This is a genomic window from Erythrobacter sp., from assembly GCF_024305245.1.
Classification (GTDB): Bacteria; Pseudomonadota; Alphaproteobacteria; order Sphingomonadales; family Sphingomonadaceae; genus Erythrobacter.
Genome location: NZ_JAMWYX010000009.1, coordinates 56,685 through 152,140 on the forward strand (window position 1 = coordinate 56,685; position 95,456 = coordinate 152,140).

87 protein-coding genes and 2 tRNA genes (1 of these 89 only partly in view) are annotated in these 95,456 nt (G+C 61.8%); 36 read left to right on the forward strand and 53 right to left on the reverse strand.

What is annotated here, in order from left to right:
- From Q0L48_RS12635 to Q0L48_RS12650, 4 genes are all read right to left on the reverse strand, one after another.
- Positions 1 to 7, reverse strand: a tRNA-Lys gene (locus tag Q0L48_RS12635) (it extends 69 nt beyond the left edge of the window).
- A gap of 32 nt (positions 8 to 39) precedes the next feature.
- Complete coding sequence (folK, locus tag Q0L48_RS12640) at positions 40 to 540, reverse strand: 2-amino-4-hydroxy-6-hydroxymethyldihydropteridine diphosphokinase (protein WP_296721501.1); 501 nt, start codon at positions 538 to 540, stop codon at positions 40 to 42.
- Positions 541 to 552: 12 nt separating this feature from the next.
- The gene (gene aguB, locus Q0L48_RS12645) at positions 553 to 1,431 is read right to left on the reverse strand and encodes an N-carbamoylputrescine amidase (protein WP_296721503.1); all 879 of its coding nucleotides are present in this window, start codon (positions 1,429 to 1,431) and stop codon (positions 553 to 555) included.
- 18 nt (positions 1,432 to 1,449) lie between these two features.
- Positions 1,450 to 2,310 carry a methyltransferase gene (locus tag Q0L48_RS12650; protein ID WP_296721506.1) on the reverse strand — a complete coding sequence of 287 codons (861 nt, stop codon included), beginning with the start codon at positions 2,308 to 2,310 and terminating at the stop codon, positions 1,450 to 1,452.
- 96 nt (positions 2,311 to 2,406) lie between these two features.
- Here Q0L48_RS12650 and msrA point away from each other — a divergent pair, with 96 nt between their 5' ends.
- Positions 2,407 to 2,958 (forward strand): peptide-methionine (S)-S-oxide reductase MsrA, encoded by a 552-nt coding sequence (msrA, locus tag Q0L48_RS12655; RefSeq protein ID WP_296721508.1) that lies wholly within the window; start codon positions 2,407 to 2,409, stop codon positions 2,956 to 2,958.
- 114 nt (positions 2,959 to 3,072) lie between these two features.
- Here msrA and Q0L48_RS12660 read toward each other — a convergent pair whose 3' ends face one another.
- Positions 3,073 to 4,323, reverse strand: coding sequence for an RsmB/NOP family class I SAM-dependent RNA methyltransferase (locus Q0L48_RS12660; RefSeq protein ID WP_296721509.1), 1,251 nt, complete (start codon positions 4,321 to 4,323; stop codon positions 3,073 to 3,075).
- Positions 4,324 to 4,352: 29 nt separating this feature from the next.
- Between Q0L48_RS12660 and Q0L48_RS16690 the strand changes: the two genes are divergently transcribed.
- A complete protein-coding gene (locus Q0L48_RS16690) occupies positions 4,353 to 4,616 on the forward strand; it encodes a DUF1674 domain-containing protein (protein WP_367274042.1) in 264 nt (87 codons plus the stop codon).
- A gap of 206 nt (positions 4,617 to 4,822) precedes the next feature.
- Here Q0L48_RS16690 and Q0L48_RS12670 read toward each other — a convergent pair whose 3' ends face one another.
- From Q0L48_RS12670 to Q0L48_RS12685, 4 genes are all read right to left on the reverse strand, one after another.
- Entirely contained in the window at positions 4,823 to 6,238 is a 1,416-nt protein-coding gene (locus Q0L48_RS12670; protein ID WP_296721511.1) for a cytochrome P450, read from the reverse strand.
- Positions 6,239 to 6,304: 66 nt separating this feature from the next.
- Positions 6,305 to 7,339: a ferrochelatase gene (gene hemH, locus Q0L48_RS12675; RefSeq protein ID WP_296721513.1), complete on the reverse strand. Its 1,035-nt coding sequence runs from the start codon at positions 7,337 to 7,339 to the stop codon at positions 6,305 to 6,307.
- Between the two features lie 79 nt (positions 7,340 to 7,418).
- On the reverse strand, positions 7,419 to 9,692 hold the full coding sequence (locus Q0L48_RS12680) for a molybdopterin cofactor-binding domain-containing protein (protein WP_296721515.1): 2,274 nt from the start codon (positions 9,690 to 9,692) through the stop codon (positions 7,419 to 7,421).
- A gap of 3 nt (positions 9,693 to 9,695) precedes the next feature.
- On the reverse strand, positions 9,696 to 10,715 hold the full coding sequence (locus tag Q0L48_RS12685; RefSeq protein WP_296721517.1) for an Mrp/NBP35 family ATP-binding protein: 1,020 nt from the start codon (positions 10,713 to 10,715) through the stop codon (positions 9,696 to 9,698).
- Between the two features lie 132 nt (positions 10,716 to 10,847).
- Here Q0L48_RS12685 and hflK point away from each other — a divergent pair, with 132 nt between their 5' ends.
- The 3 genes from hflK to Q0L48_RS12700 all read left to right on the forward strand — a co-directional run bounded on the left by hflK (position 10,848) and on the right by Q0L48_RS12700 (position 14,534).
- Complete coding sequence (gene hflK, locus Q0L48_RS12690) at positions 10,848 to 11,963, forward strand: protease modulator HflK (RefSeq protein WP_296721519.1); 1,116 nt, start codon at positions 10,848 to 10,850, stop codon at positions 11,961 to 11,963.
- Positions 11,964 to 11,967: 4 nt separating this feature from the next.
- The gene (gene hflC, locus Q0L48_RS12695) at positions 11,968 to 12,813 is read left to right on the forward strand and encodes a protease modulator HflC (RefSeq protein WP_296721521.1); all 846 of its coding nucleotides are present in this window, start codon (positions 11,968 to 11,970) and stop codon (positions 12,811 to 12,813) included.
- 191 nt (positions 12,814 to 13,004) lie between these two features.
- Positions 13,005 to 14,534 (forward strand): Do family serine endopeptidase, encoded by a 1,530-nt coding sequence (locus tag Q0L48_RS12700; protein ID WP_296721523.1) that lies wholly within the window; start codon positions 13,005 to 13,007, stop codon positions 14,532 to 14,534.
- A gap of 72 nt (positions 14,535 to 14,606) precedes the next feature.
- Here the strand turns inward: Q0L48_RS12700 and Q0L48_RS12705 are convergent, their stop codons facing one another.
- The 4 genes from Q0L48_RS12705 to Q0L48_RS12720 form a co-directional block, all read right to left on the reverse strand.
- Positions 14,607 to 16,796 carry a transglycosylase domain-containing protein gene (locus Q0L48_RS12705; RefSeq protein ID WP_296721524.1) on the reverse strand — a complete coding sequence of 730 codons (2,190 nt, stop codon included), beginning with the start codon at positions 16,794 to 16,796 and terminating at the stop codon, positions 14,607 to 14,609.
- A 121-nt stretch (positions 16,797 to 16,917) separates the two neighbouring features.
- Complete coding sequence (gene msrB, locus Q0L48_RS12710; RefSeq protein WP_296721526.1) at positions 16,918 to 17,328, reverse strand: peptide-methionine (R)-S-oxide reductase MsrB; 411 nt, start codon at positions 17,326 to 17,328, stop codon at positions 16,918 to 16,920.
- A 65-nt stretch (positions 17,329 to 17,393) separates the two neighbouring features.
- Complete coding sequence (locus Q0L48_RS12715) at positions 17,394 to 18,062, reverse strand: glutathione S-transferase family protein (RefSeq protein WP_296721527.1); 669 nt, start codon at positions 18,060 to 18,062, stop codon at positions 17,394 to 17,396.
- A 76-nt stretch (positions 18,063 to 18,138) separates the two neighbouring features.
- Positions 18,139 to 18,513 (reverse strand): hypothetical protein, encoded by a 375-nt coding sequence (locus tag Q0L48_RS12720; RefSeq protein ID WP_296721528.1) that lies wholly within the window; start codon positions 18,511 to 18,513, stop codon positions 18,139 to 18,141.
- Positions 18,514 to 18,624: 111 nt separating this feature from the next.
- On the opposite strand from Q0L48_RS12720, the gene Q0L48_RS12725 reads away from it, so the two are divergent.
- The gene (locus Q0L48_RS12725) at positions 18,625 to 19,017 is read left to right on the forward strand and encodes a VOC family protein (protein WP_296721530.1); all 393 of its coding nucleotides are present in this window, start codon (positions 18,625 to 18,627) and stop codon (positions 19,015 to 19,017) included.
- 3 nt (positions 19,018 to 19,020) lie between these two features.
- Here Q0L48_RS12725 and metW read toward each other — a convergent pair whose 3' ends face one another.
- Together metW and Q0L48_RS12735 are read right to left on the reverse strand one after the other, a co-directional pair.
- A complete protein-coding gene (gene metW / locus Q0L48_RS12730; protein ID WP_296721531.1) occupies positions 19,021 to 19,608 on the reverse strand; it encodes a methionine biosynthesis protein MetW in 588 nt (195 codons plus the stop codon).
- Positions 19,605 to 20,702 carry a homoserine O-acetyltransferase gene (locus Q0L48_RS12735; protein ID WP_296721533.1) on the reverse strand — a complete coding sequence of 366 codons (1,098 nt, stop codon included), beginning with the start codon at positions 20,700 to 20,702 and terminating at the stop codon, positions 19,605 to 19,607. Before Q0L48_RS12735 ends, metW begins: the two co-directional genes overlap by 4 nt.
- Before the next feature lie 130 nt (positions 20,703 to 20,832).
- Here Q0L48_RS12735 and Q0L48_RS12740 point away from each other — a divergent pair, with 130 nt between their 5' ends.
- A complete protein-coding gene (locus Q0L48_RS12740) occupies positions 20,833 to 21,948 on the forward strand; it encodes a histidinol-phosphate transaminase (protein ID WP_296721534.1) in 1,116 nt (371 codons plus the stop codon).
- Positions 21,945 to 22,847 (forward strand): prephenate/arogenate dehydrogenase family protein, encoded by a 903-nt coding sequence (locus Q0L48_RS12745; protein WP_296721536.1) that lies wholly within the window; start codon positions 21,945 to 21,947, stop codon positions 22,845 to 22,847. Before Q0L48_RS12740 ends, Q0L48_RS12745 begins: the two co-directional genes overlap by 4 nt.
- A gap of 237 nt (positions 22,848 to 23,084) precedes the next feature.
- Here Q0L48_RS12745 and Q0L48_RS12750 read toward each other — a convergent pair whose 3' ends face one another.
- Positions 23,085 to 23,270 (reverse strand): hypothetical protein, encoded by a 186-nt coding sequence (locus tag Q0L48_RS12750; RefSeq protein ID WP_296721537.1) that lies wholly within the window; start codon positions 23,268 to 23,270, stop codon positions 23,085 to 23,087.
- Between the two features lie 25 nt (positions 23,271 to 23,295).
- On the opposite strand from Q0L48_RS12750, the gene Q0L48_RS12755 reads away from it, so the two are divergent.
- From Q0L48_RS12755 to Q0L48_RS12765, 3 genes are all read left to right on the forward strand, one after another.
- A complete protein-coding gene (locus Q0L48_RS12755) occupies positions 23,296 to 23,946 on the forward strand; it encodes a protocatechuate 3,4-dioxygenase (RefSeq protein ID WP_296721538.1) in 651 nt (216 codons plus the stop codon).
- A 185-nt stretch (positions 23,947 to 24,131) separates the two neighbouring features.
- Positions 24,132 to 24,551: a DUF1330 domain-containing protein gene (locus tag Q0L48_RS12760; RefSeq protein ID WP_296721540.1), complete on the forward strand. Its 420-nt coding sequence runs from the start codon at positions 24,132 to 24,134 to the stop codon at positions 24,549 to 24,551.
- A gap of 136 nt (positions 24,552 to 24,687) precedes the next feature.
- Positions 24,688 to 25,425: a hypothetical protein gene (locus Q0L48_RS12765; protein ID WP_296721542.1), complete on the forward strand. Its 738-nt coding sequence runs from the start codon at positions 24,688 to 24,690 to the stop codon at positions 25,423 to 25,425.
- Positions 25,426 to 25,576: 151 nt separating this feature from the next.
- Here Q0L48_RS12765 and Q0L48_RS12770 read toward each other — a convergent pair whose 3' ends face one another.
- Genes Q0L48_RS12770 through ftsE form a run of 4 tightly spaced genes read right to left on the reverse strand, consistent with a single transcriptional unit; the run spans position 25,577 to position 28,549 of the window.
- Positions 25,577 to 26,317: a lysophospholipid acyltransferase family protein gene (locus Q0L48_RS12770; protein WP_367274043.1), complete on the reverse strand. Its 741-nt coding sequence runs from the start codon at positions 26,315 to 26,317 to the stop codon at positions 25,577 to 25,579.
- On the reverse strand, positions 26,314 to 26,847 hold the full coding sequence (locus Q0L48_RS12775; protein ID WP_296721544.1) for a YdcF family protein: 534 nt from the start codon (positions 26,845 to 26,847) through the stop codon (positions 26,314 to 26,316). The genes Q0L48_RS12770 and Q0L48_RS12775 overlap by 4 nt, the downstream gene beginning before the upstream one ends.
- 8 nt (positions 26,848 to 26,855) lie before the next feature.
- Entirely contained in the window at positions 26,856 to 27,803 is a 948-nt protein-coding gene (locus Q0L48_RS12780; RefSeq protein ID WP_296721548.1) for an FtsX-like permease family protein, read from the reverse strand.
- Positions 27,800 to 28,549: a cell division ATP-binding protein FtsE gene (gene ftsE, locus Q0L48_RS12785; protein WP_296721549.1), complete on the reverse strand. Its 750-nt coding sequence runs from the start codon at positions 28,547 to 28,549 to the stop codon at positions 27,800 to 27,802. Before ftsE ends, Q0L48_RS12780 begins: the two co-directional genes overlap by 4 nt.
- Before the next feature lie 153 nt (positions 28,550 to 28,702).
- Between ftsE and Q0L48_RS12790 the strand changes: the two genes are divergently transcribed.
- Entirely contained in the window at positions 28,703 to 29,659 is a 957-nt protein-coding gene (locus Q0L48_RS12790; protein WP_296721550.1) for a zinc-ribbon domain-containing protein, read from the forward strand.
- 131 nt (positions 29,660 to 29,790) lie between these two features.
- Positions 29,791 to 29,877: transfer RNA gene (locus Q0L48_RS12795), tRNA-Leu, on the forward strand.
- A gap of 192 nt (positions 29,878 to 30,069) precedes the next feature.
- Here the strand turns inward: Q0L48_RS12795 and Q0L48_RS12800 are convergent.
- The 9 genes from Q0L48_RS12800 to Q0L48_RS12840 all read right to left on the reverse strand — a co-directional run bounded on the left by Q0L48_RS12800 (position 30,070) and on the right by Q0L48_RS12840 (position 39,574).
- Positions 30,070 to 31,704: a recombinase family protein gene (locus tag Q0L48_RS12800; protein WP_296721551.1), complete on the reverse strand. Its 1,635-nt coding sequence runs from the start codon at positions 31,702 to 31,704 to the stop codon at positions 30,070 to 30,072.
- Positions 31,701 to 32,114 carry a DUF2924 domain-containing protein gene (locus Q0L48_RS12805; protein ID WP_296721552.1) on the reverse strand — a complete coding sequence of 138 codons (414 nt, stop codon included), beginning with the start codon at positions 32,112 to 32,114 and terminating at the stop codon, positions 31,701 to 31,703. Before Q0L48_RS12805 ends, Q0L48_RS12800 begins: the two co-directional genes overlap by 4 nt.
- Before the next feature lie 17 nt (positions 32,115 to 32,131).
- Positions 32,132 to 32,608 carry a DUF3489 domain-containing protein gene (locus tag Q0L48_RS12810; protein WP_296721554.1) on the reverse strand — a complete coding sequence of 159 codons (477 nt, stop codon included), beginning with the start codon at positions 32,606 to 32,608 and terminating at the stop codon, positions 32,132 to 32,134.
- 430 nt (positions 32,609 to 33,038) lie between these two features.
- Complete coding sequence (locus tag Q0L48_RS12815) at positions 33,039 to 34,193, reverse strand: hypothetical protein (protein WP_296721556.1); 1,155 nt, start codon at positions 34,191 to 34,193, stop codon at positions 33,039 to 33,041.
- Positions 34,144 to 35,442 (reverse strand): hypothetical protein, encoded by a 1,299-nt coding sequence (locus Q0L48_RS12820; RefSeq protein WP_296721558.1) that lies wholly within the window; start codon positions 35,440 to 35,442, stop codon positions 34,144 to 34,146. The genes Q0L48_RS12815 and Q0L48_RS12820 overlap by 50 nt, the downstream gene beginning before the upstream one ends.
- Before the next feature lie 480 nt (positions 35,443 to 35,922).
- Positions 35,923 to 36,975: a DUF3732 domain-containing protein gene (locus Q0L48_RS12825; RefSeq protein WP_296721560.1), complete on the reverse strand. Its 1,053-nt coding sequence runs from the start codon at positions 36,973 to 36,975 to the stop codon at positions 35,923 to 35,925.
- Positions 36,976 to 37,149: 174 nt separating this feature from the next.
- Complete coding sequence (locus Q0L48_RS12830; RefSeq protein ID WP_296721562.1) at positions 37,150 to 37,896, reverse strand: hypothetical protein; 747 nt, start codon at positions 37,894 to 37,896, stop codon at positions 37,150 to 37,152.
- Positions 37,896 to 38,408 carry a three component ABC system middle component gene (locus Q0L48_RS12835; RefSeq protein ID WP_296721563.1) on the reverse strand — a complete coding sequence of 171 codons (513 nt, stop codon included), beginning with the start codon at positions 38,406 to 38,408 and terminating at the stop codon, positions 37,896 to 37,898. Before Q0L48_RS12835 ends, Q0L48_RS12830 begins: the two co-directional genes overlap by 1 nt.
- Positions 38,405 to 39,574, reverse strand: a complete 1,170-nt coding sequence (locus Q0L48_RS12840) for an ABC-three component system protein (RefSeq protein WP_296721564.1) — start codon at positions 39,572 to 39,574, stop codon at positions 38,405 to 38,407. Before Q0L48_RS12840 ends, Q0L48_RS12835 begins: the two co-directional genes overlap by 4 nt.
- A 57-nt stretch (positions 39,575 to 39,631) precedes the next feature.
- Here Q0L48_RS12840 and Q0L48_RS12845 point away from each other — a divergent pair, with 57 nt between their 5' ends.
- The gene (locus Q0L48_RS12845) at positions 39,632 to 39,811 is read left to right on the forward strand and encodes an ImmA/IrrE family metallo-endopeptidase (protein WP_296721566.1); all 180 of its coding nucleotides are present in this window, start codon (positions 39,632 to 39,634) and stop codon (positions 39,809 to 39,811) included.
- A 229-nt stretch (positions 39,812 to 40,040) separates the two neighbouring features.
- Here Q0L48_RS12845 and Q0L48_RS12850 read toward each other — a convergent pair whose 3' ends face one another.
- Positions 40,041 to 40,361: a hypothetical protein gene (locus Q0L48_RS12850; protein WP_296721567.1), complete on the reverse strand. Its 321-nt coding sequence runs from the start codon at positions 40,359 to 40,361 to the stop codon at positions 40,041 to 40,043.
- Positions 40,362 to 41,408: 1,047 nt separating this feature from the next.
- Positions 41,409 to 43,073: an FAD-dependent monooxygenase gene (locus tag Q0L48_RS12855; RefSeq protein WP_296721569.1), complete on the reverse strand. Its 1,665-nt coding sequence runs from the start codon at positions 43,071 to 43,073 to the stop codon at positions 41,409 to 41,411.
- 105 nt (positions 43,074 to 43,178) lie between these two features.
- Between Q0L48_RS12855 and Q0L48_RS12860 the strand changes: the two genes are divergently transcribed.
- The gene (locus Q0L48_RS12860) at positions 43,179 to 43,784 is read left to right on the forward strand and encodes a TetR/AcrR family transcriptional regulator (protein WP_296721571.1); all 606 of its coding nucleotides are present in this window, start codon (positions 43,179 to 43,181) and stop codon (positions 43,782 to 43,784) included.
- An 895-nt stretch (positions 43,785 to 44,679) separates the two neighbouring features.
- Here Q0L48_RS12860 and Q0L48_RS12865 read toward each other — a convergent pair.
- The 7 genes from Q0L48_RS12865 to Q0L48_RS12895 form a co-directional block, all read right to left on the reverse strand.
- Positions 44,680 to 45,675, reverse strand: coding sequence for an aldo/keto reductase (locus Q0L48_RS12865; RefSeq protein ID WP_296721574.1), 996 nt, complete (start codon positions 45,673 to 45,675; stop codon positions 44,680 to 44,682).
- 531 nt (positions 45,676 to 46,206) lie between these two features.
- Complete coding sequence (locus tag Q0L48_RS12870) at positions 46,207 to 46,797, reverse strand: SUMF1/EgtB/PvdO family nonheme iron enzyme (RefSeq protein ID WP_296721576.1); 591 nt, start codon at positions 46,795 to 46,797, stop codon at positions 46,207 to 46,209.
- Between the two features lie 130 nt (positions 46,798 to 46,927).
- Positions 46,928 to 47,962 carry a sugar kinase gene (locus Q0L48_RS12875; protein WP_296721579.1) on the reverse strand — a complete coding sequence of 345 codons (1,035 nt, stop codon included), beginning with the start codon at positions 47,960 to 47,962 and terminating at the stop codon, positions 46,928 to 46,930.
- 9 nt (positions 47,963 to 47,971) lie between these two features.
- Positions 47,972 to 48,742: a 2-dehydro-3-deoxy-D-gluconate 5-dehydrogenase KduD gene (gene kduD, locus Q0L48_RS12880; RefSeq protein ID WP_296721581.1), complete on the reverse strand. Its 771-nt coding sequence runs from the start codon at positions 48,740 to 48,742 to the stop codon at positions 47,972 to 47,974.
- A gap of 79 nt (positions 48,743 to 48,821) precedes the next feature.
- Positions 48,822 to 50,297, reverse strand: coding sequence for a sialate O-acetylesterase (locus Q0L48_RS12885; protein WP_296721583.1), 1,476 nt, complete (start codon positions 50,295 to 50,297; stop codon positions 48,822 to 48,824).
- A gap of 46 nt (positions 50,298 to 50,343) precedes the next feature.
- On the reverse strand, positions 50,344 to 53,640 hold the full coding sequence (locus Q0L48_RS12890) for a glycosyl hydrolase (RefSeq protein WP_296721585.1): 3,297 nt from the start codon (positions 53,638 to 53,640) through the stop codon (positions 50,344 to 50,346).
- A gap of 7 nt (positions 53,641 to 53,647) precedes the next feature.
- The gene (locus tag Q0L48_RS12895; protein WP_296721587.1) at positions 53,648 to 54,877 is read right to left on the reverse strand and encodes a glycoside hydrolase family 88 protein; all 1,230 of its coding nucleotides are present in this window, start codon (positions 54,875 to 54,877) and stop codon (positions 53,648 to 53,650) included.
- 231 nt (positions 54,878 to 55,108) lie between these two features.
- Here Q0L48_RS12895 and Q0L48_RS12900 point away from each other — a divergent pair, with 231 nt between their 5' ends.
- The 4 genes from Q0L48_RS12900 (at position 55,109) to Q0L48_RS12915 (ending at position 60,620) form a co-directional block, all read left to right on the forward strand.
- Entirely contained in the window at positions 55,109 to 56,455 is a 1,347-nt protein-coding gene (locus tag Q0L48_RS12900; RefSeq protein WP_296721589.1) for an MFS transporter, read from the forward strand.
- A 75-nt stretch (positions 56,456 to 56,530) separates the two neighbouring features.
- On the forward strand, positions 56,531 to 58,177 hold the full coding sequence (locus tag Q0L48_RS12905) for a hypothetical protein (RefSeq protein ID WP_296721591.1): 1,647 nt from the start codon (positions 56,531 to 56,533) through the stop codon (positions 58,175 to 58,177).
- Positions 58,174 to 59,124, forward strand: a complete 951-nt coding sequence (locus Q0L48_RS12910) for a DUF4861 family protein (protein ID WP_296721593.1) — start codon at positions 58,174 to 58,176, stop codon at positions 59,122 to 59,124. Before Q0L48_RS12905 ends, Q0L48_RS12910 begins: the two co-directional genes overlap by 4 nt.
- A complete protein-coding gene (locus Q0L48_RS12915) occupies positions 59,124 to 60,620 on the forward strand; it encodes a sulfatase-like hydrolase/transferase (protein WP_296721595.1) in 1,497 nt (498 codons plus the stop codon). The genes Q0L48_RS12910 and Q0L48_RS12915 overlap by 1 nt, the downstream gene beginning before the upstream one ends.
- A 27-nt stretch (positions 60,621 to 60,647) precedes the next feature.
- Here the strand turns inward: Q0L48_RS12915 and kduI are convergent, their stop codons facing one another.
- On the reverse strand, positions 60,648 to 61,484 hold the full coding sequence (gene kduI / locus Q0L48_RS12920; protein ID WP_296721597.1) for a 5-dehydro-4-deoxy-D-glucuronate isomerase: 837 nt from the start codon (positions 61,482 to 61,484) through the stop codon (positions 60,648 to 60,650).
- 105 nt (positions 61,485 to 61,589) lie between these two features.
- Here kduI and Q0L48_RS12925 point away from each other — a divergent pair, with 105 nt between their 5' ends.
- The gene (locus tag Q0L48_RS12925) at positions 61,590 to 61,904 is read left to right on the forward strand and encodes an L-rhamnose mutarotase (RefSeq protein WP_296721599.1); all 315 of its coding nucleotides are present in this window, start codon (positions 61,590 to 61,592) and stop codon (positions 61,902 to 61,904) included.
- A 14-nt stretch (positions 61,905 to 61,918) separates the two neighbouring features.
- Here the strand turns inward: Q0L48_RS12925 and Q0L48_RS12930 are convergent, their stop codons facing one another.
- The 4 genes from Q0L48_RS12930 to Q0L48_RS12945 form a co-directional block, all read right to left on the reverse strand.
- On the reverse strand, positions 61,919 to 63,289 hold the full coding sequence (locus Q0L48_RS12930) for a BNR repeat-containing protein (RefSeq protein WP_296721601.1): 1,371 nt from the start codon (positions 63,287 to 63,289) through the stop codon (positions 61,919 to 61,921).
- A gap of 76 nt (positions 63,290 to 63,365) precedes the next feature.
- Positions 63,366 to 66,725 (reverse strand): TonB-dependent receptor, encoded by a 3,360-nt coding sequence (locus Q0L48_RS12935; RefSeq protein WP_296721603.1) that lies wholly within the window; start codon positions 66,723 to 66,725, stop codon positions 63,366 to 63,368.
- Between the two features lie 225 nt (positions 66,726 to 66,950).
- Positions 66,951 to 68,243: a TIM barrel protein gene (locus Q0L48_RS12940; RefSeq protein WP_296721605.1), complete on the reverse strand. Its 1,293-nt coding sequence runs from the start codon at positions 68,241 to 68,243 to the stop codon at positions 66,951 to 66,953.
- 20 nt (positions 68,244 to 68,263) lie between these two features.
- Positions 68,264 to 70,375: a bifunctional rhamnulose-1-phosphate aldolase/short-chain dehydrogenase gene (locus Q0L48_RS12945; protein WP_296721607.1), complete on the reverse strand. Its 2,112-nt coding sequence runs from the start codon at positions 70,373 to 70,375 to the stop codon at positions 68,264 to 68,266.
- A gap of 96 nt (positions 70,376 to 70,471) precedes the next feature.
- Here Q0L48_RS12945 and Q0L48_RS12950 point away from each other — a divergent pair, with 96 nt between their 5' ends.
- Positions 70,472 to 71,872, forward strand: coding sequence for a carbohydrate kinase (locus tag Q0L48_RS12950; protein WP_296721609.1), 1,401 nt, complete (start codon positions 70,472 to 70,474; stop codon positions 71,870 to 71,872).
- Complete coding sequence (gene lldD, locus Q0L48_RS12955) at positions 71,869 to 73,014, forward strand: FMN-dependent L-lactate dehydrogenase LldD (protein ID WP_296721611.1); 1,146 nt, start codon at positions 71,869 to 71,871, stop codon at positions 73,012 to 73,014. Before Q0L48_RS12950 ends, lldD begins: the two co-directional genes overlap by 4 nt.
- A gap of 4 nt (positions 73,015 to 73,018) precedes the next feature.
- Here the strand turns inward: lldD and Q0L48_RS12960 are convergent, their stop codons facing one another.
- The 3 genes from Q0L48_RS12960 to Q0L48_RS12970 all read right to left on the reverse strand — a co-directional run bounded on the left by Q0L48_RS12960 (position 73,019) and on the right by Q0L48_RS12970 (position 74,940).
- Positions 73,019 to 73,816, reverse strand: coding sequence for a DeoR/GlpR family DNA-binding transcription regulator (locus Q0L48_RS12960; protein WP_296721613.1), 798 nt, complete (start codon positions 73,814 to 73,816; stop codon positions 73,019 to 73,021).
- A 264-nt stretch (positions 73,817 to 74,080) separates the two neighbouring features.
- Entirely contained in the window at positions 74,081 to 74,398 is a 318-nt protein-coding gene (locus tag Q0L48_RS12965) for a hypothetical protein (protein WP_296721615.1), read from the reverse strand.
- A gap of 296 nt (positions 74,399 to 74,694) precedes the next feature.
- Positions 74,695 to 74,940 (reverse strand): helix-turn-helix transcriptional regulator, encoded by a 246-nt coding sequence (locus Q0L48_RS12970; protein WP_296721617.1) that lies wholly within the window; start codon positions 74,938 to 74,940, stop codon positions 74,695 to 74,697.
- A 73-nt stretch (positions 74,941 to 75,013) separates the two neighbouring features.
- Between Q0L48_RS12970 and Q0L48_RS12975 the strand changes: the two genes are divergently transcribed.
- The 3 genes from Q0L48_RS12975 (at position 75,014) to Q0L48_RS12985 (ending at position 78,254) form a co-directional block, all read left to right on the forward strand.
- On the forward strand, positions 75,014 to 76,201 hold the full coding sequence (locus Q0L48_RS12975) for a hypothetical protein (protein WP_296721619.1): 1,188 nt from the start codon (positions 75,014 to 75,016) through the stop codon (positions 76,199 to 76,201).
- Entirely contained in the window at positions 76,198 to 76,905 is a 708-nt protein-coding gene (locus tag Q0L48_RS12980) for a hypothetical protein (protein ID WP_296721620.1), read from the forward strand. Before Q0L48_RS12975 ends, Q0L48_RS12980 begins: the two co-directional genes overlap by 4 nt.
- A 224-nt stretch (positions 76,906 to 77,129) precedes the next feature.
- Positions 77,130 to 78,254 (forward strand): ParB N-terminal domain-containing protein, encoded by a 1,125-nt coding sequence (locus tag Q0L48_RS12985; protein WP_296721622.1) that lies wholly within the window; start codon positions 77,130 to 77,132, stop codon positions 78,252 to 78,254.
- Here the strand turns inward: Q0L48_RS12985 and Q0L48_RS12990 are convergent.
- Positions 78,227 to 79,279 carry a S8 family serine peptidase gene (locus Q0L48_RS12990; protein ID WP_296721623.1) on the reverse strand — a complete coding sequence of 351 codons (1,053 nt, stop codon included), beginning with the start codon at positions 79,277 to 79,279 and terminating at the stop codon, positions 78,227 to 78,229. The genes Q0L48_RS12985 and Q0L48_RS12990 overlap by 28 nt on opposite strands.
- Before the next feature lie 84 nt (positions 79,280 to 79,363).
- On the opposite strand from Q0L48_RS12990, the gene Q0L48_RS12995 reads away from it, so the two are divergent.
- Positions 79,364 to 79,852, forward strand: a complete 489-nt coding sequence (locus Q0L48_RS12995) for an RNA polymerase sigma factor (RefSeq protein ID WP_296721655.1) — start codon at positions 79,364 to 79,366, stop codon at positions 79,850 to 79,852.
- Positions 79,849 to 80,562, forward strand: coding sequence for a hypothetical protein (locus Q0L48_RS13000; RefSeq protein WP_296721625.1), 714 nt, complete (start codon positions 79,849 to 79,851; stop codon positions 80,560 to 80,562). Before Q0L48_RS12995 ends, Q0L48_RS13000 begins: the two co-directional genes overlap by 4 nt.
- A 74-nt stretch (positions 80,563 to 80,636) precedes the next feature.
- Here the strand turns inward: Q0L48_RS13000 and Q0L48_RS13005 are convergent, their stop codons facing one another.
- A complete protein-coding gene (locus Q0L48_RS13005) occupies positions 80,637 to 80,981 on the reverse strand; it encodes a hypothetical protein (protein ID WP_296721627.1) in 345 nt (114 codons plus the stop codon).
- A gap of 272 nt (positions 80,982 to 81,253) precedes the next feature.
- On the opposite strand from Q0L48_RS13005, the gene Q0L48_RS13010 reads away from it, so the two are divergent.
- On the forward strand, positions 81,254 to 82,138 hold the full coding sequence (locus tag Q0L48_RS13010) for a hypothetical protein (RefSeq protein ID WP_296721628.1): 885 nt from the start codon (positions 81,254 to 81,256) through the stop codon (positions 82,136 to 82,138).
- A 152-nt stretch (positions 82,139 to 82,290) separates the two neighbouring features.
- Here Q0L48_RS13010 and Q0L48_RS13015 read toward each other — a convergent pair whose 3' ends face one another.
- From Q0L48_RS13015 to Q0L48_RS13025, 3 genes are all read right to left on the reverse strand, one after another.
- Positions 82,291 to 82,644, reverse strand: coding sequence for a helix-turn-helix domain-containing protein (locus Q0L48_RS13015; RefSeq protein ID WP_296721629.1), 354 nt, complete (start codon positions 82,642 to 82,644; stop codon positions 82,291 to 82,293).
- 172 nt (positions 82,645 to 82,816) lie between these two features.
- On the reverse strand, positions 82,817 to 83,608 hold the full coding sequence (locus tag Q0L48_RS13020; protein WP_296721631.1) for an anti-sigma factor: 792 nt from the start codon (positions 83,606 to 83,608) through the stop codon (positions 82,817 to 82,819).
- On the reverse strand, positions 83,601 to 84,158 hold the full coding sequence (locus Q0L48_RS13025; RefSeq protein ID WP_296721633.1) for a sigma-70 family RNA polymerase sigma factor: 558 nt from the start codon (positions 84,156 to 84,158) through the stop codon (positions 83,601 to 83,603). Before Q0L48_RS13025 ends, Q0L48_RS13020 begins: the two co-directional genes overlap by 8 nt.
- 215 nt (positions 84,159 to 84,373) lie before the next feature.
- Here Q0L48_RS13025 and Q0L48_RS13030 point away from each other — a divergent pair, with 215 nt between their 5' ends.
- The 6 genes from Q0L48_RS13030 to Q0L48_RS13055 all read left to right on the forward strand — a co-directional run bounded on the left by Q0L48_RS13030 (position 84,374) and on the right by Q0L48_RS13055 (position 91,847).
- On the forward strand, positions 84,374 to 85,000 hold the full coding sequence (locus Q0L48_RS13030) for a DUF4331 family protein (protein WP_296721635.1): 627 nt from the start codon (positions 84,374 to 84,376) through the stop codon (positions 84,998 to 85,000).
- A 95-nt stretch (positions 85,001 to 85,095) separates the two neighbouring features.
- Positions 85,096 to 85,713: a DUF4331 family protein gene (locus Q0L48_RS13035; protein WP_296721637.1), complete on the forward strand. Its 618-nt coding sequence runs from the start codon at positions 85,096 to 85,098 to the stop codon at positions 85,711 to 85,713.
- 93 nt (positions 85,714 to 85,806) lie between these two features.
- Positions 85,807 to 87,138 (forward strand): tetratricopeptide repeat protein, encoded by a 1,332-nt coding sequence (locus Q0L48_RS13040; protein ID WP_296721639.1) that lies wholly within the window; start codon positions 85,807 to 85,809, stop codon positions 87,136 to 87,138.
- Complete coding sequence (locus tag Q0L48_RS13045) at positions 87,120 to 88,379, forward strand: HupE/UreJ family protein (protein WP_296721641.1); 1,260 nt, start codon at positions 87,120 to 87,122, stop codon at positions 88,377 to 88,379. The genes Q0L48_RS13040 and Q0L48_RS13045 overlap by 19 nt, the downstream gene beginning before the upstream one ends.
- Before the next feature lie 30 nt (positions 88,380 to 88,409).
- Positions 88,410 to 90,482: a TonB-dependent receptor gene (locus Q0L48_RS13050; RefSeq protein ID WP_296721643.1), complete on the forward strand. Its 2,073-nt coding sequence runs from the start codon at positions 88,410 to 88,412 to the stop codon at positions 90,480 to 90,482.
- 555 nt (positions 90,483 to 91,037) lie between these two features.
- Complete coding sequence (locus Q0L48_RS13055) at positions 91,038 to 91,847, forward strand: outer membrane beta-barrel protein (protein WP_296721644.1); 810 nt, start codon at positions 91,038 to 91,040, stop codon at positions 91,845 to 91,847.
- Positions 91,848 to 92,074: 227 nt separating this feature from the next.
- On the opposite strand, the gene Q0L48_RS13060 is transcribed toward Q0L48_RS13055, so the two are convergent.
- Positions 92,075 to 92,971 carry a LysR family transcriptional regulator gene (locus Q0L48_RS13060; protein ID WP_296721646.1) on the reverse strand — a complete coding sequence of 299 codons (897 nt, stop codon included), beginning with the start codon at positions 92,969 to 92,971 and terminating at the stop codon, positions 92,075 to 92,077.
- Positions 92,972 to 93,020: 49 nt separating this feature from the next.
- On the opposite strand from Q0L48_RS13060, the gene Q0L48_RS13065 reads away from it, so the two are divergent.
- A complete protein-coding gene (locus Q0L48_RS13065; RefSeq protein ID WP_296721647.1) occupies positions 93,021 to 94,013 on the forward strand; it encodes an aldo/keto reductase in 993 nt (330 codons plus the stop codon).
- Positions 94,014 to 94,345: 332 nt separating this feature from the next.
- The gene (locus Q0L48_RS13070) at positions 94,346 to 94,732 is read left to right on the forward strand and encodes a hypothetical protein (RefSeq protein ID WP_296720654.1); all 387 of its coding nucleotides are present in this window, start codon (positions 94,346 to 94,348) and stop codon (positions 94,730 to 94,732) included.
- A 104-nt stretch (positions 94,733 to 94,836) separates the two neighbouring features.
- On the opposite strand, the gene Q0L48_RS13075 is transcribed toward Q0L48_RS13070, so the two are convergent.
- The coding region (locus Q0L48_RS13075; RefSeq protein ID WP_296721649.1) for a hypothetical protein at positions 94,837 to 95,456 on the reverse strand (620 nt) is incomplete at its 5' end.

The window sequence follows — 95,456 nt, forward strand, 5'->3', positions numbered from 1 at the left end:
CGGGCCCACATGCTCCGGCTTCGGCGCCGGGAGCGGGGCTCACCTAGGCAGGGGGCGCGGGCGGGTCAAGCGGGCATGGAGTTGCGACAGGCTCAATCCGCTCACCGGATCGCGCCAGCGCGGGGCGATCGCCGCCGCCGGGCCGAGCACAAAGGTGCGATTGCGGAACGCCGGGTGCGGGATGGCGAGGCCCGCCGATGCCCCTCCCGATCGCCAGAGCCCGCCGCTCCACAGCACGATATCGCAATCGAGCACGCGGTCGCCCCAGCGCTGTCCGGGCCGCCGCCCGAAGGCGCGCTCGGTGCGTTTGCACGCGGCCAGCAAGGCGGACGGCGCAAGGTCGCTTTCCAGCACCAGCGCAGCGTTGGCAAACTGCCGCCGGGCCGCGCCCATGGCTGCGCTGGCGATCACCGGCGAGCGGGACAGGACCGTGCCGAAAACGGCGAACTCCTCCATCGCGGCGCGCACAACTTGCGGCGGCGGGCCATAGAGGCCGTGCCGCCGGTTGCTGCCCAGCGCGATCAGGTAAAGGCTGCTCAAGCGGGTGCCGATCTAGATATCTTCGGCGATCCGGCCATAAAGCTGCGGGCGGCGGTCGCGGAAGAAGCCCATGCCCGCCCGATGCATCGCCGCACGTGCCAGATCGAGCCGGGCGATCAGCACGCCGCTTTCCGCCGCGCCATATTCGGCGAGGTAATCGCCCCACTCGTCGGTGATGAAGGAATGGCCGTAGAAACTTTGCGCGCGCTCTGCCGGGCCTTCCGGGCCGATGCGATTGCTGGCGACCACCGGCATGCAGTTCGACACCGCATGGCCGATCATCGCGCGTCGCCACATCCGGCTGGTATCGAGCGCCGCGTCATACGGCTCGGACCCGATCGCGGTAGGATACAGCAGCAGTTCCGCGCCCAGCAGCGCCATCACCCGGGCGGCTTCGGGATACCATTGGTCCCAGCACACGCCGACGCCGACCTTGACCAGCGCGCCATCCTCGCCCGGCACATCCCACACCTTGAAGCCATCATTGCCCGGGCGGAAATAGTATTTTTCCTCGTACCCCGGCCCATCGGGAATGTGGCTTTTGCGGTAGGTGCCCATCAGCGCGCCATCGGGGCCGATCATCGCGAGGGTGTTGTAATAGTGATGCCCGTCCCGCTCGAAAAAGCTGGTGGGGATCGTCACCTTCAGCCGCGCGGCGAGTTCCTGCATCGCGATCACGCTGGGATGGTCGGCGCAAGGACGGGCCAGCGCGAACAGCGCCTCGTCCTCGTCACGGCAGAAATATTCGCCCGAAAACAGCTCGGGCGGCAGGATCAGCTGCGCACCCTTGGCGGCGGCTTCTTCCACCAGCACGCTGACAGCGGCGATGTTGGTGGCCTCATCCGCAGAGGCCAAGGCAAGCTGAAGGGCGGCGACAGTGATAGCGGTCATGCCGCCTCCCTTAGCGGGTTATTGTGCCTTCTTGAACAGAAGAGTCATCCGGTCGCTTTCGCCCTTGCCCTTCAGGTCTTCACGCTTGGTCGCCAGCGAAGGCGGCATTTCCCACACGCCTTGCGCGTGATCGGCAGTATCGTTGGGATTGGCGTTGATATCGCTGCGTTCGACCAGTTCGAAGCCCTGCAGGCGCATGAAATCGATCATGTCGGCTTCGCGCAGGTATCCCTTCGAACCATTGGCATAGGACCACGCCGCATCGGCCTTCGCACGGTGCTGGACGATGCCGATCATGCCGTCATCCTTGAGCAGTTCGCGCATCGCCCGGATCTCGGTGTCGGCGGTGCCCGAACGGGTCGGGCTGTGCAGCGCACGGATCACCAGGATACGGTCGAAGGTGCCCTTCTGGTCATCTGGGATGGCATCGAGCGTCATGCCGGAAAACTTTTCCGCGGGCAGACCGGTGTAACCGGCAACTTCGGCGCCGAAGCCTGCCGCCATGTCGCGCACGCGCTGCTGGCGCGCCGGATCGGAGGTGGCGGTGAGCGGGTTGGTGTAAAGGCCGACAAGCTGCCCCTCGCCGCCGAGATAATGACCCAGCAGGCGCGAATACCAGCCGCCGCCGGGCGAATATTCGCCGACCTTCATGTCCGGCGCGACGCGGAAGAAGGCGAGCGTTTCTTCCGGATTGCGGAACTGGTCGCGCGTGGCATCTTCGGCGCGGGTCGGGTGATTGATTGCGCCCGACAATGCCTCGGCGTGGGTCTTGAGGAAGGAGTCCGCGGTATCGGTCTTCATGCCGTGATGATCGGCGAGAACGGGCGCGGCGATGGCAAGGCCGCTCGCGGTGGCGAGGGCAAGGATCAGCTTCTTCATGGGTATTCTCCCTTGGGAAATGCAGTTGAACCGGAACACACAAGTGGCATTTCCGATCCGCCGTCCTATCTCTGGCAGAAATAAGCGGAGATTTCGATGAGCAATTTGGAAACGGTGATTGTCGCAGGCGGGTGCTTCTGGTGCACCGAAGCGGTGTTCCGCGATGTGGTTGGCGTGAGCCAGGTCGAGAGCGGGTATATCGGCGGAACCAAGCCCGATCCGACCTACAAGGAAGTGTGCACCGGCACCACCGGCCATGCCGAAGCGATCCGGGTGACGTACGATCCCGACACGATCAGTCTGGGCCAGATGTATGACGTGTTCCTCGGCACGCATGATCCGACGCAGTTGAACCGGCAGGGCGGCGATGTCGGCACGCAATATCGTTCAGCGATCTTCCCGCTGTCCGCCGAACAGGGCGAGGAAGCCAAGGCTGCGATCGGGCGCTGGAATGCCGAGAACGGCAAGATGGCGGTGACCACTATCGAAGGTCTCGACGGCGGCGCGCAGGTAATGGAGTGGTATCCGGCCGAGGGCTATCATCAGGAATACTGGGACGGCGAAGGCCAGCGCAACCCCTATTGCCTCGCGGTGATCCCGCCCAAGCTGATGAAATTGCGCAAGAGCTTTCAGAAATATGTGAAGTAGCAAACACATCTCATCATCGTCGCCCCGTGCTTGACACGGGGCTTGGCTTTTCTTGAGCAGGAGTTGGATAAAGAAGCCAAGCCCCGGATCAAGTCCGGGGCGACGGATTGGGTGTTACTTCACCCACCGCCCTGCAAAAAACCCGTCCAGCCCGCCTTGATCGGGCAGCATTCCCGGGTGAGTGCGCAGCCAGCCCTCAGGTGTGGGTGCGAGACCGGCAGGGAGCTCATCCGCCGTGATCGGCGCAGGACTTAGACCGCAATTGGCGTCGATCCACGCCGCCTGTTGCTCACCTTCCTCGGCCTCCAGCGAGCACACCGCATAGACCATCACCCCGCCGGGGTTGAGCCATTCCGCCGCCTTGGCCGCCAGTGCGCGCTGCAGTTCCACCAGTTCGGGGATCTGCCGCGCGCCGATACGGTGCAGCACGTCGGGGTGACGGCGGCAGGTGCCGGTCGCGGTGCAGGGCGCGTCGATCAGGATGGCATCGAAGCGGTGCTTCGGCTCCCACGTCAAAGCGTCCGCGCGCACTGGCGAGGCTTTCAGTCCGGTGCGCTTCAGGTTGTCCTTGAGCAGATCAAGCCGCCGCTTGCTCATGTCGAGCGCGGTGACATTCCACCCGGCTGCTGCCAGTTGCATCGTCTTGCCGCCGGGTGCGGCGCACAGGTCGAGCGCGTGCTTGCCCTCCCCCGCACCCAGCAGCCGCGCCGGGATCGACGCGGCGAGATCCTGCACCCACCAATCACCCGCCTTGAAATCGGCGAGGCTCTCCACCGCAGCACCGCGCGGCAGGCGGATATGGCCGGGGGCAAGGCTGATGCCGCCCATCTGGACGGCCCGGGTTTCGGTTTCGCCTGTGTCTTTCAATGCCAGATCGAGTTCGGGCGGGAAGGCAAGTCCGGGGGCGATCGCGGCGGCGCGGTCTTCGCCCCAACGAGCGCGGGCGGCCTCGGGCAAGGTCGGCGCTTCGGGCAGCACGCTTCGGCCCGGCTTTACCAGCGCCGAAAACACGCCATGCGCCAACCTTCGCGGTCCGCCTGTCAGCAGTGGCAATCCGGTCGCGATCACGGCATGCGGCGGCGTGTCGAGCCGCAGCGCCTGCGTCAGCATGATCCGCAGCACCATCCGCGCCTTGGCGTCATCGGGCAGGTTCTGCTTGGTCGCGCTGTCGATCAGGGCGTCGAGATCGGTCATCCAGCGCAAGGTCTCGCCCGCAATCGCCTTGGCGAGCGCGCGGTCGGGCGCGGTGCGGATGTCGCCCAGCGCGCCGCCTTCAGCCTGTTCGAGCGTCCCTCCCCGGCGCAATACGGCATCGAGCAGACGAAGCGCGGCGCGGCGCACGGGTAATCCGGGGGTAGCTGGCATGGGCGGCCCTTAAAGCATCGCGCGGAAAAGTGGGAACCGGTTTTTCGCTTCCCGGCGATGCGGCCACAAAAGCGCGCCGAACCTTTATTGAAACCAAGCGCCTGCATGCGCATTTGCTTCACATGACCAAACAGAAATCCGAAGCCGCCAAAGCGTTCAGGAAGCCTGCGCATTGGACCAATGATCCGGTGCCCGCGCCCAAACAGACCGATCCGCTTAAAGACGAGCCGCGCGAGCTTTCCCCGACCCGTTACGGCGACTGGGAAAAAAACGGCATCGCCTGGGATTTTTGAAGGTTTTTTGTTTTCGCCCTCAGGCGCCGGGCGCGGCCCGTCCGGGCCGCTTGGCTTCCGCGCCATAAGGCGCGGCGCGCGGTCGCGCTTGCGACGCCTGCGGCGTCGGCCCCGGACAAGCACGCGGCGCAGAATGATCGAGCGGGTATAGATCCCGCCTAGACCCCTTTTAGACCCCGGCTCGCCAATTTTTCACATGAAACATTTTACAGAGGCACGAAACGCACCTTCAGCCCATCCTTGGGTTGCGGAATAGGCCAGTCCTGCCAATCGGGCTTGTACCCGGGCGCGGCTTCGATCCGGTAGCGTTGCAGCAACTCCGCCAGCAGCACCTTCACCTGCATATAGGCAAAATGCAGGCCGAGGCACATATGCGCCCCGCCGCCGAACGGCACCCAGGCATATTTGTGCCGCGCCTTCACCTGATCGGGCGTGAAGCGCAGCGGATCGAAGGTGAAGGGATTGTCCCAATATTCCTCCGAATGGTGGGTCCAGTAGATGTTGATCCCCACCATCGTGCCCGCCGGAATGCGGTATCCGCCATATTCGAATTCGCGCAGCGCGCGGCGCGGCATCGAGGGAACCGGCGGGATCATCCGCAGCGATTCCTTGAACGCCATTTCGGTGAGGTCGAGCTTGGCAAGATCGTCGTAATCGAGCGGGCGCGGCTCGCCCGCACCGTCCGGCCCGCCGGTGACCGCGAAAATCTCGTCGCGCAGCTTCTCCTGCCACTGGGGGTTCACAGCGAGATAATAGATCAGCGATGTGGCCGACGACGTGATCGTGTCATGCGCGGCCATCATCAGGAAGTTCATGTGATCGACCACTTCGTCGACCGGCAGCAGCGATCCATCCTCGCGGGTAGCGGTGGCGAACTGGCTGAACATGTCCTGCCCGCCGCCTTCCGCACGCCGGCGCAGCGTTTCCTTGGTGAAGTAGTCGACCAGAAACGCCCGGCCATCGACGCCCTTCTTCATCTTGGTAAAGGGCAGCGGCTTGCGCACCGGCGCGACCGAGGCCTGCACCATATCGACGAAAGCCGCGTTGATCTTGTCCGCTTCCGGCCCCCACGGCAGGCCGATGAAACTGTCGGCGGCGAGATCGAGGGTGAGCTTCTTGATCGCGGGATAGAATTCCATCGGCCCCGCCCAGCCTGCCACTTCGCGGGCGATCCCGCGATTGAGCGCGCCTGAATAGTGCCGCATCGGTTCGGGCTTGAAGGCGATCGACAGCGCGCGGCGATCAATCCTGTGATGGTCGAAATCCATCAGCATCAACCCGCGCGGGAACAGCTGGTCGAGGATCGGGCCCCAGCCTTGCTCCGACGAGAAGATCTTGTCCTTGTTGAACAACAGCAGCTCGTTGGCTTCCGCGCCGATCAGCGCGACCTGCCAGCCGCCAAAGGCGCGGTTCTTGTAGACCTTGCCATGGGCGGCGATCATCCGCTCGGCAAAGGCGTGCGGATCGGCCAGCATGGTGAAGGTATTGCCCACCAGCGGCCAGCCCGCATCGCCCGGAATATGCGCGAGATCGGCCTCGCCCATGCGCTGCTCGCTCCAGTGGCGGGGCGCTTCCGCCACGGCGGCATCACGGGAAGGCGGGGCTTCGGCAAGGGTGGCCATGATGGTCTCGGCGCTCCGTATCAGGTTCGGATTAGCAACTGACCTTGGTGTAAATAACTCGCGCGGTTAAATCCAGCCCGAAAGCTCGCGCCGCAGCATCGCTTCGACCATGGCAAGGCCGCTGCCGGAAGTGTTGAGGCAATCGAGCACGGCGTATTCCTCGCCGCCTGCCTCGATAAATTCGTCGCGGCCCTCCAGCGCCAGTTCCTCCAGCGTCTCGACGCAATCGGCGGCAAAGCCGGGCGCGGCGACGACCAGACGCTTGGTGCCCTTCTGCCCTTCCTCGATCAGAGTCGTGTCGGTCGACGGTTCCAGCCAGCGCGCCGGGCCGAAGCGCGACTGGAATGTCGTTTCGAACCGGACACCCGCGAATTCCGGCCGCTCGGCCAGTTGCTCGCGCAGCAGCCGCGAAGTCTTGGAGCAGTGGCAGTAATAGGGATCGCCCTTTTCGAGCGTGCGCAGCGGCATCCCGTGGAAGCTCAGCAGCATCACTTCGGGTCGGAAGGCGAGGCCTTGCACCTGTCGGCTCAGATCATCAGCAAGCGCGCCAAGATAATTGGGATCATCATGATAGGGCGGCACGAACCGCATCGCCGGCTGCCAGCGCATATCGCCCAGCACGCGCGCGACCTCGTCGAACACGGTCGCGGTGGTGGCGGCACAATATTGCGGATACATCGGCGCAATCAGGATGCGGTCGCAGCCCTTGGCCATCAGTTCGCCAATCCGCTGCTCGATCGAAGGATTGCCGTAACGCATCGCGTAATCGACCACGACCTTGTCGCCGAACCGGCCCACCATCGCTTCGGCCTGCCCTGCGGTGATGTCCGCCAGCGGCGATCCACGGTCGGTCCAGATCTTGGCATAGGCCCTGGCGCTCTTCTGAGGGCGGGTGTTGAGAATGATCCCGCGCAGGATCGGCTGCCACGCGATCGGCGGGATCTCGATCACGCGCCGGTCGGACAGGAACTGCTTGAGATAACGCCGCACCGAATCCGGGTCCGGCCCGTCGGGCGTACCCAGATTGACCAGCAATACGCCGATCAAGCCGCTCGAAACAGGGGGATGGTCGCCCGGAAGGCGCTGGGTCTGCCAGGTCATAGCCGTCCCAACGTCTCGCAGGGGTTTCGTTTCCGGGCACAAGCGGCGGCCCGGACAAGGTGTTGCAATTTTGTCCGGGTCATATGCCGTCCGAAAGTAGGGGCAATCGTCTCAGCCGCAAGCCTGTAGCCGAAAACAGCGCGTTGGCAATCGCCGGCGGGGCGACCACCGCGCCAAGCTCGCCCGGATCGGCCGGCGGGGCTTCGCTCGCGATGAATTCGATGCGCATTGCCGGGCAATCGGCCAGCACCGGCAGGCCCATAAGATCATAGTCGATGGTTTCAGGCATCCCGCTGCGCAGCTTGAACGGATTGCCCAGCGCGATGCCCATGCCGAACACCAGCCCGCCTTCGATCTGCTGGCGGGCGATGTCGTGATTGACGATCCGCCCGATGTCGACGGCTGCGGCCAGCTGGATGACGCGCACCCCGCCCTCGCCCTGACGCGCGGTGGCGACGCAGGCGATGCGCGCCGCTTCCGGCCCGTCGCCGATGCGTGCGCAGGCGAGGCCTTGGCCGCTCTGGTCGGCGCCGCCGTCCCATCCGGCCAGCTGCGCTGCGCGTTGCAGGCACGCCGCCAGCCGCACATCACTGCCGAGCATCGCCATCCGGAATGACAGGGGCTCGCGCCCGTATTTGGCCGCGATCTCATCGATGAAACTTTCGATGGCGAAGGTCGTCGGCCCGTGAGAATTGCCGCGCACCCGGCCGACCGGCAGGCCGATTTCCACCGGCACATGCTCGACCACCACACCGGGCAGATCATACGGCGGTACCGCGCCTTCGCAGGCCAGCGGGTCGGGCTCGCCGCTGGTTTCGCGGATCGCCGCCATGCTGGTGAGATTGCCGAACAGACGCTTGCCGAATTCGCGCGCGGCGGGCGGAGTGGCGATGCGGACGCGCAAGGCATCGATGGCCCCCTCGTCAGCCTCGGACAGCTGCGCGCCCAACAGCAGCCATGCGGGTGGACGCGGGCGGCTGCGGATCATCTCGTCCCGGCGCGGCCATGTCAGCTGCACCGGACGGCCGAGGGCGCGGGCGATCAGCGCGATTTCGATTGCGTGGTCGTGCTCCAGCCGCGCGTCGAAACTGCCGCCAGCGGGCATCGGATAAAGCGCCACGTTCTCGGTCGCGATACCGATCGCGCGGGCAGCGGCGATGCGCGCCTGTTCGGGCGCCTGGCTTGCCATCCACAGATCGAGCCGCCCATCGGCAAAGCGGGCTGCGGCGCAGGCCGTTTCGACCGGCGCTGCGTGATGCGGCTCGATCTCGTACCGGCGGCCCATGTCGACCCGCGTCATCGCGGCAGCGCCGAACCCGGTTTCGGCAATCGTGAACCCTTCCCCGCCGGTAAGCACCGTATCGAGCTTGGCAGCGATTTCATTGCTGCTGACCGGCGCGGCGACTGCGAATTTGGGCTTCATTGCGTCCAGCGCCGCATCGGCGCTCCACCATGTATCGGCGGCGACCGCCAGCCAGCGCTTGCTTTCGACGATCCCCGCCAGCCCGCGGATACCGGCGGCGGCATCGCGATCGAACCCGGCCAACTCGGAATCGTCGACCGGGCCGTGGCGGATCGAGGCGAACACCATGCCGGGCAGGCGCACGTCTCCGGCAAAGCGATAGGAACCATCAACCTTGGACGGCAGATCTAGCCGGGGATAGGCGGGGGCCTGATCGGAATCGGCAGGCAGCGGCGCTTCGCGCAAGGGTTCGGGGCGCAAGGGCGGCGGATCGGGCGGAGCGAACCCTGCGGCGCCTTCTGCCAACTCGCCGAAACTCGCGCGCTGGCTACCGTGAATAACGAAGCCGCCTTCGACCTCGCACTCCTCCCATGTCACACCCCAGCGCGATGCGGCCTCCTGCGCCAGCATCGCACGGGCAGCGGCGGCAGCTTCGCGGCAGGTTGTTTCATAGGCGGCGAGCGAGGTTCCTTCCGCGGTCGCGTTGAAACGCTGTGCGCCCGCGAACCGCGCCGCCATCAGCCCATCGGTGCGCGCCGAGAGACCGGCAGCGAGCGGATCCCACAGCGCGATCCATTTCTGCGCCAGCGGGACATTGCCATAGGCGCCCGAAACCGGCGCGGGCTCGACCGCGATCTGCCGCCAGTCGGCCCCCAGCTCATGCGCGACGATCTGCGGCAGCAGCGTGGTGATCCCCTGCCCCATTTCTAGCTGCGGGACAGCAACCGTTACCACGCCATCGGCGGCGATCTTGAGCCACGCGCCGAAAATATGTTCGCCGCGCGCCGCGACCAGCGGGGTGCGGTAGGCGCGCGGCATCAGCCACCACGCCACCAGCAGGCCTCCGCCTGCCGCCGCTCCGGCCAGCACGCCCCGCCGCGACACAGCCATCGATCAGACCGTCCCGGTTTCGAGCCAGCGTGCCAGCTTCTGCGCGATTGCCACGAACGGCGCGGCGGCATCGCCATCGCCGGCGGCGGGAGGCTCGCCCTTGTCGCCCGCGATCCGTGTTTCCAGCGTCAACGGCACCCGGCCGAGGAACGGGATTTCCAGCGCGGCGGCGAATTTTTCCACCCCGCCCGAACCGAAGGGGTCGCTGATATGGCCGCATTCGGGGCAGCAATAGCCCGCCATGTTCTCGACCAGCCCGATGATCGGCACCTCGCCCTGTTCGAACAATTGCCCGGCGCGCGCGGCATCGATCAGCGCGAGATCCTGCGGGGTCGAAACCAGTATCGCGCCATCGGGCTTGTGCGCGGACAGCATCGACAGCTGCACGTCGCCCGTTCCCGGCGGCAGGTCGACCAGCAGCAGATCGGTATCACCCCATTCGGCGTCGACCAGCTGGCTCAGCGCTTTGCCCGTCATCGGCCCGCGCCATGCCAGCGCCTTGCCCGGCGCAACGATGTGACCCATCGACAACACCTTGACCCCGTAGGGACTATCGATCGCCACCAGCTTGTCGCCTTCCGGCGTAGCGCCGGGCTTGATCCCCTCGGTCTTGAGCAGCTTGGGCTGCGAAGGGCCGTAGATGTCGCCATCGATCACGCCGACCTTGCGGCCCATCCGTGCGAGCGCGACTGCGAGATTGGTGGTGAGCGTCGACTTGCCGACCCCGCCCTTGCCCGATCCCACCGCAATCAGGCGGCGGCGGCGGCGCTCGCCGGTCAGCGCGACGCGCACTTCGTCCACCCCCGACAGCGGAGAAAGCGCGGCTGTGATGTCTGCCTCCAGCGCCGCGCGGTCGGTAGGGGACAGATCACCCGCCTCGGCCACGATCACCGCGCGCCCCGCGACCATCCGTGCCGACCGCACGCGATGATTGATTTCGGGCGTCAGGGCAGCGCGAATCAGCGCTTCTTCTGCCCCGATTTGACGGGGGGGCTGGCGGGTTGAATCCTGTGGCTTGCTCATTACGCCACGCCTCTACCATCAATTTCACGCAGCCAACCCCTGTTTTTCGCTGCAAGGCATACCTATAAGGGCATTATGCAAAGATTGGACGGTTGGAGAGAACGTCTTGGCGGGGCCGCTCGCGGCCTTGCCATGGCTGGCAACAAGAACCCCTGGGGCAATGCCGGCAAGGGTGATGAGCCCGGCGTGGATGGCCCGAGCGCGGATCGCGGTTCGGGCGGCGACGGGGGCGGCCCGCGCAACCCGTGGCTGCCGTCCGGCGGCGGCGAGCCCGGAAAGCGGCGTTCGGCCAGTATCGAGGATATCTTCAAGGGCCGCGGCCCCGAAGGCCCGCGCCGTTCCGGCGGCGGCGGCCCGGGCGGTCCGACCTTCCGTCTGCCCGAACGGCCCGGCGGCAAAAGCTGGGTTCCGGTGATCGTCGGCGGGGTCGCAGCGTTGTGGCTTGCCGTCAGCAGCGTGCACTTCATCCAGCCGGGCGAACAGGCGATCGTGACCTGGCTCGGCGGGAAGTATTCGACCACGCTCGATTCTGGCACCAACTGGACTGCGCCGTGGCCGATCCAGATGGTCGAGAAAGAGAACGTGACCCAGATCCGTTCGGAAGAAATTCCCGGCACTAACACCGAAAAGCTGATCCTGACCTCCGACCAGAACCTGGTCGATCTCAGCTACCTGATCCGCTGGAACATCTCCGATCTCGCGCTGTACAAGTACCAGCTCAACGATCCGCGCAACGCGCTGCTTGAAATCGGCGAAGCGGCGATGCGCGCCGCAGTGGCACGCAGGGGTCTGGATACGGTGCTGACCGGCGAAGGCCGCGCCGAGATCGAACAGGACGTGAACCAGCGCATGCAGGCGCGGCTCGATGCTTATCGTTCGGGCATCACCGTGCAAGGCATCGAGATCAACAAGGTCGATCCGCCGGGCCGCGTGGAAGAAGCGTTCAAGGACGTGTCCTCGGCCCAGCAGGATGCCGACGCCGCGATCAACCGCTCGCGTGCGGTGGCGCAGCAACAACTCGCCCGCGCGCAGGGTGATGCCAGCGAGTTCAACAATATCTACGAGGAATACCGCCTTGCGCCCGAGGTGACCCGTCGCCGGCTGTATTACGAGACCATGGAATCGGTGTTGTCCAAGACCGACAAGACGATCGTCGAATCCGGCAATGTAACACCCTATCTGCCGCTGCCCGAATTGCAGCGTCGCTCGCAAAGCGCGGCGCAGCCAGCGCGGCCGCAGGGAGAATAATGCGATGAACGCCCTCAAACAAAACTACAAGGCGGTGATCATCGCTGTCGCTGTGGTGATCGTGGCGCTGCTCGCCAGTGTGGTGATCGTGCCCGAAACCCATCAGGCGGTGGTTGTTCGTACCGGTCAGCCGGTGCGCATCTACAACATGTTCCGTCCGGAAGTGCCCTATGGCCAGACCGGCGCCGGAGTGCAGTTGCGCATTCCCTTCGTCGAACAGGTCCAGATGGTCGATCGCCGCGTGCTCGATCTCGATATGGAGCGCACGCAGGTGCTCTCCAACGATCAGCAGCGCCTGCAAGTGGATGCCTATGCGCGCTATCGCATCATCGATCCGGTCAAGCTGGTCGAACGCGCCGGCAACGAACGCGTGCTGGAAACACAGTTGCTGCCGATCCTCACCTCGGTGGTGCGGCAGGAACTGGGGCGGCGTCCGTTCGCCTCGCTGATCAGTGCCGAACGGGGCACGGCGATGGCCAACATCACCCGTACGCTTGACGAACAGGCGCGCAATTACGGCGCGCAGGTGCTGGACGTGCGGATCAAGGCGGCCGACTTGCCCGAAGGCCGCCCGCTCGACGCCGCCTTCACCCGGATGGAAACCGACCGTCAGGAAGAAGCTGCGACAATCCGTGCCGCGGGCAATCGCGATGCGCAGATCATTCTGGCCGAAGCCCAGGCCGACGCCGCGCGGATCTATGCCGATGCCTATAACAAGGACCCTGCCTTTTACGATTTCTACCGCGCCATGCAGAGCTATCGCCAGACCTTCCTGAGCGGTGAAGGCAGTTCGGCCATGGTCCTGTCGGACGACAGCGAATATTTCCGGCAGTTCCAGGGCCAGCGCTGAACGTCGTTGGACGGACTTCCTTTGACGTCCGGCGAATGGGGCGCCGCGTTCAATTGGTGTTCAGGGCCGGAACGCTTTTTCAGGCGCGCATCGGGCATGTTTGGCGGCACGCCCGCGTAGTCGCTGAGACAGAGTTTGGGGAACGCGGCGGGTCTTCCGCGCATTCCACACAAGATAAGGATCAAGAGGACGTGAACAAAGTGCGCTATGTATATGGACTCACGAGCGCGCTGCTGGTCGGCGGCGCTACGATCTCGCTGATCACCGGCACGCCGTTGGGCGCGCAGGTGGCACAGAACGATGATGCGGTGATGGACCGGGTGGTGCCGGTTGCCGGCGCGCCTGCCAGCTTCGCCGATCTCACCGCGCAGTTGCAACCGGCGGTGGTCAACATCTCCACCCGCCAGCGGATCGAAGTAAGCAACAACCCGTTTGCGGGCACGCCGTTTGCGGAACTGTTCAACCGCCGCGGCGGCAACCAGCCGCAGACGCGAGAGGCGCAGTCGCTGGGTTCGGGCTTCATCATTTCGGCCGACGGCTTCGTCGTCACCAACAACCACGTTGTTTCGCCGCCCAACACCAATGCGACGCTGGAAGAAATCACCGTCACCATGCCCGACGGGACGGAATACGAGGCGGAACTTGTCGGCTCCGACGCGGCGAGCGATCTTGCCGTGCTCAAGATCAATGCCAGCCGGACCTTCCCCTTCGTCACCTTCGGGGATTCCAGCGCGGCGCGCGTGGGCGAATGGGTGGTCGCAATCGGCAATCCCTTCGGCCTCGGCGGCACGGTAACCAGCGGGATCATTTCGGCGGTCTATCGCAACACCGGGCAGGGCGGCGCCTATGACCGCTACATCCAGACCGATGCCAGCATCAACCGCGGCAATTCGGGCGGCCCGCTGTTCGACATGCGCGGCAATGTGATCGGCATCAACAACGCGATCTTCTCGCCTTCGGGCGGCAGCGTCGGCATCGGCTTTGCCATCCCTGCGGAAATCGCTGCGCCGATCGTGGAGCAACTGAAAGCCGGTCAGGAGATCGAGCGCGGTTATCTCGGCGTGGGCCTTGCCCCGATCAACGAGGATTTCGCCGCATCGCTGGGCCTCGAAAAGCGCCAGGGCGAGTTCGTGCAGACGGTGCAGGACGACAGTCCGGCCGCACGCGCCGGGCTGCGTCCGGGCGACATCATCACCAAGGTCAACGGCAAGGACGTAAGCGCCGATCAGACCGTGTCGTTCCTCGTCGCCAATCTCGAACCGGGCGCGCAGGTACCGGTCGAATTGCAGCGTGATGGGAAAAAGCTGGCGCTCAACGTCACGCTCGGCAAGCGCCCGACCGAAGCTGAATTGCAGCAGCAGGCCCAGACCTTCGATCCCGATGCCGAAGAGCCGATGGAACCCGGCACTTCAGACGGTACGATCGAGGAAAAGCTCGGCCTGCAGGTGCTCGGCATGACGCCGCAGATCGCCCGCTCGCTCGGGGTTCCGGTGGACACCAGCGGTGTGGTGATCGGCGCGGTCGATCCCAATTCGGACGCAGCGCGCAAGGGCCTGCGCCGCGGCGACATCATCCTTTCGGCCAATTATCAAGCCATCGCGTCGGTCGAGGATCTGCTGGCGCAGGTCAACGCCGCCACCGCCGAAAACCGCGAGGCCATGCTGCTGCGCATCCAGCGCCGCAACCAGCCCCCGGCGTTCATCCCGGTACGCCTGCGCTGATCGCAAGCCTCAGGGCACACAAAAAGGGCGCCGGGAGCAGATCCCGGCGCCCTTTTTCGTGCGGTCCGATCTTTAATTGTCGGGCGGGATTGCGCCGCCGGTGGCTTCCTCAAGGAAATCCTGGCTTGCTGCGGGCGGCCCTTCCTGCGGGCGTGCACGTGGGCGCTCGCGCTCCCGATCACGTTCACGGTCCCGATCCCGGTCAAGAGGCCGCTCCCCTTCAATGCCGAACGGGCTGGGCGTCGGCTCGCGGCGGCCAGGTTCGATCAGGTTACCCTGCTCGTCGATGTAGTAATAATCATCCGGCTCGCCGAACATCGCCTCCTCGTCCGGCTCCAGCTGCCATTCGGGCAGTTCGACGGTGGTTTCGAATTCCTCGATCGCCCGGTCCTTGACCGCATAGCGCATATAGGCCGCAAACGCCTGCGCCGGGGCGCGTCCTCCTTGCAGACCAGAGACAGCCTTGGCATCGTCGCGGCCCATCCAGACCCCGGTCGTGATGCCGCTGGAAAAGCCGACGAACCAGCCATCCTTGTTCGATGACGTGGTGCCGGTCTTGCCCGCCACCGGTCGCCCGATCTGCGCTGCACGGCCAGTGCCGGTCTGCACCGCAGCCTGCAACAGATCGGTCATCCCTGCCGCCACATAATCGGGCACCAGCGTCCGTTCCTGCGCGCGTTCATGCTGGTAGAGCAGTTCCCCGTCGGCGGTTGTCACCTTGGCGATTCCGTAGGGCTCCACCCCCACCCCCTTCGCCGATACCACGGCGAAGGCGCGGGTCATTTCGATCAGGCGCACTTCCGACGATCCCAGCACCATCGACGGGAAGGTCGAAACCTCCGACGTGATGCCGAACCGCCGCGCCATCGAGGCGACCGTGCCGAACCCGACCTCGTTGCCGAGCTGCGCTGCGACCGTGTTGATCGAAAAGGCGAATGCGGTGCGCAGGTCGGTCTCGCCGATATTGCGACCGCTGGAATTGCGCGGGCTCCAGCCGTCGATCGTCACCGGCGTATCGACCACCATATCCTCGGGCGTGTAGCCCGCTTCCAGTGCGGCGAGATAGACGAACAGCTTCCACGACGACCCCGGCTGGCGCATCGCGGCGGTGGCGCGGTTGAAATTGGTGGCGACGTAATCCGTCCCGCCCACCAGCGCGAGGATCGCGCCGTCCCGGTCAAGGCTCACCAGCGCGCCCTGCGCTCCGCCCGGCGTATTCGCCTCGATCGCGGTGGTGGCCGCGCGCTGCATTCCGATGTCGAGGGTGGTCCACACCTCGATCGGTTCGAAGGTTTCGGGCAGGATGATGTCGAGTTGCGGCAGCACCCAATCGGTGAAATACCGCACCGAGTTCTGCCCGGCGGCCTCCTTCAATTGCACCGCGCCGACATCGACCATCGCCTGATCGGCCGTGATGTAGCCCTGCTCGCGCATAAGCCGCAGCACCACCTGCGCGCGGTCGACAGCGGCCTGAACATCGGCGGTGGGGGAATAGCGGCTCGGCGCCTTGACCAGCCCGGCGATGATCGCCGCTTCGCCCACGCTTAGTTCTGTCGCGGGGTGGCTGAAGAACTTGCGGCTGGCGCTGTCGACGCCATAGGCGCCGCCGCCGAAATAGACCTTGTTGAGATACAGCTCGAGGATTTCCTCCTTGGAGAACTTCCATTCGAGCGCCAGCGCCAGCACCGCCTCGCGCGCCTTGCGGTCGAAGGTGCGGTTGGAATTGAGGAACAGGTTGCGGGCCAGCTGCTGGGTGATGGTGGACGTGCCGCCCAGCCGCGCGCGCGATCCGGTCACGCCTTCGACCAGCGCGCCCGTCAGACGTACGGGATCGACCCCGATATGCGAGTGGAACCGCTTGTCCTCGACCGCGATCATCGCGTTCTTCATGTTGTCGGGGATTTCGTCGTAATCGAGCCACTCGCCGAAACTCGGCCCCAATTCGACGATTTCGCGCCCGTCACGCGCGCGCACCACGATCGTCTGGCCCGGCTGGTTGGCCACAAGCGCGGAATAGCTGGGAATCGATCGCGCTGCAAAGCCGACCGCAAAGCCGAGGAATATGACGCCCAGCAGCGCCAGCCCGCCAGCGATCCAGAACCCGCGCTTCAGCCATGCACGCAAGCGCGAGGGCGGCTTGCCCGCGCCGCTGCTGCCGCCGCTCGCCTTGCTGCGCGCAGGCGGAGCATCGGCCCGCTCTACTGCTGCCCGGCGGCTTCCGCGCGCACCCTTGTTCTGCAACCGGTCACCCCTTTTGGACATGGCCTGACGTTCTATCCGTTACTGCCCGTCACGACCGGGCGCGGCGGACCTGTGCATAGGCAAGTTGTAACCGGGGGTGAACCGCGCCGGCCGCCCTGTCCCCCGTTGCGGCAGGCACGCCTCAGCTGTCGGCCGGGGTAAACACCAGCGCGGCGGAATTGATGCAGTAGCGCAGGCCGCCGTGTTCGGGTGGGCCGTCTGGAAACACATGGCCCAGATGCCCGCCGCACTTGCCGCAGCGCACTTCGGTGCGGACCATGCCGTAAGCCGTGTCGCGGTGCTCCTCCACCACCTCTTCGTCGGCAGGCTTGGTGAAGGCGGGCCAGCCGCAGCCGGAATTGTACTTGGCGGTGGAATAGAACAGCTGCGTGCCGCAGGCGGCGCAGTGATATTCGCCCTCGTCATAGAACTTGTCATATTCGCCGGTGAAGGCGCGTTCGGTGCCCGCTTCGCGCAGCACGTGGTACTGCATCGGGTCGAGCTTCTCGCGCCATTCGGCGTCGGTCAGGCTGCGGGGGTCTGGGTTGTCCATGAATTATCCTCTCTGCTTACCTGCAATATCAGAGCGCGAGAGGAAATTCGCAAGCGTTGCGCCAATCACCCATCAACCAGCGCATAATGCGCAGGCGGCTGGATCACGTCCATCCGCTCGGTCAGCAGTGGGCGGAAGCTCGGGCGGCTCTTGAACACGGCATACCAGCCGCGCGATTGTTCGTGCCCGGCCCAGTCGATCCCGCCGAGATAATCCGCGACCGATATCTGCGCTGCCGCCGCCAGATCGGCGAGGCTCATGGTGGATCCCGCCACCCACGGGCGATTGTCGATCAGCCAGTCGAGATAGTCGAGATGGCCGTGGGCCAGCTTCATCGCGTTGCGCAGTGCGCCGCTATCAGGCGGCTGGCGCAGGATGCGTTTGCGCATCCGTTCGGACAGCAGGGGCGCGGTGACATCGGCGTAGAAATTCTCGTCGAACAGCGCGACCAGCCGGCGGATCTCGGCGCGTTGGGTGGCGGTGCCGTTGATCATCGGCGTGCGTTCGACCGTCTCTTCGAAATATTCGGCGATCGCGCGGCTATCGGCGATGGCGATATTCTTTTCGGGATTAACGATCACCGGCGTGCGTCCGGCCGGGTTGAGGTTGAAGAACATGTCCGACGCTGCCCACGGATCCTCGCGCACCAGATCATAGGCGATGTTCTTCTCGCTCAGCAGCAGGCGGATCTTGCGGCTGAACGGGCAGAGCGGGAATTGATGGAGTTGCCACATGTCGCGGTTATCCTTGCCTCATTTTCCGGGGCAAATCCAGCAGCGCATGGGGTGGGCACGGGGGATATGTCGATGCTTACAGCCCGGCAGCGGACTTCATCAGCAGGCAGGCGGGCATCATCGCCGGGATATCATCCGGGCTGGCCTTCAGCCGCTCGCCCTGCAGCGCGATCAGATCGAACGCGCCGCGCCGGTCTAGCCCGCGATCATCCATCAATTGCGCGATGGTGCGCACGAAGAATTCGCGCCCGCCGTCCTGATCGAGACCCAGCGGTCCCGCAGCGCCGCGCGCATCGCCTGCCTTCTGCCAATCACTGACAAAGGCGAATGCGACCGCGCAGCGCAAGGCGGCGGATTGCTGAAGGGTGAGGTCTTCGAGGCTGACAGGCGGCGCAGGCGCAGCTGGCGCGGCCTGAAGCGTGAGCGCGGCGGCGATGAGGGCGTGGATCATGCCCACTCCTATGCACCGCCGGATGAACCTGTGGCTACCGGAAAAGCCGATTGCCGCACCGGGCAATCCGTCCTAATCCGCAACGTGTCTTATGAGAGGAGACCTCACACAATGTTCAGTCACGTGATGATCGGCACCAATGATATTGATCGCGCCAAGGCATTCTACGATGCGGTACTCGGCGTCCTCGGGGCCGGCCCCGGGATGATCAACGAGGCGGGCACCGGCCACAAACGCCTGTTCTACATGCACGGCGGCAGCATCTTCGGGATCTCGCAACCGATCAACGATGAGCCTGCGAGCTGCGCAAATGGAGCCACGATAGGCTTCGCCTGCGACAGCCTTGAGCAGGTGCAGGCCTTCCACGACGCGGCGGTTGCCGCCGGTGGCAAGTCGATCGAAGACCCGCCGGGCCCGCGCACCGGATCGATGGGCACGCTCAACCTCGGCTATGTGCTCGATCCCGATGGCCACAAGCTGTGCATGTTGCACCGCGTAGGCTGAACCCTACCGGCTCAATTCGAACACCGCGAATTCGGCGCGCCAGTTTGCTGCTGGCGCGCCGATTTGCTGTTCATTGGCAAAGAACCACGCGCGCTCGATAGCCGCGCCTTTCAGCCGCGCCAGATCGCGGAAATCATCCACCGTAACGTGGTGGATGTTCTGGGTTTCGTACCAGCTCACCGGCAGCGCGCGCGTCACCGGCATCCGCCCGCCCAGCATCAGCGCCGCGCGCGTGCGCCAATGCGCGAAATTGGGGAATGAAACGAAGGCCCGGCGCCCCACCCGCAGCAGTTCATCAAGGATCAGGTCGGGCCGGGTCGCGGTCTGCAAAGTCTGGCTGAGGATCGCGTAATCGAACGCCTTGTCGGGGTAATTGGCAAGGTCGGCATTGGCATCGCCCTGCACCACGCTCAGCCCGCGCGATACGCAGCGTTCGACCAGTTCGCCGTCCAGTTCGATCCCGCGCGCATCGCAGCCGCTGGCGCTTTCCAGTTCGGCCATTAGCGCGCCGTCACCGCAACCGATGTCGAGCACCCGGCTGCCGGGCGCGACGTGGGCGGCGATGGCGGCAAGATCGGGGCGCAGGCTCATTCGACGAACCCCTTCACCACCCGGTCGAGCTGGTCGTGTTCGAGCAGGAAGCTGTCATGTCCATTGGGCGCGCTGAGTTCGACGAAGCTGACCTTCGCCCCCGCCGCGTTCAACGCGTGCACCACATGGCGGCTTTCGGCGGTGGGATACAGCCAGTCGGTATCGAAGCTGACGAGGCAGAACCGCGCATTGGTGCCTGCGAAGGCGGTGGCCAGCTTCCCGCCATGTTCCTCCGCGATGTCGAAGTAATCCATTGCGCGCGTGATGTAGAGGTAGCTGTTGGCATCGAACCGCCGGGTAAAGCCGCTGCCCTGATAGCGCAGGTAGCTTTCGACCTGAAACTCGGCATCGAAGCCGAACCCTTTCGCGTCCCGGTCCTGCAACCGGCGCCCGAACTTCTCGGTCAGCCCGGCTTCGGAAAGATAGGTGATATGCGCCGCCATCCGCGCCACGGCGAGGCCATTGTCGGGCCTGGCATCGCTGGCGTAGTAATCGCCGTCCGCCCAGGCCGGATCGGCCATGATCGCCTGCCGCCCGACTTCGTGAAAGGCGATGTTCTGCGCCGAATGGCGCGCGGTCGAGGCGATCACCAGCACCCGCGCCGCACGCTCGGGCCAGTTGGCGGCGAGGCTCAATGCCTGCATCCCGCCCATCGACCCGCCGACCACAGCGTGCAGCCGTGCGATCTCCAACCCGTCCAGCAGCGCCACCAGCCCGCGCACCATGTCGCGAATGGTGATGACGGGGAAGCGCATCGCATAGGGCGCGCCATCGGGCGCGAGGCTGGCGGGCCCGGTCGATCCCATGCAGGAACCGATGACATTGGCGCAGATCACGAAATGGCGATTGGTATCGATCGGCTTGCCCGGCCCGACCATCCGTTCCCACCAACCCGGCTTGCCGGTGATCGGATGCGGGCTGGCGAGGTACTGGTCGCCGGTCAGCGCGTGGCACACCAGCACCGCGTTGCTCTTGTCATCCGCGAGCGTGCCATAAGTCTCATAGGCAATCTGCGCACCCTCCAGCGCCTGTCCGCTGTCGAGCGGCAGGGAGTGGGGGATGTGATAGATCGAGGAAGAGCTAGCGGGTGCCATTGCCAGAAAGCGCAAAGCGGAAAAACAGCCCTTCGACAAGCTCGGGGCGAACGGTTAGAGGGATTTTTTCTGCATTCCGTTCGTGCTGCGCTTGTCGAAGCACTGCCTTTTCTTCAAGCGGCACATCACGATGACCATCACCAGACCTCAACCAAAGCCCTGGCCAAAGCCCTGGATCGCGCAGATCCACGCCTATGTGCCGGGCAAGTCCGAATCGGCGAGCGGCACCCCGCTGACCAAGCTTTCCGCCAACGAGAACCCGCTCGGCAGCAGCCCTGCGGCGCGTGCTGCCTTGGCCGAAGCGCATAATCCCGCCGATTATCCCGATCCCGATGCCCGCGCGTTGCGGGAGAAGATTGCGGCAGTGCACGGCCTTGATCCGGCGCGGATCGTCTGCGGCACGGGCTCCGGCGAATTGCTGCACTGCGCGGTGCAGGCATTGGCGGGGGTTGGCGATGAGGTGCTGGCCTCGCGCTATTCCTTCTCGCTCTACCCGCTGCTGGCGCACAAGGTCGGAGCGACACCGGTGTTTGCCGAGGATGATGGCTATACCGCCTCGGTCGATAACCTGCTGGCGGCGGTGACCCCGCAGACCCGCGTGGTGCTGCTCGACAACCCGAACAATCCGGTCGGCAGCTTTCTGCCCCCGTCCGAAGTCGCCCGCCTGCACGCTGGGTTGCCTTCGGACGTACTGCTGGTGGTGGACGAAGCCTACGGCGAGTACGTTGATCCGGCGCACCCGCACGCCGCCTTCGAACTGGCGGCGCGCCATGAGAACGTGCTGGTCAGCCGCACCTTCTCCAAGGCTTACGGCCTCGCATCCGAGCGGGTCGGCTGGGTGACGGGCTCGCCGCATCTGATCGATCTGGTCAACCGGCTGCGCGGCGCGTTCAATGTCTCGGTCAGCGGGCAGAAGGCCGCGCTGGCGGCGCTGGGCGATCAGGATTTCGTCGCCGCCACCCGCATCCACAACGCCGCCGAACGCGCGCGGCTGGTCGAGGCGATCGCTGCGCTGGGTAATCATGGTCTGTCGGCCTCCCCCAGCGAGGCCAATTTCCTGCTGGTGCATTTCGATGGCGAGGTGACCGCCGCCGCCGCGCTGGAGGCGTTGTCGGATGCCGGATATGCCGTGCGCCATCTGCCCTCGCAGGGCCTGCCCAATGCCCTGCGCATCACCATCGGCAAGTCGAACGACATGACCCGCGTGATTGCCGCCCTGCGCACCCTGTGCGGCGAGGCGGCATGACGATCACCCGCGTCGCGATCATCGGGCTGGGCCTGCTGGGCGGCTCGATCGGGCTGGCGGTCAAGGCACGCGGGCTGGACATCGCCACCACCGGCTTCGACCGTGATCCGGACGTGCGCAAGCGGGCCGGGGAGCGCGGGCTGGTCGATACGGTGTGCGACAGCGCCGCCGAAGCCGTGGCCAATGCCGATCTCGTAATCCTGTGCGTGCCTGTCGGCGCGATGGGCGCAGCGGCGCGTGAGCTTGCGCCCGGCCTCGCCCCGCATGCCATCGTCAGCGACGTCGGATCGTCCAAGGCCGCCGTGGCCGAGGCGCTCGCCGCGGCGCTGCCGGGCGCCTGCATCATCCCCGCCCACCCGGTCGCAGGCACCGAGCAAAGCGGGCCGGAGGCGGGGTTTGCCACCCTGTTCGCGGGCCGCTGGTGCATCATCACTCCCCCTGAAGACTGCGATCCGGCGGCGCTCGCGGCACTCTCCGGTTTCTGGACGGCGCTCGGCTCCAAGGTCGAGTTGATGGACGCCGCCCACCACGATCTGGTGCTCGCCGTCACCAGCCACATCCCGCACCTCATCGCCTACACCATCGTCGGCACCGCCAGCGATCTGGAGGACGTGACCCAGAGCGAAGTCATCAAGTACTCCGCCGGGGGCTTTCGCGATTTCACCCGCATCGCCGCGTCCGATCCGGTCATGTGGCGCGACGTGTTTCTGACCAATCGCGGCGCCGTGCTGGAGATGCTGGGGCGCTTTTCCGAAGATCTCACCGCGCTGCAGCGTGCGATCCGATCGGGCGACGGGGACACTCTGTTCGACCTGTTCACCCGCACCCGCGCGATCCGGCGGCAGGTGATCGAGCAAGGGCAGGACGACGAGCGCCCCGATTTCGGACGGGATCACTAGTCCGCCCCCGCTCCTGCCGGCGCGCCTGTAGGAGACACATGAGACACTGTCCAGGAACACAAAGACCGCCCGCCCCACGCGGGCCGGCGGAGCACAGCTGTACGCGATGGGAAAAGGGGAGATGCCTGCAGGTCATGCGGGCGTAGCTGGCAGGTCAGCCCCAAGTAGGAAAGCGCGCCTGAAAGACCTCCAGTCGACGTTTTGAACTGTTGCGGTGCAGCCGAGGGCCGCAGCGTGTCAGAATTGACGTTCTTTTGACGGTAGCGGTGATTGACCACCGCTTTGGCGCGCTGCAATTTGCGACAACGCCAGTGCGTTACCACTGCGCACAGAAAGTAGCGCGTTATCCTGCTTTGTCGGCGTGAACTGGGCTTTACCGCCTGCTGATCGGATCGACGCAAAATGATTTGATACGTCGAGCATGCGCCATCCAGGGAAGGGAAGAGGAATGAGCAAGTTTGAAAGCGCCCTATCGCGGCGTGCCTTTGCCGGGACTGTCCTTGCCGCCGGCGCCTTCGCAGCCACGCGCGGCCTTGCGCAAGGTGCTGCTCCCTCGATCACGGCTGAATCGCCGCTGGGGCCGTTCTATCCGGTCGGGTATCGCGGTGAGGATGACTTCGACATGACCATGCTCAAAGGTCACACGACCCGGGCGTTGGGCGAGGTTATCGAAGTCAGCGGCCGTGTGCTCGACCGATACGGCAAGCCGATGAAGAATGCCGCTCTGGATATCTGGCAAGCCAACTCGGTGGGGCGATACGCTCATGACAATGAACAGAACACCGCACCGCTGGACCCCAATTTTCAAGGCGTAGCCAAGCTGGTTACCGGCAATAGCGGCGAGTGGCGGATCAGGACGATCAAGCCGAAATTCTACGACACACCGCTTGGTGTTCGCACGCCGCACATCCACTTTGACGTGGTGGGCAGCGCCCACCGTCTGGTGGCGCAGATGTATTTTCCAGAGGAGACCGAGGCCAATGCCAAGGATTTCCTTTACAAGGACATAGGAGCTGGCGCGCCGACTTCTGTTGCGCAGCTCACTGCGCCCGCCACGTATCGCTGGGACATTGTCCTGATGGATGCGGCGCGATCCTGAAACAAGTTCGGCTGCTGGAGCCCGGATTTTTCCAAGAAGCAGCCTTTCAGCTATCCGTCCCAATAGACGATTGTTTCACAGGGTTGCCCATTCAATAGGAGTGGCCGCGCGGCTAACGATTCCATTGCGAGGGTTGCTTTGATCCTAATGCGCGCCATCTCAACCGAAGCAATCTGGAGGTTACCATGCGTTCAATTTGGTCATCGCTGCCACTCCTGCTCATCACTCAATCGCCAGTCTTGGCGCAAGGGGCCTCTGACCTGGCAAACGCGCATGCCGATCCCTTGCCCAGCGTGGAAGGCCCGATTTCTCCAACGGCATTTGTAATTGCCGAAATAGACGTACACGACCCTGTGGCTTACGAGGAATACAAGTCCGAGGCGGCGCGGCTGATTACCCAGTATGGTGGCCGCTATCTTGTCAGGGGCGGAGCCACCGAAATTATCGAAGGACAACCTCCGCAAGGGCGTCTCATCGTTCTTGAGTTCCCTAGCATGGCAGCGGCGAAAGCATTCCTGGAGTCTGACGAATACCGTCCGGTAGCGGCGGTTCGACACAGATCAGCGACTTCGCGCCTAATCCTCGCTGAAGGAATGGTGCCCTAAAATTCTCCAGTTGGCGGACGCTGAGACAGACTCTCGCAGAACAGGCGAGTCGACCTTGCTTTCGCCAATTCAGTTATAAGCTTTGCGCAGCCACCTCGATTGTCAAACGCTGGCTGCGTGCTTCCGGGGGGAGAGTATGGATCAGACATTTGCGAAGCGGCACGCCTATGACAGCAAATTGTGGGCTGGGCTGTGGCTTTATGCTGTGGTTATCGTTCTGATCGGTTTCAGTCGGCCGGTAACAGGGCGGTTTTTCGACGAGGTGCGCGAACCGGCAACGTGGACGCTGGTGATCCACGTCTTTTCGTTCTCGGCATGGTTGGGCCTGCTGGCGATTCAGGCGTGGTGCGCGGCGACAAAGCGCATGAAGTGGCACCGCACTTTCGGCCTCGCAATGTTGCCGCTTGCGGCAGTGATGGTCTGGTCCGGAATGACCGCCGAGTTCGATGGATTCCGGCGCGATTCCCCCTCTGGCGGCACCACTCAGTTTCTTGCAACAAGCAGCACCTTTTGTGCGGCCTTCACGGTGTTCGCGGTCCTTGCGTGGGTCAAGCGAACAGACCCGCCCGCTCACAAGCGGCTGATACTGCTGGCCACCGCCGCGATCCTCGGCGGGGCGCATGCGAGGATCATCGCGCTATTTCAGCCAGATGTTTGGGGCGTGTCCGACTTCATCCTTGCCCTGCCCTTATGGTTCGGCGGGACGTGGATCATCGTCGGCACCGGGATGGCCTATGACCTTTTGTCGCGTGGGGCCCTGCATCCAGTCTACAAATATGCAGCTCTGCCTTTGCTTTGCGCCAATGCTCTGGGCGCTTACCTGTATACCAGCCCGGATTTCAACGCATGGCTGGGACCGATCCTGACCGGATAGGCGCGGGCGAACCTGCGCCGCCACCACAAACCAACCAGCCCGTTTCAATCCTTCGCCTGGTCAAGCTTCTCGCGGGTTTGATCTCAGTCTGCTTTCCAACCCATCCCGCCATAAAGGCGACCAACCTGACCTCCCGAAAGCTGCCGCGCACCTATGCGCGGTGTGCAGCCGCCTCCGGGTCTGCCTTCAGGAATGACGGCTGGGCATTCAGCGCGTTGATCGCTGCGTGCACCCGCGCCTCGATCTCCTCGCGCGGCAGGCCTGCGGGGATCGTCTCGCCGACCTTGTAGGTGATCCGGCCCGGCCGCTTCACCACATGATGATAGGCCCGCCCGCTATCCACCGCGATCGGCACCACCGGCAGGCGCAGCAGCTTGTAAAGCCCGGCGAAACCCGCCTGCAGCCCCGGCTGCGCGCCATGCTCCACGCGGGTTCCTTCGGGAAAGATGATCAGCGGGCGGCCCTCGGCCACGCGCTGCTTGGCCAAGGCCAGCATCTGCCGCAGTGTCTTGGCCCCGTCGCCCCGCGCCACCGGGATCAGGCCGTAGATGCGCGCCGAACGGCCCCAGCCGGGGATGCCGAACAGTTCCTGCTTGGCGAACACCGCGGGAAAGGCGAACAGGCGCGGGGTGTCGATCGCCTCGAAGAAACTTTCATGCTTCATTGCGATCAGCACCGGCATGTCGGGGACCGCGCCGTCCATGACCACGTCGATACCGAGCAGGTGGCGCACGCACCACAGGTGCCACTGCCCCCACCGCGCCACGACCCCGCGCAGCCATGCCCTGCGCGCGACAACCGCCACCACCGACGCGACCACCAGCAGCGCGCTGCCGCCATAGAACAGCACGTAGAACACGAGGCTCCGCAGCGCGGCGATCAGCAGGCTCAAAGGTCGGCCAGTCCCGCCGCGCGGCTGGCGAGCAGCTTGTGATATTCGAGGAACAGCGTGCCGAATTGCGGCTGCGACGGCACGGCGTCGCGGATCACCGTGACATGATCGGGCAGCGTGCGGGCAAGTTCTCCCGCAGCGCGGCGCATGTGCCAGTCGGTCGTCACCAGCCGTAATGATCGCACCTCGTTCTGCGCCACCCACTTGGCAGTTTCGGACGCGTTGGAGCGGGTATCGACCGCCGCAAAGCCGAGCGTGACGCAGCATTCCATCTGTTCGGGCTCGACCGCGAACTGGGCGGCGAATTCGCCGGGTTTGACCTCGGGATCGACCCCGCTGACGAGCATCTTGTCCGCGAGCCCCGTATCTAGCACCTCCAGCCCGCGCGCGATCCGGCCAGCCCCGCCGGTGGGCACGATCACCGCATCGGTCGCCCCGGCCTCCGCCGCCGGACGCGGCAGCGCGACCACGAACCACAGGAAGCCGATCACCCAGATCAGGAACAGCACGGAAAGAATACGGCGGATCATCGCGGTGCCTAAAGCATGTTGCGAAGGGCGAGCGCAATGGTCATGCGTGCGGTCGCCAGCGCCAGCAGCACGCCGCCCAGCGGCACGGCGGCAATCACCAGCCAATCGCGGAAGGCCAGCCCGCCGCCGCGCGTCATTCCGGCGTCGAGCGCCGCGAATTGCTGGCCGAGCAGCCACACCGCTCCCAGCCCGAACGCGGTGCCCAGAATCGCCCCGAACGCCGCCTCGCGCAGCACTGTCCCCAGAAAAGTGCGGGTGATCTGCCGGTCGGTGCCGCCCAGCAGGTGGATGATCTCCACCGTCTCGCGGTGCTGGGCCAGCGAATTGCGCGACGCTAGCCAAACCGCCGCCGCGGTCGCCAGCGCAATCAGCGCGATCAGGCCCAGCGCCAGCCATTGCAGCGCGGCCAGCGCGCGGTAGACCGGGCGCAGCCAATCGCCCTGCGCATCGACCCGCGCATCGGGGACAGCAGCCGTCAGCGCGGTTTCGATCGCCGCGATCTCTGCTGGCGAGGCACGGCGCACCAGTTCGACATCGATCAGCGCCGGGATCGGCACATCGCCGCTGGTCGCCGCCGTGCCGAGCCACGGTTCGAGCAGCGCTGCAAGTTCGCTTTGCGGCACCAGCCTGACCGAGCGGACCAGATCCATGCCCTGCAACACCGCCACCGCGGCCTGCCCGCGCTGGTCGCGCAGGTCGGGGTTCGGCTCGATCACCTGCACCGTCACCGCCGAAGCGAGATCGGCGCGGGCGGTCTCGGCCAGATTGCGCAGCGCGAGCCCACCTGCAGCGGCGATCACCACCAGCGCGATCAGGATTGCGATCACCCACGGGATCAGCCCGCCCATGCGCGGCTGCGGCAGCAAGCGGGCGGCGCGCGGCGGCTTTGCGGTCAGGGTTGTCGCGGTTGTGGCCGGCGCCTCCTCGGGCGCTTCGGGCAGCGGCGGCACGCTCACAATTCGCGCTCCGGCCCGGCGGCAGGTCCGGCAGCCGGGCGCGGCGGATAGCGCAGCGCTCCGGTGGGATCGGACAGCTCGCCCTTGTTCAGCCGCATGATCAGCGAATCCGGCACTTTCTTGAGCAGGTGGACATCGTGGGTGGCGACCACCACGGTCGTTCCGACGCGATTGTTCAGCGCCTCGAACAGGCGCAGCAGTTTCAGCGCCATGTCGGGATCGACGTTGCCGGTCGGCTCGTCCGCGATCAGCATGCGCGGCCGTGCGATAACGGCGCGGGCGATGGCGACGCGCTGCTGTTCACCGCCGGAAAGCGTGGCCGGGATCGCATGCCCGCGATGCGCAAGGCCGACCCATTCGAGCATGTCCGACACCGCCTTCAGCACCCGCGCCTCGGGCGCACCGGCCAGCCGCAGCGGCAGCGCGACATTGTCGAAGGCGGTCAGGTGCGGCACCAGCCGGAAGTTCTGGAACACCACACCCAGCCGCTGCCGCAGATCGGGCAGGCGTTCGCGCGGCATGGTCATCAGATCCTGCCCGAACATCCGGATCGCCCCGCGCGAAGGCCGCTGGGCGAGGTAAAGCAGTTTCAGCAAACTGGTCTTACCCGCGCCGCTCGCCCCTGTAAGAAAGTAGAAGCTGCCGGGGTAGAGCGTGAAGCTGAGATTGCTCAGCACTTCGGGATCGGTGCCGTAACGCAGCCCGACATTGTCGAATTTCACGATTTCGGCGCTGCGATCGTTCATCGCTCGCACCTAACAGGGGTGCCGCACGGGGGGAAGTCGTACATGGCCAATTGGCCTATAGTGTGCGCGCGATGTGGAAAAAAGTGCCTAATCGACGCGGATCACCTTGCTTGCTCTTGTGCGGACGAGTCCGAAGACTATGCCGATACTGCAATGATTATCGCTTGCCCCGCCTGCAGCACCCGCTACGCGGTGCCCGATGCCGCCATCGGCAATGAGGGCCGCACCGTGCGCTGCGCCAAGTGCAAGCACAGCTGGTTTCAGGATCCGCCCGAGCTGGAACTGACCACGCCGATGGCGCCGCAAGAGCCGGAGCCTGATCCGCAGCCCCATTCGCAGCCGCAGCCCGAAGCGACCGCGCCCCCGCCCCCCGCGCCCCCGCCCTCTGCCCCGCCTTCGGAAGACACCGGTCCTTCGATCAACCGCTGGCGCACAAGTGACCGGCCCGATGCAGCGGCGCCGGCCGAACCGGAATCGACCATCGCGGCGCGGGCGCTGCGCCGGGGCCTGTCCCAGCGCGGGCCGGACGACCGGCAGGCCGAAGCTGCGCCTGTCTCCCCGCCGCCTCAGACGGAAACCGCCGCTCCGCCGTACAGAGAACCCGAGCCTCCGTTCGAAGACGATGCCGGCGATGATGATGACGGGGGTTCGCAGTTCGATTACCGCGCGCCGTTTACCCGGCGGCGCAACGCTCTCAGGATGTGGACGATCGCTGCGGTCATCTTTGCCCTGCTTGCAGGCGGCACCGCCGTTGCCGTCAATTACTATGGCCTGCCCGACTGGGCACCGTTCAACCGCCCGACCTTCGGGATCGGCGAGCCGGGTCTGGAGCTCGACTTCCCGAAGGAAGACCAGCGCAGCGACACACTGGAGAATGGCGAGAAGATATTCCGCGTGCGCGGCAGCATCAGCAATACCGCACGCGAGACGCTGGCTGTCCCCAATCTGCTGGTGGTGTTCAGCGACGCGCGCGAGCGCAATGTCGGGGATTGGGTGGTCGTTCCGGCGAAGCGCGAATTGGCGCCGGGCGAAACCGTCAACGTGACCGAAGCGATCGCCAATATTCCGCCCGGTGCCGCGGTCGCCGACCTCGGCTGGGCGCCGCGCTGAAGCGCAGGCGATCGGCTTTTTCATGGTGAGGCCAAGGGGCTTCGTCAAAGAGCTTGCGCGGCGCAGAACCCCTTGCTAGTGGCCCGCTCCTACCGCGGGGTCAGCCATTGGCTGCCCCGACAAACCCGAGTGCGGTCGTGGCGGAACTGGTAGACGCGCAACGTTGAGGTCGTTGTGGGCGAAAGCCCGTGGAAGTTCGAGTCTTCTCGACCGCACCAAACAGTCTCTCCCGAAAATCAGAAATCGCCTTCGGGCATACCGTGCGACGGAAACGGCGCAGTTCTGCGGGATTCCTCAAGTGGTTTGGGCGGCGCGTGTGTCAGAGCACGCAGAAAGAGCCGGATTTCCCGGCTCATTTCACCCCGTATCTCTGTCTGGAAAAAACTGACCGCAAGTGCGGCGGCGCTGCATCAAGCAGCGAACCCCAGCATACGCTCCTGCGCCCGCCAGCAGATCGGCAGATCAGCCTCCAGTAGCACTCTGCGGTTGAGCCGCGCGGGCTGGCGACCATCGATGATCGCTTCGGCGATGTGCGGGCTCAGCCATGATAGTCGGTAGAGCTTGCCGAGCTGCGTGCGGCAGCGCCCCTCGCGCTTGCCGAGCTGATTGAGGCTGAGGTCCGGCGAAGCCAGCACCAGCTCTCGGACCTCCCACGCCTCGGCGATCAAGCCTACCAGCTTGCGATCGATCCGGTCTGTCGTTGCAGTCTGGTCGATCCGAAGCTTCATTTCGCGGAACGGCTTGCGCTCTAGAAGCGGGAGTTCGAGCGACGCCTCGCTGTCAGACCCCAACGCCGCGAGGTTGATAACGACGCGCATGATGCCCGGGCCGATGGCAATACTGGCGATCAACGACCGGACTGTGTCGTCACGGGTCGACAGGTGAGCCAGCTCCAACCTGCGACAGTTTGCTGCGTCGAACAGCGCATTTAGTTGGCCCGCGTCCGGCAGGCCAGAGAGGCGGCGTAGCGCATGCTCATCATCCAGCAGGGTGGTCAGGTGATTCACGATGTGCCGCTCGATACTCGACTGCGCAATGCGGGTTGGAGCCGCTGCACCCTCTTTTGCGGCAAGATCCTTGCGGGTCTCGTAATAGGCATACCGACGCGTGCCCTTCTTCGTATAGGTCGGGACCATCGGACGGCCCTCGGGATCGGTCACCAGTCCGCGCAGCATCGCCTCATGCGGATCGTTGCTCTTGCGCTTTCGCGGCGGCGCCTTCTGCTGCAGCCGCGCCTGCACCGCGTTCCACAGCTCCTCATCGACGATGGGCTCGTGCTCGCCATCGTAGACCTTGCCCTTGTGCACGATCTTGCCGCGATAGATCGGATTGGAGAGCAGGTGGAACAGACTGCCTCGCTTGAACGGGATCCCGCCCCTGTGCGGTCCACTGGCGCGATGCTGAATCTTGGTTCTGATGCCTTCCGCCTCCAGTTCGGCAATCAGCTGGTTGGCTGAAGTCGAGGCGATGTAGCGGCGCATTATGGTTCTCACCCGCTCGGCTTCCTCAGGGACCGGTAACAGCTTACGCTCGATCACCTGGTAGCCGAGCGGCACTGGTCCGCCCATCCACAGACCCTTCTTCTTGGAGGCCGCGATCTTGTCGCGGATGCGCTCGCCGGTGACCTCGCGCTCGAACTGAGCGAAGCTGAGCAGCACGTTGAGGGTCAGGCGTCCCATGCTGGTGGTGGTGTTAAATGCCTGCGTTACGCTGACGAAGCTGGCATGCTTTGCATCCAGCCGTTCGACGATCTTGGCGAAGTCGGCGAGGCTACGGGTCAGGCGATCGACCTTGTAGACGACGATCACATCGACCAAACCCGAATCGATATCAGCTAGCAGCGCCACGAGACCGGGGCGCTGCATGGTGCCGCCGGAGAACCCGCCATCATCATAATGGTTCGGGACCAGTGACCAGCCTTCATGGCGCTGGCTCAGGATATATGCCTCGCAGGCCTCGCGCTGGGCATCGAGGCTATTGAACTCCTGCTCCAGACCATCTTCGGTCGACTTGCGGGTGTAGACCGCGCAGCGCAGCGACTTCATGCGGCATCTCCGGTCAGGCCGAAGAAGCGTGGGCCGTTGCGATGGGTGCCGGTAATCGCCTTGACGATCGCGGTGAGCGAGCGCCATGCTCGGCCATCATATTCGAAGCCTTCATTCAGCACCGTGACGGTGTGACCGGTGCCGTGCCAGTCGCGCACCAGCAGCGTGCCCGGCGAAAGTCGGCGGGAAGGTGGTACCATGCCATTGTCCCGCTGGGCTAGCGCGACCGCCTGTCGAAGCAGTCGCTTGCTCTCGCGGCTGAGCCCGCCCTGCTTCTTCTCCTGCAGCCGGTAGGCAATGCCGAGCCGCAGCAGATCCGGTGTGACCGACGGTGCGGGCGCGCCATGACAGCGCGCCCACTCCTCCTTCAGTTCGGCCGGCCCGAGTTCACCGAGCCGGTCGATGGTCATCAGCGCCCGCCGGCCCATCAGCTGCCCCGCTCTTCCGCCTGCTTGGCGGCAGGCGAGGATTCATTGGGCCGTTCCGCGGCGATCAGGTAGATCGACTTGCCTTCCTTGTCGCTCGCGCGGATCACCTCCTTGCCCTTCTTCCTAAGGCCAGTCAGGAACGCGCGGCATGTATGTGCCTGCCAGCCGGTTGCATCGCACATAGCTTCGAGGCTGGCGCCGCCCTTGCGCGATAGCAACGCCTCGACTGCCGAAGCCTTGGTCGGGCGGGATTGTTCGGTCGCCACAGCGCGGGCGGCGCCCCCAATCGACACGCCGGCGGGGATCGACTTGGCAGTCTTCTTGCTGGTAGCAGCCGGGACCGATGTCGTTTCCTGCTTCTTAGGGGCCTCTGATGAGGCTTTAAGACGCATCTTAGAAGCTTTCGCGACGTTTGTTGAATCGCCGCCGTCGACGGCGCGTGCTGCGATGTCGAGCATAGTGTCGGTGTTTGTCATTGGTGGTTCTCCTGATCGAAGCAGCGACCATTGCTGCCCCCACCACTCGAAGCCCCGGTTTGCCCTAGGCGTCGGGGGCTGCGGCCGCTCGAGAGCCGCTATTCAGTGACAGCACCAATGCTTGGGGCGCGGGAGAAGTCCAGGAAACAATGTCAGTTTTGCGCCCCCATCCCGGTCCTGTCGCTGGCTTGCCGACCGCAAAAGCGGACAAGGGTCACCAATCGGCTGCGATGGGCCGGATCTGGGACAAAACTCCCAGTCGGCACCGCCTACCCAAACGACCGATTTCGCCGAAACCGGCGGTTCAGGAAGCAACGAAGACGGCGCTGGGGAAGCCTGCAACTGGTCAATGAGCGCCGCAGCATATTCAACCGTTACATGGGCATCGCAGGCTCACGCGATGGCAAGGCTGATGCAAATCTAAAGCTGCCTATGTGGCGGCGAGTTCGACGAGGGTATCGATTTGTTCCGCAATGCGGTCGGCAAATTCTGTTGGCAACTTCAAGACTGCAGCAGAGTACAATGCAATACGTTTCGCAAATTGACGACTTCTGGCCTCAGCGAATAATTGTCCTGTGCGACGATCGGCGATGTCATCATGCTTAGCGAGTTGTCTGAGTGCCAGCTCACGAAGCCCAAGAGCAGGGCTTCGCAACATTGTAGGCGCTTCTAGCAACCCACGCAGAAGCTGAAGCAAATTGGGCCAAGCAACCAAGGCGGTTTCCTGCTCAGTGTTACTGTCATGTGCCCGAAGCAGCTCATACAGCCGCCGCAGATTAGCGACTCCCTCCGGACCACCCCAAAGATAGTACCGGACAACCTGGCCAAATTCCTTCTCATCCTCGTTAAGGTCCAAAATGTTCCTTAGGTCGCCGACCATCATTGTAAGCATCAGCGCCATGCAAACGCAGATTTCATTAAAGATCGCGAGATGCGACGACTTGGCTGGATTGAGCTCTCCCTTTAGCGGAAGGATCCTCGATATGACTCTCCTGAACGACCTTGCTACGTCCTGCGTAAGGGGCACCTCTTGGTGAAGGATGTGAAGGATCTCCCCGCCGGGCGAAAACTTCTGAGCTGCATCATGCAGTAAATGCCAGTTGTTCAGATCCCCGCCGTACGATCTCAGAGCAGCATACTCCGGGTTAGTTGCTGAGGCGAAGTTATCAAAGCCACCCGATCCAAATACATTGATGCCGAGTTGCCGTGCCGCCAGCCTGTGCGCTCGCTCCGCGGGTTTACCCATCAAGAGCATCCCATCCTCTGCGCCGACTAGCTTCAGCAAGCCGCTAAGCCAGAGTGCTCTGGCAATGGCAGGACCCCCTGTGCTTTTACAGTCAAAGATAGATTTAGAGATCGACCCATCTTGACGCAGCCAAATACCCAAGACATCAATATCAGTAATAATTTTGGGAGCGCTCGTTAAGTCGACAGATGTGAAAACATTAACCTCGGTGAACGACAGCATACCCGACGCCACACAGAACTTCAATGCGCTATTTTTAGCCGGATTATCTTTGTCACTTTTCGCCATATCACACCAATGCAAGGGTAAGTTGCTCCCACTGCTCTTTTGCAGCAGCACTAGGCGCAACCTTCTGCCTTTCCCTCAAAGAACGACTTCCAAGAACACTTGTCACATATTTCTCATCCATCTGCAAAAGCGCTCTCGCCTCTTTGTCATGACGCATTTCCACGCGAGCTGACCCACCTTCGGCTAGCATAATTGCTAGTCTCACGGCCTCTTCGTTCTCTTCTGTTCTACGAAGATGAAATTGGTGCCAACCAGGTTTCGTTTCAACGAAATAACCAATGTTGAATACCGCAGCGACCTTACCGTATTGACGGAACGCCTCCGTATTTGCGCCGAGATATCCGTCTCGTAGCAACGCATTTAGCAGAATAGCGGGTTTATTTATGGCGTAACTAAACGGTAAAAGCTGTCCCTTCCTGACTGCAGAGAGAAGAGCCATTGCTCGCTCGTAAATCTCCCTATTACCAGGGGATAGGCGGGCGGCACCAGGACGTGGAGTAAAAAGGAAAGTTTCCCTGAAGCTACCAATCTCGAGAGTTGGAGGCTTTAGCATATTCTCAGCGGCGAGCAGTTTTATAAGATGGACCTGAGTAGTGGTGAGCGGCTGACCAGCGACCTGTTGGCTCGCGATGATCATTGAGAGAGGCCAGCCTTGATGCGACTGAAGAATATTGAGTACGTAACTAAAATCGGTACCACCAACTTTTGCAAGTAAATCTGCCAAAGCCGCATTGTTATCAGCGAAATAAACGGGACTTAATAGTACCGTCTGACCTCTAGCCCGGTGTTGAGTAATGAGGCCACTATCAGCACCGATGGTAAGGCATCTTTGCGCAAGCCCCTTTTCGATGCCCATACCGGCTATGAGACGGTCAGCGTTCTCTGGATGCTCTTTGAGCTTGGCCATGATCGCGACCATAGCCTGCTCTGTCTCATTAAATGAATATTGATCTGAGTAATCGCCAATTATCTGGTAGACGTCTTCGAAATAAGGAACATCCGGATCGATTTTGGTGATGGTTTTTCCGGTCTCGTACAGCTTGACCATTCCGGATTCACTCAGAGTTCTGAGAACAGGTTTCAGAGCGACTGTCGGGATGTTAAAGAGAGAGTCAGAAACCCTAGACAGAACCGCATAGTCGAGCTCTGGTAGACCCCTTATCTGCACGGCAAGCGACGCCGCCATCCCAATAATCCTGAGATCGTCAAAATCACCGACTTCGAACGCTCCGACGCCAGCTTGAATGTCGCTTGCAAACTCAGCGAGCTGTTTGCCTTTCAAGAATTTTCCCGCTGCCACTTTGATCCCTCAGTTGCCCATTCGCCTTCTGCTACAGCAGATAGTGCCCGCCAAAGATAGCCATCTGCAAGGAGTTACGCTTGCTAAAATGAGAGTGAGGGGCGCAGATCATGCATCAGAACATGGCTCAATCCTTTGGCATTGTGGCAAGCCGATGAACTTTGTCGAGCTCCCAAACTGGGAGAGGCCGATTATCACCTCAGAACATCTTATCAAATTCCGGGTGACACTCGAGGTCAGCAAGAGCCGCCTCCCTGCATCAACCGCCCCGCCTCGCTGAGCGTTCGTCAAGTCATCCACGAGACCAACTACGGTTATTAATAGCACGTTCGCTGCGCGATCACGTTAACGAAGTGGCGCCTTCCAGGGGGCGAAGACGTTCATTTTCCGCGACAATGAGTGACTGCGTTTGGTCGTGTTCAGTCCTGTTTGGCGCGCGCGACGCACTGCCGTTCACTTCAAATAATCCTTCAGCTCAAGCTATCCCGGCCGATCGGACTTCAGCCAACCGAGCGGAACAAGCGCGTGATCACGCCATTGTTCGGCAAGTACCACGTTATCAAGGTCACCCCATACATCGTCGTCGGCATGGTCGAGGACGATAACCTGAAGGCGTCCGTTGGCGGCTGCCACCTGCTCCCCGAGCAACGCGAACACTTTACGTACGGCTTCGACGTCTTGGTCGCGCCACGTAACTGGATCGGCCTTTTGATCGCCGGCTGTCCGGCGCGGAAAATAGACCTGGCTAGGCTGATCGTAGATCAGCAATCCGGGAACGGGGTGATGGGGCAGCGACAGGAAAAACGTTTGTAGAGCGAGGGTCAACGCAACGTGATAGGCGAGCCAGTTCGCGCCGCTACCGATCTCCCATAAATAGTCGTCCCGGGTCCCGCGAATCACCTTCACCGTCAGGTCCTGGATCATCAGACGGACCGGCGCTTCGGGCCATTCCGCATCGAGCCGTGGAATCAGGCGACCGGTCGTCGCTTCGATGCTGTCGATCGCGTTGCGGAGCTTCCGCTGGATCTCACCTTCCGAGACCCGCCGCTGCAATTCGGCAATGTCCGCCTTGAGCACATCAATCTGCTGGCGAAGGCCGGCGGATTGATCCGTCCTGTCGTAGAGCTCAAGCGCCTGTTCCAGCCGCCCAAGGAAACGCTCCATCCGGTCGAACCGGTCGATCGCCTGCTTGGCCTGCTGTGAGTTGCGCTCCAAAAGCCCAATCTCACGCTTGATCTCGTTCAGCAGGATCAGCGAGGTCTCCGCCTCTGCACGCAAACGATGTATCTCTTTGTCAAGCGTATCGGACACGCTGGGATGGGTTCGAAGACGAACTTCGATCGCAGACAGCGCGTCGCTCAGCTGCTCGACCTTCTCGCGGCCGCCATCCCCAAGCATCGCCACGACGTCCTCGGGGCGATCCTCGGGAACGAGTTGCTTGAGCCATTCGGAGATCGACAACCGATCCCGCTGGATCCGCAGTGCGCTCCCATACGCGTCACTGCTCTCGATCAGACGACGCAACTCGCTCAAGCGTTGGCGACGCTGCGTGAGTTCGGCAGCGACCCTGCTCTCTTCGTTGCGCAGTTCTCCCAGCCGTACAAGGGAAGCGTCGATGCCGGCAATGGTCGGATTTGCCGCGTCGCTATTGGACGCGACAATCTCACGCAGGAGATCGACGATGTCGGGCCAGTCGGTCGGGATTACCTAATCTGGCGGCAGCAGCCCGAATTCGATGGCCTGACGGATCCAAGACGTCGCTTCCAGCCTCCATGCATTTCCGGCCGTCACAAGCGCGCGCAAGTCGATCTCACGGCGCCGCAAAATACGGTTTAACCGGTCAAGCTCATGGCGTGCCTGAAGAACCTCGGCGGTCACGGCTTGCAGGATGTAGGGGAAAATCGTCTTTAGCTTGTCGCGATGCTCGCTGGTATCCGCCTTGAAAAACATAACGTCGGGATTGGCGACGATATTCTGCGGCTGGAACGTAAACGCCATGAGATCGCGAAAGCTCGGACGCGATTGCGAGGCGGCGTCGGAATCGGGCTCGAAACCGAGATTGGTGAGGCCGGCCAGCCTGTCGAGCACCTTCTTGACGTTACCTTGGGTAGTGTCCTTTCCCTCGATCCGGTGCGGGATCTCGATTGTGTCAGCCTCGATCAGGACCATGTCGCCGGTGCTCTGCTGATCCCCGGGCTCCCGGCGCGCGAGCAGCTTCTGCCCTTCAACCGTGTCGATCACGATGCCGAACCAGCTGCAATTCTCGCGAATGACGCCGACTGGGATCGCGCATTTGTCGGAGGCGAGGCAATAGTCGATGATCGGAATGACCGCAGATTTTCCAGTCTTCGACGCGCCGCTGATGACGTTCACGACACCCGGAAGGAAATCCAGCTCGCGGGGTTTTTCATCGGTACGTGGCCAGAGGATCAACTTGAGGAGCTGGAAATACATTAGAAGTCGATCCTCAAGGTTGAGGCGATCTGTGGAAGTCCGAGCTTGGAAAACCAGTAGCCGATCTTGTCGGCGGCGCTCGAAAATCCTTTCAGCCGTTCAGGAATGGAGGGCTTCTTCACATCGAAAAGATCGAGTGGATATCCGTGCAGCAGTGCGGAGCCATGGTCGATGCGAATGAGTTGAGATGTCGATGCGACGCCTATCGACTGGAGGCTGAGCTGCCTGAGCAAACGCGCGCGCGAGTGAAGCTGAACTAGGACCTCCCGTTCGCGGTCGAATTTAGCGGCGAAAAGTGTTAGGCCGGATGCCTTTCTGGTCGATGCCACGGCGTCGAACGTCTGCCGATGAAGCAGCATCGGCAGGACGAGGAAAGCGAGCAGGAAAGGCGCAGCTTCGGCAGCACCGTCCTCCTGATACCCGAGCGCGAAATTCCAGATGAGATAGGCGCCGATGGCAGGGTTCTGGATAAGTTCGATTTCGGCGAGGTCTGTGTTTACAAAGGCCGTCATTTAGGGGTTTCTCCCAGAAGCGATCCATAGTCCGCGTGCCAGCCGATTCGACGGCGATCGGCCAGATCGTTGAAACTCCCGTGGACGAAATGCCCAGGCACTACCCGCCCATCCAGCGGGGCCTGGTATTGCGCGCACTGACGGTAGACTAGCCGCCCCTGAACCGGCACGGACCGGTCAGAATGAAGGTCCGAGACATCGCCCCGGATCATGCCATGACGCCTAACAAGATCGTCATCCCAAGTATCGAGGCTGCCTGGAAAGATCACGCCGCGATCCGCCCAGTCGGCCTTGTCAGCCGAAGCCCGCAGATAGTCGCTGACGGCACGCAGGCGTTCTTCGTCATTAGCTTCGACGAACTCGAGCTGTCGGATGAAGGTCGGCCTAGTTGAGGCGATGTCGGCCACCAGGTCGTCGCTTGGTGCACCGGCGAACGACATGAGAAGGCCAGGCATATTGTTCTGCCGGACGAACGCGTGAAAATCGCGCCGGAATGCGTCGGCATCAAGGATTGGACGTTCGCCCCGCTGAATGAGACGGTCGAGCGCCTGCTTGGCCTGCCCGATACCGGACTTAATGATGATGTCGATTTGGTTCTCGCTGATGACCGGTAAAAGAACGGCCCGGATCACGTCGAGGGGATCTGCCCCTTCAGAGTCCAGCGCAAACCGCGTCACGATCGCCGTTTGTTGTTCGGCAGGCGCATCGAGAAACGGTTGGAGATGCTCGGCGCAACTAGGCACCGTCTTCCGTTTCGCCAGCTTGGCCCGAATGACCTTCAACGCAGCCTCGGCGGTAGCAACATCGTCAGCCGCCGACAGCGCCTGCACGAAATCGCCCTTTTTCAGCGGCGTCACATACAGGCGGTAATTGGTAGCGCCCGCATCAATCTCTTTGCCGACGATCATGGCTCGCCAGTTCTCGAACGCTTTCCAAAGATCGCCGGCCCAGTCAGACACCGGGTTTTGGCGGAGCGCACTCTTGGTCTGCTCCAGCAGCAGCTGGCCGGAGGGTTGATGGACCGCAACGTCGTCCTTGAACTCCAGCGATACCTTAGCGCCTTTCGGGCTTGTCAGCAGATGATAAAAGACCCGCACTGGCTGCAAGGCATAGCCAAGATATTGCCCAGGAGCGCTGTGTTTGGCAGGTTTCGTCTCCGCATTCATACGTTAGGCCCCCTTATCAACTATGCTGTTGAAGTCGCCGCGCAAGGTCAAGAGAATATGGCTGATTTCGGCGTACTCTTTCCAGACGTGAGCTGTATGAAACTCGCCACAGACGGATTGCTCGTGATTGTGCTCGATTTGGCGCGAAGCAAACATCGCCAGGCATCAACGTTGATGCATGAGCTCGCACATTCGATCCTCGATCAGGCATCAACTGAGCATGAGCCGAGCCATTAGCCGGCAAGATGGTTCGAACAGGTAAGCCACTAGGGATGCATCGACGCCTGCCTTGGCAGCGGCTCTGGAAGCCGCTTTGGTGCAATGGCCCCGCGACGGGGGTCGGACGATCCTGTGGGATGGCTGTTTACGGTGGCGCAGCGTAGAATCGGCCGGGCCGCTGCTCGCGTTCAGACCGCAGATCGGAGCGCACAGACCTTTCGCCTGCGCTTCTGCCCGATCCTTCGCTTCACGCCACCAGCTGTTGCAGCTGCGCATGAACGTTACGCCATGGCTTCATTAGATCCAAAGTTGGAACTGTGACAGTGTGGCCCTGGATTTGGAACGTTTCGTTGAGGGGAATGCCTGCTGCTGGATTCAGGAGAATGCCTTCGGCCCGACCAAAGCTGGGACCGCTGGCCGCTGCGTTTTTGAGGTAGCTAAACAGCTGATACAAGTTGCCCGAGTGGAAGCTTTCGGACCCATGATAGGTCTGTAGGGCGCTGGCATAATACTTGGTGTCGATGATAATGCGGCGGCTCGAGCCCCGCATAAACACGTCAGGGCGCATGGACGGCAGCCCCTCGCAGTTTCCCGTTACGATACCGAGTTGTCAGGTGCTAAGCAAACGTCTGCAGCATATCGGCTTTTGCGCAAAGCGCCTGCCTCGACCCAATACAGATCGGATCAGCTGCGAGGGGAATTACATGGCCTGGTTCACTCGGGAGACCGCCGTGCGGCGCACGTCGGCTTACCTGCTCGAGGACGCCGTTCGAAGTCACATGTCCTCCCGTTAGCAGCCATCCAGGCAAGAGCGCGTGCACGGTGTAAGCCCCATACTCCGCTACCCTTACCCCCCACAAATTCGAAGATGTCGCTGTCGGCTGAGGCGCGGAAGACATTCGAGGCGCTGTTGTGCTGCTGGAAGGTAGCCTGGATAGTGCCTTCGAACGATGGCGGGACCGGCCTGCCCCGGTCCAACGCGTCTTCAAGCACCGCATCGATAACTAGCTGGCGGTCCAATCCCATTGGGTGGTCCCACAAAGCGCGCACAAGATACGCGGCCCAGCCTCCGCCAAGTCTCTCGATCTGCTTGTCGATGTCTGCAAAAAAGTCGTCCATGTCCGTTGCTCCATTTGTTTAGGGCAACTGACCAAATGTTACCATCGAACGTCTGGGTCAAACAGAATTGAAAGGGATTTCATGGCGGTAGATTGAGCGAGGGGACTCCTTCCCGATCATTATCGCGTTCAGAGTCTGTTGCTGACCAAATCGGCGAGCAACAGAGTCTGCAGCTTGAGACGATTGGGAGCTTCTAGGCGAATAAGGATCTGGCTGCAGTTAGTGGCACCCGCATCCCAAACCCCGCTTAACATAAAATCACATGTCAATGTCTTCTACGGGATCATCGCAAACATGCGCATTAGATGCGTTTTAAGCGGAGTTGCGGAAAACTCGCCAGCAAACGGTCGGGGTTCGGGCAAGAGATATTGCTCGCAGACTGCCTCGGGCCTGCGGGCGAGGATACGCAGCGTTACGCCATGATCAGCGAACCCTTTGACAAAGTGCTGCGGGACCGGACCCGAACAGCCGATCGCGGAGACAGTGAACGGCCCGCTCATGGGGCTGGGCCGCGTTGCAGGATCTGCTCAAGTGCTGTGAACAGCGAGGGCGCTGCATCCGAGCGGGACCGAGCACGCCATGCAATATGCGCATCCGGCCTCACGAGCACCGCGCCGTCAGATTGAATGCCATAGGCTGCGAGGAAGGTGCCGTTGTCTTGCAACCCGGCACTTCCGACGCGGTAGCAGGCAACCGGGATGCCCAGCATACGGCGGGCGTCAGCGACGTCGCTCTCCCATTCTTGGCCTTCGGGGCCGACCAGAAGCGTGAAACTGGGACCGCACAGGTCGAGCGTCGAAAGCCGGTCGCCTTTCTGCCCCAGCCATACGTGCGGCGCGCGGCAACCGGGGGTCGCGGCCGGGATATAGTCGGAATAGGGATCGTCCGCCTGCTCGGGCGTGGTTCCGTCCGCTATTACCGCTTCAGAGCGATACCAGCTGCCGAACTCCACCCCGAGATGGTTCCCATATCGGCGCGATTCCGCCACGATCTCTTCGGTGGAAAGCCCACTGTCGCCGCCGGTTGCCGACGCGACATTAATGCGCTGCACGTTGGAGGCGTTGATGAAGGACTGCATCACGATTGCCTGCGACACCGGGCGGCGTTCGTCGTGATAGGTTGCCACCAGATCCCAGCCAGCCTTGCCCTGCGCGTAGAGCGCCAGCTTCCACATGGCATTGTGCATCCCTTGCAGGCCGGCGTTGACGCCCAACCCGCCGGTTGGGGGAAACTGGTGCGCTGCGTCGCCGCACACCACTGCCCGGCCCCTGGTGAAATGATCGACCGTCGTGGCGTTGAGCTCCCACAACCCCAACGATAGCACCTCGACATCGAGATCGGGCACTCCTGCGGCAGCGCGGACCCACTCAGCCGCGCGTTCCTTGGTGAAGTATTCGAGCGAGAATTGTTCGGGTTCGACATTGATCTGGGACAGCCACCGGCCATTGGCGTCAAGCGGTTGCAGCACCCCGATCGCCTGCTCGTTGTTCACGAACAGCAGCACACCCTTGCGGTCTTCGATATGGCTTTCGATGTCGGCCCGGAAATAGCAGTTCACCAGCTGCTTGACCGCGCGCTGCCCTTCAAGCTTGAGGCCGAGTGCATCGCGCATCGGGCTTGCCGCTCCGTCGGCGGCGACCATTGCGCAGCCGGAGATGATTTCCATATCGCCGGTAAGGCGGTTGCGAACCTCTACCGCGACGTCGGCATCGTGGTCTTCACCGCCGCGGATGAGGCGCACGGCCTCGGTCGAAAACCGCAGATCCACCAGCCCGCTGGCACGCAACGCCGCGAGCATGATTTCCTCGATCCGGTCCTGCGAGGTCATGGTCGGTTGAGCAGGGCTAACGTTCGGCCCCGGGCCTTCAAAGCCAAGCGATTCGATCTGGCCAAACTCCTCGCCGCAGGCGCTTTCGAGGAACCGGATCGGGCTTTTCCAGCCCGGCGGGCAATCGATGCTGCGCAGCCGATGATAGGTGGCCATGCCCCAGCCGCGCGCGATCTCCATTGTCCGGGTGTTGAAGTTGCGCGTTTTAGGATGCCACGAGGTGCGCGGGTGCTTCTCGATCAGAACGCTTGGCACACCGAACCGGCTAAGCTCCAACGCAGCACCGAGGCCGACCGGACCACCCCCGACAATAATGACTTTTCCCGTTTCCATCTTGGTATCCCCTTTCGTGGCAGGGCCCTTTCACGATCGGGATCCCGCTTGCTATCCTTGGGCGACTCACTATTAACGATACATATGTCTCATTAAGGAAATGCCATGTCAAGCGGGGTGCCAGCAGTGCCGCTGCGCAGAGCGGCAACCAAGCGGCCGGGTGGAAGAACCTCGGATGTTACAGAGCGGATCTTTGCCGCGACGGTGGCGCTGCTGGAGGAAGGCGGCATCGCGAGCGTGACCTTCCAGCGCGTCGCCGAGCAAGCGGGCGTGAGCCGCGCCACACTTTATCGCCGCTGGCCCGAACCGGTGTTTCTCGTCGGCGATGCCTTGGCGGCAACCGCGGCCGACAGGATTCGGATCGAAAACACCGGCAGTCTTCGTGGCGATCTTGCTGCAATGCTCACCCAAATCGGCGTATTCATTGAAAGCTCCACTGGGCGAGCCGCAATCGCCACAAGCTTGATGGGTCGGGTGCAACCCGAATTCACCACGCAGGCGAAGCTACTGTGGGAGCGGCGGCGCGAAGACGTCGCGCCAATTTTCGCGCGGGCGATAAAGCGAGGTGAACTAGCTGGTGATTGTGACACCGATGTCCTGTTTGCCGCGACTTCGGGCGCGCTCTACATGCGCATGATCGTGATGGCCAAGCCAATCGATGCCGAGTGGATCAGTCGGACACTCGCACTGGTGTTGCCGAGCGCCCCATAGTTCCGTCAAAAGATTGTCCTTTCACACCGGCCACAGGCCATAAGCACTGTCGACCTGCGAACCCAAGCGCGAAATGGAGGCTTCCAGCGGAACCAGACCTTCAATTTTGCGGAAGTGAACAACCGAACTTAGGTCGGCAGCTGCCGGAAGGTCTTAAGACTCTGCAGTCATTCCTTTGGAAAGGGCTGAAGTGCAGTTCTCTCGCCGAAACCGGAACTCAAGTTTGGCTCGCCGAGCCTCACAACGCGGGCACAACTGGTCCGAAGCCGCATGCCGATCTTGAGGCAGGCCTGATGTTGGGGCGAAGATCCAGAGATCAGGCGAGCATTGAGTTGCTTGCTTTTCGCGCACCGCCAGGAAGAAACTATGATGGAGGACGAAACTAGCCGGATTTTTCCCCGGCGCACGGTCCGGAACTCATGAAGCGCTGAACGATGTCGCGAAATAACTGCACCGTACGCTCAGTTTCTGGAGCGTTCGGCATGAGAACAGTCGACATTGCCAGACCGCGCACATGCGCAACCTGCCTGCCCTGAGGTTGAGGATCAGACCGAAGGCCAGGTATCAGCGGATGAGACAAATCCGGGTGCCTTCAGAGATTCAGGCGCACCCCAACCGACGTGCAGGAAGTCGCCAGCGATGTGGGCGTGCTGCCCGAAGGCGGTCATGGAGCAGATTGATGCGCTGTGGGCCGAACGAGTCTTGCCGGTGACCGGCCATACCGACTTCACCTCGCTGGCCGAGACCCTGCCGCGCTAGGCCCGGGTCAGATGCATATCGAAAAGCGAGAAGCCCCATCTACCACACGGTTCCGAGCTTCAGGCATCGAGGAGTTCGATCTAGCGGTTCCCCTCCAAGCGCCGTCATCCTGGCGGATCGGGTGAATTTAGCGCCCTCACAGTCTCACCATTCGCATGCCTGCTTCACCATATCGCGGGCCTTTTGCCGCACCGCGCGGGACGGCTGCGGAGATCTGGTCGATCTGTTCTAACGGAAGATCAAGCTCAGCTGCTTGCACTGAATCCTCCAAGGTCGCGATGCGCTTGACGCCGGGAATTGGTACGACCTGATCGCCCTGCGCGAGCAACCAGACTAGCGCGACCTGGGCAAGGCTGGCATCGTTGCGCTCTGCCACCGAGCGGATCACCTCGACGATTTCGAGATTGGCGGCGAAGTTCTCCTCCGACCATCGCGGATCATTCCGACGCCAATCGTCCTGCGGCAGATCGTCGCGGCTGCTTATCTGTCCCGTAAGGAAGCCGCGGCCAAGCGGACTGTAGGGGACGAAACCAATGCCGAGTTCGCGGCACAGCGGCAGAATGTCCTCTTCCACTCCTCGCTCCCAAATCGAATATTCGCTCTGCAGAGCGGTGATAGGGTGAACTTCATGGGCGCGGCGTAGTGTATCGGCTCCTGCTTCAGACAAGCCGAGGTGCCGAACTTTCCCTTCGTTCACAAGATCAGCCATCGTGCCGACCACGTCCTCGATGGGAACTTGAGGATCGACGCGATGCTGGTAGAAAAGATCGATGCAGTCGATGCCCAGCCGGCGAAGCGATCCCTCGCAGGCGCTTCGAATGTTCTGGGGTGTGCTGTCCACTCCCGATATACGGGTGCCGTCGAAACGGAAGCCGAACTTCGTGGCGATCACGAGGTTGTGCCGGCGGTCCTTGATTGCTTCGCCCAGCAGTTCCTCGTTCTGGAAGGGGCCATATATCTCCGCAGTATCGAAAAAGGTGACGCCCAGATCAATGGCGCGGTGGATGGTCCTGATGGCGCTGTCGGGATTCGCATCGTTCCCGTAGGTAATATTGCCGCCATGCACCATCGGCATGCAGCCAATCCCGATTGCGGAAACCTCGAGTCCTCGACCAAGCGTGCGATACTTCATTTTTCTCTCCTGCGGAGGTGCTGCGCGGGAAGATAGCAGACCTGACCGCACGGCACCAAGAAGGCTATCAGGGGTGTTGTCAGAGCAACTGTACTGGTCTGCATGAGGGCGAATTGCACTCCTTTTCAGAGGTATGTCTCGCTGAATTTTAGCCAGAGTTGGGCGTTCCAGCACCCGCAAACGCCTTTTCCGATCAAGAATAAAGCGAATAGCCGAGATCTGCTTCTGGTTGTGTGGTCGCCTCGCGCCCACGGTCTTGCCAGCTTGCCAAGCAGTGCGGGCATGCAGAGCGACGCCGTATCGTGCGTATCCCATCATCTTTCTCCTCGGCCGGAATTGGCCAACAGAAAGAATGATCGAACTCAAGGCAGCTTTTGGACCGTTTGCTGAATGGGAGGGGCCCGACCAAGGATCGGGCAAGCCGCATGTCGGCTTTTGGGCGGGGCCCTCCATGCACGGTGTAGCCGATTGTTTGTAATCCGGAACGGCAGCTCGTTGCAACGGATCCTTATGCGGAGTCTGCTTCCATGATCATCTGCCTCCAGATTCGACCATGCTGTCATACACAAGCCGAAAACCGACATTCGACGCGCCCAGTCCCGGGTCCCGCCCTTGGCGTGCTTGCGAGCGGTAACGCTGGCAGTAATTGGGCGCGCAGAGATAGCTTCCGCCTTTCACAACCCGGCTCGGTCCAACCGGATTCCTAGGATCATAGGCGGCGTTTTCGCTCGGGCCTTCGGGGTTGACTCTGGTGGCAGGATCGTGGCTGGGCCGGAAGAAATCGGCGGTCACCTCCCAAACATTTCCGACCATATCGTAGAGGCCAAGGGCATTGGGCGCAAAGCAGCCGACCGGGGCTACGCCTTTGAACCCGTCGCTGCCTTCGTTGACCACCGGGAACACGCCCTGCCAGCTATTAGCCACTTCCGGTCCCGGCTGATTTGCCGATCTTGTGCCTCCTGCTGCTGCAGCGAATTCCCATTCCGCCTCGGTCGGCAGGCGACCGCCTTTCCAGCGAGCATAGGCTTGCATGTCATCCCACGCGAGGTGCACCACTGGCTGATCGGGGCGCGCATCGGGGCCGTCGAGGCCATAGGGCTTGATCCAGCTGGCGCCGGGCACACGCTCGAAGGGGAGGTGCAGCTTGCCGTGGTGGCGAAGTCACTCGCCTGCGTCGGCTGCGTCGGAGCCTTGCTTTCGCTTTCCGCACAGGCCGCAAGGCTGATCACAGCAACGACGGCAATCAGTCCTCTCATCGGCGCACATCCCCGCTGCCAGCCGCAAGCGCCGCAATATCCTCGACCGAAGCGCGCAGGAAATCGCCAGGAACCGAATGCGCCCACTCGGCGCATGTCGTTGCAAAGTGAATAGTGGCAGCGCGCTCCATCCCGGTGATCAGGCCGTGCACGACGCCGGCGGCAAAGGCATCTCCCGTGCCGACCCTGTCGACGATGTTCCCGAGTTCGATGGTATGGCTCGTTGAAATTCCCTCTCGATCGGCCAGGAGCCCTGTCAAGGTTTGGCGGTCGCTCGACTGCACCTTGCGGCGAGTCGCGGCCATGTGCATCAGCTGCGGTGCGCGAGCGAACATCGTTTGCGCCGCGGCGTGGAAGCCTTCATCCGGTTCGCCGTCGCTGTAGTCCGCACCCACCATCAAGGCTACTGCGCGGCGGCCAGCGAACAGCAGATCGACCTCACACGAGAGCTCGAAAAGGATCGCGGCAGCCTCGCCCTCACGTCCCCGCCACAGCGTCGGCCGATAATTGGTGTCGAATGCAATCCTGACACCTGCGGCCTGGGCTGCGGTAATCGCGTTGCGCAAGGCAGCCAGCGCCCGCTCGCCAAGCGCAGCAGTGATCCCGCCTACGAACAGCCACTCCGCCCCGGCGAGCAGCCCGGGCCAGTCATAGGCCTCGGGCGCGATGCTGGCGAAGGCGGAATGCGCCCTGTCGTAAGTCACGCTTGAAGGTCGAGTCATCGCGCCAGGCTGAAGGTAGTACACCCCCATACGGCTGCTCGACATCGTCTTGGCTTCTAGCGATATGCCAGTTGCGAGTAATGCACGCCGCGCCCATTCGCCAATAGGGTTGTCCGGCAGCGTCGTTAACAGACTGACCTCATGACCGAAGCCAGCCAGCGCCACTGCGACATTGGCTTCGGCCCCGCCAATACATGCTTCCAACTGCGGCTGCTGAAACAACAGTCCGGGGGACGACGCACCGAGCCGAAGCAAGACCTCGCCAAAACTGACGATCCGCCCACGCCTATCGGTCCCAGCCGCGCCCATCACATCGTCCTAACGGGCCAGCCAGCCGCCATCCACGGCAAGGATATGACCTTGCACATAGTCGGCAGCGGGGCTGGCAAGGAACACGGCCGCCCCGCCGATGTCGGTCGGCAGTCCCCAGCGTCGTTCGGGAATCCGGTCGAGGATCTGCCGGTTGCGGGTCGCATCTTCCCGTAAAGCGGCGGTATTGCTGGTGGCGATATAGCCTGGCGCAATGGCGTTCACGTTGATCCCTTTTTCAGCCCATTCGTTCGCCATGAGCTTGGTCAGTCCGCCGATGCCGCTTTTGCTCGCCGTATAGCTTGGCACCCGGATGCCGCCTTGGAATGTAAGCATCGACGCAATATTGATGATCTTGCCACGCGGCCCATACTGGTTGGACCAGCCAACCATATGTTTGGCAACAGCCTGACACAGGAAAAACACTGTCTTGAGATTGGTGTCGAGCACCGCGTCCCAATCCTCTTCCGAGAAGGTCAGCGCATCCGCACGGCGGATTATCCCTGCGTTGTTGACCAGTATGTCGATACGGCCGAACGTGGCGATGATATGGTCAACAAGGCTCTGGACAGGAGCAGTCGAGGACAGATCAGCATTGAAGCTTACGCAGCGCCGCCCGAGCGCCTGAACAATTTCAATCGTCCTGCTGGCTTCGCTTCGCCCTACAGCGGCAATATTCGCCCCAGCCTCGGCAAGAGCGCAGGCAATCCCTTGTCCGATCCCGGTATTGGCGCCGGTCACGAGTGCCACCCGTCCGCTCAGGTCGAATTGTGACATCATGCAATTTTTCTCCAGTTGGCCCCGGCAGCCGGGCGATCGGTTGCAAGGAGGCGATTATGAGGCAAGCGGCGACTTGCGCTCAGTCGATACTCAGCGCGAACGGTCCGAGCGGCAGATCGGTCGCATCAAAGACATTGCAGATTGGGGCAGCATCCCAGCAGTATCGCACCAGCACCGGACTAGCGCCCTGCGGCACTGAGATGGTCACGCCGCCTTCGGAGAACTGCGCATCGGCAAAGCGGCAGGCCTTGCCCGCAGGATCATCGCACAACATGAACGGCCCGGGGCGCCCCCATGATGCGGCAAACAGCGCTCCGTTCGCATGCGATACGACCACTTCGACCGCGTTTCCTGTGCGGCGGGCGGAGATTGCTTCTGGTGGGCGATAGGCATCGGTCTTGCCATAGGCGAGCTTGAGCAGCGCCGCTCCGGCGCGCTGGCCAACCGGTTTCTTGATCGGCGGGTGAATGTCCAAGCGTTCACTCACATCGATCGTCACCACCAGCTCGGTCAATGGATCATCGCGTGCGACCAGCCGCTGCGCTTCGCGGATCGCGGCGGTTTCATCATCATCGGCAGCGCCCGAGATCGGGCCGAAACCGGCCAATTGCACGACCACGAACGGCACCTCGCTGCCGAAACGGCCGCGCCAGCTTTTGATCAACGTCTCAAGCAGCGTCCGGTATCTCGCCGTGGATTCAGCATTGTTGGCCTCGTTTTCCCCCTGATACCAGATTGCGCCGGCAAGCCGGGTCGGGCCTAGCGGGGCGACCATGCCGTTGAACAGATTGGCGTAGCTCTGGTTCGCCTTGTGGGCCCACTCCGTGCGAGGCCGTCCCTCCCACACATCGCTGACCTTGGCAGCGTACTGCGCGGGCGCTGTTGCCGGGTCTCGGCGGTAGGCATCAAGCATTGCAAGCTGGGTTTCCATTCCTCCCGCCACTGCAAGGCCTTCACGGGGCAGCCAAGAGCGGATCGGTGTGCCTCCGACAGAGGCGTTGATAAGGCCGACGATGACCTTTTCTTCTTCCGCGACCTTTCGCCCGGCAAAAAGGCATACTGCTGAGAAATCGAGCCACTTATCCCTCGCTTTGAGCCACTGCCCCGGCATTCCGAACTTAGGCGCCTCAACCAGCGAACTGACCTGTGGCACAGTCAGCAGACGTATATTCTCGTCGATTGCGAGGTTGCGATCCTCGGGGCGCAGCGATGAAGCCGACATCTTCCACACCATGTTCGACTGTCCCGAACACAGTATCACCTCTCCAATCGACACATCCCGCAGCTGAACCGCGCTACCCTGCGCGTTGACCGACAGAGTCAGTCCGGTAGCTGCGGCTCTTGCGGGCAGCTCGACCTGCCAGCGGCCATCGGCCTTAACGTTTGCCTCAAGCCCGGTGTCGCCTAACGTCACCTTGATCGTCGATCCTGGATTCCCCGATCCCCAGACCGGGATCGGCTCTCCCCGCTGGATGACCATGCCGGAAGAAAACGGCGCGCCCAGAGCCAGTTCTTCGGCTGCCACTGGAGCCGGAAGAATAGCGGCAGTTGCCATGGACAGCAGCCCGGATAACCATGTGCAGGCAAATTTCGTCATGAGATCATTCTTCCACTCTGACGACCAGCCGGACCGGCCCCAGCAAGCCTGACGGGTTGAGGGGCGATTGTGCCGTAACGTGCGGGTTGGTCGGATAGGTGAAGCGGCTGGCCCCGGCCTCGGCTTTCAGATCGCCGATGATGCGGTTTGCCCAGGTGTTGATGATCGTCACCTCGATCCTGTTCTCCCCCTTTTGCAGGGCATCCGAAACATCGATCCGCCAGGGCGCGGTCCATACTGTTCCGACCTCGCGTCCATTGACAGTGACGAGCGCGATGTCGCGTGCCACGCCAAGATCGAGCCAGACCTTGGCATTGGCCGGCAGGCGATCGAGGCTCACGGTCTTGCGATAAGTCGCGCGTCCGCTGTAATATTTCACCCCCGGCTCGACATGATCGGTCCAGTCCTGCAGTCGTGCAAAGCGGATGCTGGCAGGCCCGCCCAAGGCAGGGTCGAACGTCACGTCCCAGTCATGGTTCAGGTCGGCGAGCAGTTTCGTGGGCGAGACGGGACCATATTGCGGCAATCCCGGCGCAGTCTCGGCCGAGGCCACCAGCAGCACCGACTGAAATGCCTCCAAGCTGATCGGGCCGGCCATGAGAATGCCGTCATCCTGCACCGCCGCCAGCGCGCTGCGCGACCCGCTGACCGGATCCCATAGCTGCAGTGCCGGGTAGCCCGATTTCAGGACCGGATCGATTGTCACTGCCTGATCGGTCTGGTTGGCAAGGAAGAAGACATCTTCCCTGGCTGTGCTGACCTGCGTCCAACGGATGCTGGCATAATCGATTCCAGAGACTTGCGGCCTGATGCCCTGGGTAGCGAATATTGTCGCCAGGGTCCCGGCACAGTGCACCTGTCCGCCGCCGAACGCGGCAGAGGTGCTTCCTGCCAAACCACAATCGCCCCATAGTTCAGCCGCACCGGCGCGGACCCTGGCATCTGCCGCTGCGCTGTCGGCCAGACTGGGCGAGCGCAGCGGGGCCGATCCGAACATTTGTCCGCCAGCCGCGACATGTCCCGCCAGCACCTCCAGCAATTGCGGGGTCATCGTTTCGGACGGAGGCATCGCAAGGATTGCGTAGCTAGTACCATTGGGCAAAACCCAGCGCCCATCCCTGATCGTGACCAGCTTGGCCAATGCTTCGGTATTGACGTAATCGAATGCGACTCCGACGGGCGGCTCGGGATTGGCGAGACCGGACATTTTGGGTGTGTCCTCGCCGATGAAATACAGCACCTCGGCCTGGGGTACTCCGGCCTGCAGAACCCCGTGGGTTCGGCGCAGGTAATCGATCCATGCCTTGGCCTCGGGATACCAGGTATTGCCGCGATTGAATTCGCTGCCGAACCACGAGTTGACCCCGGCCAATCGGTCGTCCGGCTGGTGTATGTTCACATGCAGCACAAAGTGGTTGATGCCCTGCGCCGTCGCCTTGTCCCCTAGCCGCTTTAGAGACCACGGGGCGAGCGACCAGTGTCCTGCGGTTTCATCATTGGTAAAGGCCTCAGCCGAGACACGCGGCTTGTCATATACCCGTGCGGCCGAGACCGCGGCCGGAATCTCGATATCGCCGCGATATTCCGGATTGACCCAGAACTCCGCACCCACCTGATCGGATTGCCCGCCATATTGAAGGAATTCGCCGGGGAAGCCCCAGTGACCGTAGTTCTCTAGCCACAGCTGCATACCCGCATCATTGCTGAGCTTGCGCAGCCCTCCCACATATTCCCTCGAGATCACCTCGGATACGAGCTTGCGCAAATCCCACAGGAAGCGATCGGATTCGTCGGTGCTGCCGATGATCACGCCGCTCAGCGTCGGTAGATAAGGGACCGGGTCATAACCGAACCGTTCGACAAAGCGCCGGGCCATGTCGTCGGTCCAGTTCTGGGCACCCTGTTCGTAGCTGTCGGCGATCACCAGCGTGAAATTCGCCTTGGCTTGCGGGCTGAGCGCTGCGCGCGCGCGACCGACATAGCTTTCGAAGTGCGAGCGCAGGTGCACCGCGCTCATCTTGTCGATCTCCAGCCCGGTCGCAGCCGGCGTCGAAGGGCCGTTTTCGGCCCCCGTCGGCACCATTCCGAACCATGCCAGACGCCAGTTGCCGTGCGGCGGCTGCCAATCGATCGACCCGTCACTGAGCAGCCGGTCGGTCAAATCGAGAACTTTCTCCTCGGGCACGGCAAATTGCGGATCGTCCTGCGCACCCTCGACCGGCCAGAGATAGGCATCATAATCGGGCTCAGGGGTCTGCCACATCTTGCCAAGCTGCTTCTCGACATAACGCTCGATGAGCGGCGCTTCGCGCAAGGCAATATCGGCGAGCCGGATCGGATTGGAATCGGGTCCGCGGCGAACCTCGAGCCGGAACCGATCAGACGCGGTTGCCGGAATGCGAATCGTGATTGGCCCGTCATTCATCGGCCCGAGCTGGACGCGGGTCACCCGGCGATCGACAGTGAACTGCTCGATGCTGCGCCATTTTCCTGCCTCATCGGGCGCCAGCAGATCCATCTCGGCATAGAAGGCGTCCGGGCCGGGAAAGATCTGCAGCGTGCGCACAGTCCGGGACGCGCTCAATTGCAGTTCCAGCACTACAGGCGTGGCAGTGCCGGACGCCGGCAGTTCGATGATTTCAGTCGTGTCGAGCCTGCCGTCGGCCAGATTGGCCAGCATGCGTCCGCCCTGCATGACGCGCGCGCCTCGAGCGAGGTTGGCCGTTCCTGCACCCTCAGGGTAGGCCAGCAGCCGCACCGGCTGAAAACCCGGGTCCGCCGCGACAAGCCGTGTCGGCATGTCATGACTGCCTGTGACCCGATATTCCTGCACTGTCAGGCTGCGCATCGACTGTTCTGGCTTTACCCACGGACCGCCAGACTGGCTCCAGCCGGGGGAATTGAACATGCCAATGTTGACCTCGAGCCGCGCGGCTTCCTCCATCGCGTAGCGCAGCGCCTCCCACCATTCGGGCGAAAGGCTCGCGACTGGGCCGCGGTTGTCCGGATTGGTGTCGACATTGCCGATATAGGCCTCAGCAATACCGATCCGGCGCATCACCTCGAGATCCTTGGTGAGGCCTTCCTTCGCTATATCGTCGCTCACCCAATACCAGAAGGTCGAGGGCGCGGCGCTGCGCGGCGGATCAGAGAAAGCCGCAAGTGCGGGCGAGCGAACTGGCGAGGCGGTGGCCGCAGGAGCCTTGCTAACGCCCGAAGAAGCGCAGCCCGCAAGGAGTGCAGCGGCCGATCCCGTAAGAGCGACCCGCAGCGACGGAAACGTGATGTTGAAAACGCCCATAGCAGATCTATTCTGCCTTGGTTTCTAGCATCTCTGCGGCGAACAACAGCATGCCACCAACTCCGTAAAGCTGGCTCGACGCACTGTCAGTCTTCTGCGGGTCCTTGCCGACCTGTTGCACCCAACCGAGCTTGCCGTCATTTCCTACGGCGGCCCGCATAGCGTCCCACGACCGGTCGCGCGCGGTGACGTATTTTTCGCCCTCGAGCACGCCGTTGTTCAACCCCCACGCCAGGCCAAAGCCGAAAAAGCCTGTGCCGCTGGTTTCGGGATTGGTGACCAGCTCGGCATCCATCAGCGAGGTCGGCCAGTAGCCGTCAGGTCGCTGCAGAGTGATCAGCCGGTCGGCCATGGTGCGGAATGTCTTCATAAGGAGCGGGCGCTCGGGATGGTCTTCAGGCAGCGCCTCGATGAAGCGCGCCAGCCCGGCAAACACCCAGCCATTGCCGCGGCTCCAGAACACCTTCTTGCCGTTGGATGTGCGCGCATCGAAATAGCGGCTGTCGCGGAACAGCAAGCCGGTTTCAGGGTCTTGCAGATATTCGACCACCGCCCGCGTTTCCTTGGCCGCATAGTCGGCGTAGCGCGGATCGCCCGAGACCTTCGAAGCGAGCGCCCAGGACGGGGGCGCCATGAAGATCGCATCGGCCCAGCACCAGCGGCGCTGACACGCGCCTTCGGTGTGACCGTCTGCAGGCTCCTTGAATTCGAGGCTATTGGTGTAATTGCGGGCAATGATCTCGTCGAAAACCTGGGTGGTTTTTTTCATCACCGTCGGGTTTTCGTCGCGCAGCGCCAGCGCGGCATAGACCGCAGCGACCGCCTGATCATCGCCGTGCCAAGTGCGCTCGCCAAGTTCGAAGCCGTTTTCCAGTGCGAACTGCCGGACATGGGCCATCAGCCGCTTATCGCCAACCTTTGCGGCATAGCGTTCAAGCCCGATGTAGAAAGTCGCCTTTATCCAGCCACGCCCATAGGAACTTTCGGGCACCTTGAAGTCGAGGTAGTAAAGGTTGTCGTTGGCTGAGAGCTGCCATGCAGCGACTGCACAGCCAATCTCCCTTGCCGACGCCTTGCCGGGGCTGGCGAGCAACGCTCCGGACGATGCTGCGGCTGACTCCGGACAAGCATGTTCCAGAGCCTTACCGGCGCCAGAACCTTCATGTGCTGCGGCATTGGTCGCGATCACCATTGCCGAGGCAAGAAACACCCCGGCGAGCGCCAGACGATTAGACATGCGAATCTCTCCCCCTTGGGCCTGATCTCAGCCTCTTTGCTGCGGCGCATAGTGCCAACTCGCCCACCGATTGCAAGTCGCAAATGTTCATTTATGATTAGACTTGATCTAAATTGATGGGTCATGCAAGAAGGTGACGCGACCAGCTCGAAGGGCGCCGAAAGGCGCAACGCGACAGTCTGGTCTGCCTGGCAGATGAAACATCGTCGCCGGACGCAGGGGGGAAGTCTGATGGCGAGTTCGAACGTGATCCCAGCTAACGTGGCCCCAGGCGCGGCAGGCAGTGTCCGTCCGGCAGGGCGTTATCGCTGGCTAATCGTAGCCTTGCTATTTGCAGCGACCACGGTCAACTACATCGACCGGACAATGCTCGGGCTGCTTGTGCCGACGCTCGAAAAAGACCTCGGGTGGAGCGAGGACGATTATGGCACGATCGTCTCCGCCTTCCAAGCGGCCTATGCGCTCGGGTTCCTATTCATGGGCGCGCTGATCGACCGGCTCGGTCCGCGGATTGGCTATGCCATCGCGATCGCGATCTGGACGATTGGCCACGTCGCGCACGGCTTTGCCAGTTCAGTTACCGGCTTCATTGCCGCCCGTGTGGTGCTTGGCCTAGGCGAGGCGGGACACTTCCCCTCGGTGATCCGCGCCCTGAGCGAGTGGTTTCCGCAGAAGGAGCGAGCCTACGCCGTGGGGTGGGTCAACAGCGCCACCACGATCGGCGTGATCCTGACCGCCCCCACGATCGCGCTACTGATGGTGGTGTTTGGAGCAGACTGGCGCGAGACCTTTATCTACACCGGCATCTTCGGCGCGATCCTGCTTGTGCTGTGGCTACGGCTATACAGCGCGCCGCGCGAGAGCGGCAAAGTCAGCGAGGCCGAACTGGCGTGGATCGAGCACGATCCTCCCGAAAAGATCGATCAGATCGGCTGGGGACAGATCGTGAGGCGCCGCGAGGCCTGGGCCTTCGCCACAGCCAAGTTCCTGACCGATCCGGTGTGGTTCCTGATGCTGTTCTGGCTGCCGAAATATTTCGTCAGCACATATGACGTCGATCTCAAGGTCGTGCTGCTACCGATGGTGATTATGTATATCCTGTCAGACATCGGCAGCGTTCTTGGCGGATGGACATCATCGCGGCTGATCCAGCGCGGCCACAGCGTCAATTTCGCTCGCAAGGTGACGATGCTCGGCGCCGGCTTCTGCGTTTTGCCGCTGCTGGCGGTGACGGGTCTGGAAAACATGTGGCTGGCGGTGCTGCTGATCGGCATCGCGCTCGCCGGGCACCAGGCCTTTTCTTCCACCATTCTGTCGATCCCGGCGGATCTGTTCCCCAAGCGGGCGGTGGGGTCAGTCATCGGGCTTGGCGGCTTCGCGGGCGGGATCGGCGGCATGATCATGGCAAAATCCACCGGCATGGTGCTTGAGGCGACAGGTGGAAATTACACGTTGATCTTTGCCGCGTGCACGGTGGTCTATTTCACCGCAGTCTTGGCCGTGCACCTGCTGAGCCCGCGCTTGGCCCCGCTTGCGCCTGACGCCGTGGAGCCGAAGGCACTTGCCGATCTAAATTGATCAGTTTCGATCATTTTCTTGCGAAGGCCTGATTGTCGGCTAGGCTCGCAAACCGAACGAAGTGGGAGAGCACAGATGGAGGAATTCGAGCGCGTACCGGTGGCGCCGTCAGGGCTGAAGCCGGCGCGCTATTTCGCGGCCTCCTACGCCGGGGAACATGTCGCGGGAACGGAATTCGTGATCGGTGCCATGTTCGTTTCCTGGGGTGTCGGCGCTGGTGAGGTGATCTCAGGCCTTGTGCTCGGCAATCTGCTGGCGGTGCTCAGTTGGGTGTTGATCTGTGCCCCGATCGCAACCGACACGCGCCTGACGCTTTACGCCTACCTTGAAAAGATCGCCGGGCCGGGCTTCATCAAGATCTACAGCGTGATCAACGGCATCCTGTTCTGCGTCCTGGCGGGCGCGATGATCACCGTGTCGGCCAGCGCGGTGCGAATCCTGTTCGGAATTCCACCGCAGGTCGAATGGTATCCCACCAGCCCGATGTTCGTTCTTGTAGCGCTCGGGGTAGGCGCGGTGGTTTCCTTCGCGGCCATGCGCGGTTTCAGCTTTGTCGCACGCTTTGCCGAAGTGGCCTCACCCTGGATGATCCTGATGTTCTTCGTCGGCGGCGCGGCGATGCTGCCGCTGATCCTCGCCGCCACACCTTCGGTGCCGGACCTGACGGGCTGGAGCGACTTTCTTGCCATGGCCGAAGCGAGCATCTGGATCGATCAGGGCACTGATCTCGGCTTCTGGCATGTGGTGGCGATTGCCTGGGGTGCGAACCTCGCCTTTCACGGCGGGCTTGGCGACATGTCAATTTTGCGCTTTGCGCGGCGGTCTTCCTATGCGTGGTTCTCGGTCATTGGCATGTTCATCGGCCACTTTGCCGCCTGGCTTGCGGCGGGAATCATGGGCGCAGGTGCGGCGCTGCTGCTCAAACAGCCGTTGACCTCGCTCGATGCCGGCGAAGTCGCGTTCCAGGCGCTGGGGCCGGTCGGCATTCTTGTGGTGATCGTGGCCGGCTGGACCACCTCAAACCCGACGATCTATCGGTCGGGCCTTGCGTTCCAGTCGCTCCACCCGGCATGGTCGCGCGAACGGGTGACGCTTGTCGTCGGGGTCATCACCACCGTCATCGCCTGCTTTCCCTTCGTGTTCACCAAGCTGCTCGATTTCCTCGGCATCATGGCGTTGGTCATGGCGCCGATCGGCGGCCTGATCTTTGCCGAGCACGTGCTGTTCCGGCGCCTCGGGTTGACGCCGTACTGGCGCACGGCTCAGAATTTGACGATCAATCTCCCTGCACTGATCACCTGGGTCGGAAGCGTCGCACTTGCCTCGCTGCTCGGGTTCGGAATGGGTGTGCATGTCCTGTTTCTGTTCGTGCCGGCATGGCTGGCAGCAGCGGTGCTTTATCCTGTGCTAGCCGCGATGATGGGCGCGCGCGTTGCCGCAACGCCGCACATGGCCGCCGCCGAAACTGCCGAGCGGGCACGCCAACAGGCCGAGGCTGACATTCTCGAAAGCCATAAGGCGGTTGGCCTCGCCCGCGCGAGCGGCAGCCGGATGCTAATGGCGGGGGCCATGCTCTCGCTGTTCGGAGCAGTCTGGCTGGGCGCGACGGTGCTGGCAGGTGGCAGTCTGACGCAATTCCAGACGCTGATCATCTGGCCGACTGCGACCTATTTCGTGTTCGCGATCCTGCTGGCGCTGCGCGAACCGGAGGCAGCGGCATGAACCACCATGTGACAAGCGTAGCAATTTTGCTAGCGATGCCGGGCGCACTAGCGGCCTGCACGACATCATCGGAATCGGGGGCTGTCGCCGTGCCGGTCACAGTCGACCTGCGACTGCGTGAAACGCCAGAGGCCGCCTATCAATCGGTCAGCGAAGTCTTCGTCCCCCCCAGTCACGTGATTGGCGACGGGCTATTCCCTTATGAGGGGATCGGCTGGGAAAATGGTTATGTGGGTTATCGGCTTTATCTCGATGGCCGGTTGGTCACCGACATATTCGGCAAGCAGCGCCCCGACCACGCGCTGGCCGGGATTGCGCGGTTCGGATCATATCACGCCCTCGCTTCGTGGGGCATGGACGTGCTCAAGGTCGGCCCCAGCCTCGGCATCGGCGGGCTCGGGGTCATGCGCGAGGGCAAGCCTGCGCAATTTGGTGCGATTCCCCGCCTCTTTGCCCGCATCGAGAATATCGGCGGCGACGAAGGCACGTTCGTGATCGAGGCAGGAGGCATCGAGGCGGATGCCGGGTCATCCGGTCAGTTCTCGATGCGATACACCATGGGCAAGTTAAGCCCGTTGACGCGCGTGGCGGTAACGGCGGACCCGGCGCTGCCTCTAGCCAGCGGGATCGTGATGCATGACGGCGCAAGCTTCCTGCAGTCGGCGCCGGGTAGCAAGGGCCCCTGGCATTACATCGCGACCTTCGGGCCGCAGAGCGAAAACAAGGACAACCTCGGCATGGCGTTGTTCTACCGCGTGGATCAGGCCAGCTATGGCGGGCTTGCGAATACGACCCATTTCGTGACCTTTGCGGCGCCCCAGTTCGAATATGCCTTTCTTGCCGCTTGGGAGCGGGACGAAAGCGGGGTCAGGAACATCACCGATTTCGAAACGCTGCTCGAACGCGAAATCAAAAGGCTTCAAGCCGGTATGCAAGAGGATAGCTGATGAAGCGCAAGATCACCTCCCTGTTTTTGGGCGTCAGCCTGTGTCTTGTGCCCGTTGGAATGGGCGGGCCGTTGATGGCGGGCGGGACGATCGCCTCCACCAGTGCGCAGCCGGCCGCGCGATCTGAGCGACATGTAGACGCCTCGCGGCCCAACGTGCTGCTGATCGTGTTCGATGATCTGGGCTACGGCCAGCTCGGCGTCACCGGCCACCCCCTCATCAAGACCCCGAATATCGACCGGCTGGCACGCGAAGGAATGCTGTTCACCAATGGCTATTCCGGCGGGACAGTGTGTTCGCCTTCGCGGGTCTCGTTGATGACCGGGCGAGATGCGTCCCGCTTGAGCAGTCCTGCAAACGACATCCTGCTGCGGCCGCAAGACAGGACCTTCGCGCACTTGCTGAGCGCGGCGGGTTACAGCACCGCACTGTTCGGCAAGTTCGGGATCGGCAGCCAGTTCGGCTCTACCGATCCGATGGCGATGGGCTTTGGCCACTGGGTTGGCGTTCTGCACAATATCGAGGCCCACCGGCAATATCCGCCCTTCTTGTACCGCGACAATGAAGTGGTGTTCATCCGGGAGAACCTCGCAGGAGCCAAGGGCGCCTATGCCCAGCGGATGTTCACCGATGCCGCGCTGGCATTCCTCGACAAGCAAAATGGCACGCGCCCGTTTCTGGCGATGATGAGCTACACCGCGCCGCATTCGGAAATGGCTGCACCCGAGGAATTCATCGCGCCGTATCGCGGCAAGTTTCCTGAAACGCCGTATAATGGCTTGAAGGGCCCGACACCGGCGAGCCAGTTTCCCGAATACTATCCGGAACCGATCGCGCAGCCCAATGCTGTGCAGGCAGGGATGATTGCGGCGCTCGACGCCTATGTCGGTGAACTCCTCGCCAAGCTGGAGGAAAAGGGGATGGCGGACAGCACGCTGGTCATCCTCACCTCGGACAATGGGCCGCATACCGAAGGTGGCGGCGATATCATCGCCCAGTCCGCCGGCGGCCCCTATCGGGGAGGCAAGCGCGATCTTTCGGAAGGCGGCATCCATATGCCGCTAATCGTGCGATGGCCGGACGTTATCAGGCAAGGCCGTGTTGAGGACGAACCCGTCAGCTTTGCCGATTTCTTGCCAACGCTCGCCAGCCTGGCAGGGAATTCCGAACTTGCGACCCAGTGGGGCGTCAACGGCATGTCCTTTGCGCAATTGCTCCAAAGCGACAAGGCACGCCTGCCCGAACGGATGCTGTACTGGGCCTTTGCGCACAATCTCGGTGATCCGAATTCGGGTGAACTGGGCAAGGTCGAGCAGGCCGGACGGATTGGCAATTGGAAGGCCATTCGCAAGCATGCGGGAGCACCCGTAGATCTGTATGACCTTTCGGCAGACCCCGGCGAAAGCCGCAACCTTGCTGGCGCATACCCGAAAATCGCCTCCGACTTTGCCCGGCGCTTCGACGCCGAGTTGGAAGAACAGACGCGCTATCGCTGAGCGCGCCTGTTCTTCTAGTGGCTGCTCTTATGCGAGGGCGGCCTGCGGGACGTGATCCATGTCGTCGAATTCCTGGTTCTCTCCGCCCATCGACCAGATGAAGCTGTAGGCGCTGCTGCCGACCCCGCAATGCATCGACCAGGACGGGGAAAGTGCGGCCTCCTCGTTGTGGAGCGGCAGCGCCTTCATCTCGTCCGGCCGTCCCATAAAATGGAAAATCCGGGAGTCTTCGGGAAGATCGAAATAGAAATAGAATTCGGAACGCCGGTCATGGGTGTGTGGCGGGAAGGTGTTCCAGACGCTGCCTTGCGCGATGCATGTGAAGCCCATTACCAGCTGGCAGCTTTCGATGATTCCCGGCCTCAGCGGCTGAAAGATCGTACGCTCGTTACAGGTCGCCTTGTCTCCAAGATCGATCCGGTTGGCTTCAGCCTTCCTGACTAGCCGGTGCGGATATGCGGTATGGGCCGGATAGCTTACGAAGTAGAAGCGCGCTGGGTCGACCGGATTATCGCTTTCGAACCGGACCGCCTCATCGCAGCGCCCGACATAGAGGCTGTCGAGCCGATCGAGCGCAAAACGCTCATCGCCGATCCAGACCCGGCCGGGAGCTCCGATATTGATCACACCGACTTCGCGGCGCGCGGTAAAGGCGCCGCCCCCCAATTCGGCAAAAGAACCGAACACGAGCGGCTCGTCAAGCGGCACCGCGCTGCCGATGATCCCGCGATCAATGTCCGATAGGGTCATCGAAAGAACGCGGGGCTGCATCAGGCCTTCGATCACGAAGCTTTCGCGCAGTTCCTCGTTGCGCATGGTGCGATAGCGGTTCTGGTCTGCAGCAAATTTGCGTTGAAGGTTCACATCTGGCTCCGGGTGCCTGAGAAATATGATTGAAACTGCACACTAATGGTGTTTCGTGACTAGATATGCATGATATAGGCTGGAATTGAAAGAGGGAGAATTGCGATGGCGTCATACGCATGGGTGCTCAAAATCCGTCCGGGTTACGAGGATGAGTACAGGCGTCGCCACGACAAGATTTGGCCGGACATGTCTGAAACTCTCAACCGGTCGGGAATCCGCAACTATCACATCTTCAAACACGGGCTGACGCTGTTCGGCTATTTCGAAACCGACGACTTTACCGCTACCGCAGCGTTTCTTGAGGATAACGAGGTCAACCGGCGCTGGTCGGAATACATGGCCCCGATCATGGAAGTGGACATCGATCCGGCGACGCGCTTCCCCTATCTGTTGCCGAAGCAGTTCTCTCACGCCTGACCGGGCGCGGCCGATCAACGTTTGATCTTGTGCAGACGCAAGGTTGATGGCGGCGGAATGTCCGGCCGCGCCTGATCCTGATTGGCGTTTTCGGCCTGCCAGCTGAGGTAATAATCATAGGCGCTGTCGGCCGGCGCTCCTTCGGCTTTGCGCACGTTCAGCGGGATGCCGGGAATATCCTTGTAGCCCGAGATCACCGCCGGCGCGCTGCTGAAGGTTCCGGTGCCAGTCGTCTTTCCGCTGACCGGATCAACAATGAATTCGATCGGCTTGCTCCGGAGCGTAGCGCGCACCCGAATCGTGCCATCGGCCGCCACGAAAGGACCTTCACGAACGCTGAGAGCATTGCCCGGCAGACTACCGCCGCGGTCGAGATCCTGCTTAATGCCGGTCCAATCGCTGATTTGCTGCACCGTCCAGCTGTCACCCGACTTGCGGGCCAGCATGATTTGCGTGTCGCCGTTCGCGTCGTTCTTGAAATAGGATATCATCGGCGCGCCCGCCGCATCGAAACCGAGCCGCTGGTGCCCGTTAAGAAGTCCGGCACCGACCGGCACCGGGTCGACAATCTCGCCATTGGCAAGCGTGATCGGCAAGGACAGCGGCTTGCCGTTCGAATCCTCCCATGTCAGTAGATCCGGGCTGCGGGCATAGGAGACATTGTTATTGGTCGCCGCAGAAGGAGTGTCACGCCACACCCACACCATGTGGAAGCGTCCGTCCGGCCCGCGGTCAGGCCCGATGTAATAGGCAGAACGCTCTCCCTCACCGTCGAAAAATGCTGCACCATGCAGCAGGCTCCAAGTCTTCGACCCGGTGTCGAAGCGATGAAAAGTGAAGCTGCCGTTACCGCTGCCACCGATGCGGAAAGCGGCGATAAGGCGCCCTTGGGGATCATGGTCGAACCGGGGGTAAGTAACGCGCAACTCTTTCGCCGGATCGATGAGATAATCGATCTGTTCAAGCGAGCGGATGTCCCACGGGCGGGTTGAACGAAAATAGACCAGCGGATCGGCATGCATATTGCCCATCACGTGGACGTAACCTTCTTCATCGACATCTACGGTCACGTAGTTGTGGCTGTCCCAGCCCAGGAAGCTAGGCAGTTTATGATAGCGCCATGGGGTGCGCGGGGTCGAGCGATGGGCCACGCTCATCTGGCGATTGGCATCGTAATAGACGATGATCTGGTGCTGTCCCCGCTGGATCATTTGCGGGTGGGCGCGGTGACCGGACCACGTGAAGTCAATAGCCTCCACGCTGTGGTCTGGCGCCAAGACTGCGTCCGGCTGCCTATCGCTCTCCTTTGCCTGCACAGCGATTGGTATCGCCAGCAACATTGCCGAAGCCATCAGTCCACCGACGCCAAAGTCCCGCATCGTCATAGTAATTATCTCCATTCGGATCACCGGGCAGTCCGCGAGAAGGCAGCCGTCCGCCCGGTAATCACATCATTTCGGTTCAGAAGCGATAGGTCGCCGAGGCAGCGAAAGTACGGCCGTCATACTCGAACACCCGCAGCAGTGCTTCGGTGCCAAGATATTCCCGGCGCGAGGATTGGGTGATGTTGAACACCTCGAACCGCAATTGCAGCCCCTCCATCGGTTTTATCGCACCGCTGAAATCGAGTTGGTCGCGCGGAGCGACGCGGGTTGCCCCCCCGGTGAACGAGCCACCTCCTGCGAGCTGAATTTCCGACTGATTGTTGTAGGCAAGACGCGCTTCGAAGAGCTTGTCCTCGTAATAGCCAATCAAGTTGTAGGTATCTTCGGCCACGTTAAAAAGCTTAGCGCCATTGTCGCCGCCCGAGCGAACCCGCGTGTAGTTGGCTACGAAACCGGTGTTCTTGAGGAAGCCCGGCAGGAAATCGAGCCGCTGCTGGATCTGCGCCTCGAAACCGGTCACGTCGATCGTGTCGGGATTGTTGAGGCTGACATTGATGCGGATCCGCTGGGTGTCTCCTAAGTCATTGGTGAACACGCACCGCCCCTGGAACTGGCCGCTATCGGCAATCCTGATTTCGTTGAAGGTCTGGTCGCCGACTGTGAAGGTGCCGGAATCCGGACAGAAATTACTGAATCGGGTGATGTCGTCGATCAACGACTTGCGAAAGACCCCGATGGAAACCACGCTCCCCGGACGATTATACCAGCTCAAACCCAGATCGAACCCTTCCGACCGTCGCGGCCGGATGTCGAGTCCGCTGACATCGACGATCGTCGAAGGGATGAGATTGCCGTCGCTGCCCACGACTTCGGGCAGCGTGGCTTCGTCGGGATCGCCACCCGGTTCGATCTCGCGGATCAGTGTCGGTGCCGGCGAGAATTCAGCGAGGTCCAGTGCCTCAAAGGTCTGATAATAGGCAGCGCGCACGACGAGCTCGGGAGTGATTTCGTAGATCGCATTAACGGATGGTAGGATGCGCTCGAAAACGTTGTTGGCTCGCGGCGGATCGAGCAGCGCCCCTTCGCGGAACACAAGATCCGGCCCGCCATTTTCGGCGCGGATCCGGGCAAGGTTGTTATAGAGCTCGTTGGCGACCGGAGTCAGACGCCCGCTCAAATCGGTTTTGACATAACGCACCCCGATATTGCCGCGCAGACCGATGTCAGAAGTTTCCTGCAGATCGAACTTCATCATTCCGTAGAGTTCGACCGTCTCACGTTTAGATCTGAAATTGCGATCGATGAAGTTGCGCGTCGGTATCCGCCGCAGGTACCCGGTCTCCTCGTTTAGAGGCAGCGCCTGCAGGATTTCATCGGCCGTGATGGTGGTTGCGCTCTCCTGGGTCAGTTCGGGGAAGAAGTTAGTGAGGTTTGCTGCGGTCGGGTTGAATACCACCCCGGCCGGCAATGTGCGTCCGGGATTGCCGAGCTGTTCGCGGACCAGTGGAATGTCGAGCGAGAGGAACTCGTCGAGTTCTGCGCCCGGGATACGACCGCCGGCAAACAGCGCCCCTTGCGCCACCCCGTCGTTGAGAACGAAGATATCATTGGTGAGCGCAGGGAAATTCAGTCCGAGCGCGGAATTGTCGGTGCGGGCACGTGTCGCGTTTTCATTGGAATAGAAGCCGCCCACCGCGATCTCTGTCAGCACAGTGCCAGTAAACTTGCGCACCAGGTCGAAGTCGATTGAAGTCAGGTCGCGATCGACCCGGTCGACGAAGCCGGCGACCAGAGGCGATATGGTGACTTGCTGTGTGGTACCGTTGGGCGCAACATTGGGGATGTTGATATTGGCGCCGATCAGGTCGGGACGGATCGTCCAGGTGCCCCCGACCGCGTTGGCAAGATCAAGCAGATTCGGCGGCAGGATCGTATTGATCGAAACGTCACGCAGACGGCCAGCAGTGCCGATATCGAAGACCGCGAGCGAGCCGTTGCCGGTATCGTCGATGCCGTCACCATCAACGTCCGGCGCGCCGGGACGCTGGTTGACGCGGTAATCATACTGGTTGAGCTCCGCGAGGCCCTTTGCCTTGGAATAAGTGCCGATGAGGTCGAACTTCCAGTCGTCATTTTCGAAATTGAACTGCGGGTAAAGCGCCCAAGTCTGGTCGAGCGCCGGAAATTCGCGGTTGCCGATCGCAGTCAGGTAATCGCTGACCATCACGCGGGGCACGAGGAAAACGTTCTCCTCAGGCCCGACATTGTTGAAATTGACCACCCCGACCGGCACCGGATTGCCCAGCGGTGTGACGATCGACTGCGCCGGATTCGGATTGACTAGAAAAATGTCCTGATTGGAATCGGTGAGGTCGCGACGGGTGAACAGCCCATCGACGCGGAACACCAGATCACCGGTGATCTCGTAACCGAAGCCGGCCGCTGCCGACACACGATAGCCTTCGTTGGTCTGCACGAACTGGCGAATCTCGCGCGGGAAAATGAAGACGTTGTTGAGACCGTTCTCTCCGACTGCCGGAACATCGAAGCTCGGATTGGGAATGCGGCTGACTACGTCATTCGAATCATCCGTCCCAGACGCACGCGTACCGGCAACGAACTGCGCGGTTTGCGCCGCCGTGTAATTGCCATAAGTGTTGATGCGGAAGGAATCGCGCCGGAACGATTGCTTGGAATAGGAGGCAACGCCGTAAACGGCAAGACGATCACTCAGCCGCTCGGCAACCGATGCGAAGAACGAAGGCGTGTATGCCTCTGTGGTTTCCTCATAACCCATTTCGGCACGCAGCACGACGCCGGACTTTCGTTGCAGTGCACCGGTGATGCGCAGATCGACCTGCGCCGCAAGACCGCCGGAGGGCGTATCGGCAGTGAACGACTTGATCACGTTCGCGCCGTTGAAAATGCCGCTTTCGAAAATACCGAACGGGTTGCCCACGTTCTCTCCGCGGGTGGGGGAGGCGATGTTCTGGTTCATCACGGTCGTCTTGGTAAAACGCCCGGGCAGGCCGCGTACGGAGATCGTGGCATCTCGGCGCCCCGCTTCGCGATTGATCTGCACGCCCGGAATGCGCTGAAGCGCCTCGCCGAGATTGAGATCAGGCGTTGAGCCAATATCATCAGAGGAAATGCCGTCGAGGATGACGTCGGCGTTCCTGCGGAACTCGAGCGCATCCTCAAGACTGGCGCGAAGGCCGCTGACCACGATTTCGTTGCTTTCTGGTTGGGGCGCCCCCTGCACGACCGGCTGCACGGGAGCTTGGCCAGATTTGGCGGCCTGCGCTTCGGCGGCGGCCGTCTTGTCGTCCTGTGACTGCGCATAAGCGGCACCAGGCAGGCACAGCGCCCCTGCAGCAGTGCCTAGCAGAAGTGCAGAATAGCGCGCCCGGCACCCATTCCTAGCGAAAAGGCTCATAGTTCTCTCTCCCCGATACCCTTGTTTTGACGATTTATGAGCGATTGATTTCGATCATGTCAATGCTCAATCGTGATATATATTGATCTTATTTGATCATTTTATGAAAATTATTGCATCCGCGCCTGCTGCCAGTGACCAATCGTGGCGGCGAATCCCTTTGGGCCCCCGCCTTGAGGGCCGCTGAGCGTGCCGCCGTGACCCGCCGACGGTCGGGCCGAACTGTCAGACGATCCCTGCCCCGAGGCCCACAGACTTGCGTTCCTGGCTCTTGCGTTCGCGGTATTTGCTCCGCCGATAGGTCGCGAGCCAGTCAATCGCACCACCCTGCTCGTCTCGCGCCTTGGAGAGAATCGGCGCAACGTCGGTTTCGTAGGCGCCGCGCAGCGTGCGGAAGGCGAGCATCACGTCATTGTCGTTCTGCGCCGCATGCAGCGCATCGCGATCGACCAGCAGCGCACGGGCATAGCATCCGGCAATTGTCTCGCCCGACGACAACATGCTCTCGATCGGATCGGTGACGTTGTGCGACTGGTCGATCATGTAGGCAGGTTCAAATCCACTGCGTGGGTTGCGTTCGGCCTCGATCAGTTCGTTGAAGACCAGAAACAGCTGGTGCGGATTGATACTGCCGCTGTCGAGATCATCATCGCCATATTTGCTGTCGTTGAAATGGAAGCCGCCGAGCTTGCCGGCATGGTGCAACCGCGCAACGATCTGTTCGATGTTCACATTCGGCGCATGATGCCCCAGATCGACCAGGCACTTGCACTTGTCCCCCAGAGCCTGCGCTGCCAGCAGCGAGCTGCCCCAGTCGGCAATCACGCTGGAATAGAAGGCGGGCTCGAACATCTTGTGTTCCAGCATCATTGTCCAGTCGCCTGGCAAAGCGGCGTAGACCTGCGCGGCGGCATCGAGATAGCGGTCGAGCGAGCGCCCCAGATCCTGCTGACCCGGGAAGTTGGTGCCATCGCCGACCCAGACAGTCAGCGCCCGCGAACCCAGCTTGCGACCGATTGCAATGCATTCGATGTTGTGCGCAATGGCCTGCTGGCGCGTCGCCTCCCGTGTCGACGACAGCGAGCCGGTCGCATAGCTGTGCGGCTGGCCGGGCTGATCCTGAAAGGTGTTGGAATTGACCGCATCGAAGCCAAGTCCGTAACTTTCAGCCTCTTCGCGCAGCGCCGCGTAATCGTCCACGAAGTCCCAGGGGAAGTGCGGGCTGACCCGCGGCGTGGCGCGCCCGAGCTGCTGGATTACCGCACAATCTTCAAGCTTTTCGTGGATGTTGGTTGGCTCGCCAGCGATCGGGAACTTGGCAAAACGCGTGCCGCCCCGCCCTGCGCCCCAGCTCGGCACGGCCACTCCGAAGGCCTTCACCTTGTCCTTAACCGCGTCGATCGCGATGCCACGGCGGGCAAGCTTGCGGCCAAGCGCGTCATATTCGTCATCAAGCGCCGGGCGCGAGACAGCGTTGAGTTCGTCCACCAGTTCGGTGGAAATCGGCAGCCCAGTCATATCCCTCTCCTCGCAGCCCGTCAGCGTGTGAACGCCTGGGCGTTCCCGGCATCGACATTGATCATGTTGCCGGTCGATTTTGCCGAAGCCTCGCTCGCGAACCAGTGAGTAGCCTCAGCGATATCCTGCGGCTGCACCGAGCGCTTGAGCAGCGATCGCTCACGATAGTGCTCTTCCAGCTCGGCACCGGAGTCGATCCCATGCGCCCCGGCGCGCTCCTTGCGCCAATCGCCGTCCCATATACGACTGCCCTTGATCACGGCATCGGGATTCACGACGTTGACCCTGATGCCGAAGCTTGCGCCTTCCAGCGCAAGGCAGCGCGCCAGATGATTGGCCGCTGCCTTGGCGCTGGCGTAGGCGCTGGCGTCCTTGGCTGCGGCCACCGCGTTCTTCGATCCAATGAAAATGACGCTGCTGCCGCCCTGATCGGCCATGCACTGAAGCAGGGGCCACGCATGCTTGGCGGTCAGGAAATAGCCTTGTGCCAGCACATCGAAATTCTTGGCCCAGAGCGCAACAGAGGTCTCCCCGATCGGCGCGGACGAGGCTATCCCCGCATTGGCGACCAGGATGTCCAGACCGCCGAATTCTCTCGCGCAGGCGGCGATGGCATCCGCCACCTGCTCCTCGCTGGTGACATCGCACACGACCGAGCGCACCACATCGACGCCGAATTTGTCCGACAGCTGTTCGCGGACGCTTTCGACCACACTGCCATCCAGATCGGCCAGCATCACGCAGGCCCCATCCTTGAGCAACCTTTCGGCCACCGCCGTGCCAATGCCTCCCGCGCCACCGGTAACGAGTGCGATCTTGCCGACCATTTCCCTGGGTGCTGGCATGCGCTGGAGCTTGGCCTCCTCGAGAAGCCAATACTCGATGTCGAAGGCCTCCTGCTCGTCAAGAGCGATGTAGTCACCAATTGCCTCAGCCCCGCGCATCACGTTGATTGCATTGAGGTAGAACTCCCCTGCAATCCGCGCCGTCGCCTTGTCTTTGGCAAAGGTGATTCGGCCAACACCGGGAACCAGCACCACGACAGGGTTGGCATCGCGCATCGCCGGAGAATTGTGACTCTTACAACGCGCGTAATAGGCGGCATATCCCCCCCGATATTGGGTGATTGCCTGAGCCAGATAGTCATCATCGTCAAGCCGCGCAGGATCGAGTGCTAGCGGCGCGATCTTCGTGCGCAAGAAGTGATCCGGACACGACGTCCCGAGCGCGGCCAGTCGTCCAAAATCCCGGCTGCCAACAAATTCGAGCGTGGCCGGATCATCCGAGAAATGCCCTACTTTGCGACGATCGCCCGCCATCAGGGCCCGCAGACGGGGCATCAAGCTTGCAGCAATTGCTGCGCGATCAGCTTCCGCGGCACACGACTTTCCGCCAAAAGCAGGGCCGGTAGCCAGTTTGGAGTTGAGGTAATCGACCGCCTCGGCAATCAGACGCACGGTTTGATCGTAGCATTCTTTGGCAGTGTCAGCCCAGCAGATGATGCCATGACCCGCCAGCATTGCTCCCTTCGCCTGCGGGTTGGCGCGGGCAAAGTCGCGAATTTGAACGCCGAGGGTGAATCCCGGTCGCTTCCATGGGAGCCAACCGATGTCATCACCCCACAACTCGCGCGTGGCCGCCTCACCGCCGCTTGAAGCAGCAAGAGCGATGATCGCGTCGGGGTGAACGTGATCGATGTGCTTGTACGTAAGCAGCGAATGCAGCGGCGTGTCGATGCTGGCCGCGCGGCCGTTAAGGTTGAAAGTGCAGTGGGGCAGGAAGCCGACCATCTTGTCGTCGTCCTCGTCACCACCATAGTGCGCCTCGAGGCCGAGCAGCTTTGACTGATACAGCGTAGCGAAACCGTTGAGCCCCATCGAGCCGATATCGCCACCCGACCCCTTAACCCACAGGACTTCAACGTCCTCGCCGGTGAGCGGGTCGCGCTCCATGACCTTGGCGGATGTATTTCCGCCACCAAAATTGGTGACAGTAAGGTCAGCACCGAGCAGGTTGGAGCGATAGAGCAGCAACTCGGCTTCACTCAGGGTGGAAGCTGCATGGCTGTCCCAACGATTGACTGGGATGGCAAAGGGGATCGCGGTCTCGGCGAGATGTCTGTCTGTGTTCATGGAAGGAATCTTTAACATCAGGGCTTTTCATAAGCAATCATTTTCGCTAACTCTCAATCATGAAATTTGGCGGGCTTATGTTCCGCGGAGGGACTGATGGACAAGGGCTTTGCGATCGTCGTCGATATTGGCAAAACCTTGAGCAAAGTGACGCTGTGGTCGCGCAGCGGACGCATGCTGAGCAAGCTCTCCCGTCCCAACCTGCGAGTATCGAAAGGCGACATTATCCGCCTCGATACTCGTGGAATTGCCGCTTTCGTGGAGGAATCTCTTTCCCACTTCGCTGGCCACCCTGTCGAGTACATCATACCGGTCGCCCACGGTGCCGCGATTGCCGCTGTTGAGAACGGCGCACTGGCCTATGTTCCGATCGACTATGAGCAGGAGCCGCCGGAGGAGATTGTCCGGGCTTACCGAAAGCAGCGGCCCGCCTTCCGTGAAACCGGATCTCCCGCACTGCCAGCGTGCCTCAATTGTGCAATTCAGCTGTTTTGGGCCGACACGCTCTATCCCGGTAAGGTAGGCTCGAGCACTCTGATGCCCTGGGCTCAGTATTGGGCCTGGTTCCTGTCGGGTGCAGCCGCCACCGAGGTTAGCAGCCTCGGCTGCCATTCCGATCTGTGGAACCCTGCTGAAGCCGAGTTCTCGGGCATGGCCGAAGAACAGGGTTGGGCCGGGCGCTTCGCGCCACTGCGACGCGCTGGGGATGTGGTGGGCACGTTGCGGCCCGATCTTGCGCGGCGCACCGGGTTGCCGAAGGAGGTGAAGATCCTTGCTGGACTGCACGATTCGAATGCTGCGTTAATAGCGGCCCGGGGATTTGCCGAAATCGAGGGGAAGGATGCGACGATCCTGTCGACTGGGACGTGGTTCATCGCGCTGCGCCTTGCCGGAACTGGGTGCGATCTCTCCGCTCTGCCCGAGCAGCGCGATTGCCTTGTCAATGTCGATCCCTCTGGCCACCCGATCCTCTCGGCCCGGTTCATGGGCGGGCGCGAGATCGAAATGCTGATCGAGCTCGATACGCGTCAGGTCGATATACGGCCCGACCAGCCGCGCCTGCTTGATGCGGTGCCGCATGTGCTTGCCGCCGGGGCAATGGTTTTGCCGACTCTGGCACCGGGAAACGGTCCTTTCCCGCATGGCACCGGCGGGTGGATCATTCAGCCCGACGACTGGTTCGCGCGGCGCGCCGGAGCGTGCCTCTATGCTGCGCTGATGGCGAATGAATCGCTCGATCTGATCGGATCGCGCGGACGATTGCTGATCGAGGGGCGCTTCGCTGAAGCCGAGGTGTTCGTCCGTGCCCTTGCCGCTTTGCGTCCCGACACCGAGGTGTTTGTAGCCAAAGCCCACAATGATGTGAGCTTTGGTGCGCTGCGCCTGATCGAGCCCGCGCTGCGCCCAACTGGCGAACTGCAGAGGATCGATCCACTGCCCTATGACCTAGCCGCCTATGCGAAAGCATGGCAGGGCCATCTGAAAGTCGCGCCATGATCGCCGCCAGCATCGATGACTACCGCGACCTTGCGCGCGCGCGATTGCCGCATTTCCTGTTCGAATATATCGATGGCGGCTCCTACGGCGAGATCACGCTGCGCCGTAATGCGGAGGACCTCCAGCATATAGTGCTGCGCCAGCGAGTGCTGCGCGATGTCTCTCAGATAGATCTGTCGAGCGAACTGTTCGGGCAACGCCTGAACCTGCCGGTGGCGCTCGCGCCGATCGGCCTTGCAGGCATGAATGCGCGACGTGGCGAATGCCAGGCAGCCCGCGCCGCAGCGAAGGCGGGCATCCCGTTCACGCTGTCCACGGTATCGGCGTGCAGCCTGGAGGAGGTGTCGGTGGCAACCGGCCAGCCGTTCTGGTTCCAACTATACATGATCCGCGATCGCGGTTTTCTTCGCGAGTTGCTAGCCCGCGCAATGGCAGCAAAGTGTTCCGCACTGGTGTTTACGGTCGACATGCCGGTGCCGGGCAGCCGCTATCGTGATTATCGGTCGGGCCTTGCTGGCGCACCAGGATTTGGTGGAGCCCTGCGCCGGACATGGCAGGGCGCAATGCGTCCGCGCTGGGCATGGGATGTCGGCGTTTGCGGGCGGCCGCATAGTCTCGGGAATGTCGCCCCGGTGCTGGAAGGCGGATCGGGAATTGAAGACTTCTTTGCCTGGATGCGTGGCAATTTCGATCCCTCGGTGACATGGGCCGATCTCGACTTTATCCGATCGGAATGGGTCGGCCCGCTGATCATCAAGGGCATCCTCGATCCCGAGGATGCCAGCCGCGCGGCCGATCTTGGCGCCGACGGGATCGTCGTATCCAATCACGGCGGTCGCCAGCTCGATGGCGCGCCCTCCACGGCCGAAGCACTGCCGCCAATAGCAGAGGCAGTCGGCGAGCGACTTACAGTGCTGGCCGATGGCGGAGTAAGAACCGGGCTGGACGTCGTGCGGATGTTGGCGCTTGGGGCCAAGGGTGTTCTGTTGGGACGCGCTTGGGCCTACGCGCTGGGTGCACGTGGAGAGCAGGGAGTAACGCACATGCTGCAACTTATCGAAGCGGAAATGCGCGTGGCGATGGCGCTTACTGGAATGACACGGATCAGCCAGATCACGCGCGAAATACTCGTACAGGATTAAGGCTCTAAACCTCGGGCGCTGCCAACTCGATCTGTTTGAGGCCTGCTTTTGCGAGCTGTTCGATAAGCTCGGAATCAGCAGCATCATCGGTGATCATGCGATCGATCCGGTCGAGCGCGCAGACGATCGCGCCGGACGAAGCCTCGAGCTTGCTGCTGTCCACCAGCAGTATCACCTCGTCAGTGCGGTCGAGAAACCGGCGCTGGCTCGCCACCAGCAGCGCATCGGCCTGGAAAATGCCACGGGGGCTCACCGCGGCGGCGCCGAGGAACAGCTTGCTGGCATGGAAATTTGGCATGCTCTCCTCGCCCGCGGGGGCCAGAATGATGTTCTGCTCACGGAAGATCGGGCCTGACGGCACCAGCAACTGCGTCGCTTCCTGCGGCAGCAAGGCGTTCACGATGTGCAGCGAATTGGTGAGCACCTGCAGGCTCATCTCGCCAAGATGTTCGCACATCTGGTACGTCGTCGTACCCCCGTCGATTATAATTCCTTCGCCCGACTTGCACAAATCGGCCGCCGCCTTGCCGATGGCGCGCTTCGCATCGATGTTCAGTTGAAGCGATTTCTCGAACGGTGTGCCAGCCAGACTGGCCGGTGCACCCGTCAGGTTGTGACCAGCGTCGACCGCCTTCGCACCTCCGTGCAGCCGGTTGATCTTGCCTAGCTTTTCCAGCCGAGCGAGATCGCGCCTTATCGTCGCCGGCGATGCATCAACCTCGGCCTCCAGATGCCGATAGGTGATAAAGCCTTTCTCGCGGAGCGCATTGAGAATGATTTCTTCGCGTTCGGCTGCATGCATGCCTTACTCCAGAGTATTCAAAGGTGCTGAACGCTGCCAGGGCCTCTGCTGCTAGCGCGTCTTTGACCTGACACGAAATCGGTGCCCTCATAGATCATCAAATTCGCGCAATTTCAAGCTCAGGGGCGCGCTGTCAGAATTGGGTAATTCACCCGCCCGGTGCAAGCCACTGCAAATGTTGGTGAAGGGAAGTGGACCAGTGATCTGGCGCTCGCCTTTCGCGTCCGGAGGATCGGGCCGATGCATGGCGAAGGGCAAAAATGGTCAAGTGGGCTTCTTCGAAGCCTTAAGGCTCTCGCGAAGTTCGTCATGGGAAATGCCGCCGTCGCGATTTCGGTCAACCCGGCCGAAGGCTCTTTGCACAACATCCGGTTGCATCCGCATTTCAGGGTCTGTCTGCTTGGCCGCCCATGCGCGCCGATGCGTTGTGAACTCCTCCAGCGAAACTGACTGGTCGCGATTTGCGTCCATCTTCTTCATTTGCTTTTGCGCTCGGCTGTCCGCCTCGTCGGCAGAGGCGGGAGCAGCAAAGAGCGGTGCCAGCAACAAGCACAGACCAATCGTCAGTTTTCTCGTTTTCATCGTACGTTCCCCCAATCCTCCCGACACGATGATCAGGTGTGACTGTACTTGATCCAGTAAGATTGCCTTCTATCGATTACAATAGCTCGCGCGGCCACGCGACAGTTGCCAAGCGCAGACGGAGCGAGACTCGCTGCTCTGTCATCTGCTCGAATTTCAAGCAGCGCTTTCAGCTTTTCGAATTGCAAATGGCGTTGGGGCATAATCATCGCGGGCAGTCGCAGTGTCGGCTTTTATTTCCGATGGCGGCTTGTCATCTATTGGACATCGGCATGGTCTCACACAGCAGGATTTTGCTATTTTCTAGAGGTAATATTAGCAAATTCCACAGCTTTCCCTGCGTCAAAAAGCTCCGCAACATCCACTTTGAGCGCCATGGACAAGCGCTCCAGCACAAGGACTGAAGGGTTTCGCACGCCGCGTTCAACGCCGCTTATGTAGCCCCGATCAAAGCCGCTATCGGTAGCAAAGTCTTCTTGCGTTAGTTCGCGTTGCGCGCGAAGGCGCCGCACGTTCCAACCAATGCGCTTGCGGATGTCCATTACAAGCGACGATCCATTCGCGCGACTGATAAGCCCACGACTTATAAGTCTCATTCCACTGGACTAGGCTCAATTGTTCGAGCACACCGAACCCATGACAAGAGCGCTTGGTATCCCGGTCCTGATCGATAACTCAGGTGATCAGATCGCCCTTGAGCGCATCTATCTCGGCGTCGGCAACCACAATGAAAAATGGCTCCAGGAGCTCATCCACGCCCATCCCGGCATCTTGCCAATGGCCGACATCGAGCCTGGCTTCGGCATGCTCATACCGGCTGCACTGGAAGTACCCTGTCCGCACGGCAAGATCGACAACCTCTTCCTGACGCCCTCGGGCGACATCGTCTTTATCGAGACCAAGCTTTGGCGTAACACTGAGATCAGACGCGAAGTCGTCGCGCAGACGCTCGACTATCTCTCTGCCCTTACTGCAATGAGCTTCGATGAGTTTCAGGCGGTGGTTACGAAGGGGGAAAAGGCACCCAAGCGACTTTACGATCTAGTGTCGGAGAACCCTGAAGCACTGCCCGAGGCAGACTTTATTGACGCTGTCTCCGCCAACCTGCGCCGCGGTCGGATGATCGCGATGGTCTTGGGCGACGGCATCCGCTCCGAGACCGAAACCCTCGCCGCCTTGCTGCAGAGCCATGCCGGCGCGCACTTCACCTTCGCGCTGGTTGAAGTCGCGACATGGCGGAATTCCGCAGGCGCAATCCTTGCCGTTCCTAGCACACTGGCAAAGACTGTGATGATCGAGAGAGGTATCGTCCGGATTGAGGGCGGCACCGTGCGGGTCGATTCTATTCCCGCCGAGAACAAAGCGCGCGCCCAATCGATCAGCATGAGCGACTTTATGGCGCTCATGGCCGCCCGGGATCCTGCGCTGCCAAGCGCCATCAATGCAATGCTCGACGCTCTCGCACTATTCGGAGTGTACGCGGACTTCAAACAGACCCTCAACCTGAAGGTCGACCTGCCCGACTACGATAAGCCCGTGAACTTTGGCTACATCGAAAAACAGGGTAAGTTCTGGTCCAATCCAGCAGCCTTGAATACTCCTGAAGAAGTTTGGCGCCCTTACTTTGACAAGCTGGCCGGCCTTATTGGCGGCCACCTGATCGACGAGCCCGGCAATCGGTATGTTGCGATCAGCGGCAGGTCTGCGCCGCGCATTACTGACCTGCTACCAGCGCATCAAGATGCCTGGGTAGCGGCAATAGAAGCGGCCATTCAGCGTCTGAACGACGTGGGCGCAAAATGACAGGTCCGGAAGATGACACTCTAGCGACGACTGAGATCACCGCACTTGATGACCCCGAGGGCTTTGTGATGCTCCAGTTCAAACCAGAGGCTCTTGCTCGCCACGGCTTGCCAGTGATCACGTATCCCATGCCAGTCGCCTTGCTCGAAATAATGCTTGGCAATGACGGCGAATCTCCCCTGCCTTTCATGCTTGCAGGCTTACAGATTTTTACTGCGCGTGGCGGTTGCCAGTGGGAAAATTTCGAGCCGGCACTGTTGAACCTGACCGAAAACTTGGCTCCTGACGACCGACGAGAGGAAATTTCAGCAGCAGGGGAAAACTGGTGGATCGAGCTCGGCGATATCGATCCGGCAGCTCCCGCGATCACTATCGAGCGCGACGGCAAACTGATCGCGGCAATGACGAAGCGCGAAGACGGGCGATTGCGAGCTACTGCTTTTCGCTCGCTCGACGGCAAGAGCGCGAACATGTTGATCGGCCTCTCGTTACGCCCTCACCCGGTCCACGGCGTATCAATGCGCGAGAACAATTGGGAATACGCGCTCGATTGTGCCGCAGCGAATGGAAACAACTACGCGGCGAGCCGCGGTGAAGCTTATCTTGGCTATTATCCCGATGGCATAGAGGCACGCCTATTGGAGATGATGCGACCTGCCTTGGTCGCGCTCCAACTTGGCGTCTGCTTTGCCTTCTCCGAATAAGCTAGCCCCTGATTCTTAAAAACCAGAGTCCAAAAAAAAGACGTTGCGGTAAGGCGGTCCTTCTGATCCTATACTGGCAGCACGCGTAGACAAACGTCCTAAGGACACCAAAGTCACAGAGCTCTAGTTCCTGGGCGCGGCAAAATCCTGAAATCGCGAGCGCGGCCTTTGGCCGAGTACGTGCGCCAATAGTAGCCGCCGCGCGGCTGCTGGAGGAATTCGCCATGACCACTCCTATTGTGAAGCCCGCACTTACCAAGCAGCTGAATGGTAAGTCCGTTCGCCGCCGTAAGCAGAATGCCGAAGCTGTTCGCGTCAACGAAGCCATCGTGTCTGGTGGGCGCAACGATTTGTTGCCGGACTGCAAAATTGAGTTCCTGTCCGTAGGTGACCTCAAGCCCGCCAAGCGCCGCACGCGAAAGCTGACCAATGACCAGCTGGAGCGCGTGATCCAAAGCATCAAGCGGAACGGCTTTGTCGGAGCAATCTTAATTCGCGATGGGCGGATCGTCGATGGTCACGTCCGTCTTGAGGCAGCGAAGCAGCTTGGCCTTTCAAAGATCCCATGCATCACAATTGAACATCTTACTGAAGACGAGACGCGTGTCCTTGCGCTCAGTATGAGCAGAATTGCCGAAACCGGGGAGTGGGATCTTGGGGAGCTCAAGCTCGAAATGGGTGAGCTCATCGAGCTGAATTTTGACTTGTCCGCCACCGGCTTCAGTGCTCAGGAGCAGGATATCATCCTCCTCGATCCTGCCGCTGCTGAGGCGGAAGAGGAGGAGGTGCCGGTTCCTCCCGCGGAGCCGGTAGCCAGGCTTGGCGACACTTTCCTATTGGACAAGCACCGCATTCACTGCGGGGATGCAACCAAGGCCGAAAGCTACTCTCATGCCTTGGACGGTCAGGTTGCCACGGCCTGCCTGACCGATCCTCCATATAACGTGAAAATAGAGAACAACGTGAGCGGGCTTGGCAAGCACAAGCATGGCGAGTTCGTGATGGCGTCGGGCGAAATGACCGACTCTGAGTTTAAGAAGTTCCTGGAGGAGTTCCTTGGGCATTGTTCCACCGCGCTCATCGATCGCGGCGCCCTTTTTGCATTCATTGACTGGCGGTCGAGCCACGTGCTGATCAACGCGGGCCTGGCTGTTGGCCTTAAGCTCATCAACCTCGCTGTGTGGGATAAAGGGGCAGGCGGCATGGGTGCCTTTTACAGGTCCGCCCATGAGTTGATCCCAATCTTCTGCAAGGGATCTTCCCCGGCGATCAACAACATTCAGCTGGGCCGGCACGGTCGCGATCGTTGCAACATATTCCGTTACACGTCCGCCCCCGGAGCAGCATAGTCGAGATGCAGCGCCCGTCCTGCCTCGATCAGCGCGCGGCCCTTCCGATCCGCGCCGGCGATCGCCAACACGCCTTCATAGGACGCGGGATAGGCGGGCGGTGCTGCGGGGCCATCATTGCCGACCGCTGCGACAACGATGATGCCGCGCGCGCGTGTCGCCTTGACCGCGCGTTCCACCAGCGAATTGCGCGGGCCCACAAGGCTGATCGTCACCACCTTACAGCCACTGGCCGAGAGCCAGCCGAGCGCTCTCGAAATCGCCAGCGCATTGCCGCCTGCGGGATCCTGCCCATACACATCCGCCACCCGGATCGTTTGCATCCCGCCAGCGCGCAGCAGGCTCGCCACCGCGCTGCCGTGGTCTGAGGCAAATGGCGCGCCCTCGGCAAATCCCTTGACCGCGGCCACTGGCACGGCCTTGCCCGGCGCGCCATCAATGATGCCGACGGGCGCGGTGATCGGTGCGGCCTGTGCAGTGGCGAGCGATAAGGCGAGAGGAGGGAACGCCGAAGTCGCGGTGGTCTGGCCCGCGGCGAAGTGCAGATGATCCGCGCTCAATTCCAGCTCCGGCACGATCTCGGCGGCGCGCGCCTGTGCCTCTGCCAGCGATTGGTCGGTGGGGATCCCAAGCCGGACGACCGCAATATCCAACCCCTCGATCCGTTCGGTGCCAAGCAGGCGAAAGCCCGACGCTTCGAGCTGTGCGACTTGAGTAGCGCTAGGCTCGATCGCCAGCAACTCGCCCCGCCGTGCGAGATCGCCGCGCATATCGCGCTCGATCACGTCGCTGTTCTGCCTCAGCAGACGCGCCAGCGTCTGGTCGCGGACGCGCAGTAGGCGCCGCGCCTCGCGTGCGGTGAGGCGGTCGGCGCTCTCCAGCGTCTCTTCAAGCATACCGGTGGCATTGCCGATCACCCCGCCAACATCCGGCAGGCGCGGCAATTGCAGCTGTGCCGAGACTGGCATTGCCATCATGACGGCCAGCGCCAGCACGGCAAGAATGGTGGGCAGATGCGGACGCATGGCTGTTTCCTTCGGCTATTTCGTCTTAAGCATGGATGAAACGAACGCCGCCAGCCGTTTCATCCAACAGAAAGGCACATTACGCTGTCCAGAAGCTTCGAACAGCAAGCGCTTGAGCTGCTGCCGCGATTGCGGCGGTTCGCGATCGGCCTTGCCGGTTCGCCGGCCGACGGCGACGATCTGTGCCAGATGACCATAGAGCGCGCTCTTTCCCGTCGCGACCAGTGGCAGGAGGGAACCCGGCTCGACAGCTGGATGTATCGGATCATGCGCAATATCTTCATCGACGAACGCCGTGCCAGTTCGCGTCGGAGCGAAACCTTCGTGGACGAGGAGGCAGGGCTTTCGGTCGGAGCGGATGGCGGGCAGGAAGCGCGGGTCGAACTATCAATGGTCGACCGCGCGATGGCGCGCCTGCCCGCGGACCAGCGCGAAGCTGTGCTGCTGGTCATGGTCGAGGGCTATTCCTACAAGGAGGCGGCAGTGATCGTCGATTGCCCGGTCGGCACGCTCAACTCACGGCTGGTGCGCGGACGCGACGCGCTGATGGCGATGCTGGAGGCGGTTCAATGAACATCACCGATGAAACTCTTGCTGCCTATGCCGACGGCGAGCTCGACGGGGCTGAGAAGGAACGGGTGGCTGCGGCGGTAGCAGCCGATCCGGCGCTGGCTGCCAAAATCGAGGCGCACCATGCGCTCAAAGCGCGCCTCGCAGCGCATTACGCGCCCTTGGCCAAAGAGGCGGTGCCGCCGCATCTCGCAGCGCTGCTCTCCGGCGCGCAGGACAAGGACGAACAGAACAGCGGCGAAGTGATCAGCTTTGCCGCCGAACGCCAGAAGCGCGGGCTGGTGCCGGTGCTACGACGCTGGGGGCCGATTGCCGGGCCTGCTCTGGCCGCATCGCTGGTGCTTGCTGTGCTTCAGCCCTGGCAGGGCAACCCCGAAGGCTATGCCGATCCGGCGCTCGCGACCGCGCTCGATACACTATTGGCAGCCAACCAACCTGCAGATGCCGAGACACGCATACTGCTCAGCTTCGAACGCGATAGCGGCGGATTGTGCCGGGCGTGGCGTGGCGAAACAGAAGGCGGGATTGCCTGCCGCGACGACACCGGCTGGAAGATAGAGCAGCAATTCGCGCTTGGCGGCGCACAATCGTCAGAGTTCCGTCAGGCAGGCAGTGAAGCCGATCTGCTGGCAGCGGCGCAGGACATGGCAGCGGGCGGCGCGCTCGACGCTGCCGAGGAACAAGTTGCACGAAACCGTGATTGGCAACCTTGAGAACCCCAAAAGAAGGGGCCGGCATTGCTGCCGGCCCCTAACCCCGTGTGCCTCAGAGAGCGGGGTTTGACGGATCAGTTGACGGTCACTGTGCCGCTGCGATAGCCGCGCTCGGCCATTTCCTCGATGTAGTGGACGCGCTCCTTGCGAAGCTCGCGGGCGTATTCCTCCCACGCATCGCGCAGATCCTCGATGTCGCTGGCACGGTCGAGATCCGAACGCAGTTCCTTTTGCGCTTCGGTGATATCGATGCGGTAATTGAACCACAGCTTGTTCTCGATCCCAGCGATCGGCGCGTTGAAGATCAACTGCTCCTCTTCGCGGGCCACCTTCTCTTCGATCAAGCCCGAAATGGCGGCATGGCCGGCCGTGGCAAGCAGGCCGAGGGTGATGGCAGCGGCAATCTTGAAAGACTTCATGGCGTTTCTCCGTTCATATGTCTCCCGGCGCTTGTCGAGCCGGTCGAAGGTGAAACGGATGGGGATGCGGGTTTAATTCACGATAGCATCCACGCCCCGCGAAAACGTGCAGTCGGCCCCGCGGAACCCTGTTTTGCGCTGGCGGCGCATCACGGCGGGGGTGCGACCAACGTCGCTGATCGTGCGTTGCCATCTTCGCCGCAGCACATCCTGCCTAATGCATAGTGCCTTCAACCGATTGAGGGTCCAGTCGCAGCCATAATCAAGATAGAATGGATGAAATCGGAATGCCCGTTCGTTTCAGAGATGAAGCAGCCCCGGCTGCGACCTTTCAATCTTGGAGCGACATCATGCGCAATTCGAAATTTATTCTCATCCTTACTGTAATTGGTGGTCCTGCATTCGCTCAAGAGGCCGCGCCAGCCTCTTCCGAAGACCCGAAGCCGGAGACCGCGATCACCCTGATCGCAGCTTCAGATTACGTCACGGGCGACCTCGCTGACCGCGAATATGAAACAGTAAGCTTTTCCACCGGCGCTCGGGTGACTTCGGGCAGGTTCTCCTTCGCCGCTTCGGTCCCTTACATCGTCACATCGGCTCCCGAAGATTTGATTGTGAGCGGTGGCGGGCTGCTGGGCACGTCGCTTCTGTCGCGCCCTTCCACCCAGCCCCGCACGGTAACCCGCGAAGGCATCGGCGATCTTACCTTGCAGGCCGACTATCAGATCCCACTGGGCGGGTTAAACGCATCAGTCGGTGGCACCATCAAGGTGCCCACTGCTTCGCGAGAGGCCGCCCTTGGGACTGGCGAGGTAGACTTCGGTGTTAATGGCCAAATCTCGCAGCGTTTCGGCAACGTGATCCCCTTCGTCACCGCCGGTTACACCGTCATAGGCGAACCCACTGGCTTTAGTGTACGCAACACCATGTCTGGCGCCGTCGGCAGCCAATTTGTCGTCAGCAAATCGAGTTCGGTCACGCTATCCTATAGTTACGACCAAGCAGCGACCCAATTGATCGAGGACAATCAATCTGTCGGCCTGGGTTTTGCCACCAATCTCGCTTCACGGCTGCAGCTTGGCGTTGATGCAAGGGCTGGACTGTCGGTCGATGCCCCGGACGCGCGTCTCGGGATAAGGCTGGGCGTGGGATTTTGAGTAAGAAGGTGCGTTTGATCGACACCTCTGCCCGACAGATCGTTTCAAGATTATTCGGATCTTCGTCCCGAACTACGGTGTGGAAGAGTGGCGCGAGCTTTCCTCGTCCAGCTCTAGATCGATATTCGATATTTCACGGTAGATCCCACCCGTCATTGGGCGAGGGGTTTGAACAACCATTTGTAAGCTGCGAAGCCGCGGACTGAAAAAATTTGGTCGAAAGATGGATCAATTTGACGAAAGGTCGAGCGCACACGAGCCACATAAACCGCGATCGACTGATCAAACACTTCGCCATCGAGCCAATCGGCGAGGTGCGCGCGTGTCAAAGCCCTGCCCTTTGCTACCACCAAAGCTTGCACGAGCTGATGCTGGACCCTTGGCAGCATCATTTCCGTTCTTTCAAAAACGAGAACGCCCTTGTCTTCAAGAGTGACATTGCCGAAACTGATCGAATGATCTTCAGACGACGATATACCACAATGTGGGCACTTCTGAACTATCATCACGTCTTCTCCTCAGAGCAGCCGAAGCCATCAACTGTGGCACTTCGACGCATTTTCCTGTCGCGACACTCCAAGCCCATTGCGCGACCTAGCTCGCGGCAGTGGGAAGGAACGTCCCGGCGATTGAGCGATGGAGGCGCAAAGCAGCATGACCAAGGTCGCTCGCGTGTGCTTACGTCACCGGCGCAAGCTGTGCAGCGCCGAGAATGCGCTCAACCGTCGGTTGCGCGCTGGGGGCTGGTGCCGGTTTTTCGAGCGAGATTGCGATCACGCTCCCGGCAGCAATGTCTTTGCGCATCTCGTCGGTAATCTCGACCACGAAGACCGAGCCACCAGTACCCTGTCCCAGCGAGCGTGGCTTTCCGTCGGGGCCGATCACCCACAATTCGGGAACGAGGTTCTGATCCGCAATTTCTGCAATGCGCGCGGTAAGTTTTCCATCTTGCCCTTCGTAGATCACGCTCAGCAGGGGCGCACCGTCTGCCTGGCTTACCTGTGCAACGCGGATGGCCGATGTAGCCACCTCGCCTTGCGCCTCGGCCAGAGCGAGCTTCTCGCCGAATTCCTGCGCCCGGTCGCGCTCGCCCAGGTAGAGCCCGCCAAGCACCATCGCTGCGACGGATGCAGCAATCGCTCCGAGCCGCCATCCGGATGCCGAACGCGGTTCGACTGACGGCGTGCCTGCATCATTGGCAGGCCGAGGGGGGACGCGCGCTTCGCGCCCCGCCGGGAAGGTGGCTTCCATTCGCTGCCACAGGTCATCCGGCGACCAGCCCTCGTCCCTGGGAGCCGTGCTGGCCCATTCGTGGCCAACCGCTTCCCACCGCGCCACGCGGGCTGCAAAATCACGATCAGTCGCGATGCGCGCTTCGGCTGCTGCGTGCGCGTCAGAATCCAGCATGCCGAGGGCATATTCTGCCGCCAGCATCTCCGGATCATTCGGGGCTGTGGAGTCATCAGTCATGGATCATTCTTTCGCGCATCATGCGAAGCCCCCGGCGGATCCGCGTCTTGACTGTTCCCAACGGCAAGCCTGTTTCATTTGCGACTTCGGAGTAGGTCATACCGCGCAAATAGGCGCTGCGGATCAGATTGGCATCGGCCGAGGCCAGATTCTCCACCTGCTGCCTTACATTGTCCGATTGTTCTACTCGGATGAGCATTTCTTCCGCAGTCTCACTTTGGTCAGCGACGAAGATCAGTTCGTCGTCACCGGTTGTCGGTCGGCGCTTATGGGCCCTGATCCAGTCGATGGCGCTGTTACGCGCAATCCGGGTCAACCAGGCCATCGGCGAGCCTTTCGTCTGATCGTAACTGGTCGCCCGGTTCCAGGCCTTCAAGTACACTTCATGCACTACGTCTTCGCTGGCTTCCCGGTTTTGAATAAAACTGAAACAAAGCGAATAAATTTCTCGAGACGTTTGCACGTAGAGTCGATGCATGGCTGCTTTCTCACCTTCTGCCATCGCAAGAAGGATCTGAAGTAGCTCACTATTCTGTGCGTCGTTGGCCATGCGCGCCGTGATTCTCCAGCTTCGGCAGACCGCGATCTAGGAAGGCGGCAGCAATTTAGGCAAGTTCAAAAAAATATTTCAACAAACCCAAAACCGGACGCGATCCGCCAGCGTAGGGCCTCGGCACAGTAACGTGCGCAGCCGCTCTATTGACGCATTGCGCGAGGAGAATTTGGGTGAAAATGAAACACGCACTGCCCCTGACTGCGGGGGTCATGATGGCGCTTGCAGGGGGCGCACTCTATGTAACCGGCGCTGGTGTTATAGCCGCTGACCACCTTGATCCGCCCGGCCGAACCAGCCCCGCAAATGACGCGACGCCCGACACAGCAGCAGATATCGCCGACATCTTCGCTTGGCACACCGCAACGGATATCAACCTCGTGTTGACCTTCGCTGGTCCGCAGGCTGCGGATCAGCCTGCGGTCTATGATCCCGATGTGCTCTACACGATCAATGTCTCGAACGCCGCACCGCGCACCACTCCCGACATTCCTGTCGAGGTTCGCTTCGGTCAGGCCTCGGGAAGCAACAGTTTCGGTGTTCAGGTTAGCGGCCTTCCCGGGGTAACCGGAACGATCGAAGGCGCGGTGGAGACCGATCTCGTCAAGGACGGCGTGCGCGTACGGACCGGTCTGTTCGACGATCCGTTCTTCTTCGATCTCCAAGGATTCCGCGACACGCTTTCAACCGGAACGTTGAGCTTCGACAACCAGCGCGACTTCTTCGCCGGGCAGAACCTCACGGCCATCGTCATTACGATTCCGCGCGACCGGATCGAAAACGGATCAAACCTGGTGGATGTGTGGGCCACCACTGCCCGTCTTGGAGGCCAACTGTAATGACAACGAAATTTTCAAGATCGCTTCGCGGAAAGTTGGCTACTGCTCCGCTGATTGTGACGCTCGGCCTCTTGGCGGCATGCGGGAACGACGAGATGGCGGCGCCTCCCGTCGTTGTCGCACCGACCCCGACGCCAAGCCCGACCCCCACGCCGACCAGCTTTGATGTTGGCCCTTGCCTTAACCAGGTCGTGCCCGGAACCGGCGGGGTGACAGTAGCAGGCGCCGTTGTTCCTGATACGTTGACGCTTAATCTTGCTGCCGATGCCGGGTTCCCCAATGGTCGGTTGCTAGCGGATCCGGTGATCGACGTTACTCTGGCGGTGATCTTCCTCGATCTCAGCCGCAACGGGCCGGGCACATTGGCTGGCCTGCCGCTCAACCCATCGGCCAACGACGTGCCTTTGCCCATGGGCTTTCCGTTCCTGGCGCCCGCGCAAGGAACACAGGTGATGACCTCGCCGGGTTCGGGCTTCACCTTCCGCACCGACGCGGCCAGCGCCTACACGCGGGTCGATCGCATGGGGATGCCGGCGGTGTCGACCGCACTGATCGGCTCGAGCCAGAAAAACGCCTATAACGACGCGGATCCCGTTAATGATGCCGACGGTGATTTCGTGCCGGAATTAACCTCGCAGCTGACGGGCCTGACCAATGCCCTGGCGGACGACCTGGTCGCGGCGGGGCTTACCCCTTGTGCCCGCGCCATGTGAGGTGATCGCCGGATCATCATCTTCTTCTGCCGCTGCCGGGCGGGCTCGATTTGATCGGGTCCGCCCGGCTCATCAAAGTGCAGCAACAACCTCATGACCAGACTGTTTCGTTGGCCGCTGATCGCACTGCTTGCGATCCTGACCATTGCGCTATTGCAATGGATGATCCAGCGCGGCGACGGCGAACCCGCGCCCGCATTCGCGATGGAAAGACCTGCGTTCGGTCCTGCGACATATCCTGAGCTTCTGGCCGTATCGAACGACCGTCTCGCCCTGTCGCAGGCCCGCGTCGAACGGGGCCCGAACGAATGGCTCCCTCGAGCCAGCGCCGGTGCTGCGGCGCTTTCGCTGTTCCGCCTGACGGGCCGGATCGGCTATCTCGACATGGCCGAGGCCCAGATCACTGCGGTCCGGAACCTTGCTCCGTCGCCCTCCGGCGTGCCCGAATTGCGGGCCGAACTGGCACTTGCGCAGCACGATCGGACTGGTGCGGCGCGTGATCTCGACATCCTTTCGCGCGCCGCCGTGACGCCCGAGAAGCCGACCCTGTCGGAAGCCGCCGCCATGCGCGGCGATCTGGCACTTTATTCGGGCGATCATGCCGAGGCTGCGCGCCTCTACCGCCAAGCAGCCCAGATCGATCCGCATATCAGCGTTTCACTGCGTATCGCCAACTTGCAGCGCGTCTCCGGCGAGTTCGATGCCGCTATCGCGACGCTGGCCGAAGCCACCCGAACCGAGAAACACACCCCTGTCGTGCTGTCGGGCATAGCGCTTCAGACCGGGATGATCGCAAGCGCACGCGGCGATTATCTTGCGGCGAGAGACTGGTACGACCGCGCAGAGGCGCTGTTTCCGGGACACTGGCTCACCACGCTCTACCGCGCCGAGGCGCGCCTCGCCAATGGCCAGACGGACCGCGCCATTGCCGATCTTGAAACGATCGCGCGCGATCACGGCCGGCCCGAGGCGATGGACATGCTGGCGTTTGTCTGGCGCGTTCGCGGAGACGCCACCCGCAGCCGTGATTGGGCGCGGAAATCTGGCGCGATCTGGCAGGAATGGACTGGCAAGTACCCCACTGCCTTCGCCGCCCATGCCGCAGAGCATGAGCTGGTGTTTGGCGATCTCAGCGAGGCTCTTCGACTGGCTAGGATCAACGCGCAAGCACGCCCCTTTGGCGAGGCGCGGCTGCTATTGGCGCGGGCGCTAATGGCGAATGATCAGGCCCGTGCGGCTTTGACTGAAATCAGCCTAGCCGAGCGGTCAGGCTGGCGATCCGCGCAGCTCTATGCGATCAAGGCGCAGGCGCTCACCATTCTTGGCGAGCCCGATGCTGCAGACGTCGCCAGCGAGCAGGCGCGCGTCATCAACCCGAAGATCAATGATCCGGCAACGAGGCTGATATGGCTCGCACACGGTTGATCCCGATCGTGACGGGGTGGCTCATCGCCCTTTTCGCGCTGACAGCCGCCGCCAGCGCGCACCAGTCGCCAAACAGCGAGGTCTATCTCGACTTTCAGGCCGACCGTGTTGAACTGGAGGTGGTATTACCGGCAGCAGAATATGCCTATGCCAGCGGCAACCGTGTTGCGGAAGATGACGCTGCACGGAGGCAGGCGCGGAGCTATCTCGCCGAAACCATTTCGGCCAGCAGCGAAGGTGGCGCTTGGCGCACAAAGATAAAAGGCGTCGCATTCGTCACCCGCGATGGCACGACAGACCTTGTCGCGACGCTCTCCCTGATGCCGCTACAGGCCTCGGACCTCAGTGAGTTCACGCTCGGCTGGCGCGCGGTCATCGGCGCAGTGCCCGACCACTTCGTGCTTGTCATGCTACGCCGCGACCCGGCGACCAAACTGGGCGACGAGCCCGATGTCATCGGCACCCTGCGCGGCGATCGCAACGTGCTTGCAATCAATCGCGGCGCGGCGCGCAGCTGGATGCCCTTTGCCAACGCGGTAAGCCTTGGCGCCGGGCATATTCTGGGCGGAATCGATCACCTCGCGTTCCTGCTCGCCCTGCTGCTTCCTTTGCCGCTGATAGCGCGAGGCGGGCGTTGGTGCGAAGCGCGCGGGGCCAGGACTACCATCCGCTCGGCCGCGATCCTGATTTCGGGCTTCACGCTGGGACACAGCGCCACCTTGATCGCGGCATCGCTGGGCGGGCTGACTTTGCCCGGCGCGCTGGTCGAAACGCTGATCGCGGTTTCGGTGCTGATTGCCGCGATCCACGCGATCCGCCCCATCTTCCCCCGCCACGAGGCTCTGTTTGCGACGCTATTCGGGCTGGTCCACGGCTTGGGTTTTGCCGGATTCCTGAGTTCGACGGATCTGTCCGTGGCGCGCAATATCGTCACGCTCCTCGGCTTCAACGTCGGGATCGAGCTGGTTCAGATCGCCATCGCACTCGCGATCGTCCCCGCACTGGTGACTATCGCTGCCACACCCGCCTATCAGCGGCTGCGTGCCGGAATGGCGCTGTTCTGTTGCGCCATCGCGGCGGTGTGGGTGGCGGACCGTTATATCGGCCTCGATGAAAACTTCGTCGCACCTTTCGAGGCGGCGGTCGAAACAAGCCTGATGCTGGTGTTTTTCACTGTACTTGTCGCCGGAGTCGTCCTTTTCGCGCGCCGCTCCACTGCGCCGAGGCCCCGCAAGATCTGATCCTCTTCTCGCTTCCGCAAAGGATATTCCATGTCTGCAAACACCGCATCGGCGTGCGCCCGAAGGCTGGTGATCGGAATGGCGGGGACAGCATTATGCGCGTTCGCCTCAGCCGCGACGGCACAGACCGCGACCGAACCCGACCTCCCCGAAAGGGAAAACGATGAGCCCCAACAGATCATCGTCTACGGCCGCGCGCTGGATGAAATCGGCACGGCCCGGTCGGGGTCGCAAGGAACGGTCGGATATGCCGATTTCGATGCTATCCCGATTTCGCGGGTGGGTGAATTGCTGGAAAACGTCCCCGGCCTGATCGCCACGCAGCATTCGGGCAGCGGCAAGGCCAACCAGTTCTTCCTGCGCGGGTTCAACCTTGATCACGGCACGGACTTTGCCGGGTTTGTTGATGGTGTGCCGATTAACATGCGCTCGCATGGTCATGGGCAGGGGTATCTCGATTTCAACTTCCTGATCCCCGAAGCGGTCGAGCGGATCGATTTCCGCAAAGGCCCCTATTTCGCCGATGTCGGCGATTTCAGCGCGGCCGGAACCGCTGCCTTCAAAACCGCCGACGCCTTGCGCCCCTTTGCCGAGGTGCAGGTCGGCGAATTCGGCTTCGTCCGAGGCGTCGCGGGGGGAAGCACCGTCCTCAGTGGCGGCGACTTGCTGATAGTGGGTGACGCGCAGTTCTACGACGGCCCGTGGGTGTTAGAGGAAGATCTGGAGCGGTTTGCAGGGCTGGTGAAATATTCCATCGGCGGCGAGGCCAACCGCTTTTCACTCCAGTTTAACGCCTATGACGCGCGCTGGACCTCGACCGATCAGGTGCCGGAGCGCGCGGTGGCCAGCGGTCTGATCGACCGGTTCGGCAATATTGACGATGACTTGGGTGGAAGCACAACCCGCTTGGGCGCGGTGTTGAACGGTGCTGTCGGCAATACTGCGTTTTCGGCTTATGCCACCCGATACGAATTCGAGTTGGTGTCCAACTTCACCTACTTTCTCGAAGAACCGGGGCGGGGTGACGAATTCGTGCAGCGCGACAAACGCTGGGTGTTGGGCGGCGCGGTGTCGCACCGGATCGAACGCGGGTCGGTCGCCATCAATATCGGCGCCGATCTGCGCCATGATGCAATCGACGAGGTCGGCCTGTTCCGCAGCATTGATGCGGCCCCGGTCGATGCCGTGCGGCTCGATGCGATCGACCAAACCGGGCTTGGCCTCTATGCCGATGGTCAGATCGCGATTGCGCCGGGTTTACGCGGCTTTGCCGGACTCAGGTTCGATTACCAGATGGTCGACGTGCGCTCTGATCTCGCCGCCAATTCGGGCAACGCCGACGATGACCTGTTTGCCCCCAAGGTTGGGCTGGCATGGCAGGCACTGACGAATATCGAACTTTACGCCAATTACGGTCAGTCCTTCCATTCCAACGACGCGCGCGGGGCGACCATCGCGGTCGACCCGGTCGGCGGCGATCCGGCGGAGCGGGTGCCTCTTCTGGTTCGGGCGGAGGGGGCCGAACTCGGCGCTCGGCTGGAGACATCGACGCTCGATGCCTCGCTGGTCGGCTTCTGGCTCGAACTCGATTCCGAACTGGTCTTCATCGGCGATGGCGGCGCGACCGAACCCAATGACGGATCGCGGCGCTATGGGGTGGAGGCCAATGTATTCTGGCGCCCGTTGCCCGGCGTGGTGATCGATGCCGCCTATTCCCATACCAATGCCAGGTTCGTTGGGCCGGGTGCTGCTACCGATGCCATCCCGGGCGCGGTTCCGGAGGTTTTCGCGGCGGGGATTGCGGTGAGCCCCCTTCCCAACCTCACAGTCACCACCCGCCTGCGCCATTTCAGCAGCGCTCCGCTGATCGAGGACCGCTCGGTCAGCTCGGACGCGACCACGCTGGTCAATCTGGCGGGCTATTACGATTTCGGCGCGATGAGATTGGGGGTCGAGGTGTTCAATCTGTTCGACGCCCGCGACGCTGACATCACCTATTTCTACGAATCGCGCCTACCCGGCGAATCAAGCGGCGTGGAAGATCGCCATTTCCACCCGGTAGAGCCGCGGCAGGTTCGGGCGAGCCTGAAATACTCCTTTTGAGAATGCTTGCCCGATTTTGGGGCGCGCTGATTTGGCGGCTTCAGGCGAGATCGGACGTTTGATCTCGCAACCGTGCACGACCTGATGTGGGTCGGGAGCACTCGCGGCTCAGTTCGGGCAGAAAATGGCGGCTTTGCCTCGTTTCTGGAAAATTCCTGCCGTTCAGGAATCGACCCCATTACCGTCATCCATCACCAATCGCCTCCTCGCTTTCGGGCTCGGTCGCTATTGTAAGGCAGATGGGCCAGTTTTTTACGGCCGAGCGCAGCCTCATTGCATATCGCCTCTGGCCGGAGGCCGGGCGTTACAAAAAAATTTTCTCCGATCCAATCTACCACCACCTCGCCGACGTAGGGCTGAGCGAGAGGACCGTCGGACCATGTAAACCCGCAGGGAAGACATGCGTTTTTACGATCAAGACAGGTGAGTAACGCCTGCCCAGCCACATAATCATTTCAGGCGTGAACTGCGTCTAAAATGAAGGTCAGACGGTAATCTCCCGGTCCTTTCGAGCATACGGCCACACAGCAAGTCCATGCTATTTCAGGAGTTTTTATGAGAACATTTGCAGTTGCCATCGCCGGGGTCACTCTGATGGCCACTCCTGCTCACGCGGATGATGGATTTGACGGTTTTTACGCGGGCGTTACGATTGGCTATGATTTCCAAGCCAGCGATAGCGATGAAACAATCACCTTCGACCGCGGTTCAAACGGTAGCTTTGGTGAAACCGTCACGACCGCTTCGGGCGCGAATGCGTTTTCGCCCGGCTTTTGTGGGGGCGAAGCCACTTCACCGCAAAACACGAATTGCACTCCTGATTCCGATGGCGTGAGTTTTGCTGCGCGTGCCGGATACGATTACCAGATGGGCAACGTGGTTCTCGGTGTTGTTGGCGAAATTGGCACGGCCGATGTTCGCGACTCTGTATCGGCGTTCAGCACTACACCGGCATTTTACTATATGGAGCGCAACATCGATTACACCGCGGCGCTCCGCCTGCGTGCCGGTTACACCGTGACCCAGTCAACCTTGCTTTATACCACGGGCGGGATCGCCTATGCCAAGCTCGATCAGTCATTCGAGTCCAGCAACACTGCAAATACCTTCACCGTGATTGCCGACGACCATGCCTATGGCTTCCAGATCGGCGCGGGACTAGAGCAGAAGATCGGCAGCAATTTTTCGCTCGGTATCGAATATCTCTACACCGGCTATAACGATGATGAGACGTTGATCCGCGTCGGCCAGGGAAGTGCCCCTGCCACCAACCCCTTTGTCCTTGCCGGCGGCGTGGATTTCAAGCGAGCGAATGACGATTTCAACTTGCAGTCCATCAAGGTTGTGGCGTCCTATCGCTTTTGATGGAGCTTCTGCACGGGGGCGGTGCGCAGGTGCCCCCGTGCAACAGACTTGATTGCGATGCCGGCAAACCACCCATTAGCAGCAGTTCGTTGCGATCAGCCGCGAGCCTGAAAGCCGTCAGGCAGCGATCGCCTCTCCTGAGCCGAAAACAGACCTTCCGCAAACGACTCCGAAGCGGCCTCGCGCCAGGGTTCCTTCAAAAAGAAGAAGTGTTCGCCCGCTGCTTCTCAAGCCCGTTCTTGCCGGAGGAAGTCGATGAAGGCCCTTAGCGGCGCGGGAACGTAGCGTCTGTCGTGGTAGAAGAGAAAAGGCCCCGAGAACGGCGTCGACCAGTCAGACAGGAGTTCCTGTAGGCTGCCGTCGGCCAGCAGATCGGCGTAGAAGCCCTCGAAACTGGCGGCGATCCCGAACCCAGCGGCAACCGCGGCGCGCTGTACCTCAAGCGCGTTGGTCGTCACCCGTGCTGGCGGGGATACATTGATTACCTCCCCGTCGCGCTCGAACTCCCATGGCAGCATCGTGCCGTGAAGGAAGCGGTGCCGGACGCAGGCGTGCTGCAACAAGTCGCGCGGGTGCTGCGGGATTCCGTGCAGCGCAAGATAGGATGGTGCCGCCACGCAGACATAGCGCTGCGTTTGCGGTCCGATCGGAACAGCAATCATGTTTTGCTCAAGCCGTTCGTCATACCGCACCCCTGCATCGAACCCTTCGCCGAGCACGTCGATGAAGCGGTCCTCGGCCTGCACTTCGACGGTAATGTCGGGATAGGCGGCCATGAAGCGGGCGAGCAGGTCCGGCAGCATCAGGCGGGCGACTACGCCCGGCACGTTGAGCCGCAGGGTACCGGCTGGGCTGTCACGATAGGCGTTGACGCTGTCGAGTGCCTCGTTGACGCCGGCGAGCGCTGGGCGCAGGCGGTCGAGCAGGCGCGCGCCCGCTTCGGTCGATTGAACGCTGCGGGTGGTGCGGTTGAGAAGACGCAGCCCGAGGCGCTTTTCCAGTCGGCGAACCGCTCCACTCAGGGCTGAGGCAGAAACGCCTTGCCGCGCGGCTGCGGCGCGAAAGCTGCGTTGCTCCGCCACGGCGGCAAAGGCGAGGAGGTCCTGCAGGTCGGCATCGCGCATTGTGCATCTCCTTGCACAGCCTGTCCGGTTTATTCTGGCTTATCGCACAATGCATGGCGCGGTAAATGGCGATCGTCACCCCGACGCGGAGATCATCATGCAGCACCGTCGCCTTGGCCAGACCGGCCCCGTTACTTCTTCGCTCGGCCTCGGCCTGATGGGCATGTCCGACTTCTACGGCTCAGCCGACGAGGGCGAAAGCATCGCCACGATCTATGCCGCGCTCGATGCAGGCGTCACCTTGCTCGACACCGGCGACTTCTATGGGGTCGGCCATAACGAAAGCCTGCTTGGCCGCGCGCTGGCTCAGAGTAGCCGCCGCGAGCAGGCGATTGTCAGCTTGAAGTTCGGGGCGCTACGCGATCCGGGGAGCGGCTTCGGCGGCTACCCACCACGCCTCGCCCGCGCACTAAATCTTACGCTGGTCGACATGACGTGCAGCGGCTCGGTTACAAGGCATGTTCTCACGGGAGGCCAATTTTTCCAAGATGCGCAAATTCGCACGTTGGGTCCAAATACGAGGCTTGTGACACTGACTGTAGGCGGCAACGATGTTGGCTTTGTGCGCGATCTCTACCTGTCGGCGGCGCGGAAGTCGGACTCGGTGACCGGAACGCTGATCCGGCAGTTCTGGTCAGGTCCTCCGGAAATTGATCAACGAAACTATGCGAAGCTGGAATCAGAACTGACGTCCCTTCTACACACGATCCGGACGCGATCTCCGGCAGCAACAGTAGTTGTCGCGACATACCCCACCGTCCTTCCGGCACACGGGACCTGTCCTCAGCTCAGATTGAGCAACGCCGAGGCCGCGCTCATGCGACAAGTGGAAAGCAAACTCGCCACTGTTACCCGCAAGGCGGCAAGGAATGGCGGAGCGAAGATTGTCGACATGAATGCTCTTGGTGCCAAGCATCATGCTTGCTCCAAATCACCTTGGACAAAAGGCTGGGGACCGATAGCTGGATCGCCCTTCCACCCCACCCTAGCCGGCGCGCAGGCAACGGCGGACGCCATCACCGCGGCGATTACTCCACGCTGAAAACTTCTGCCGCATCGGGAGCCGGCGAGGATGAGCAATGAAGCAGGATGCAGTGGGCGGCACGGCAAAAGCTCAGACTCCGAAGTAGGGAGTGGCAGTTATTGACCGGAATGAAGGCGCCTGGCCGACCGTCTGCTTTGCATCGTCCAAAAGGCAGGTTCTGTGAGAAGCGGACGTTTACCCGAGATGATATGAACGACCGGGTGTGGGGCGGCAGCCGTCGCTGTGATCAGATGGGCCGCGAATGGCGGCTTTGTCCCGCTTGTGGAAAATTCCTGCCGTTCATCTAGCGACCCCTGTGCAGACATTCACGCCGATGGCATAGTTCATTGATGGAACTGTTAGGCTTGGTCGGCAGCGTAGCGGCTGGGTTGTGGTTGATTGGCACGGGAGCCTTCATGGCTTTGCGGCCGGAGCGTACCCTGCATGTGCTAAGCCTCACGGCATCAACTCGAACGATCAACAATTTCGAGCAGGGGCTTCGCCTCAGCGGGGGGCTGGCACTGCTTCTACGTGCTCCCGCGTCAAAGTTGCCGCAGACATTTGAGGTCGCAGGATGGTTCATCGTGCTCTCTTCGCTGGTTCTGCTTGTCCTTCCGCTCCGCTGGCACGCTGACTACGCATGCTGGTGGGCCGACCGCCTTGCACCCGCCGCTGTTCGAGCAGTTGCGCCATTTTCAGCGCTTGCTGGCCTTGGACTGATTTATGTCGCCGCGTAAATTTCGGGCACGTCTGCTCCCCATCTAATCCCGGCCATGAGCGGCCATCGGAATCGATCCTGTTGCGGCCAGTGCGAGCTATGGTTTCAAGCGGTTCAAAGGAGCTAGCCCATTGCTTCGATAATTGGGCGGGCAAAGTCGGCATAAGAGTCGTTGCTGTATGCCCAAGCTGCCAGTGCATACCAACCAAACAGAATTGGTGCGCCCGACTTGTAAACAGGGTGAAGTGCTTTTCTGGCCGCAAGGTCATAGATCATTCCGAAGCAGATGATCAGCATCGACCCGCCAAACCCAACCAGCAAGTGCATGAAATAGGACTCGCTGCCCCAAAAGATGCCAGGATTGAACAAATCGAAGGTCCGAAGATGCGCCCCAGCGCAGATTGAGGCGGTTGCCATGAGTATAAGACGCTTGTGCGCGGATGGGCTTCCTCTTTTCAACCAAGCGAAAGCGACCAACACTACGAATGGCAAGATGTAGCTTCCCGTTATGGCCGAGAAACCGCCGTTTTGGCCACCCAGAATGCCGCGCTGAAGCCCTCTGATCTCGCTTAAACCTGCCGACCAGATCATAACTGCGGCTAAAGGAAGCATAGCTATCCCAAGGGTACGATGCCACTTCATGCGCTGCGTCGCAGCGAAGTAAGCTTGTGATGCAAGCAACACCATCGTAAGCGATGTGCCGGCCCCACCTTGCGCAGGTGATGTGAAGCGCCGAGTTTCCA

Coding starts and splice junctions, on each gene's coding strand:
- Q0L48_RS12725 (WP_296721530.1), top strand. CDS start 18,625: ATGTTCAGTCACGTGATGATCGGCACCAATGATATTGATCGCGCCAAG.
- kduD (WP_296721581.1), bottom strand. CDS start 48,742: ATGATGTCACAATTCGACCTGAGCGGACGGGTGGCACTCGTGACCGGC.
- Q0L48_RS12835 (WP_296721563.1), bottom strand. CDS start 38,408: ATGACGGCCTTTGTAAACACAGACCTCGCCGAAATCGAACTTATCCAG.
- hflC (WP_296721521.1), top strand. CDS start 11,968: ATGAACGCCCTCAAACAAAACTACAAGGCGGTGATCATCGCTGTCGCT.
- Q0L48_RS12865 (WP_296721574.1), bottom strand. CDS start 45,675: ATGAAGTATCGCACGCTTGGTCGAGGACTCGAGGTTTCCGCAATCGGG.
- Q0L48_RS13020 (WP_296721631.1), bottom strand. CDS start 83,608: ATGACTGATGACTCCACAGCCCCGAATGATCCGGAGATGCTGGCGGCA.
- Q0L48_RS13015 (WP_296721629.1), bottom strand. CDS start 82,644: ATGATAGTTCAGAAGTGCCCACATTGTGGTATATCGTCGTCTGAAGAT.
- Q0L48_RS12680 (WP_296721515.1), bottom strand. CDS start 9,692: ATGGCTGTGTCGCGGCGGGGCGTGCTGGCCGGAGCGGCGGCAGGCGGA.
- Q0L48_RS12750 (WP_296721537.1), bottom strand. CDS start 23,270: ATGCTCGACGTATCAAATCATTTTGCGTCGATCCGATCAGCAGGCGGT.
- Q0L48_RS12885 (WP_296721583.1), bottom strand. CDS start 50,297: ATGGCAACTGCCGCTATTCTTCCGGCTCCAGTGGCAGCCGAAGAACTG.
- Q0L48_RS12860 (WP_296721571.1), top strand. CDS start 43,179: ATGTCAAGCGGGGTGCCAGCAGTGCCGCTGCGCAGAGCGGCAACCAAG.
- Q0L48_RS12900 (WP_296721589.1), top strand. CDS start 55,109: ATGGCGAGTTCGAACGTGATCCCAGCTAACGTGGCCCCAGGCGCGGCA.
- hemH (WP_296721513.1), bottom strand. CDS start 7,339: ATGACCTGGCAGACCCAGCGCCTTCCGGGCGACCATCCCCCTGTTTCG.
- Q0L48_RS12790 (WP_296721550.1), top strand. CDS start 28,703: ATGATTATCGCTTGCCCCGCCTGCAGCACCCGCTACGCGGTGCCCGAT.
- Q0L48_RS13070 (WP_296720654.1), top strand. CDS start 94,346: ATGGAACTGTTAGGCTTGGTCGGCAGCGTAGCGGCTGGGTTGTGGTTG.
- Q0L48_RS12945 (WP_296721607.1), bottom strand. CDS start 70,375: ATGAACACAGACAGACATCTCGCCGAGACCGCGATCCCCTTTGCCATC.
- Q0L48_RS12935 (WP_296721603.1), bottom strand. CDS start 66,725: ATGAGCCTTTTCGCTAGGAATGGGTGCCGGGCGCGCTATTCTGCACTT.
- Q0L48_RS13005 (WP_296721627.1), bottom strand. CDS start 80,981: ATGAAGTCTTTCAAGATTGCCGCTGCCATCACCCTCGGCCTGCTTGCC.
- Q0L48_RS12850 (WP_296721567.1), bottom strand. CDS start 40,361: ATGCGCCCTGACGTGTTTATGCGGGGCTCGAGCCGCCGCATTATCATC.
- hflK (WP_296721519.1), top strand. CDS start 10,848: ATGGCTGGCAACAAGAACCCCTGGGGCAATGCCGGCAAGGGTGATGAG.
- Q0L48_RS12765 (WP_296721542.1), top strand. CDS start 24,688: ATGGATCAGACATTTGCGAAGCGGCACGCCTATGACAGCAAATTGTGG.
- Q0L48_RS12925 (WP_296721599.1), top strand. CDS start 61,590: ATGGCGTCATACGCATGGGTGCTCAAAATCCGTCCGGGTTACGAGGAT.
- Q0L48_RS13040 (WP_296721639.1), top strand. CDS start 85,807: ATGACCAGACTGTTTCGTTGGCCGCTGATCGCACTGCTTGCGATCCTG.
- Q0L48_RS12905 (WP_296721591.1), top strand. CDS start 56,531: ATGGAGGAATTCGAGCGCGTACCGGTGGCGCCGTCAGGGCTGAAGCCG.
- Q0L48_RS13050 (WP_296721643.1), top strand. CDS start 88,410: ATGTCTGCAAACACCGCATCGGCGTGCGCCCGAAGGCTGGTGATCGGA.
- msrB (WP_296721526.1), bottom strand. CDS start 17,328: ATGGACAACCCAGACCCCCGCAGCCTGACCGACGCCGAATGGCGCGAG.
- Q0L48_RS12720 (WP_296721528.1), bottom strand. CDS start 18,513: ATGATCCACGCCCTCATCGCCGCCGCGCTCACGCTTCAGGCCGCGCCA.
- Q0L48_RS12915 (WP_296721595.1), top strand. CDS start 59,124: ATGAAGCGCAAGATCACCTCCCTGTTTTTGGGCGTCAGCCTGTGTCTT.
- Q0L48_RS13065 (WP_296721647.1), top strand. CDS start 93,021: ATGCATGGCGCGGTAAATGGCGATCGTCACCCCGACGCGGAGATCATC.
- Q0L48_RS12760 (WP_296721540.1), top strand. CDS start 24,132: ATGCGTTCAATTTGGTCATCGCTGCCACTCCTGCTCATCACTCAATCG.
- Q0L48_RS12970 (WP_296721617.1), bottom strand. CDS start 74,940: ATGGACATCCGCAAGCGCATTGGTTGGAACGTGCGGCGCCTTCGCGCG.
- Q0L48_RS12715 (WP_296721527.1), bottom strand. CDS start 18,062: ATGTGGCAACTCCATCAATTCCCGCTCTGCCCGTTCAGCCGCAAGATC.
- msrA (WP_296721508.1), top strand. CDS start 2,407: ATGAGCAATTTGGAAACGGTGATTGTCGCAGGCGGGTGCTTCTGGTGC.
- Q0L48_RS13045 (WP_296721641.1), top strand. CDS start 87,120: ATGGCTCGCACACGGTTGATCCCGATCGTGACGGGGTGGCTCATCGCC.
- Q0L48_RS13035 (WP_296721637.1), top strand. CDS start 85,096: ATGGCGGCGCCTCCCGTCGTTGTCGCACCGACCCCGACGCCAAGCCCG.
- Q0L48_RS12990 (WP_296721623.1), bottom strand. CDS start 79,279: ATGCGTCCGCATCTGCCCACCATTCTTGCCGTGCTGGCGCTGGCCGTC.
- Q0L48_RS13010 (WP_296721628.1), top strand. CDS start 81,254: ATGGATGAAATCGGAATGCCCGTTCGTTTCAGAGATGAAGCAGCCCCG.
- Q0L48_RS12960 (WP_296721613.1), bottom strand. CDS start 73,816: ATGCATGCAGCCGAACGCGAAGAAATCATTCTCAATGCGCTCCGCGAG.
- metW (WP_296721531.1), bottom strand. CDS start 19,608: ATGAGCCTGCGCCCCGATCTTGCCGCCATCGCCGCCCACGTCGCGCCC.
- aguB (WP_296721503.1), bottom strand. CDS start 1,431: ATGACCGCTATCACTGTCGCCGCCCTTCAGCTTGCCTTGGCCTCTGCG.
- Q0L48_RS13055 (WP_296721644.1), top strand. CDS start 91,038: ATGAGAACATTTGCAGTTGCCATCGCCGGGGTCACTCTGATGGCCACT.
- Q0L48_RS12660 (WP_296721509.1), bottom strand. CDS start 4,323: ATGCCAGCTACCCCCGGATTACCCGTGCGCCGCGCCGCGCTTCGTCTG.
- Q0L48_RS12705 (WP_296721524.1), bottom strand. CDS start 16,796: ATGTCCAAAAGGGGTGACCGGTTGCAGAACAAGGGTGCGCGCGGAAGC.
- Q0L48_RS13000 (WP_296721625.1), top strand. CDS start 79,849: ATGAACATCACCGATGAAACTCTTGCTGCCTATGCCGACGGCGAGCTC.
- Q0L48_RS12855 (WP_296721569.1), bottom strand. CDS start 43,073: ATGGAAACGGGAAAAGTCATTATTGTCGGGGGTGGTCCGGTCGGCCTC.
- Q0L48_RS12980 (WP_296721620.1), top strand. CDS start 76,198: ATGACAGGTCCGGAAGATGACACTCTAGCGACGACTGAGATCACCGCA.
- Q0L48_RS12740 (WP_296721534.1), top strand. CDS start 20,833: ATGACCATCACCAGACCTCAACCAAAGCCCTGGCCAAAGCCCTGGATC.
- Q0L48_RS12910 (WP_296721593.1), top strand. CDS start 58,174: ATGAACCACCATGTGACAAGCGTAGCAATTTTGCTAGCGATGCCGGGC.
- Q0L48_RS12875 (WP_296721579.1), bottom strand. CDS start 47,962: ATGGGCGCGGCTGGGACCGATAGGCGTGGGCGGATCGTCAGTTTTGGC.
- Q0L48_RS12670 (WP_296721511.1), bottom strand. CDS start 6,238: ATGGCCACCCTTGCCGAAGCCCCGCCTTCCCGTGATGCCGCCGTGGCG.
- Q0L48_RS12745 (WP_296721536.1), top strand. CDS start 21,945: ATGACGATCACCCGCGTCGCGATCATCGGGCTGGGCCTGCTGGGCGGC.
- Q0L48_RS12940 (WP_296721605.1), bottom strand. CDS start 68,243: ATGACTGGGCTGCCGATTTCCACCGAACTGGTGGACGAACTCAACGCT.
- Q0L48_RS12950 (WP_296721609.1), top strand. CDS start 70,472: ATGGACAAGGGCTTTGCGATCGTCGTCGATATTGGCAAAACCTTGAGC.
- Q0L48_RS12965 (WP_296721615.1), bottom strand. CDS start 74,398: ATGAAAACGAGAAAACTGACGATTGGTCTGTGCTTGTTGCTGGCACCG.
- Q0L48_RS12810 (WP_296721554.1), bottom strand. CDS start 32,608: ATGACAAACACCGACACTATGCTCGACATCGCAGCACGCGCCGTCGAC.
- lldD (WP_296721611.1), top strand. CDS start 71,869: ATGATCGCCGCCAGCATCGATGACTACCGCGACCTTGCGCGCGCGCGA.
- Q0L48_RS12800 (WP_296721551.1), bottom strand. CDS start 31,704: ATGAAGTCGCTGCGCTGCGCGGTCTACACCCGCAAGTCGACCGAAGAT.
- Q0L48_RS12830 (WP_296721562.1), bottom strand. CDS start 37,896: ATGTATTTCCAGCTCCTCAAGTTGATCCTCTGGCCACGTACCGATGAA.
- Q0L48_RS12775 (WP_296721544.1), bottom strand. CDS start 26,847: ATGATCCGCCGTATTCTTTCCGTGCTGTTCCTGATCTGGGTGATCGGC.
- Q0L48_RS13025 (WP_296721633.1), bottom strand. CDS start 84,158: ATGGCCAACGACGCACAGAATAGTGAGCTACTTCAGATCCTTCTTGCG.
- Q0L48_RS12735 (WP_296721533.1), bottom strand. CDS start 20,702: ATGGCACCCGCTAGCTCTTCCTCGATCTATCACATCCCCCACTCCCTG.
- Q0L48_RS12685 (WP_296721517.1), bottom strand. CDS start 10,715: ATGAGCAAGCCACAGGATTCAACCCGCCAGCCCCCCCGTCAAATCGGG.
- Q0L48_RS12985 (WP_296721622.1), top strand. CDS start 77,130: ATGACCACTCCTATTGTGAAGCCCGCACTTACCAAGCAGCTGAATGGT.
- Q0L48_RS13030 (WP_296721635.1), top strand. CDS start 84,374: ATGATGGCGCTTGCAGGGGGCGCACTCTATGTAACCGGCGCTGGTGTT.
- Q0L48_RS12650 (WP_296721506.1), bottom strand. CDS start 2,310: ATGAAGAAGCTGATCCTTGCCCTCGCCACCGCGAGCGGCCTTGCCATC.
- Q0L48_RS13060 (WP_296721646.1), bottom strand. CDS start 92,971: ATGCGCGATGCCGACCTGCAGGACCTCCTCGCCTTTGCCGCCGTGGCG.
- Q0L48_RS12930 (WP_296721601.1), bottom strand. CDS start 63,289: ATGACGATGCGGGACTTTGGCGTCGGTGGACTGATGGCTTCGGCAATG.
- Q0L48_RS12845 (WP_296721566.1), top strand. CDS start 39,632: ATGGCTGATTTCGGCGTACTCTTTCCAGACGTGAGCTGTATGAAACTC.
- Q0L48_RS12840 (WP_296721564.1), bottom strand. CDS start 39,574: ATGAATGCGGAGACGAAACCTGCCAAACACAGCGCTCCTGGGCAATAT.
- Q0L48_RS12805 (WP_296721552.1), bottom strand. CDS start 32,114: ATGACCATCGACCGGCTCGGTGAACTCGGGCCGGCCGAACTGAAGGAG.
- ftsE (WP_296721549.1), bottom strand. CDS start 28,549: ATGAACGATCGCAGCGCCGAAATCGTGAAATTCGACAATGTCGGGCTG.
- Q0L48_RS12890 (WP_296721585.1), bottom strand. CDS start 53,640: ATGGGCGTTTTCAACATCACGTTTCCGTCGCTGCGGGTCGCTCTTACG.
- Q0L48_RS12895 (WP_296721587.1), bottom strand. CDS start 54,877: ATGTCTAATCGTCTGGCGCTCGCCGGGGTGTTTCTTGCCTCGGCAATG.
- Q0L48_RS12755 (WP_296721538.1), top strand. CDS start 23,296: ATGAGCAAGTTTGAAAGCGCCCTATCGCGGCGTGCCTTTGCCGGGACT.